The sequence below is a fragment of the Pandoraea terrigena genome (genome assembly GCF_902459705.1).
GTDB lineage: Bacteria > Pseudomonadota > Gammaproteobacteria > Burkholderiales > Burkholderiaceae > Pandoraea > Pandoraea terrigena.
Genome location: NZ_CABPRU010000001.1, coordinates 684,833 through 798,879, shown reverse-complemented (window position 1 = coordinate 798,879; position 114,047 = coordinate 684,833). Strand labels below are relative to the sequence as shown.

Annotated in this window: 102 protein-coding genes (2 of these 102 running past the window's edge); 56 read left to right on the top strand and 46 right to left on the bottom strand. The window is 64.8% G+C overall.

Annotated features, from left to right (window positions below; genetic code table 11):
* The 3 genes from PTE31013_RS03650 to PTE31013_RS03640 all read right to left on the bottom strand — a co-directional run.
* Nucleotides 1-1,250, bottom strand: partial view of an amidohydrolase gene (locus tag PTE31013_RS03650; RefSeq protein ID WP_150611432.1) — the 5' portion only. The gene continues 418 nt to the left of window position 1, outside the view; 1,250 of the gene's 1,668 nt are visible here — the first part of the coding sequence; it begins with the start codon at nt 1,248-1,250; its stop codon lies off the left edge, out of view.
* Nucleotides 1,250-2,671: a sodium:solute symporter family protein gene (locus tag PTE31013_RS03645; protein WP_150611431.1), complete on the bottom strand. Its 1,422-nt coding sequence runs from the start codon at nt 2,669-2,671 to the stop codon at nt 1,250-1,252. Before PTE31013_RS03645 ends, PTE31013_RS03650 begins: the two co-directional genes overlap by 1 nt.
* A gap of 120 nt (nt 2,672-2,791) precedes the next feature.
* Complete coding sequence (locus tag PTE31013_RS03640; RefSeq protein ID WP_150611430.1) at nt 2,792-2,992, bottom strand: DUF3311 domain-containing protein; 201 nt, start codon at nt 2,990-2,992, stop codon at nt 2,792-2,794.
* 300 nt (nt 2,993-3,292) lie between these two features.
* Here PTE31013_RS03640 and PTE31013_RS03635 point away from each other — a divergent pair, with 300 nt between their 5' ends.
* The 5 genes from PTE31013_RS03635 to PTE31013_RS03615 all read left to right on the top strand — a co-directional run bounded on the left by PTE31013_RS03635 (nt 3,293) and on the right by PTE31013_RS03615 (nt 9,074).
* Nucleotides 3,293-4,726, top strand: coding sequence for an NAD(P)/FAD-dependent oxidoreductase (locus PTE31013_RS03635; RefSeq protein ID WP_174978411.1), 1,434 nt, complete (start codon nt 3,293-3,295; stop codon nt 4,724-4,726).
* A 41-nt stretch (nt 4,727-4,767) separates the two neighbouring features.
* Nucleotides 4,768-5,157 (top strand): nuclear transport factor 2 family protein, encoded by a 390-nt coding sequence (locus tag PTE31013_RS03630; protein ID WP_150611429.1) that lies wholly within the window; start codon nt 4,768-4,770, stop codon nt 5,155-5,157.
* Between the two features lie 177 nt (nt 5,158-5,334).
* Nucleotides 5,335-7,167 (top strand): sulfoacetaldehyde acetyltransferase, encoded by a 1,833-nt coding sequence (gene xsc, locus PTE31013_RS03625; RefSeq protein ID WP_174978410.1) that lies wholly within the window; start codon nt 5,335-5,337, stop codon nt 7,165-7,167.
* A gap of 78 nt (nt 7,168-7,245) precedes the next feature.
* Nucleotides 7,246-8,286 carry a phosphate acetyltransferase gene (gene pta, locus PTE31013_RS03620; protein WP_150611428.1) on the top strand — a complete coding sequence of 347 codons (1,041 nt, stop codon included), beginning with the start codon at nt 7,246-7,248 and terminating at the stop codon, nt 8,284-8,286.
* The gene (locus PTE31013_RS03615; protein WP_150611427.1) at nt 8,283-9,074 is read left to right on the top strand and encodes a sulfite exporter TauE/SafE family protein; all 792 of its coding nucleotides are present in this window, start codon (nt 8,283-8,285) and stop codon (nt 9,072-9,074) included. Before pta ends, PTE31013_RS03615 begins: the two co-directional genes overlap by 4 nt.
* A gap of 9 nt (nt 9,075-9,083) precedes the next feature.
* Here the strand turns inward: PTE31013_RS03615 and PTE31013_RS03610 are convergent, their stop codons facing one another.
* Together PTE31013_RS03610 and PTE31013_RS03605 are read right to left on the bottom strand one after the other, a co-directional pair.
* Nucleotides 9,084-10,829, bottom strand: coding sequence for a cobaltochelatase CobT-related protein (locus PTE31013_RS03610; RefSeq protein ID WP_150611426.1), 1,746 nt, complete (start codon nt 10,827-10,829; stop codon nt 9,084-9,086).
* The gene (locus PTE31013_RS03605) at nt 10,826-11,812 is read right to left on the bottom strand and encodes an AAA family ATPase (RefSeq protein WP_150611425.1); all 987 of its coding nucleotides are present in this window, start codon (nt 11,810-11,812) and stop codon (nt 10,826-10,828) included. The genes PTE31013_RS03610 and PTE31013_RS03605 overlap by 4 nt, the downstream gene beginning before the upstream one ends.
* Nucleotides 11,813-12,032: 220 nt before the next feature.
* On the opposite strand from PTE31013_RS03605, the gene PTE31013_RS03600 reads away from it, so the two are divergent.
* Nucleotides 12,033-12,821, top strand: coding sequence for an IclR family transcriptional regulator (locus PTE31013_RS03600; RefSeq protein WP_150611424.1), 789 nt, complete (start codon nt 12,033-12,035; stop codon nt 12,819-12,821).
* 4 nt (nt 12,822-12,825) lie between these two features.
* On the opposite strand, the gene PTE31013_RS03595 is transcribed toward PTE31013_RS03600, so the two are convergent.
* Nucleotides 12,826-13,698, bottom strand: a complete 873-nt coding sequence (locus PTE31013_RS03595; RefSeq protein WP_150611423.1) for an IclR family transcriptional regulator — start codon at nt 13,696-13,698, stop codon at nt 12,826-12,828.
* A 130-nt stretch (nt 13,699-13,828) separates the two neighbouring features.
* Nucleotides 13,829-14,050, bottom strand: a complete 222-nt coding sequence (locus PTE31013_RS03590) for a hypothetical protein (protein WP_150611422.1) — start codon at nt 14,048-14,050, stop codon at nt 13,829-13,831.
* Here PTE31013_RS03590 and PTE31013_RS03585 point away from each other — a divergent pair.
* The 3 genes from PTE31013_RS03585 to PTE31013_RS03575 all read left to right on the top strand — a co-directional run bounded on the left by PTE31013_RS03585 (nt 14,042) and on the right by PTE31013_RS03575 (nt 18,535).
* Nucleotides 14,042-15,712, top strand: coding sequence for a GMC family oxidoreductase (locus PTE31013_RS03585; RefSeq protein ID WP_150611421.1), 1,671 nt, complete (start codon nt 14,042-14,044; stop codon nt 15,710-15,712). The genes PTE31013_RS03590 and PTE31013_RS03585 overlap by 9 nt on opposite strands.
* Nucleotides 15,713-15,756: 44 nt before the next feature.
* Entirely contained in the window at nt 15,757-17,085 is a 1,329-nt protein-coding gene (locus tag PTE31013_RS03580) for an MFS transporter (protein WP_150611420.1), read from the top strand.
* A 199-nt stretch (nt 17,086-17,284) separates the two neighbouring features.
* Nucleotides 17,285-18,535, top strand: coding sequence for an EAL domain-containing protein (locus tag PTE31013_RS03575; protein ID WP_150611419.1), 1,251 nt, complete (start codon nt 17,285-17,287; stop codon nt 18,533-18,535).
* Between the two features lie 138 nt (nt 18,536-18,673).
* On the opposite strand, the gene PTE31013_RS03570 is transcribed toward PTE31013_RS03575, so the two are convergent.
* Nucleotides 18,674-19,780: an NADH:flavin oxidoreductase/NADH oxidase gene (locus PTE31013_RS03570; RefSeq protein ID WP_150611418.1), complete on the bottom strand. Its 1,107-nt coding sequence runs from the start codon at nt 19,778-19,780 to the stop codon at nt 18,674-18,676.
* A 179-nt stretch (nt 19,781-19,959) separates the two neighbouring features.
* On the opposite strand from PTE31013_RS03570, the gene PTE31013_RS03565 reads away from it, so the two are divergent.
* The gene (locus PTE31013_RS03565) at nt 19,960-20,883 is read left to right on the top strand and encodes a LysR family transcriptional regulator (RefSeq protein WP_150611417.1); all 924 of its coding nucleotides are present in this window, start codon (nt 19,960-19,962) and stop codon (nt 20,881-20,883) included.
* A gap of 82 nt (nt 20,884-20,965) precedes the next feature.
* Here PTE31013_RS03565 and PTE31013_RS03560 read toward each other — a convergent pair whose 3' ends face one another.
* Entirely contained in the window at nt 20,966-22,075 is a 1,110-nt protein-coding gene (locus PTE31013_RS03560) for a tartrate dehydrogenase (RefSeq protein WP_150611416.1), read from the bottom strand.
* Between the two features lie 95 nt (nt 22,076-22,170).
* Between PTE31013_RS03560 and PTE31013_RS03555 the strand changes: the two genes are divergently transcribed.
* The gene (locus tag PTE31013_RS03555) at nt 22,171-23,082 is read left to right on the top strand and encodes a LysR family transcriptional regulator (protein WP_150611415.1); all 912 of its coding nucleotides are present in this window, start codon (nt 22,171-22,173) and stop codon (nt 23,080-23,082) included.
* A gap of 55 nt (nt 23,083-23,137) precedes the next feature.
* On the opposite strand, the gene bglX is transcribed toward PTE31013_RS03555, so the two are convergent.
* Entirely contained in the window at nt 23,138-25,468 is a 2,331-nt protein-coding gene (bglX, locus tag PTE31013_RS03550) for a beta-glucosidase BglX (protein WP_174978426.1), read from the bottom strand.
* Nucleotides 25,469-25,808: 340 nt separating this feature from the next.
* On the opposite strand from bglX, the gene PTE31013_RS03545 reads away from it, so the two are divergent.
* The 3 genes from PTE31013_RS03545 (at nt 25,809) to PTE31013_RS03535 (ending at nt 29,760) form a co-directional block, all read left to right on the top strand.
* Nucleotides 25,809-27,353: a glucan biosynthesis protein G gene (locus tag PTE31013_RS03545; protein ID WP_150611598.1), complete on the top strand. Its 1,545-nt coding sequence runs from the start codon at nt 25,809-25,811 to the stop codon at nt 27,351-27,353.
* A 344-nt stretch (nt 27,354-27,697) separates the two neighbouring features.
* Nucleotides 27,698-29,077, top strand: coding sequence for an MFS transporter (locus PTE31013_RS03540; protein WP_150611413.1), 1,380 nt, complete (start codon nt 27,698-27,700; stop codon nt 29,075-29,077).
* Between the two features lie 257 nt (nt 29,078-29,334).
* Nucleotides 29,335-29,760, top strand: coding sequence for a hypothetical protein (locus PTE31013_RS03535; protein ID WP_150611412.1), 426 nt, complete (start codon nt 29,335-29,337; stop codon nt 29,758-29,760).
* A 76-nt stretch (nt 29,761-29,836) separates the two neighbouring features.
* Here PTE31013_RS03535 and PTE31013_RS03530 read toward each other — a convergent pair whose 3' ends face one another.
* Both PTE31013_RS03530 and PTE31013_RS03525 read right to left on the bottom strand, forming a co-directional pair.
* Nucleotides 29,837-30,697: an IclR family transcriptional regulator gene (locus PTE31013_RS03530; RefSeq protein ID WP_246173874.1), complete on the bottom strand. Its 861-nt coding sequence runs from the start codon at nt 30,695-30,697 to the stop codon at nt 29,837-29,839.
* The gene (locus tag PTE31013_RS03525) at nt 30,694-31,524 is read right to left on the bottom strand and encodes an IclR family transcriptional regulator (RefSeq protein ID WP_246173873.1); all 831 of its coding nucleotides are present in this window, start codon (nt 31,522-31,524) and stop codon (nt 30,694-30,696) included. Before PTE31013_RS03525 ends, PTE31013_RS03530 begins: the two co-directional genes overlap by 4 nt.
* A 251-nt stretch (nt 31,525-31,775) precedes the next feature.
* On the opposite strand from PTE31013_RS03525, the gene PTE31013_RS03520 reads away from it, so the two are divergent.
* From PTE31013_RS03520 to PTE31013_RS03510, 3 genes are all read left to right on the top strand, one after another.
* The gene (locus tag PTE31013_RS03520; RefSeq protein ID WP_150611411.1) at nt 31,776-32,735 is read left to right on the top strand and encodes an MBL fold metallo-hydrolase; all 960 of its coding nucleotides are present in this window, start codon (nt 31,776-31,778) and stop codon (nt 32,733-32,735) included.
* Nucleotides 32,736-32,862: 127 nt separating this feature from the next.
* The gene (locus PTE31013_RS03515; RefSeq protein WP_150611410.1) at nt 32,863-34,599 is read left to right on the top strand and encodes an FAD-dependent oxidoreductase; all 1,737 of its coding nucleotides are present in this window, start codon (nt 32,863-32,865) and stop codon (nt 34,597-34,599) included.
* Between the two features lie 68 nt (nt 34,600-34,667).
* Nucleotides 34,668-34,877 (top strand): DUF2783 domain-containing protein, encoded by a 210-nt coding sequence (locus PTE31013_RS03510; protein WP_150611409.1) that lies wholly within the window; start codon nt 34,668-34,670, stop codon nt 34,875-34,877.
* 104 nt (nt 34,878-34,981) lie between these two features.
* On the opposite strand, the gene PTE31013_RS03505 is transcribed toward PTE31013_RS03510, so the two are convergent.
* Entirely contained in the window at nt 34,982-35,782 is an 801-nt protein-coding gene (locus PTE31013_RS03505) for an IclR family transcriptional regulator (RefSeq protein WP_150611408.1), read from the bottom strand.
* A gap of 305 nt (nt 35,783-36,087) precedes the next feature.
* Between PTE31013_RS03505 and PTE31013_RS03500 the strand changes: the two genes are divergently transcribed.
* The 3 genes from PTE31013_RS03500 to pcaF all read left to right on the top strand — a co-directional run bounded on the left by PTE31013_RS03500 (nt 36,088) and on the right by pcaF (nt 38,738).
* Complete coding sequence (locus tag PTE31013_RS03500) at nt 36,088-36,765, top strand: 3-oxoacid CoA-transferase subunit A (protein WP_150611407.1); 678 nt, start codon at nt 36,088-36,090, stop codon at nt 36,763-36,765.
* A gap of 25 nt (nt 36,766-36,790) precedes the next feature.
* Complete coding sequence (locus PTE31013_RS03495; protein WP_150611406.1) at nt 36,791-37,441, top strand: CoA transferase subunit B; 651 nt, start codon at nt 36,791-36,793, stop codon at nt 37,439-37,441.
* 94 nt (nt 37,442-37,535) lie between these two features.
* A complete protein-coding gene (pcaF, locus tag PTE31013_RS03490; protein WP_150611405.1) occupies nt 37,536-38,738 on the top strand; it encodes a 3-oxoadipyl-CoA thiolase in 1,203 nt (400 codons plus the stop codon).
* A gap of 153 nt (nt 38,739-38,891) precedes the next feature.
* On the opposite strand, the gene leuA is transcribed toward pcaF, so the two are convergent.
* On the bottom strand, nt 38,892-40,604 hold the full coding sequence (leuA, locus tag PTE31013_RS03485; RefSeq protein WP_150611404.1) for a 2-isopropylmalate synthase: 1,713 nt from the start codon (nt 40,602-40,604) through the stop codon (nt 38,892-38,894).
* Nucleotides 40,605-40,956: 352 nt separating this feature from the next.
* Complete coding sequence (locus PTE31013_RS03480; RefSeq protein WP_150611403.1) at nt 40,957-41,430, bottom strand: Lrp/AsnC family transcriptional regulator; 474 nt, start codon at nt 41,428-41,430, stop codon at nt 40,957-40,959.
* A 327-nt stretch (nt 41,431-41,757) separates the two neighbouring features.
* Between PTE31013_RS03480 and hppD the strand changes: the two genes are divergently transcribed.
* The 4 genes from hppD (at nt 41,758) to PTE31013_RS03460 (ending at nt 46,708) form a co-directional block, all read left to right on the top strand.
* The gene (gene hppD / locus PTE31013_RS03475; RefSeq protein ID WP_150611402.1) at nt 41,758-42,831 is read left to right on the top strand and encodes a 4-hydroxyphenylpyruvate dioxygenase; all 1,074 of its coding nucleotides are present in this window, start codon (nt 41,758-41,760) and stop codon (nt 42,829-42,831) included.
* Nucleotides 42,832-42,995: 164 nt separating this feature from the next.
* Complete coding sequence (locus tag PTE31013_RS03470) at nt 42,996-44,384, top strand: amino acid permease (protein ID WP_150611401.1); 1,389 nt, start codon at nt 42,996-42,998, stop codon at nt 44,382-44,384.
* Nucleotides 44,385-44,589: 205 nt separating this feature from the next.
* Complete coding sequence (locus tag PTE31013_RS03465; protein ID WP_150611400.1) at nt 44,590-45,789, top strand: amino acid aminotransferase; 1,200 nt, start codon at nt 44,590-44,592, stop codon at nt 45,787-45,789.
* Nucleotides 45,790-45,988: 199 nt separating this feature from the next.
* Nucleotides 45,989-46,708: a glutathione binding-like protein gene (locus PTE31013_RS03460; protein WP_150611399.1), complete on the top strand. Its 720-nt coding sequence runs from the start codon at nt 45,989-45,991 to the stop codon at nt 46,706-46,708.
* Between the two features lie 78 nt (nt 46,709-46,786).
* On the opposite strand, the gene PTE31013_RS03455 is transcribed toward PTE31013_RS03460, so the two are convergent.
* From PTE31013_RS03455 to PTE31013_RS03440, 4 genes are all read right to left on the bottom strand, one after another.
* Nucleotides 46,787-47,992: an NAD-dependent formate dehydrogenase gene (locus PTE31013_RS03455; protein WP_150611398.1), complete on the bottom strand. Its 1,206-nt coding sequence runs from the start codon at nt 47,990-47,992 to the stop codon at nt 46,787-46,789.
* A 174-nt stretch (nt 47,993-48,166) separates the two neighbouring features.
* Nucleotides 48,167-49,078, bottom strand: a complete 912-nt coding sequence (locus tag PTE31013_RS03450; RefSeq protein WP_150611397.1) for a LysR family transcriptional regulator — start codon at nt 49,076-49,078, stop codon at nt 48,167-48,169.
* A 169-nt stretch (nt 49,079-49,247) separates the two neighbouring features.
* The gene (locus PTE31013_RS03445) at nt 49,248-51,788 is read right to left on the bottom strand and encodes a penicillin-binding protein 1A (protein WP_425495534.1); all 2,541 of its coding nucleotides are present in this window, start codon (nt 51,786-51,788) and stop codon (nt 49,248-49,250) included.
* 106 nt (nt 51,789-51,894) lie between these two features.
* On the bottom strand, nt 51,895-52,611 hold the full coding sequence (locus PTE31013_RS03440) for a FadR/GntR family transcriptional regulator (protein ID WP_150611396.1): 717 nt from the start codon (nt 52,609-52,611) through the stop codon (nt 51,895-51,897).
* A gap of 323 nt (nt 52,612-52,934) precedes the next feature.
* On the opposite strand from PTE31013_RS03440, the gene PTE31013_RS03435 reads away from it, so the two are divergent.
* The 5 genes from PTE31013_RS03435 to PTE31013_RS03415 all read left to right on the top strand — a co-directional run bounded on the left by PTE31013_RS03435 (nt 52,935) and on the right by PTE31013_RS03415 (nt 58,391).
* Nucleotides 52,935-54,641 carry a lactate permease LctP family transporter gene (locus PTE31013_RS03435; protein WP_150611395.1) on the top strand — a complete coding sequence of 569 codons (1,707 nt, stop codon included), beginning with the start codon at nt 52,935-52,937 and terminating at the stop codon, nt 54,639-54,641.
* 76 nt (nt 54,642-54,717) lie between these two features.
* Nucleotides 54,718-55,500: a (Fe-S)-binding protein gene (locus tag PTE31013_RS03430; RefSeq protein WP_150611394.1), complete on the top strand. Its 783-nt coding sequence runs from the start codon at nt 54,718-54,720 to the stop codon at nt 55,498-55,500.
* Nucleotides 55,497-56,906, top strand: a complete 1,410-nt coding sequence (locus PTE31013_RS03425) for a lactate utilization protein B (RefSeq protein WP_150611393.1) — start codon at nt 55,497-55,499, stop codon at nt 56,904-56,906. The genes PTE31013_RS03430 and PTE31013_RS03425 overlap by 4 nt, the downstream gene beginning before the upstream one ends.
* On the top strand, nt 56,903-57,532 hold the full coding sequence (locus tag PTE31013_RS03420; protein WP_150611392.1) for a LutC/YkgG family protein: 630 nt from the start codon (nt 56,903-56,905) through the stop codon (nt 57,530-57,532). The genes PTE31013_RS03425 and PTE31013_RS03420 overlap by 4 nt, the downstream gene beginning before the upstream one ends.
* Nucleotides 57,533-57,671: 139 nt before the next feature.
* Nucleotides 57,672-58,391 carry an OmpW/AlkL family protein gene (locus tag PTE31013_RS03415; protein ID WP_150611391.1) on the top strand — a complete coding sequence of 240 codons (720 nt, stop codon included), beginning with the start codon at nt 57,672-57,674 and terminating at the stop codon, nt 58,389-58,391.
* A gap of 225 nt (nt 58,392-58,616) precedes the next feature.
* On the opposite strand, the gene PTE31013_RS03410 is transcribed toward PTE31013_RS03415, so the two are convergent.
* Nucleotides 58,617-59,189 (bottom strand): cytochrome b, encoded by a 573-nt coding sequence (locus PTE31013_RS03410; RefSeq protein ID WP_150611390.1) that lies wholly within the window; start codon nt 59,187-59,189, stop codon nt 58,617-58,619.
* Between the two features lie 421 nt (nt 59,190-59,610).
* Here PTE31013_RS03410 and PTE31013_RS03405 point away from each other — a divergent pair, with 421 nt between their 5' ends.
* Nucleotides 59,611-60,444: an aldo/keto reductase gene (locus PTE31013_RS03405; protein ID WP_150611389.1), complete on the top strand. Its 834-nt coding sequence runs from the start codon at nt 59,611-59,613 to the stop codon at nt 60,442-60,444.
* A 97-nt stretch (nt 60,445-60,541) separates the two neighbouring features.
* Nucleotides 60,542-61,810, top strand: a complete 1,269-nt coding sequence (locus PTE31013_RS03400; protein WP_150611388.1) for an NAD(P)/FAD-dependent oxidoreductase — start codon at nt 60,542-60,544, stop codon at nt 61,808-61,810.
* Nucleotides 61,811-61,900: 90 nt separating this feature from the next.
* Here PTE31013_RS03400 and PTE31013_RS03395 read toward each other — a convergent pair whose 3' ends face one another.
* Complete coding sequence (locus PTE31013_RS03395) at nt 61,901-62,902, bottom strand: LLM class flavin-dependent oxidoreductase (protein WP_150611387.1); 1,002 nt, start codon at nt 62,900-62,902, stop codon at nt 61,901-61,903.
* Between the two features lie 161 nt (nt 62,903-63,063).
* On the opposite strand from PTE31013_RS03395, the gene PTE31013_RS03390 reads away from it, so the two are divergent.
* The gene (locus tag PTE31013_RS03390) at nt 63,064-63,489 is read left to right on the top strand and encodes a winged helix-turn-helix transcriptional regulator (protein WP_150611386.1); all 426 of its coding nucleotides are present in this window, start codon (nt 63,064-63,066) and stop codon (nt 63,487-63,489) included.
* A 76-nt stretch (nt 63,490-63,565) separates the two neighbouring features.
* On the opposite strand, the gene PTE31013_RS03385 is transcribed toward PTE31013_RS03390, so the two are convergent.
* The 3 genes from PTE31013_RS03385 to PTE31013_RS03375 form a co-directional block, all read right to left on the bottom strand.
* On the bottom strand, nt 63,566-64,549 hold the full coding sequence (locus PTE31013_RS03385; protein WP_150611385.1) for a M14 family metallopeptidase: 984 nt from the start codon (nt 64,547-64,549) through the stop codon (nt 63,566-63,568).
* 144 nt (nt 64,550-64,693) lie between these two features.
* A complete protein-coding gene (locus PTE31013_RS03380; protein WP_150611384.1) occupies nt 64,694-66,013 on the bottom strand; it encodes an MFS transporter in 1,320 nt (439 codons plus the stop codon).
* A 284-nt stretch (nt 66,014-66,297) separates the two neighbouring features.
* The gene (locus PTE31013_RS03375; RefSeq protein ID WP_150611383.1) at nt 66,298-66,615 is read right to left on the bottom strand and encodes a DUF190 domain-containing protein; all 318 of its coding nucleotides are present in this window, start codon (nt 66,613-66,615) and stop codon (nt 66,298-66,300) included.
* A gap of 474 nt (nt 66,616-67,089) precedes the next feature.
* On the opposite strand from PTE31013_RS03375, the gene PTE31013_RS03370 reads away from it, so the two are divergent.
* Entirely contained in the window at nt 67,090-67,599 is a 510-nt protein-coding gene (locus tag PTE31013_RS03370) for a hypothetical protein (protein ID WP_150611382.1), read from the top strand.
* A 107-nt stretch (nt 67,600-67,706) separates the two neighbouring features.
* On the opposite strand, the gene PTE31013_RS03365 is transcribed toward PTE31013_RS03370, so the two are convergent.
* From PTE31013_RS03365 to PTE31013_RS03340, 6 genes are read right to left on the bottom strand one after another with little or no spacing between them, the layout of a single operon-like run.
* Complete coding sequence (locus PTE31013_RS03365; RefSeq protein ID WP_150611381.1) at nt 67,707-68,120, bottom strand: RidA family protein; 414 nt, start codon at nt 68,118-68,120, stop codon at nt 67,707-67,709.
* A 56-nt stretch (nt 68,121-68,176) separates the two neighbouring features.
* Nucleotides 68,177-68,905, bottom strand: a complete 729-nt coding sequence (locus tag PTE31013_RS03360) for an amino acid ABC transporter ATP-binding protein (protein WP_150611594.1) — start codon at nt 68,903-68,905, stop codon at nt 68,177-68,179.
* Between the two features lie 14 nt (nt 68,906-68,919).
* Nucleotides 68,920-69,879, bottom strand: coding sequence for an agmatinase (locus PTE31013_RS03355; RefSeq protein ID WP_150611380.1), 960 nt, complete (start codon nt 69,877-69,879; stop codon nt 68,920-68,922).
* Nucleotides 69,880-69,911: 32 nt separating this feature from the next.
* Nucleotides 69,912-70,574, bottom strand: coding sequence for an amino acid ABC transporter permease (locus PTE31013_RS03350; protein ID WP_150611379.1), 663 nt, complete (start codon nt 70,572-70,574; stop codon nt 69,912-69,914).
* A complete protein-coding gene (locus tag PTE31013_RS03345) occupies nt 70,564-71,244 on the bottom strand; it encodes an amino acid ABC transporter permease (protein ID WP_150611593.1) in 681 nt (226 codons plus the stop codon). The genes PTE31013_RS03350 and PTE31013_RS03345 overlap by 11 nt, the downstream gene beginning before the upstream one ends.
* Before the next feature lie 11 nt (nt 71,245-71,255).
* Nucleotides 71,256-72,107, bottom strand: coding sequence for a transporter substrate-binding domain-containing protein (locus tag PTE31013_RS03340; RefSeq protein ID WP_150611378.1), 852 nt, complete (start codon nt 72,105-72,107; stop codon nt 71,256-71,258).
* Nucleotides 72,108-72,307: 200 nt separating this feature from the next.
* Between PTE31013_RS03340 and PTE31013_RS03335 the strand changes: the two genes are divergently transcribed.
* Complete coding sequence (locus PTE31013_RS03335; protein ID WP_150611377.1) at nt 72,308-73,180, top strand: LysR family transcriptional regulator; 873 nt, start codon at nt 72,308-72,310, stop codon at nt 73,178-73,180.
* Between the two features lie 395 nt (nt 73,181-73,575).
* Nucleotides 73,576-74,895 (top strand): MFS family transporter, encoded by a 1,320-nt coding sequence (locus PTE31013_RS03330; protein WP_281351778.1) that lies wholly within the window; start codon nt 73,576-73,578, stop codon nt 74,893-74,895.
* 28 nt (nt 74,896-74,923) lie between these two features.
* On the opposite strand, the gene PTE31013_RS03325 is transcribed toward PTE31013_RS03330, so the two are convergent.
* From PTE31013_RS03325 to PTE31013_RS03315, 3 genes are all read right to left on the bottom strand, one after another.
* Complete coding sequence (locus PTE31013_RS03325; RefSeq protein ID WP_150611376.1) at nt 74,924-75,832, bottom strand: LysR family transcriptional regulator; 909 nt, start codon at nt 75,830-75,832, stop codon at nt 74,924-74,926.
* Nucleotides 75,833-75,884: 52 nt separating this feature from the next.
* The gene (gene ruvA / locus PTE31013_RS03320; RefSeq protein ID WP_150611375.1) at nt 75,885-76,466 is read right to left on the bottom strand and encodes a Holliday junction branch migration protein RuvA; all 582 of its coding nucleotides are present in this window, start codon (nt 76,464-76,466) and stop codon (nt 75,885-75,887) included.
* Nucleotides 76,467-76,539: 73 nt separating this feature from the next.
* Nucleotides 76,540-77,490: a LysR family transcriptional regulator gene (locus PTE31013_RS03315; RefSeq protein WP_150611374.1), complete on the bottom strand. Its 951-nt coding sequence runs from the start codon at nt 77,488-77,490 to the stop codon at nt 76,540-76,542.
* Nucleotides 77,491-77,684: 194 nt separating this feature from the next.
* Between PTE31013_RS03315 and gtdA the strand changes: the two genes are divergently transcribed.
* The 6 genes from gtdA to PTE31013_RS03285 all read left to right on the top strand — a co-directional run bounded on the left by gtdA (nt 77,685) and on the right by PTE31013_RS03285 (nt 84,185).
* On the top strand, nt 77,685-78,722 hold the full coding sequence (gene gtdA / locus PTE31013_RS03310; RefSeq protein ID WP_150611373.1) for a gentisate 1,2-dioxygenase: 1,038 nt from the start codon (nt 77,685-77,687) through the stop codon (nt 78,720-78,722).
* A gap of 97 nt (nt 78,723-78,819) precedes the next feature.
* Complete coding sequence (locus PTE31013_RS03305; RefSeq protein WP_150611372.1) at nt 78,820-79,518, top strand: fumarylacetoacetate hydrolase family protein; 699 nt, start codon at nt 78,820-78,822, stop codon at nt 79,516-79,518.
* 9 nt (nt 79,519-79,527) lie between these two features.
* On the top strand, nt 79,528-80,169 hold the full coding sequence (gene maiA, locus PTE31013_RS03300) for a maleylacetoacetate isomerase (protein WP_150611371.1): 642 nt from the start codon (nt 79,528-79,530) through the stop codon (nt 80,167-80,169).
* Between the two features lie 46 nt (nt 80,170-80,215).
* Nucleotides 80,216-81,433, top strand: a complete 1,218-nt coding sequence (locus PTE31013_RS03295; protein WP_150611370.1) for a 3-hydroxybenzoate 6-monooxygenase — start codon at nt 80,216-80,218, stop codon at nt 81,431-81,433.
* 216 nt (nt 81,434-81,649) lie between these two features.
* Complete coding sequence (locus tag PTE31013_RS03290) at nt 81,650-82,993, top strand: MFS transporter (RefSeq protein ID WP_150611369.1); 1,344 nt, start codon at nt 81,650-81,652, stop codon at nt 82,991-82,993.
* Between the two features lie 250 nt (nt 82,994-83,243).
* Complete coding sequence (locus tag PTE31013_RS03285; RefSeq protein WP_150611368.1) at nt 83,244-84,185, top strand: 2-hydroxyacid dehydrogenase; 942 nt, start codon at nt 83,244-83,246, stop codon at nt 84,183-84,185.
* A gap of 13 nt (nt 84,186-84,198) precedes the next feature.
* Here the strand turns inward: PTE31013_RS03285 and PTE31013_RS03280 are convergent, their stop codons facing one another.
* Nucleotides 84,199-84,450: an MJ0042-type zinc finger domain-containing protein gene (locus PTE31013_RS03280; protein ID WP_150611367.1), complete on the bottom strand. Its 252-nt coding sequence runs from the start codon at nt 84,448-84,450 to the stop codon at nt 84,199-84,201.
* A 187-nt stretch (nt 84,451-84,637) separates the two neighbouring features.
* Nucleotides 84,638-85,627 carry an AraC family transcriptional regulator gene (locus tag PTE31013_RS03275; protein WP_246173870.1) on the bottom strand — a complete coding sequence of 330 codons (990 nt, stop codon included), beginning with the start codon at nt 85,625-85,627 and terminating at the stop codon, nt 84,638-84,640.
* A 229-nt stretch (nt 85,628-85,856) separates the two neighbouring features.
* Between PTE31013_RS03275 and PTE31013_RS03270 the strand changes: the two genes are divergently transcribed.
* Nucleotides 85,857-86,906 (top strand): aldo/keto reductase, encoded by a 1,050-nt coding sequence (locus PTE31013_RS03270; RefSeq protein WP_150611366.1) that lies wholly within the window; start codon nt 85,857-85,859, stop codon nt 86,904-86,906.
* 121 nt (nt 86,907-87,027) lie between these two features.
* Here PTE31013_RS03270 and PTE31013_RS03265 read toward each other — a convergent pair whose 3' ends face one another.
* From PTE31013_RS03265 to PTE31013_RS03245, 5 genes are all read right to left on the bottom strand, one after another.
* Nucleotides 87,028-88,167, bottom strand: a complete 1,140-nt coding sequence (locus PTE31013_RS03265; RefSeq protein ID WP_246173887.1) for a porin — start codon at nt 88,165-88,167, stop codon at nt 87,028-87,030.
* 104 nt (nt 88,168-88,271) lie between these two features.
* Entirely contained in the window at nt 88,272-89,609 is a 1,338-nt protein-coding gene (locus PTE31013_RS03260; protein WP_150611365.1) for an MFS transporter, read from the bottom strand.
* 135 nt (nt 89,610-89,744) lie between these two features.
* Nucleotides 89,745-90,476 (bottom strand): class II aldolase/adducin family protein, encoded by a 732-nt coding sequence (locus PTE31013_RS03255; protein ID WP_150611364.1) that lies wholly within the window; start codon nt 90,474-90,476, stop codon nt 89,745-89,747.
* 45 nt (nt 90,477-90,521) lie between these two features.
* A complete protein-coding gene (locus PTE31013_RS03250; protein WP_150611363.1) occupies nt 90,522-91,385 on the bottom strand; it encodes a VOC family protein in 864 nt (287 codons plus the stop codon).
* Between the two features lie 209 nt (nt 91,386-91,594).
* A complete protein-coding gene (locus PTE31013_RS03245; protein WP_246173869.1) occupies nt 91,595-92,533 on the bottom strand; it encodes a LysR family transcriptional regulator in 939 nt (312 codons plus the stop codon).
* A 500-nt stretch (nt 92,534-93,033) separates the two neighbouring features.
* Here PTE31013_RS03245 and PTE31013_RS03240 point away from each other — a divergent pair, with 500 nt between their 5' ends.
* Nucleotides 93,034-94,131: a branched-chain amino acid aminotransferase gene (locus PTE31013_RS03240; RefSeq protein ID WP_150611362.1), complete on the top strand. Its 1,098-nt coding sequence runs from the start codon at nt 93,034-93,036 to the stop codon at nt 94,129-94,131.
* Between the two features lie 135 nt (nt 94,132-94,266).
* Nucleotides 94,267-94,926 (top strand): YitT family protein, encoded by a 660-nt coding sequence (locus tag PTE31013_RS03235; protein WP_150611361.1) that lies wholly within the window; start codon nt 94,267-94,269, stop codon nt 94,924-94,926.
* Here the strand turns inward: PTE31013_RS03235 and PTE31013_RS03230 are convergent.
* Nucleotides 94,911-95,840, bottom strand: coding sequence for a LysR family transcriptional regulator (locus PTE31013_RS03230; protein ID WP_150611588.1), 930 nt, complete (start codon nt 95,838-95,840; stop codon nt 94,911-94,913). The two genes, PTE31013_RS03235 and PTE31013_RS03230, sit on opposite strands and share 16 nt — an antisense overlap.
* Nucleotides 95,841-96,008: 168 nt before the next feature.
* Here PTE31013_RS03230 and PTE31013_RS03225 point away from each other — a divergent pair, with 168 nt between their 5' ends.
* The 3 genes from PTE31013_RS03225 to PTE31013_RS03215 all read left to right on the top strand — a co-directional run bounded on the left by PTE31013_RS03225 (nt 96,009) and on the right by PTE31013_RS03215 (nt 100,018).
* Nucleotides 96,009-97,064, top strand: a complete 1,056-nt coding sequence (locus PTE31013_RS03225; protein ID WP_150611360.1) for a DUF1338 domain-containing protein — start codon at nt 96,009-96,011, stop codon at nt 97,062-97,064.
* Between the two features lie 85 nt (nt 97,065-97,149).
* Entirely contained in the window at nt 97,150-98,649 is a 1,500-nt protein-coding gene (gene amaB, locus PTE31013_RS03220; protein WP_150611359.1) for an L-piperidine-6-carboxylate dehydrogenase, read from the top strand.
* A 163-nt stretch (nt 98,650-98,812) separates the two neighbouring features.
* The gene (locus PTE31013_RS03215; RefSeq protein WP_150611358.1) at nt 98,813-100,018 is read left to right on the top strand and encodes an aminotransferase-like domain-containing protein; all 1,206 of its coding nucleotides are present in this window, start codon (nt 98,813-98,815) and stop codon (nt 100,016-100,018) included.
* 110 nt (nt 100,019-100,128) lie between these two features.
* Here PTE31013_RS03215 and PTE31013_RS03210 read toward each other — a convergent pair whose 3' ends face one another.
* Nucleotides 100,129-101,583, bottom strand: coding sequence for a 2-hydroxymuconic semialdehyde dehydrogenase (locus PTE31013_RS03210; protein WP_150611357.1), 1,455 nt, complete (start codon nt 101,581-101,583; stop codon nt 100,129-100,131).
* A 243-nt stretch (nt 101,584-101,826) separates the two neighbouring features.
* Here PTE31013_RS03210 and PTE31013_RS03205 point away from each other — a divergent pair, with 243 nt between their 5' ends.
* Nucleotides 101,827-102,537, top strand: coding sequence for a GntR family transcriptional regulator (locus PTE31013_RS03205; protein ID WP_150611356.1), 711 nt, complete (start codon nt 101,827-101,829; stop codon nt 102,535-102,537).
* Between the two features lie 51 nt (nt 102,538-102,588).
* The gene (locus tag PTE31013_RS03200; protein ID WP_150611355.1) at nt 102,589-102,798 is read left to right on the top strand and encodes a hypothetical protein; all 210 of its coding nucleotides are present in this window, start codon (nt 102,589-102,591) and stop codon (nt 102,796-102,798) included.
* Here the strand turns inward: PTE31013_RS03200 and PTE31013_RS03195 are convergent.
* Together PTE31013_RS03195 and PTE31013_RS03190 are read right to left on the bottom strand one after the other, a co-directional pair.
* On the bottom strand, nt 102,768-103,352 hold the full coding sequence (locus PTE31013_RS03195; RefSeq protein ID WP_150611354.1) for a fasciclin domain-containing protein: 585 nt from the start codon (nt 103,350-103,352) through the stop codon (nt 102,768-102,770). The genes PTE31013_RS03200 and PTE31013_RS03195 overlap by 31 nt on opposite strands.
* 46 nt (nt 103,353-103,398) lie before the next feature.
* The gene (locus PTE31013_RS03190) at nt 103,399-104,292 is read right to left on the bottom strand and encodes an alpha/beta hydrolase (protein WP_150611353.1); all 894 of its coding nucleotides are present in this window, start codon (nt 104,290-104,292) and stop codon (nt 103,399-103,401) included.
* A gap of 194 nt (nt 104,293-104,486) precedes the next feature.
* Here PTE31013_RS03190 and PTE31013_RS03185 point away from each other — a divergent pair, with 194 nt between their 5' ends.
* Complete coding sequence (locus PTE31013_RS03185; RefSeq protein WP_150611352.1) at nt 104,487-105,146, top strand: lipocalin family protein; 660 nt, start codon at nt 104,487-104,489, stop codon at nt 105,144-105,146.
* Nucleotides 105,147-105,453: 307 nt separating this feature from the next.
* Entirely contained in the window at nt 105,454-105,786 is a 333-nt protein-coding gene (locus tag PTE31013_RS25340) for a DUF2878 family protein (protein ID WP_150611351.1), read from the top strand.
* Nucleotides 105,787-105,850: 64 nt separating this feature from the next.
* Here PTE31013_RS25340 and PTE31013_RS03170 read toward each other — a convergent pair whose 3' ends face one another.
* Nucleotides 105,851-106,375, bottom strand: coding sequence for a single-stranded DNA-binding protein (locus PTE31013_RS03170; protein ID WP_150611350.1), 525 nt, complete (start codon nt 106,373-106,375; stop codon nt 105,851-105,853).
* A gap of 30 nt (nt 106,376-106,405) precedes the next feature.
* On the bottom strand, nt 106,406-107,629 hold the full coding sequence (locus PTE31013_RS03165; protein WP_425495523.1) for an MFS transporter: 1,224 nt from the start codon (nt 107,627-107,629) through the stop codon (nt 106,406-106,408).
* Nucleotides 107,630-108,061: 432 nt separating this feature from the next.
* Between PTE31013_RS03165 and uvrA the strand changes: the two genes are divergently transcribed.
* From uvrA to PTE31013_RS03140, 5 genes are all read left to right on the top strand, one after another.
* Nucleotides 108,062-110,926, top strand: coding sequence for an excinuclease ABC subunit UvrA (uvrA, locus tag PTE31013_RS03160; RefSeq protein ID WP_150611348.1), 2,865 nt, complete (start codon nt 108,062-108,064; stop codon nt 110,924-110,926).
* Nucleotides 110,927-111,030: 104 nt separating this feature from the next.
* Nucleotides 111,031-112,059, top strand: coding sequence for an AI-2E family transporter (locus PTE31013_RS03155; RefSeq protein ID WP_150611347.1), 1,029 nt, complete (start codon nt 111,031-111,033; stop codon nt 112,057-112,059).
* Nucleotides 112,060-112,172: 113 nt separating this feature from the next.
* A complete protein-coding gene (locus PTE31013_RS03150; protein ID WP_150611346.1) occupies nt 112,173-112,847 on the top strand; it encodes a helix-turn-helix transcriptional regulator in 675 nt (224 codons plus the stop codon).
* Nucleotides 112,844-113,824 carry a threo-3-hydroxy-L-aspartate ammonia-lyase gene (locus PTE31013_RS03145; protein ID WP_150611345.1) on the top strand — a complete coding sequence of 327 codons (981 nt, stop codon included), beginning with the start codon at nt 112,844-112,846 and terminating at the stop codon, nt 113,822-113,824. The genes PTE31013_RS03150 and PTE31013_RS03145 overlap by 4 nt, the downstream gene beginning before the upstream one ends.
* Nucleotides 113,821-114,047: the 5' portion of a RidA family protein gene (locus PTE31013_RS03140; protein WP_150611344.1), read on the top strand. 172 nt of this gene lie beyond the right edge of the window; the window shows 227 of its 399 coding nt (coding positions 1-227); the start codon lies at nt 113,821-113,823; its stop codon lies off the right edge, out of view. The genes PTE31013_RS03145 and PTE31013_RS03140 overlap by 4 nt, the downstream gene beginning before the upstream one ends.

Here is a 114,047-nt window from a genome sequence, read left to right as displayed (position 1 = left end):
ACGTGGTTCGCGAAGAAGTTCACACACATGCCGAGCCGTTGCGCGCGCGTGAGCTGCGCGACATCCGCCATCTGACAGTGCTGCAACGTGTGGCGATGGTCGACACGCGGATGCAGCGCCAGCATCGCCTCGATCGCGTCGAGGACAACGTCGGTCGCCTCGTCGCCATTCGTATGAATGTGCAATTGCAGGCCTGCCGCGTGGAACGGCATGAACGTCTCGACCAGTTGCGACGGCGGAATCAGCCAGAGCCCGTTGGGCTTGCCATTGTGGTATCCCGGCCAGCGCAGTCGCGCCGTAAAGCCTTGAATCGAGCCGTCGACGATGAATTTGACCGGTCCGTAGTGGAGCTTGTCTGTGTTGCCCTCGCGCGCGCTCAGCACGCGTTGCGGCCCACCCTCCGGGCACCGCTGCGGCGCAAACGCCGGCACGATGCGAATCGGATAGGCCGGGTCGCGGGTCACCTCGTGAAGGTTCGCGTTGCCTGATGGCGTCAGGTCGTTGACGAGGTCGGTGGCCGTCGTCACCCCGGCCAGTTGCGCGACGCGGCCGAAATTCCAGATTGCGCGAACACTCTCGCTCGCGGCAATCGATAGCCCTTCCCCAATGACGCGATACACGGGGAACATCGCGGCGAATTCCTGCAACTCGCCGGTCGGCTCGCCATCGGCGCCCATGACGACGCCTTCGACATCGGTGTCGCCGTCGATGCCCGCCAGGGCGAGCATTGGCGTATTCACGTTCATCAAATGCACACTGGCGTGCAGGATGGCGATGGGGCGGGTGGCGGACAAGGCATCGAGGTCGCGCGCGACGAGCGGCGTGCCCTCGAAGAAGATCGGATCGTAGCCCCAGGCGAGCAACGGCTTGGGGTCGCCAGTCATGCGATGCTCGGCCTGGCGCAGCCTGTCCAGCACGGCAGCCGGCGATTTCAACCCTTCCCACATGTGGCCGTCGGGGCCGCGCCGGTCGTAATAGCCCACGTAGACCGCGTCCCACATCGCACCTTCCATCAGATGGCAGTGCCCCTCCACGAGGCCGGGCATCAGCACCTTGTCACGCAAGGTGTCGATCGGCGCCGCGTCGGTCCAGCGACGCATGCTCTCCCGATCGCCGACGGCCAGGATGCGGCCGTCGCAGACGGCCACATGCGTGGCCATAGGCTGCGCCGGGTTCATCGTCAGAATCTTGCGGGCGACGTACACGCGAATGTCGTCGCGGCTGGCTGCGGCGTTGTCTCTGTCTGTCATCACGACTTCTTGTAAGAGGAGAGCGAGCCGACCCCCGGCTCCATCGATGGCGCGCGGCGGCCGCCAAGCAGCACGTTGAGCACCGACATCACCACGATGTTGACGACCAGGCAAATCAGCCCGAGGTTCACGCCGCCGAGGTCGGGATTCTTGAAGTAGAGCACGAGCGCCAGGCCTTGGCCGGCCAGCACGCCCGCTGCGACTGCCGACGCCCGGACACGCAGACGTAAAACCACCGCGACCACGCCCGGCAGGAATTGCGTTACCCCGTAATACGCCATGTTGATCAGCGTCAGCATGAGGTTCGGCGTGAGCAGCGTGAGCACGATGGAGCCAAGCAGGTACAGCACGATCACGACCTTCGAGCTGGCTTTCTGACGATGCTCAGGCATGCCAGACAGGATGTTTCGCGTGACGATGGGACCGAGCGCAAGGCAGATCCCCGCGAGCACCAGCAACCCCGACAACGCCGCGCCCGCCGCCACGAGACCGACCAGCCACGACGGCAGCAATTGCGTCACGGCGGCGAAGAACGCTTCGTTCGGCGACGCCAGCGTGATGTTCCGGCTGATCGCGTAATACGACGCCAGCACGAGGAATGGATACATCAGCATATATAGCGGCATGGCGACCTGCGTGCGGCGAATCGTCGACGCGCTCTTCGCGGTGAAGAAGTTCTGCACGCCAAACGGCATCACGTACATGCCGAGCGACTGGAAGACGATCGTCGTCATGGCAAAGGTGAGCTGCTGCGTGCTCATCGCGTTGCTGACGTGCTGGCTCGCCGCCTGGAATACCGGCGTTACCCCCACTTCCCACGCCACGGCCACCCCGGTGATCACGATGGCGGCCACCATCAGCACGTCCTTGAGCACCGCGATGTAGGCAGACGCCCGTACCCCGGCAATCGCGATGTAGATGAAGGCCAGCATTGCCGAGAAGGCGATGAGCCACAGCGGCTGGAAGTTCCACCCGAGCCCCCTGAGCGCCGCCACCAGACCTGTGAACTGCAACTGGCCCCACGGCAGCAGGAAAACGATGGCGCTCACCGCCACCACGAGTTCGAGAAAGCGGTTTTGAAAGTGTCCCTTGAACAGATCGGGGAGCGTGATGGCGTTGTAGCGCTTTCCGGCATCCCAGATCTTCGGGCCGAGGAAATACCCGACCGGATACGCCAGCAGGATGTAACCGAGGAACCACACGCCATAGGTCGGCCCCTTGGCGTATATGCCGCCGGGAAAGCCGACCATCGTGCCGATGCTGTAGATCTCACCGGCCGCGAGGAAGAACACCAGCCATGCGCCGAACTGGCGCGACGCGACGAAGAAGTCGTGCACGCTCTGCGGGCCGCGTCCACCGCGCGCTCGCAATGCGAGATAGACCGACAACAAAATGAAGCCGGCAAAGATAAGGGTTGCCATCGACGTAATCTCCGGAGATTCGGTAGTCCAGCGCGAATGAGGCGTGAATGAAGCGCGATCCGGGCTATCTGGGGGCGGCGGCAAAGCGCGGCGGGTGCCAGAAACAAAGGGGGACGAACGTTACGCCGGTTCCTCGACGGCATGCCGGTCGAAGAGCGCCCAGCACAGCCAAAGGCAGCCGGACGTGAGCACGAACCACAGGAAGATCCAGCCGTAAATGAACGGCACGCCGAGCACATAGCGGTCGACGGACGCCGCCCAAGGCAGCAATCCCACGACACCGAGATACGGTAATCCAAGACCAATGAACCATCTGAGCATCTTCTGTCTCCGCTGCGCGAGGCGTTGTTCGGCATGTGTGCACCGGCGACCGCAGTGCACGCGTGGCCCGCATCGCCGAATGACGATCCGAGGCCGGTTTTCTGGTCCAGTATCCCCAACCAAAATTCGCGCCGTTTAGAGCCACATGAGACAAAAATGTGGTGCCAGACACGCGCTTGCCAACGCGCGAAAACCCCACGGCGATGCCGCTTTGCACTGGCACCATCACAAAGCGGCGGTGGTACTAATCGCGGCAAGATGTTCTTGGCAGTATGGTCACATTTCCGTCAGGAGCCTACCGTGGGTACGATTGAAACCTTCGCGCTGGATCGTCGCTCCGAAGCTGCACCATACGATCCCCTCTACGATCCGCTAGTCTCGGCCAGCCCTGGCCTCGGCATGGACTATGCGCCCACTTACTGGGTCGCCACCGCGGGCGACGCGCCCGAAGACGACGGCCCGCTGCCCGGCGATGCCGACGTCGATGTCGTTGTCGTCGGCGCCGGTTTCACCGGCCTGGCGACCGCCCTGTTCCTCGCTCGCGAGCACGGCATTCGCGCCATGGTGCTCGAAGCGAACCGCACCTGTTGGGGCTGTACCAGCCGCAACGGCGGTCAGGGACAAAACGCCAGCGGACGACTGTATCGCTCACAATGGATCGCGCGCTGGGGCAAGGAAACCGCCCTGCGTCTCGACGCCGAAATTCGCGAAGGCTTCAACACGTTCAAGTCGCTCGTCGCCGAAGTGCCCGAGTGCGAGCCGCAACCGGGCGGCCATCTCTACATCGCGCACCGCGATCGCAAGATGGAGTTCCTGCGCAGCGAAGCCAAGGTCATGCGCGACGTGTTCGGCTACGACACGCGCATCCTCTCACGCGACGACGTCCGCGAGCAGTACGTCGACGACCAGGAAAACTGCGGCGCGATGCACGAACCCGATGGCATCGGTGTGCACCCGCTCAAGCTCGCCTTCGGCTATCTGCGTATGGCCCGCGCCCTCGGCGCTCGCGTGCATCCGTCCACGCCCGTGCTGGATGTCCAGACGATCAATGGCGTGCATCACGTGCGCACGCCGCGCGGCGTGGTGCGTGCCAAAGCCGTTGCCTTCGCCACCGGCGGCTACACGCGCAACGACGTGACCAAGGCCCTGCGCGCCAAGATCATGCCGATTCTGTCGAACTCGCTGGTGACGCGCGTGCTCACGCCCGAGGAACTCGCCGCGACGAACTTCCGCACCCACGAAGTCATCACCGATACGCGCACGCTGCGCTACTACTACCGCCTGCTGCCGGACAACCGCGTGCAGATCGGCAGCCGCAGCTCGATCACCGGGGCCGACGCGCAGAATCCGAAGCACATGGCCGTGCTCGTCGAAGGCCTGCATCGCAAGTTTCCGGCGCTGCGCGGCATTCATGTCGACTACTCGTGGTGGGGCTGGGTCGACGTGAGCCACGACATGATGCCGCGCGTCACGCAGCCCGATCCGCGCCAGAGTCTGTTCTACGCCGTGGGCTACGGCGGCAATGGCGTGTCGTTCTCCGCGCATGCGGGACGCCGCCTTGCACAACGCATTGCCGGACAGCGCGACCCGTCGTGGAACCTGCCGATCTACGACTCGGCACTGCAATACCCGAATGTGTTCGGCGCCGTGCAGTGGCAAGGCTTCGCGCCGTTCCGCCGCATCGGCCAGCGCTTCCTCTATCAGAAGTATCACGCGCAAGATGAGGCGCGTTGATCCCTTTGCCTCTTTGCCTCTCTGCTTTTTTGGACTTTGCCATGACGACTCAACACGACTCCGCCGACCTCCAGTTGCTCACGACCTTCAATGACGCCTGGAACCGGCACGACATCGATGCCCTCATGGCCTGCATGACCGACAACTGCGTGTTTCACGCCGTGGCAGGCCCCGACGTGATGGGCCGCACCTTCGAAGGCCGCGACGCCGTGCGCGCCGCGTTCCAGGCCGCGTGGGAGACCTTCCCCAACGCGTCGTGGACCGAGGGTGCGCATTTCGTCACCGGTAATCGCGGCGTGTCCGAATCGACCTTTCGCGGCACGAAGGCCGACGGCACCCGCGTCGAGGCCCGCATGGTCGACGTCTTCACTTTGCGCGACGGCAAGATCGAAGTGAAGAACGCATTCCGCAAAGACCGTCCGGCGCTCTGAGACCGACCCCGACACCCCGTGGGTCTATGGCACTGTCGCTGTCAATTTCGTTTTTCAATACAAAACGTACCAAATAATAAAAATACTGATTGACCACGGCACATACTTCGCCTAGATTTCCACTTACACAACTAAATCGGAATTATTTGTTCCGTTTATTTTTCACTGGAGACATCCATGAACGCCAAAGATTCGGCTACGGCCACCCAGCAACTGACTGCCTCCGACGGTGGCCCGCAGGCCATGACGCCTTCCGAAGCGTTCGTCGAAACGATGGTCGCCAACGGCGTGAGCGAGATGTTCGGCATCATGGGCTCGGCCTTCATGGATGCAATGGACATCTTCGCACCGGCCGGCATCCGTCTGATCCCCGTGGTGCATGAGCAAGGCGCCGGCCACATGGCCGACGGCTACGCCCGCGTCTCGGGCCGCCACGGTGTCGTGATCGGCCAGAACGGCCCCGGCATCAGCAACTGCGTGACGGCGATTGCCGCCGCTTACTGGGCGCACAGCCCGGTCGTGATCGTGACGCCGGAAGCCGGCACGATGGGCATCGGCCTGGGCGGCTTCCAGGAAGCCAAGCAGCTCCCGATGTTCCAGGAATTCACGAAGTACCAGGGCCACGTGACGCACCCCGCCCGCATGGCTGAATTCACCGGCCGTTGCTTCGATCGCGCGATGGCCGAAATGGGCCCGACGCAACTCAACATTCCGCGTGACTATTTCTACGGCCAGATCAAGGCCGAGATTCCGCGTCCGCAACGCCTCGACCGTGGCGCGGGCGGCGACGAGCGCCTGAACGAAGCCGCCGAACTGCTTGCACAAGCCAAGTTCCCGGTCATCATCTCGGGCGGCGGCGTGGTCATGGCCGACGCCATCGAAGAGTGCAAGGCGCTCGCCGAACGCCTCGGTGCACCGGTCGTGAACAGCTATCTGCATAACGACTCGTTCCCGGCCAACCATCCGCTGTGGTGCGGCCCGCTCGGCTACCAGGGCTCGAAGGCCGCCATGAAGCTGCTGGCGCAAGCCGACGTGGTCGTGGCGCTCGGCTCGCGCCTCGGACCGTTCGGCACGCTGCCGCAGCATGGCATGGACTATTGGCCGAAGAACGCCAAGATCATCCAGATCGACGCCGATCACAAGATGCTCGGCCTCGTGAAGAAGATCTCGGTCGGAATCTGCGGCGATGCGAAGGCGGCGGCCGTCGCACTGTCGCAGCGCCTGGCCGAGCGTACCCTCGTGTGCGATGCCACGCGCGCCGCGCGCGCCGACCAGATCGCCACGGAGAAGGCCGCGTGGGAGAAGGAACTCGACGAGTGGACCCACGAGCGCGATCCGTACAGCCTCGACATGATCGAGGAACAGAAGCACGAACGCACGTTCAACGGCGGTGAATACCTGCATCCGCGCCAGGTGTTGCGCGAGTTGGAAAAGGCCATGCCGGAAGACGTCATGGTGTCGACCGACATCGGCAACATCAACTCGGTGGCCAACAGCTACCTGCGCTTCAACAAGCCGCGCAGCTTCTTCGCGGCCATGAGCTGGGGCAACTGCGGCTACGCGTTCCCGACGATCATCGGCGCCAAGGTCGCCGCACCGCACCGTCCGGCCATCTCCTACGCCGGCGATGGCGCCTGGGGCATGAGCCTGATGGAAACGCTCACCTGCGTGCGCCACAACATTCCGGTCACGGCCGTGGTATTCCACAACCGCCAGTGGGGTGCGGAGAAGAAGAACCAGGTGGACTTCTACAACCGCCGCTTCGTGGCGGGCGAACTCGACAGCCCGAGCTTTGCCAACATCGCCCGCGCGATGGGCGCGGAGGGCATCGTGGTCGACCGTCTGGAAGATGTCGGCCCGGCGCTCAAGAAGGCCATCGACCTGCAAATGAATCACGGCAAGACGACGATCATCGAAATCATGTGTACCCGCGAGCTCGGCGACCCGTTCCGCCGCGACGCCCTGGCCAAGCCGGTGCGCATGCTCGACAAGTACAAGGACTACGTCTGACGTCATCGAGATCGTTCGCGTGACAGCGCTCCCGGCTCTGTGGGTGCCGGGGGCGCTTTTCTTTTTGACATCGACATCATGAAAGCCATCCATCGCATTATCGACACGGCGCGCCGCGCACCGATGCGCATCGTCCTGTGCGAATCGGAAGACGAGCGTGTGCTCGCCGCCGCCGCACGGGCCACGCGCGAGGGCATCGCCCGCATCCTGCTCGTCGGCGACATCGGCAAGACACAGCGCGCGGCCGAAGCGGCGCACATCGACCTGGCCGGCATGGAGCTGATCGATCCGGCCACGTCGCCGCTGACGGATGCCTTCGCCGAGACCTGGTACGGCATGCGCGAGAAAAAGGGCATGACCCGCGAGCAAGCTGCCGAGGAAATGCGCTCGCCACTGGGCTTCGCCAACATGATGGTGCGCCTCGGCCACGCCGACGGGTCCGTCGCCGGCGCGCTCAACACCACGGCGGACGTGGTGCGCATGGCGATACAGATCATCGGGGTGCAGCCATCCTTCCAGCTCGTGTCGAGCTTCTTCCTGATGATGCTCTGCGAGCCGTTCCACACGATGAAGGGCGGCCTGATCTTTTCCGACTGCGCCCTGGTCGTCGATCCCGACGCCGCCCAGCTCGCACAGATCGCGCTCGCCGCCGCCGACAGTGCAAGCGCCCTGCTCATGGAACCGCCGCGCGTCGCGATGCTCTCGTTCTCGACCAGTGGCAGCGCAAAGCACGCCGCCGTCGACAAGGTGGTGACAGCGACCCATCTCGTACAAGCCGCACGCCCGGAACTGGCCATCGATGGCGACGTCCAGCTCGATGCGGCCATCGTCGCCGAGATCGCCCAGCGCAAGGTCGCGCACTCGCAAGTCGAGGGGCATGCCAATACGCTCATCTTCCCGAATCTCGACGCGGGCAACATCGGCTACAAGCTCGCGGAACGCATCGGCGGGGCAAAGGCTATCGGCCCGCTCTTGCAAGGGCTGAACCGGCCCGCCAACGACCTGTCGCGCGGCTGCAGTGCCGACGATATCTATTACGTGATCGGCGTGACCTGCGTGCAGGCGCAGGCCGCCCAGGCCAAGCTCACCGGAACCTCGCCGCTCGCCACCCGGCCATGACGCTTGACGCGCTGCTTCATGCGTTGCTTCATGCCCTCCAGGCCGACCTGCCGTTGATGCTGCTGCTGGGTTTCGCCACGTATTTCCAGACCGTCACGGGCTTCGGCCTGGGCATGATCGTGTTGGGCGGCGCCAGCGGGTTCGGGCTGGCGCCGGTGGCAAGCGTGGCGATCCTGGTGAGTCTGGTGACGCTGATGAACAGCGCCCTTGCGCTACCCGGCACCCTGCATCACATCGACTGGCGCGCCGTACGGGCCGCGACGCTCGGCATCCTGCCATCGGTCGTCGTCGGCGTGCTGCTCTTCGATTACCTGAACGGCACGGCGTCGAACGCGCTGCATCTGCTGCTCGGTGCGGTGGTGCTGTACGGCGGCATCGGCTCGGCGCTGCGTCCAGCGCCGAAGTTCAAACGCTCCGGCGACATGGGCTTTTTCCTCAGCGGTGTTTTCGGCGGACTGCTCAGCGGGATGTTCGGCATTTCCGGGCCGCCGCTGATCTTCTATTTCTATCGACAGCCGCTCACACTGGTGCAGATTCGCTGCGCGCTGATTCTGCTGTTTGCCGTCACGGCGTCGATCCGCACGCTCTATAGTGCTGGCACGGGACAGTTGCCCGCGTCGATGGTGTGGCAAGCGGCGATCGCGCTACCTGTCGTGACGTTCGCCACCTTGTTCGCCCGCCGTTATCCGCCACCGCTCTCGAGCGTGACGACGCGGCGCATCGCCTTCCTCACACTGATCCTGCTCGGCACCCACCTGATCGTGAGCGCGTTGAGGGAAATGGCGTAGGCGCAACGCCTACGCCTGCGCGCGCCGCCCACCGCGGCCGATCCAGTCGACGAGTCTCGCGAACATCGTCATGTCGGGCGGCGACGTCAGGTCCAGGGCAAGCGAGTTCCGGTAATACGGGCTGAGATCAAGACCGACGCCAAGCCCCAATACCTCCACGTCGCCCAAGGCCTGCTGTTGCGCCACGACTTCGCGCAGGTGATGGTCGAGATAGTGGTCGTCGTTAGCCTGGTTCGTGGCGGCGTCCATCGGACTGCCGTCGGAAATCACGATCAGCAGGCGCCGGTTGACACTGCGCGAGCGCAAACGCTCGCATGCCCACTCGACGGCCTCGCCATCGACCCCCTCGCGAAACAGATCGGCCTTGAACAGCGACGCGATGTCGGTTCGGGCGCGTCGCCAACTCGTCACGGCGTCCTTGAAGATCAGATGCGAGACTTCGTTCAGACGCCCCGGGAACTTGGGCTTGCCGCGCGCGAGCCAATCGGTGCGCGCGCGGCCGCCGTTCCATGCATCGGTTGTGAAACCGAGGATCTCGTTGGTGACGCCCGCCGCATCGAGCGCCCGCGACAGGACGTCGACGATCATTGCGACCGCTTCGATCTGCGCCTTCATCGACCCCGAACAATCGATCAGCAAGCTCACCATCGACTCCGCGATCAACGTGTGCTTTTCGAGCCGGAAGAGTCGCCGCTCGGCAGGCGAGCTGACCAGTTGCGCGAGCCGTCGCCCGTCGATGCGTCCTTGCTCTTCTCCGAACGACCAGCCGTCGCGCTGCGGCGTCGCCAGCGCCGCCTTGAGCGCGCGCGCGAGCCTCGGCACGTTGATCGCCTGCGCGACAATGCGCGCGTCGAGCCGTTCGCGAAACTCAGTCAGCAGCGCACGGCGCACCAATGTCCCGGCATACAGCTCACGGTCGTAACGCTGGGTGAAAACGCAGTAGCCCTGCACCGATGCCGTGAGCACGCGGCTATCGCCCGAATGCGCGAGCGTGATGCCATCCTCCTCCTGGTCGTCGTCGACATCGAGAAACAGCGAAAACGCGTTGCGCACGCCCTTCTCGTCTTCGTCGTCCTTGTCGTCGCCCTCGGCCTGCTCACCGCCTGCGGCACGAATCAGGCCCGCGATATCGGCGGCCAGCGCGCGCGCGTACGCGGCGAAGGCTGCCTGATCGGCACACGTTCGGCGCATGCCCGCGAGGGCGCCGCCGATCTGTGGCGCGACGGCCATGCGCGTCGCTTCGATGAGACCTTCCGTATCCTCGATGACCGGGTAGCCGGTCAGCCGCGACCAGCCCATCTGGGCGACGGTATAGAGCAGCAGCCCGACATGACTGTCCGCCACGCCAGCGGCATGCATCGCGCGCGACCAGGCTTCGAAACGATCGCGCAGATTCTGCGCCACGCCGGGCATGCCCGCCGGGATGAACGTCTCGCAGCGCAATTGCTCCATCAGCTCGAAGAGCAGCCGTTCGAGCGGTGCGTCCGGTTGCAGGCGGCGATGCAGCGCCGCGTCGCTGTGCCGCAGCCGCAGCGCCGCACCGTCGGCGGCACCGCGCAGCGTCGCCAGCGGGTCCGCGGGTTCCGGCAGCGTTTGCAGATGCGGGGCATGCAAGGGCAGCGGCCGCATGTTCCGGCACAGGCGCGCGCCGCTGTAGTGCAGCGCGGCGTCGCCGGTCAGCGCGCGCACCGTCGCGGCGCACAGCGCTTCGCCACGCGCGGCGCGACGTGCCGCCTCACGCTCGGATATCGTCATGACGCATCGGCCAGCAGCGACCGGCCGCCGTCGTTCGCGGGCAACTCCCCACCGAAGGCGCGCTGATAATACTCGGCCACCACGGCGCGCTCGGCCTCGTCGCACTTGTTCAGGAACGTGAGCCGGAAGGCCAGCCCGGCATCGCGGAAGATGCCGACGTTCTCCGCCCAGTTGATGACCGTGCGCGGCGACATGAGCGTGGACAAGTCGCCAGTCGCGAAGCCCTTGCGCGTGAGTTCCGCCACGCTCACCATCGAGTCGATGAGCGTACGCCCGTCGTCGGTGTCGAGTTCCGGTACGCGCGCCAGCACGATGCCGGCCTCGTCCTCGCGTGACAGATAGTTGAGCGTCGCCACGACATTCCAGCGGTCGATCTGCGCGTGATTGAGCACCTGCGTGCCGTGGTAGAGGCCGTTGAGATTGCCGAGGCCGACGGTGTTCGTCGTGGCAAACATGCGAAAGCCGGGGTGCGGATGGATCACGCGATTCTGGTCGAGCAACGTGAACTTGCCGTCGCGCTCCAGGATGCGCTGGATCACGAACATCACGTCGGGGCGCCCGGCGTCGTATTCGTCGAAGATCAACGCGACCGGGCGTTGCAGCGCCCACGGCACGATGCCTTCCTGGAACTCCGTGACCTGATGGCCGTCGCGCACGACGATGGCGTCCTTGCCCACCAGGTCGAGGCGGCTGATGTGCCCGTCGAGATTCACCCGCACGCAGGGCCAGTTCAGCCGCGCCGCCACCTGCTCGATGTGCGTGGATTTGCCGGTGCCGTGCATGCCCTGCACCATCACGCGCCGATTGCGCATGAAACCGGCCAGGATCGCCAGCGTCACATCAGGGTTGAAGCGGTAAGCCGTGTCGATCTCGGGCACGTGATCGTCGCGCTCGCCGAACGCCGGCACCTGCAGATCCGTGTCGATGCCGAATAGGGTGCGGGCATCGAGCAGGCGATCCGGTTGTTGGGTTGCGGTCTCCATCACGTCCCTCTCCTGTTCCAAAACGGTGTCAGCGCATCATAACGTTAACCATTTTTAGAAACAATTCGTTCCGGATAATAAAATCACTGATTGACGATGCCCGGTGGCTCGTCTACATTCGAACGAACTGAAACACATCGGAACCCAGCCCATGCCGTTCAATCCGTCCGATGGCCCGTTTGGGTACAATATCGCTGATCCATTTTCCGGAACGGCGCATATGAACGACGCAGCACCCCAGCTCGACTCCCCGGCAGACAACAAGGCGGATACCCCGACCCTGCGGGCGTTCGCGTTGCTCGAATATCTCGTCGCGGCCGACGCGCCGGTCTCGCTCGCCGACATGGCGCACGACATCCAAATGCCGAAGGCCTCGCTGCACCGCATGCTCGGCTCGCTCGAAGCGGGCGGGCTGGTGATTCGCGAGCCGGGGCAGAAGAACGCCTATGTGATCGGCCCGCGCCTCGCGCAACTGAGCCTGGGCGTCATGATGCAGGCGGGCGCACGACGCATGCGCCATGCGATTCTCGGCCGTCTCGTGGCCGATCTGGGTGAGACCTGCAACCTCACGATGCTGCACGAGACCGAGGTGCTTTATCTCGACCGCATGGAAGCGCCGTGGCCGCTGCGTCTCGATCTCAAACCGGGGTCACACGTGCCCGCGCACAGCAGTGCGAGCGGCAAGCTGATGCTGGCGATGTTGCCGCGCGAGCAACGCGCCGCCCTCCTGCGCGCCATGAAGCTGCAACGCTTCACGCCGAACACGCTCACCGATCCCGAACTGCTGGAGAGCGAACTCGACCGCATTGCGCACAAGGGCATTGCGGTCGACAACGAAGAGTTCGTGCTGGGCATCGCCTGCGTGGCCGCGCCAGTGCTCAAGGAAGACGGCACGTGCATTGCCGCCGTGGCCGTGCACGCGCCCGTCTCGCGCACGTCGCTGTCCAAGGCCATGGAGTTCGTGCCGCGGCTGCAGGACGCCGCCAAGGAACTCGCCAAGACCTTCTGACGCGTCAGACCGCTCTGCGCTGTTCGCGGGCGTCGGCCTGCTTCGCCAGCGCCTCCTCCTTGCTGGCCCGCTGCCAGTCGAGCAGCGGTGCGAGCGCCGTCGCCGTCTCGCGCAGCGTGGGCACCATCGCCAGCAGTTGCTCCAGCGTCACCCGCGCCGTCGGGCCATGTACGGCGAGTACCGCGCGCATATGGCCGTCGTCGAGCGCGCGCACCGGCACGCCGACGGCCACCATGCCGCGCACGAACTCCTCGTTATCGATGCCGATGCCGCGTGCGGCCAGCCGGTCCAGTTCGGCTTCCAGCAGGCTGGCGTCGGTAATGGTGCGCGGCGTCATCCGCTTGAGCGCGAGGCGCGAGAGCACGGCGCGACGATCGGCCACCGGCATCTGAGACAAAAACAGCTTGCCGCTCGCCGTGCAGTGCAGCGGCACGCGCATGCCGGGATGCATCTGCATGCGCAACGGCTCGCTCGTCTCCACCCGTTCGATGTAGAGGATCTCGTCGCCATCGAGCGCCGTCAGGTTGACGGTCTCGCCGACGCGGTCGACCAACGCACGCAGCAGCGAACGCGCCGCGCGCGTGAAGTTGTTGTTCGCCAGCGTGACCAGTGCCAGTCGCGCCGCCCGCGGCCCCAGCGACAGTCCCCGCTCCGAACCGCGCGAGTCGGGCACGTGCGAGACATAGCCACAGATCTCGAGCGCCTCGATCAGGCGCATGAGCGTGGCCTTCGGAATCGACAGACGCGTCGCCAGTTGCGACAAGGTGTACGGCTGTCCAGCCATGGCCAGTCGCTCGATGACGGCAAGCGCGCGCAAATTTCGCGCCTCGTCGCTCGCGCGCAACTCCCCTCCGTCCAACGTGACCGACTCGCGCATTGCCCCTCCTCATCCGTCGCAAACACACAATAAAAGAAACAAAATATACCAATTTTTTAAAAATCATCCGCCTCGGGATTACCCCGGGGGGATGCTTCCGGGACCGCACAGTGCCCCCGTCATCGCCCCGTCAAGCGCGCATACCCGTCTTAGTAAAACCCCGCAGATGCGCTGCAGCAATCGGCTCGTTCTGAGACGGCAAGCGCGGAATCCGTTTCAGTTTTCCGCCCCACACCGTTTTTTGCTTGGCATTTGCAGGCGGCTCGCCGACATTGGATCGAAACAATCCGAAACGAATCGTTTCATCCAATTCGAAGCAGACGCGAGGCAGGAGACAAGCGGTATGGAACATGAGGTCGACTATCTGATCGTCGGTGCGGGCTCAGCCGGGTGCGTGCTCGCCAACCGGCTGAGCGCAGACCCGGGCAATCAGGTGCTGCTGCTCGAGGCCGGCGGCCCCGACAGCAATCCGTGGATTCACATCCCGGTCGGTTACTTCAAGACGATGCACGACCCGGCGCTCGACTGGTGCTATCGCACCGAGGCCGACGCCAACGTCGCCAACCGGCAGATCGACTGGCCGCGCGGCAAGGTGCTGGGCGGCTCCAGTTCGCTCAATGGGCTGCTCTACGTGCGTGGACAGCGCGAAGACTACGACCACTGGGCGGCACTGGGCAATCGCGGCTGGCGCTATGCCGACGTGCTGCCCTACTTCCGCAAATCGGAAGACCAGGAGCACGGTGCCGACGAGTACCACGGCGTTGGCGGCCCGCTGAAGGTCTCCGATCTGCGCCTGCGCCGACCCATTGCAGAACACTTCATCGCTGCGGCGAAGGACACCGGCATCCCATTCAACCCGGACTACAACGGCGCGACGCAGGAAGGCGTCGGCTATTTCCAGCAGACAGCGTTCCGGGGCTTTCGCTGGAGCACGGCCAAGGGCTTTCTGAAGCCGGCGCGCGGGCGTCGCAATCTGGTGGTGGAGACGCGTGCGCAAACCTGTCGCGTGCTGTTCGAAGGCAAGCGCGCGGTGGGGGTCGAGTATCTGCAGAATGGCGAGCGCAAGAAGGCACGCGCGCGCGTCGAGGTCATTCTCGCGGCCGGGGCCATCGGGTCGCCACAGTTGCTGCAAAACTCGGGGGTCGGTCCGACCACGGTGCTCGCCAGGGCCGGTGTGGCGCTGCGGCATGCGTTGCCCGGCGTGGGCCAGAACCTGCAAGACCACCTGCAGGTGCGTCTGGTCTTCAAGACCCGCGAGCGCACGCTCAACGACGAGGTCAACAACCCGCTGCGCAAGGCGCTTATCGGTCTGCAATACGCGATGTTCCGCACCGGGCCGCTCACGCTCGCCGCCAGCCAGGTGACGATCTTCACGCGCTCGCGCCCGGACGTCACGCGGCCCGACATCCAGTTCCACATGCAGCCGCTCTCGGCCGACAAGCCGGGCAAAGGCGCGCACCGCTTCTCGGCATTCACCGCATCCGTATGCCAATTGCGCCCGTTCAGTCGGGGCAGCGTCGAGATCCAGTCCAACGATCCACTGCAGTATCCGGCAATCCACGCCAACTATCTGTCGGACGCGCGCGACCATCGCGTCGTGATCGACGGCATCAAGGTGGCGCGCCGCATTGCCGCCGCGCCGTCGCTCGCACCGCACATCCTCGGCGAGTTCATTCCCGGCGCACAGTACCAGAGCGACGACGAGTTGCTCCAGGCCGCGCGCCAGTTCAGCCAATCGATCTATCACCCGGCGGGCACTTGCCGGATGGGTCACGACCCGATGGCGGTCGTCGACGACCGTCTGCGCGTGCACGGTCTTGCGGCGCTGCGCGTCGTGGACGCGTCGATCATGCCCGAGCTGGTCTCGGGCAACACGAATGCACCGACCATCATGATTGCCGAGAAAGCGGCCGACATGATTCTCGAAGACAGGAAGCAGGTGTCGGGCATGCAGGAGATCCGCGGCAGCGAGGAGGCGCCAGCGGAAGCGGCACGCGTTGCCGTCGCGATTTAGCCAGTCACGTCAGCCCCCAACCATTACAAGATTCGGAGACAACCATGAATGCATCGAAACAGACCGACGCCCGGCAGATGCGCCGTGTCGTCGTCGCCAGCCTCATCGGCGCCACGATCGAGTGGTACGACTTTTTCCTGTACGGCGTCGTCGCCGGCATCGTGTTCAACAAGCTGTATTTTCCCGGCGGCGACCCGCTCGTCTCGACGATGCTCGCCTACGGCACGTTCGCTGTGGGCTTTCTCAGCCGGCCGTTGGGCGGCGTGATCTTCGGGCACTTCGGCGACAAGCTCGGCCGCAAGAGCATGCTCGTGATGACGCTCACCATCATGGGCATCGCCACGATGCTCATCGGGCTGGTACCCACCTATGCGCAGATCGGCCTGTGGGCGCCCGTGCTGCTGCTCGTGCTGCGGGTGCTGCAAGGCATCGGGCTCGGCGGCGAGTGGGGCGGCGCGGTGCTCATGGCATTCGAATTCGCCCCGAAGGAGAAACGCGGCTACTACGCGAGCCTTCCGCAGGTGGGCCTCGCTCTCGGCCTGTGCCTCGCCTCCGGCGTGGTCGCGGTGCTGTCGTACACGCTCACCACGGCCCAGTTCCTGGCGTGGGGCTGGCGTGTCGCGTTCTTCCTGTCCGTGGCGCTGGTGGCCATCGGCATGTACATCCGCCTGAACGTGATGGAGACGCCCGAGTTCTCGAAGATCAAGAAGGCCGGTGCCGAGATCAAGATGCCGATTGCCGAAGTCCTTGTGCGCAGCCCCGGCAATGTACTGGCCGGCATGGGCGCACGCTTCATCGACGGCGTGTTCTTCAACATCTTCGGTGTGTTCTCGATCGCCTACCTGACGCAGACCCTCAAGCTGTCGCAGACCGAGGCGCTCACCGGGGTGATGGCCGCCGCGTTCGTGATGATCTTCACCATTCCGTTCTTCGGTAAGCTGTCGGATCGCATCGGCCGCACGCGCATCTACTTCTGGGGTTCGCTCGCGACCGGCCTGTCGTCGTTCGCCGGATTCTGGCTGATGAGGGCGAGCGGCGGCAACGTGATGCTCGTCTGGTTGTCCATCGTGATTCCGCTGGGCGTGATCTACGCGTCGATCTATGGACCGGAAGCGGCCCTCTTCGCGGAACTGTTCGACGCCAACGTCCGCTACACCGGCATCTCCTTCGTGTACCAATTCTCGGGCATCTTCGCGAGCGGCCTGAGTCCGATCATCGCAACGTACCTGTTGCAGAAGAACGGCGGCGAGCCCTGGATGATCTGCATCTACGTGCTGTGTGCCGGCCTCATCAGCGCGCTGTCCGCCGCGTGGATCGGCCGCCGCAAGCGCCGCCAGAACGTATGGCAAGGGGCTGGCGTGACCGAGCATTGAAGGCGCGGTTGCAGGCGCCCTGACGCCCGGGCCCAGGTTTGGTGCAAAGGCGGCGCATGCTGGTGCGATGCGTCGCCCCCCGGGCGTAAAATCGCGGAAAATCATGGACAATAGCGGCGGCGCCGCTGGGCGCCTTTGAGCATGCTTCTTGCTCATCTATTCTGTATCTAACCATGCCGCCCCCGCGCCCGTCCCTACCATGACCATGATCGATCTCGACGCCCCCGGTTTGCTGCCGCCCCGTTTGACGGCAGCCGACGACGGCCGGCGCATCGTCATTTACGGCGATTTCACGATCTGCAGCGTCTTCCAGCCGGTTTTCTCGGTTTCGCACCGGCGCGCCATCGGCTATCACGCCTCCCTGCGCGCGCACGACGCGCAAGGCCGACACACCCCGTCGCACGAGGTCTTCACGTTGGCGGCACGGCACGGCGACATGCTCGAACTGGGCCGGCTTGCCGAATCGCTGCATCTGGGCAACTTCCAGGAATTCGACGGGCGCGACGCGTGGATTTTCCTGAGCCTGCACCCGGCCGCCCTGATGGACACCGTCTACGGCGACGCGCTCATCGCCACGCTCAAGGCCATCGGCCTGTCGCCGCAACGCGTGGTGCTCGAAGTGCCCGAACAGGCGGGCGGCGACACCCCGCGCTTCGGCGCCATCGTCGGCAGTCTTCGCAAGGCGGGCTTCCTGATCGCGCTGGGCGGCTTCGGTGCCAAGCATTCGAACATCGACCGGGTATGGGATCTGCGACCTGACATCGTGGTGCTCGATCGCGGCATTCTCGCGCAGGCGACCGAGCAATCGCATCTGGCGCGCGTGCTGCCAGGACTCGTGTCACTGTTGCACGAATCGGGACAACTGGTGATGATGGGCGGCCTCACGACGGATCGCGAAGCGCTGATCGCCCTGGAGTGCAATGTCGACTTCGTGCAGGGGCAATACTTCGCGGGCCCGGACGTCGATCCCGTGCAGCCGAAGGTTGCCGCCGAGCGCATGGACGCCCTCTCGTCGGCACTTCGCACGCAACTGGTCGAACGCGAACGCGCCGAGCACGCGCGGCTTGCGCCGTATGTGGCGGGCATCGAGGCCGCCGCCGCGCACTTGGCCCAGGGGCAGGACATCAAACACGCCACGCACGACCTGCTCGCGCTGCCCGATGCGGCGCGCTGCTTCTTGCTCGATGCCGCCGGACGCCAGATCGGCGACAACGTGCTGCCGCACAACCATTCGTCGCAGCGCGCCAAGCGTTTCCGGCCGCTGCTGCATTCCGAGGGAGCGAACTGGGCACGGCGTCCGTATTTCATCGAAGCCATGCGCGCGCCCGGCGAAGTGCACTTCACCTCGCCCTATCTCTCGATCAACGAGGCTCACCTGTGCGTGACCGCCTCCATCGCCACGCCCGCCAGGCAGGGCCTGCACGTCCTCTGCGTCGATATCAACTGGTAACGGCGAGCGATAGCACCGCGCTGACATGCCAACGCCCCCGTGCCTCATCCGAGGTACGGGGGCGTTGTTCAGGGGGCTTCTCATGCCACGACACGCGGGCGACGCCTCATGCATCGCCTCACGTCGCGTGACTCGCCATCAAGCCGCGCGTTGCACGCGATAGCGTTCGAGCCAGTGCGCATACGGGGCGGGCAGCACCCACGATGGACGCGCCACGTCGAGTTCGCGCGCCGCGTAGTACGGCCAGTGCGGGTTAGCCAGCAGCGCACGGCCAATCATCACGAGATCCATCTGGCCGTCGGCCACCACGCGCTCCGCCGCATGCGGATCGTCGATGCTCCACGACGACGCCACGGCGATGCCGGCTTCCTTCTTGACGCGTTCGGCAATCGGCGCGAGGAACGCCGAGCCCCACGGAATATTCGCGGCGGGCGTCGAGAAACCGACGCTTACGTTGAGCAGATCGAGACCGCCCTCACGCATCTGGCGTGTTAGCGCGATCGATTCCGCCAGCGTCTCGTCATCGCGGCCGTCGTACTCGATCACGCCGAAACGCGCCGTGAGCGGCAGATGCTCGGGCCACACCTCGCGCACGGCGGCGAGCGTCTCGCGCAGGAAGCGGCTGCGGCCCGCGAGGTCGCCGCCATAGGCATCGTCGCGATGGTTCGCATGCACCGAGAAGAAGCTCTGCGCCAGATAGCCGTGCGCAAAGTGCAATTCGAGCCATTCGAAGCCCGCCGCCAGCGCCCGGCGCGCGGCCGCCACGAAGTCGGCTTTCACCCGTTCGATGTCGTCCAGCGTCATCGCCTTGGGCACCTTGCCGAGATGCGCACCGAAAGCGACTGCCGACGGCGAGATCGTCGGCCAGCCGCGCGAATCATCCTCACCGATGTGGTCGTCGCCCTCCCAGGGGCGGTTGGCGCTGGCCTTGCGACCGGCGTGCGCGATCTGGATGCCGGGCACCGCGCCGTGCGCCTTGATGGCCGACGCAATGCGCGCCATGCCTTGCGCCTGCTCGTCGTTCCACAGTCCCGTACATCCCGGGGAGATACGGCCTTCAGGCGAGACGGCGGTCGCCTCGACGATCACCAGCCCGGCGCCGCCACGCGCCAGACCGGCGTAATGGGCGAGGTGCCAGTCGTTGATGACGCCCTCGACGGCGCTGTACTGGCACATCGGCGGAATGGCCACGCGGTTGCGCAGCTTGACGCTTTTCAGTTCGAACGGGGAAAACAGGGCGGACATGGGGATTCTCTTGGAGTCTGGGGAAGCGGCGCTGGCGGACGAAGGACGCAACGGATGCCGGTATTCGGATGCCCGAGTTTCGCAGCGCGCCGACCGCGCAAGGTCGACAAGCGCCATGTTAGTCGCACATCTGTATAATGAAAACCACCAACACATTATCAAATTGATAACAGTTCATTATGGTAAATCCCCAATGGCTCAAATCGTTCGCGACACTCGCCGAGTTGGGTAACTTCACGCGCACCGCCGACCGGCTCGGACTCACGCAGGCGGCCGTGAGTCAGCACGTGAAGCATCTCGAAGCGGAGTTCGGGCCGTTGCTGGTGCGGCGCCCGCGCGCCATTGAACTCACGCCTGCTGGACAGGCGCTGCTGACCTACTGCCGCGAAGTCGAGTGCGCGGCCCGGCATCTGCGCTCGCGGCTGGACGATGCGGACGACGAATGCGGCGAGATCACGCTCATCACGCCGGGCAGCATCGGGCTATATCTGTGTCCCATCCTGCTCGACATGCAGAAGGCCAACCCGGCGATGGTCGTGCAACACCGCTTCGCACCCGACCGCGAGGTGCTCGAAGGCGTGTTGCAGAACCGTTTCGAACTGGGCTTGGTGACGTTGCGGCCGGACGATCCGCGGCTTGCGGCCACACCGTTCACGCAGGAGCCGCTCGAACTCGTGGTCCCGGCGGGGGAGGACGTGCACAAGTGGGAAGACCTGAAGCGCATCGGGTACATCGATCATCCGGACGGCGAGGCGATGTCGACGCGCTTGTTGAGCCGTCGCTTTCCGGGCAACCCCGGCGTACAGAGCCTGCCGTGCCGGGGCTGCACGAACCAGATCAGCCTGATTCTCGAATACGTTGCGCGTGGGCTGGGTTTCACCATCATTCCGCAATACGCGCGGCAGGCGTTCGCGTCGCAGGCGGCCATTCGCGTGGTGGACTGCGGCCCGCCGGTGGTCGACACGCTGTGGCTGATCCATCGCGCCGAGTGGCCGCTGTCCGCGCGCGCGCAACGCGCCGTGGCGCTGCTGCGCGAACGTGTCGACGCGCCGCGCGCGCGCGCCTTCGGCGGCGAACGGGTGTTGCAGCGCGCGGGCGCGTGAGCGGGCGGCTCCCGCGTCACGCGGCCCGCACGACACATCACACATCCGCGCGGTCGCGGCAACCGCGACCGCGCTCTCCGGCTCAACCCGCGCTGACCACGGCGGCAATCGCCTGACCGACTTCGGTCGTGTTCGCCTGCCCGCCCATGTCGCCGGTGCGCGGCCCCGACTTGATGACATGCGTGATCGCCGCGAGGATCGCGTCGTGCGCCTCGCACGCCCGGCCTTCGCCACGGCCGACAAAGTCGAGCATCATCGCAGCGGTCCAGATCATGCCGATCGGGTTGGCGATGTTCTTGCCCGCGATATCCGGCGCCGAGCCGTGCACCGGTTCGAACAGCGACGGGAATTTGCCTTCCGGATTCAGGTTGCCCGACGGCGCGATGCCGATGGTGCCGGTGCAGGCCGGACCCAGGTCCGACAGGATGTCGCCGAACAGATTCGACGCGACCACCACGTCGAAGCGATCCGGATTGAGCACGAAACGCGCGCACAGAATGTCGATGTGCTGCTTGTCCCACGTGATGTCGGGATACTTCGCCGCCGTCTCGGCCGCGCGCTTGTCCCACCACGGCATCGAGATCGAAATGCCATTGCTCTTGGTCGCCACCGTCACATGCTTGCGCTCGCGCTGCCGGGCCAGATCGAACGCAAACTTCAGCACGCGCTCCGTGCCGTGCCGCGTGAAGATCGACTCCTGCACGACGAACTCGCGCTCCGTGCCTTCGAACATCACGCCGCCGACGGACGAGTACTCGCCTTCGGTGTTCTCGCGCACGATCATGAAGTCGATATCGCCTGACTCGCGGCCCGCCAGCGGTGACGGCACACCGTCAAACAGACGCGCCGGACGCAGGTTGATGTACTGGTCGAACTCGCGACGGAACTTGAGCAGCGACCCCCACAGCGAGATATGGTCGGGCACCGTCTCGGGCCAGCCCACCGCACCGAACAGAATGGCGTCGACGCCGTCGAGCTGCTGCTTCCAGTCGTCCGGCATCATCTGACCATGCTTGGCGTAGTAGTCGCAGCTCGCCCACTCGATGTGCTGGTAGTCGATGGGAATGCCAAAGCGCTGGCAGGCGGCGTCGAGCACGCGCAGCCCTTCGGGCATCACCTCCTTGCCGATACCGTCACCCGGAATCACGGCGATCTTGAACGGACGCGCAGGGCGCTGGGACGTGTCGGTCATGGTCTGTCTCTCCTGAGGTTGGAACAATGACGCTAGGTTATTCCATTCCATCCCGGATAAAATCCCTCAATCGGTTAATCCACTATCCACGAATCGTGAATAAACCCCTCCCCGGCAACCCAAACCTCGACGATCTGCGCGTGTTCTGCCAGGTCGCCCGCCGCGCCAGCTTCTCGGCGGCAGCCGAAGCGCTGGGCGTCTCGCCCGCGTATGTGAGCAAGCGCGTCGGCATGCTCGAAGCCGACCTCGGCACGCGCTTGCTGCATCGCTCGACGCGGCGTGTCGCCATCACCGATGCCGGGGAACGGGTGTACGCCTGGGCGGAAAAAATTCTCGACGACGTGAACCACTTGATCGAGGACGTCTCCAGCACGCGGCAGGTGCCGCGCGGCACGCTGCGGGTGTCGAGCAGCTTCGGCTTCGGGCGGCATGCCGTGGCGCCCGCCATGTCGCGGCTGCGTGCGCGGTATCCACAACTCAATGTACGACTGGACCTGTTCGACCGGATCGTCGACGTGGCGGCGGAGGGGTACGACCTCGACGTGCGCATCGGCGACGACATCGCGCCGCATCTGATCGCTCGCAAGCTCGCGGACAATCATCGGGTACTGTGCGCATCGCGTGCCTACCTCGAGGCGCAGGGCACGCCGCGTCAATTGAGCGACCTGGCCGGCCATGCGTGCATCGTCATCAAGGAGCGCGATCATCCGTTCGGCATGTGGCGGCTGCAACAGCGTGGCGAGGCGGTGGCCCTCAAGGTGACGGGGCCGCTGTCGACGAACCACGGCGAAGTGGCCGTGCAGTGGGCGCTCGACGGACAGGGGATCGTGCTGCGGTCGATGTGGGACGTGGGCGCGCTCATCGCGCGCGGGGATCTGGTGCAGGTACTGCCCGACGTGACACAACCGGCCAACGTCTGGGCCGTGTATCCGTCTCGCGTGGCGTCTTCGGCCAAGGTCCGCGCCTGCGTGGAATTCCTCCGCGAGGAATTCCAGACGCCGGCGTGAGTCACGTCGCGACAGCACGCCGCGACGTGCGGCGCGCTGCTACGTCGCTACGCCATTACCGCAGCGTGAACGACGCCTGTTCGACATGTTGTGAATCGAGCCCGATCTGCACGTTGAACTCGCCGGGTTCCGCCACGTATTGCAGCTTCGCGTTGTAGAACTTCAGCAGGTTTTCATCGATGGCGAAGTGCACGGTGCGCGATTCGCCCGGCTTCAGGCTCACCTTCTCGAAACCCTTCAGTTCCTTGACGGGACGCACGATCGACGCGACAACGTCCTGCAGGTAGAGCTGCACGACAGTCGCCCCCTCGCGCTTGCCGGTGTTGCGCACCGTCACGCTCGCATCGAGCTTGCCACCGCGGGCGAGCGTCTTGCCCGATAGTGTCACCTTCGACACCGCGAACGAGGTGTAGCTCAGGCCATAGCCGAAGGCATACAACGGGCCCGAGTCTTCCTCGAAGTATTGCGACGTGTAGTTGGCCGGCTTGCCCGGCGTGAACGGCCGGCCGATGCGCAACTGGTTGTAGTAGGTCGGGATTTGACCGATCGAGCGCGGGAACGAGATCGGCAGCTTGCCCGACGGGTTGTAGTCGCCGAACAGCACGTCCGCAATCGCGTGGCCGCCTTCGGTGCCTGTGTACCACGTCTCGAGCATGGCGTCGGCGTTGGCCTTCGGCCAGTTCAGATCGAGCGGGCGGCCGTTCATCAGCACCACGACCAGCGGCTTGCCGGTCGCCTTGAGCGCCTGCAACAGCGCCAATTGGCTGCCCGGCAACGACAGACTCGTGCGGCTCGACGCCTCGTGCGACATGCCGCGCGCCTCACCCACCGCCACGATCAGCGTGTCGGCGTTGCGCGCGACTTGCACGGCTTCGTCGATCATCTGCTGCGGCGTTCGCTTGTCCTGCACGACCTCCGGATCATCCCAATCGAGGAAGTTGAGATACTGCACCACGCGCGGGTCGTCGGTGATGTTCGCGCCGCGCGCATAGGTCACCTTCGCCTGCGGGCCGAGCGCGTCGCGCACGCCTTGCAGCAGGGTAACGGCCTGCGTCGCCACGCCCGCCGCCGACCAGCTCCCGAGGATGTCGATCTTCGCATCCGCGAGCGGGCCGATCACCGCGACCTTGCCCGCCTTGGCGAGCGGCAGCGTGTCGTGCCGGTTCTCCAGCAAAACGATGGACTTGCGCGCAGCGTCGCGCGCGGCGTCGCGATGCAGACGGCTCTGCGCGTTCACGTCCTTCGGATCCTGCGCCGCGCTACCGATCCGGCGATACGGGTCGGCAAACAGGCCCATGTCGTATTTCGCGCCGAGGACCTCGCGCACCGCGTCGTCGATGTCGCGCATCGGCACCTCGCCCGACTTCACGAGCCCCGGCAATTGCTTGAGGTACTGCACGTCGGCCATGCTCATGTCGACGCCCGCCTCGATGGCCAGCTTCGCGGCCTCGCGGCCGTCCTTCGCCACGCCGTGGCGCATCAGTTCTTCGATCGCGCCGTGATCGCTCACGGTCACGCCCTTGAAGCCCCATTCGTCACGCAGTAGATCGCGCAGCAGCCACTTGTTCGACGTGGCCGGTGTGCCGTTGATGGAGTTCAGCGCGATCATCACGCCGCCCGCCCCCGCATCGATCCCGGCCCGGTACGGCGGCAGATAGTCCTGGTACATGCGCATCGGACTCATGTCGACAACGTTGTAGTCGCGCCCGCCCTCGACGGCGCCGTACAGCGCGAAATGCTTCACGAAGGCCATCAGGCTGTCCGGGTTGGCCGGCGACGTGCCCTGGAATCCCTGCACGCTCGCGCGCGCCGCTTGCGAGACGAGGTACGGGTCTTCGCCGAAACCTTCCGACGTGCGCCCCCAGCGCGGATCACGCGAGATATCGACCATCGGCGCGAATGTCGCGTCCAGCCCGTCGGCGCTCGCTTCGATGGCGGCCACGCGGGCGGCTTGCTTCACGACCGACATATCCCAGCTCGACGCCAGTCCGAGACTGATCGGAAACACGGTGCGATGCCCATGCACGATGTCGTAGGCGAAGAAGATCGGAATCTTCAGGCGGCTATGCTTGACGGCTGCGTCCTGCAGCGGGCGATTGTCGGCGCGGGTGACTGAGTTGAACGTGCCCCCCACGTGACCGGCGGCGATCTCCTTGATGAGCTGCGGCTGCGGCATGTCCGAGCCGATGCTGATCAGGCGCAACTGGCCAACCTTCTCGTCGAGCGTCATGTGCGCGATAAGATCGTCGATGAACGCCCGCTTGGCGGCGGGAGACGGCATGGCCGCCGGGGTCGTGTGCGCAGCGCCGTTATCCGGGGCCGCAGGCGCGTCGGCAAAGGCCGGCGCCGTCGCGAGACTGGCCGCGAGCGCCAGTGCGGAGAACATTCTCATTTGTTAACGATCCAATGTGGCGCGACGAAAGCGGTGAAAGGATGCCCGGTGAAATCGCATGCCGCAGCGCCTTGCGTCGTATCAACTTGCGTTACCCATGCCGGTGCAGCGGGCCGGGTGTCTAACACGAAGTGCGAAGTGCGATACTTTGCCACAATTGGCATTTCCCGAAGGATGTCGTCCCGGCTTTCGCGAAAATCGCACTGCCGTGGGGCACGAAACGGGACGCCGTACCGGGACGCCATGCCGGCACGCATCACGCCCCCAACAACTGGAGAAATTCGTGGTTCTGCTTCCCCTCGCCAAGTCTTGGCATCGACGCGCACATGCGCTCATGTCCGCCTTCGTCTCGGGTGTCGCCCTACTGGGCGCCGCGCATGCGCATGCATTCTCGCTCGACGACGTGACCGCCCGTGCGAAAGCACTCGCCGACAAGCCCTATGTCGCGCCAGTGAGCAATCTCACGCCCGCGTTCGCCAAGATGCCGTTCGCCGACTACATCAAGATCCAGCCGCGGCGCGACGCCTTCGAATGGAACGATCAGCCCACGCCGTTCAAGCTGGGCTTCTATCACCAGGGCATGCAGTTCAGCACGCCGGTGAAGATCAACGAAGTCATCGGCACCGGTCCCCACGCGAAGATCGACGAAATCAAGTACGACAGCAGCCGCTTCGACTTCGGCGATCTCAAGCTCGACCGCAGCGCCACGCACAACCTCGGCTACGCAGGCTTTCGTGTGCTGTATCCGATCAACGAACCGGGCAGGCTCGACGAAATCATGAGCGTGCTCGGCGCGAGCTACTTCCGGGTGATCGGCAAGGGCCAGGTCTACGGCCTGTCGGCGCGCGGCCTGGCCATCGACACGGGCCTGCCCATCGCCGAGGAATTCCCGGCGTTTCGCGAGTTCTGGATCGAGCGACCGAACGCGGGCGACAAGCACCTGGTGTTCTACGCGCTGCTCGACTCGAAGCGCGCCACCGGCGCCTACCGTTTTGATCTGACGCCTGGCGAGGATTCGCTGTTGAAGGTGCAGGCGCGGGTCTTCCTGCGTGCTCCGGTGACCAAGCTAGGCATCGCACCGCTCACGAGCATGTTCCTGTTCGGGCCGAACCAGCAGCGCGATGCGTACAACTTCCGTCCGGCATTGCACGATTCGAACGGCCTGGCCATTCACGCCGGCAACGGCGAATGGATCTGGCGTCCGCTGAACAATCCGCGCAATCTCGCCATCAGCCAGTTCCAGGTGACGAATCCGCGCGGCTTCGGCCTGCTCCAGCGCGGGCGCGATTTCGCGCAATACGAAGACCTGAAGGATCGTTATGACCTGCGCCCGAGCGCCTGGATCGAACCGCAGGGTGACTGGGGCAAGGGCCATATCGAACTGGTGGAACTCCCGTCGCCGGACGAGACCAACGACAACATCGGCGCGTTCTGGACGCCCGACCGTTTGCCGCCGAAGGGGCAGCCGCTGCAGGCCGATTACACGATCCGCTGGACCATGAACGAGCGCGGCATCGTCGATCGTCGCCTGGCCTGGGTGAAGCAGACGCTGCGCTCCGCCGGCGAGATTACGCAAGCCAACCTGATCCGTCACTTCGACGGCAGCACGGGGCTGATCGTGGACTTCGACGGCGGTCCGCTCGCCTCGCTGCCCGCGGGATCGGTCACGCCGCAGGTCAGCGTGAGCGATAACGCCACCCTCATCGAGCAGACGCTGCAACCGAACCCGGTCACACATGGCATGCGCTTGAATCTGCGCGTGATGGTCAAGGACCCGGCCAAGGTCGTGGAACTGCGTGCCGCCCTGGTCTCCGGGGGCAAGGCCGTGAGCGAGACATGGAGTTATCAGCTCCCGCCGTTCTCCGTTGCCAAGCAATAAGTTGCATCCCGCATCTTCGTGCGGCGGCGTTCTGCCGCCGCACACCGCCCCCGCCTTGCCTCCGTCATCACCCAAATTAAACAGTCACTTACGTTCCGCGTTTTCTCCTGTAAAACCCTAAAGCGTGCAAATTGTCCTTGCAGCAGGCAGTCGTTTCGCGTTTACTGCATGCACAATATTGCATAAATAGCTGCCCATCGAGGTTCGTTGAGGCAGTCGGCTTCCTTGGCGACGGCCCGCGGCCGAGCCAACGAGGCCCGGCCTGGTGCCGATGGTGTCGGTCAAGACATCCCCAAGACTCTCCGCGTTTCGACGGAGGGCGGATTCGTTATGGAGACACTCGCATGCGACCTATCGACGTACATCAGTTGGCCGACGACGCCCGCTTGAACGGCTATCACTACCGCATCCTGCTCTGGTGCGCGCTCATCATCATCTTCGACGGCTACGACCTCGCGGTGGCGGGCATCGCATTGCCATCGATCATGAAAGCGATGAACGTGGACGCCACCAGCGCCGGCTTCATGGTCAGCGCCGCCCTCTTCGGCATGATGTTCGGCGCGATCGCGATGGGCATGGTGGCCGACAGCATCGGCCGTCGCAAAGCCATCGCCATTTGCGTGTTGATGTTCTCGCTGTTCACTGCCACGGCCGGATTCACGCACGAGCCGATCAGCTTCTCCGTGACACGCTTCTTCGCGGGCGTCGGCATTGGCGGCGTGATGCCGATCGTGGTCGCGCAAATGACCGAGTACGCGCCGCGTCGCCTGCGCGCCACGCTCGTCACGCTCATGTTCTCGGGCTATTCAGTGGGCGGCATGCTCGCCGCGCTGCTTGGCAAGGGGCTGATCGAGACGCACGGCTGGCAGTCCGTCTTTCTGGCAGCCGGTCTGCCCGCGCTGCTCGTACCATTCGCGATGCGCGCGCTGCCGGAGTCGATGCCGTTCCTGATCCGCACCGGCCGGATCGACGCACTCAAGCAAGTGCTTGCGCGCCTCGATCCGGATTATGTCGCGCAGCCGGGCGACCAGTTCGCGCTGCCTGCCACGGATCGCAAGCAGGCCGCGCCGCTCTCGCGCCTGTTCCAGGACGGACGCGGCGTGAGCACGGTCATGCTGTGGGTCGCGTTCTTCATGTGTTTGTTCATGGTGTATGCGCTCAGCTCGTGGCTCGCGAAGCTCATGGCAAGCGCCGGTTACAGCCTCGGCTCGGCGCTCACGTTCGTGCTCGTGCTGAACTTCGGCGCGATGCTCGGCGCCATCGGCGGCGGCTGGCTCGCGGACCGCTGCAACATCAAGTACGTGCTCGTGGGCATGTATGCGCTCGCCGCCGTGTCCATCACGCTGCTCGGGGTCAAGGTACCGACGCCGGTGCTGTTCGTACTGGTGGGATTGGCCGGGGCGTCGACCATCGGCACGCAGATCGTGACCTACGCCTATGCCGGACAGTTCTATCCGATGGCCGCGCGCGGCACGGGCATCGGCTGGGCTTCCGGGGTGGGACGCAGCGGTGCCATTCTCGCGCCCATCGCGATCGGCATGCTGGTGACCCTCTCGCTGCCGTTGCAGCAAAACTTTATGGCGATCGCGATTCCCGCCGTCATCGCCGTCGTTGCTGTGTTGTTGATCGACCACAAGAAATCGGCGTCGGTCCAGCAGCAAACCGAGACGCCCTCGCGCAGCACGGCGGCAAAACTCGCGAACGGCGCGGGAGAACCCGCGTAATCTCGCGCGTCAAGATGACCTCGGCGGTCAACGTCCAACGTCATGGCATGGCGACGCAACCGTGCGTCGCCATGCGAAAATGCGCGCCGCAGCGGTCATGGGAACGACGGCGGCTTTCAGTGACGCAACGCGCCGGTGCCGGGGCAATCCACCAACGCCCGGCGTATCCGCGGCACAGGAAAATTTCCTTTAACCCGAGCGCCTCGGGCGCCCATATCCAGCGATCCGTCCCAACGGACAATCTGGGGAAAATCAATATGCCGCGTATTGCTTTGCTGAGTGCCCTCGTACTGACCGTCGCCCACGCGCCGGCCTTTGCCGCCCACGCCAACGACGCGACCGTCGTCAACCTCTCCACCCGACAAGTCATCGCCAGTGATGCCGTGTTTCGCGGCAGCCAGGCCGCCACACTCGGCACCGACGCGCTGCGCAACGCGCACGGCAGTTTCGGCGTCAACGTCGCCGCTGGCGCGCTCAACTTGCAGTCGAACGAGTTGGTGCTGGCGAACGCGTCGCACGTGGCGATCGATACCCGCCAGACGATTCGCAATACGACAGTACTGACCGGCGTGCCGAATGCGTCGCTGGGCGATCGTGCGCTGATGGGCGCCTCGGGCAATCTCGGTGTCAACGTGGTGGCCGGCGTCGCCAACGCGCAGGCCAACGCGCTCGCCATTCATTGACACCCCGGCGAGACCTCACCCGGCCGGCGACACTCGGCCGCGTGAGGTATTCGCCAATGGCAGTGCCGACGCGCGCTTACCCATTCGCCCCGTTCGCCCGGCCCACCGCGCCGAAGCGCCACGACAGCCGACGCGCCGCCGCCAGCAAGGCCTGCGCCGGCGCTGCATCGAGCGCGGTATCAAAACTCCCCGCCGACCCCATCAGCGCAAGCACCAGCGTCACTTCCCCCGTGTGATCGAACACCGGCACCGCCACCGTGTCGATGCCGGGCACCGGATTGCTCTGCGCCGTGTCGAATCGTAGTTCGCGAATGGTCTTCAGCCGTGCAGCAAAGTCGACCGGGGGCGTCGTTGCGCGTCCTTCCGCGCCGAGGCCCGCCATGCGCACGGACTCCTGCGCGAGCATGCCGTCGAGCACCGCTTCGGGCAGGAATGCGGCGAACGTGCGGCCAATGGCGGTGTTCACCAACGAGAGCACGGTGCCGATGCGCAAGCTCACATGCTGCGGACGCATCGCCTCTTCAAGTCGAACCACCGTGGGGCCGACCGGCCCCAGCACCGCCATCGCGGCCGACAGGCCGGTAGCCTGCGCCAGCGCGAGAATCTCCGGCTCGGCTTCGCCCGTGGGTGAGAGACGCTGTAAAGCCATCAACCCCAGTTCGAGGCTCAGCGCCCCCGCCTCGAAATTGCCGTTGGCGTCACGCGAGAGCAGGCCTGCGCGTTGCAAGCTCACGAGATGCGGATGCGCCTTCGCCGGCGCCATCCCCGCTTCGCGCGCCAACGTATTGAGCGGCAACGGACGCCCCGCCGCCGCCAGTGCCTCGAGCAACGCTCCAGTACTTTCCAGCGCCTGGATGCCGCGTTGCGGTTTCACGGGCGTCGAGGCCACGCCGTCCGTCACCTCGTGCGTTTGCGCTGGGCGTCGTGTCGCGTTCATGCGCCCTCCTTGCCGGTCTCACCGTCTTCGTCACGAACGTCGACTTGCGCGGCGATGGCGCTCGCGGTCGCGCGCAAGGCCTTCGCCGCCGCGCCGTCCCACGCGACATCGAGCGCCGCCGTCGGCCCGATCGCGGTGAGCGCCAGACGCAGCCGCCCGCTCGCGTCGAACACCGGCGCGCACAGGCTGCTCACCGAGGGACTCGGTGTGTTTACGCTGCGCGACGCACCCTGCGCGCGTGTCTCGTCGAGCAGCACGTCGAAACGGTCGCGCTCCGCCGGCGATGCCGGCATCTGTTCACGCCACGCCTGCGGCCACTGCCCCTGCGGGGTGAAGGCGCAGAACACACGCCCGGTCGATGTCGTCGTGAGCGACATGACCGACCCCACATGAAGATTCACATGCAGCGGGAACGCCGCACGCTCGAAGTGCACGACCAGCGGCCCCTGCGGAGCGCTCGTGCAGATCGCAACACACAAGCCGGTCTCCCGTGCCAATGCGACGACACGCGGCACGGCCGCGCGATACGCGGGATCGTTCTCGAGATGCAACAGCGCAAGACGCAACGTCATCGGGCCCGGCGTGTAGTCGCCCGACATCGGGTCGCGCTTGAGCAAGCCGAGCCGCGTGAGGCTCACCAGATACGGATGCGCCTGCGCGGGCGGTAGCCCGGCGAGCGCGGCGAGATCGCCCGGCCCCAGCGCGCGACGCGCCTGCGCCAGCGCCTGGAGCACACGGGCCGCCACGTCCACGCTTTGCACACCGCGCGACGCGCGCCCGGGTTGCCCGCTCGCGTCAGCCGCGCCATCCATCGGAATTCGGTTCATGCGATCAAGAGAGACTGGCTCCCAAAGGAAAATGGCCTAGATTCTAAACAAGTCGACGCCTGCCTTTGCATCGATCCCGAGGTTTCCCAGGGTTAACCCAGGACTGGACCGTCATCCCATCGCCCATCTCTGCACATTAGCAAATAACAATCACATTTGTCATTGACAAATATTCGGAGCGTTTCGTAAGATGCCTTCATCTACCCCATTCGTCGCATCATCCCCGCACACGAGATAAGAGAGAGACAAGCATGGCCAAAGCATTCGCCTCCCAAGCCGACCTGGAAGCCAAGAAGGTCACGTTCACCCAACTGTCGGAAAACACCTGGGCCTACACCGCCGAGGGCGATCCGAACTCCGGCGTCATCATCGGCGACGACGGCGTGATGATCGTCGACACGACGGCCACGCCCGCGATGGCGCAGGATCTCATCGCAAAGATCCGCACGATCACCGACAAGCCGATCAAGTATGTGGTGCTCTCGCACTATCACGCCGTGCGCGTGCTGGGTGCATCGGCCTACTTCGCCGAAGGCGCGCAGCAGATCATCGCGAGCCGCGGCACGTACGAGATGATCGTCGAGCGCGGCGAAGCCGACATGAAGTCGGAGATCGAGCGCTTTCCGCGCCTGTTCGCGGGTGTCGAGACAGTGCCCGGCCTTACGTGGCCGACGCTCGTCTTCGAGAAGGAAATCACGCTCTTCCTCGGCAAGCTCGAAGTGAAGATCGCGCACCTCGGTTCCGGTCATACCAAGGGCGACACCGTGGTGTGGCTGCCGTCGCAAAAGGTGCTGTTCTCAGGCGACCTCGTCGAGTACGACGCGGCCTGCTACACCGGCGACGCGCAACTCGCCGAATGGCCGGCCACGCTCGATGCGCTGTCCGCGCTCGGTGCCGAGAAGCTCGTGCCGGGCCGGGGTCCTGCCCTGACCACGCCGGACGACGTCGCCAAGGGCCTCGCGTACACGAAGGACTTCGTGACGACGTTGTTCGAAGCGGGCAAGCAGGCGGTCGAACAGAAGCTCGACCTGAAGGGCGCGATGGCGCTCACGCGCCGCGAGATGGATCCCAAGTTCGGTCATGTGTTCATCTACGAACACTGCCTGCCGTTCGACGTGACCCGCGCGTTCGACGAAGCGAGCGGCATCACGCATCCGCGCATCTGGACGGCGCAGCGCGACAAGGAAATGTGGACCGCGCTGCAGAACTGACTTTGCGCAGATCGGCCCCGGCGCGGCAGTAGGTACCGCACCGGGGCGCAACATCAAAAGCAAAAGCAAAAAAGTGGAACCCACCGGGGCAATGGCGCCGGCGCGGTGCCGCCGATGGAGACATTGCATGAGCAGCATCGATTACCAGCACCTGACGTTCGATTACCAGCCGTGCGCCGAACAGTCCGGTAATGCCCCGAATGCGCCGCACCCAGTCATCGTGGTCGGCGCCGGGCCGGTGGGACTGGCCAGCGCCATCGATCTCGCGCAGCAGGGCGTGCCGGTGATCGTCCTCGACGACGATTGCACGCTCTCGGCCGGCTCGCGCGCCATCTGCTTCGCCAAGCGCACGCTCGATATCTTCGACCGTCTCGGCTGCGGCGAGCGCATGGTGCAAAAAGGTGTGTGCTGGAACGTCGGTCGCGTATTCCTGCGCGATCAGGAAGTCTACAACTTCAACCTGCTGCCGGAAGCCGGACACCATCGTCCGGCGTTCATCAACCTCCAGCAGTATTACGTCGAAGGCTATCTGTACGAGCGCGCGCGCGAACTGCCCAACATCGATATTCGCTGGAAGCACAAGGTCGTGGGGCTCACGCAGCAGGGCACGCCCGGGTCGCCCGAGGCGAGCGTCACGCTCACGGTCGAGACGCCCGACGGCAACTATCAGACCCGTGCGCGTTACGTCGTGGCCGCCGACGGGTCGCGCAGTCCGTTGCGCAAGTTGATTGGCGTGGACAGCCACGGGCGCACCTTCAAGGACCGCTTCCTGATCGCCGACGTGAAGATGACGGCCGACTTTCCGACCGAGCGCTGGTTCTGGTTCGATCCGCCGTTCCATCCGAATCAGTCCGTGCTGCTGCATCGTCAACCGGACAACGTGTGGCGCATCGACTTCCAGTTGGGATGGGACGCCGACCCGGCCCTCGAGAAGACCCCCGAGCGCGTGATCCCGCGCGTGCAGGCCCTGCTCGGCCCGGATGCCAAGTTCACGCTGGAGTGGGTCAGCGTCTACACCTTCTCGTGCCTGCGCATGGACGACTTCCGACATGGTCAGGTGCTGTTCGCCGGGGACTCGGCCCATGGCGTATCGCCGTTCGGCGCGCGCGGCGCGAACAGCGGCGTGCAGGATGCCGAGAACCTCGTGTGGAAACTGGCGCTGGTACTCGCCGGCCAGGCGCCGGATACGCTGCTCGATACCTACGCGCGTGAGCGTGAATTCGCCGCTGACGAGAACATCCGCAACTCGACGCGCTCCACCGATTTCATCACGCCGAAGAGCCCCGTCTCGCGTGTCTTTCGCGATGCCGTGCTGACGCTCGCCCGCGATCACGCGTTTGCACGTCAGTTGGTCAACAGCGGACGGCTGTCCGTGCCTGCCGTGCTGAGCGAGTCGACGCTGAACACGCCCGAGCGCGACACGTTCGCCGGACGCATGCAGCCGGGGGCCGCCTGCGTCGACGCGCCGCTTGTCCGGCATGGGCAGGACGGCTGGTTGCTGCCGCGCTTGGGGGGACGCTTCGTCGCGCTGGTGTTCGGTGCGCCCGCGTCGCTCGACGCCGCATCCCTCGCCGCCCTTGACGCCCTCGCGAACGACAGCGTGCCGGTCATGCCGGTGTTCGTCACGCCGGATGCCGAAGCCGTGCGGGATGCGCACGACGAGCCCCACAGTGTCTGGCACGACGCGCAAGGCCTGGCCGCGCAACGCTATGACGCCGCGCCAGGGACGGTGTACCTGGTTCGTCCCGATCAGCACGTGTGTGCACGGTGGCGCAGCGTCGACGCTGCGGCGATTGCCTCCGGGCGCGAACGTGCCCTGGGACGCACGGCACCGGACGTCGCGCCGACGCAATGCGCGGCTTGACGTCCTTCTGACCGAGCGCATCGACTCATATTCCGACCCCACCGATCCCGCAGTAAGGAGCCCCTTTCATGGCACTCGATACACAACCGCGCCTGATGTGTCCGGACGATTTCTACGAAGCCCTGATCGACATGCACCGAGATCTCGACGAGGCGCAGAGTCAGGCGGCCAACGCGCAACTGATCCTGCTGCTCGCCAACCAGATCGGCGATCACGACACGCTGATTTCGGCGCTCCGCCTGGCACGCGCCGGCGCGCTGGGCAACGCGGCGCACTGATCGCCGGACGGGTCGCCCTCGTGGCACAAGCAAACGGGGCGCCCTGCCATCGGGCGCCCCGCTTTGTTTGTCGCGAGACAGCATGCGCCCCGCGCGTGCGGACGTTACACCACCACCATCTGCGAGATCTTCTGCGCCGCCGATAGCAGCGGGGCGAGGAATCTTGCTTCCATGTCGGCCGCCGGCGTGCGATTGGCCTGACCGCTGACGTTCATCGCGGCAATCACCTGCCCCGCGCGGTTGCGAATCGGTGCGGCAATCGAAATCATCCCCTCTTCCAGCTCCTGGTCGACGATGGCCCACCCCTGGGCGCGCACGTCGAAAATGCGCTGACGCAAGGTGTCGACATCCGTCACCGTGCGGCGCGTGTGCTGGCGAATGTCCGCGCGGCGCAAGGCGGCGTCGAGTTCGTCGTCGGGCAACGCCGAGAGCATGACGCGTCCCATCGAGGTGCACCACGCGGGCAGACGGCTGCCGATCGACAGGTTGATCGACATCACCTTGCGCACCGGCACGCGCAGGACATAGACGATGTCGTCGCCATCGAGCACGGAGGCAGAGCTGCTCTCATTCACCTGCTGCACCAGCGCCTCCATGAACGGCTCGGCCAGATTCCACAGCGGCATCGACGTCAGATACGAAAAGCCGAGGTCGAGAATACGTGGCGTGAGCCGAAACAGGCGCCCTTCGCTGCGCACGTAGCCCAGCGCTTCGAGCGTGAGCAGAATGCGGCGCGCCCCGGCCCGCGTCAGGCCAGACGCCTGCGCGACTTCCGAGAGCGTCTGCGCCGGGCGCGTCGCATTGAACGCCTTGACCACGGCCAGCCCGCGCGCGAACGACTGCACGTAGGAGTCACCCGGTTTCTTGTCGGTCGGTTCGGTAGCGTCGTTGGGCACGGGTGTCATGGAAAAGGCGGGTGGCTGAAGGCGATGGAACGGCAAGCGTAATGGATTTGCGTCGCCGGTTCCACCGCGCGACACACGCCATCGTGTCGCTTGCGCCAGACAGGCGTCGCGCCCCCTCGGGCCGCCCCTCGCTTGACGGCCGACAAGAGAAAGCTTACGCTGTTCTTATAGCGAATATATGTTCGCTATAAGAACATTGTGAACCAGACGATGCCGACTGACAAGACGCCATCGCCGGGAGACACCCAACAAGGGGGCCACGGGCGCGAGTCCGCCAGCCCGATGGAACTGCCCAGGAGGCACGTGTGATCAACAAGATTTACGATTCGCTCGCCAGCGCGGTGGCCGACGTTCACGACGGCGCGACGATCATGATTGGCGGCTTCGGCAACGCCGGAATGCCCTCGGCGCTCATCGACGCCCTGATCGATCAAGGCTCGCGCGAGCTGACCATCGTCAACAACAACGCCGGGAACGGTGAGACCGGCCTCGCCGCCCTGCTTAAGGCCGGGCGCGTGCGCAAGATCATTTGCTCGTTCCCGCGCCAGACCGACTCACAGGTGTTCGACGCGCTCTATCGCGCGGGCAAGATCGAGCTGGAACTGGTGCCGCAGGGCAATCTGGCCGAGCGCATTCGCGCCGCCGGCGCCGGCATCGGCGGATTCTTCACGCCGACCGGCTATGGCACGCTGCTGGCGCAAGGCAAGGAAACCCGCGTCATCGACGGCAAGCCGTATGTGTTCGAGCTGCCGATCCACGCCGACGTCGCGCTCATCAAGGCGCTCAAGGGCGACCGCTGGGGCAACCTCGTGTATCGCAAGACCGCCCGCAACTTCGGCCCGATCATGGCCACGGCGGCGAAGTGCACCATCGTTCAGGTGAATGAAGTCGTCGAGCTTGGCGACCTCGATCCGGAAGCCGTGGTCACACCCGGCATCTTCGTTCAACGTGTCGTCGCGGTGCCTGGCGCCGCACGCGCGTGATCCTCATCTGATTTCGGAGCACGACATGAACCGACTGACCCGCGACCAGATGGCCGCCCGCGTCGCCCAGGACATTCCCGACGGCGCCTATGTGAACCTCGGCATTGGCCTGCCGACCGCTGTCGCCAATCACCTGCCCGCCGAGCGAGAGATCATCCTGCAAAGCGAGAACGGCGTGATCGGCATGGGCCCGGCCCCCGCCAAGGGCGAAGAGGACGAAGACCTCATCAATGCCGGCAAGCAACCCGTCACGCTCAAACCGGGCGGCGCCTACTTCCACCATGCCGATTCGTTCGCAATGATGCGCGGCGGCCACCTCGACTTCTGCGTGCTCGGCGCATTCCAGGTCTCGAAGACGGGCGACCTCGCCAACTGGCACACCGGTGCCCCCGACGCCATTCCGGCCGTGGGCGGCGCGATGGATCTTGCCAGCGGCGCCAAGCAGGTGTTCGTCATGATGGAGCACCAGACCAAGCAGGGCGAGAGCAAAATCGTCGAGCAGTGCACGTATCCGCTCACCGGTGTGGGTTGCGTCACGCGCATCTACACCGACCTGGCCGTGATCGACGTGACGCCCGAGGGCCTGCGCGTCATCGACATGGTCGACGGCCTCACGCTCGACGAACTCCAGCGCGTGACCGGTGTGACCCTGCTGCCCTCACCGGCTATTGCCTGACACCCCCATCGCCGGGACATCGCCAGATGTGACCCGGCGTTTTTTTCATCTGCGAGACTCCCTGCGCGAGTTTCGATTCCGCTGAGGTAGACCCATGAGTGAAGTCTTTATCTGCGACGCGATTCGCACCCCGATCGGCCGCTACGGCGGCGCGCTGTCCTCCGTGCGGGCCGACGACCTCGGCGCCGTTCCCCTCACGGCGCTCATGGCGCGCAACGGCGGCGTGGACTGGACCCAGGTCGACGACGTGATCTTCGGCTGCGCCAACCAGGCCGGGGAAGACAACCGCAACGTCGCGCGCATGTCGTCGCTGCTGGCCGGCCTGCCGCAGGACGTGCCGGGCGCCACGCTGAACCGCCTGTGCGGCTCGGGCATGGACGCCATCGGCACGGCCGCGCGCGCCATCAAGGCGGGCGAAGCCGGTCTGATGATCGCTGGCGGTGTGGAGAGCATGAGCCGTGCGCCGTTCGTGATGGGCAAGGCGGCGAGCGCATTTTCGCGTCAGGCGGCGATTTTCGATACGACCATCGGCTGGCGTTTCGTCAATCCGCTGATGAAGGCGCAGTACGGTGTGGATTCGATGCCCGAGACGGGCGAGAACGTCGCGACCGAGTTCGGCATCAGCCGTGAAGACCAGGACCGCTTCGCGGTGCGTTCGCAGGAAAAGGCGGCACGTGCACAGGCCGACGGTACGTTGGCCCAGGAAATCACGCCGGTGTCCATCGCCCAGAAGAAGGGCGAGGCGATCATCGTCGATCGCGACGAACACCCGCGGGCGACGAGCATGGAAGCGCTCGCCAGACTGAAGGGCGTGGTACGCCCGGATGGCACCGTGACCGCCGGTAACGCTTCTGGCGTCAACGACGGCGCCTGCGCACTGCTGTTGGCAGACGAGGCGAGTGCGGCGCGCTTTGGCCTGACGCCGCGTGCCCGCATTCTGGGCATGGCGACGGCAGGGGTGGCGCCGCGCATCATGGGCATCGGTCCGGCTCCCGCAACGAAAAAACTGCTCGCGCGGCTCGGTATGTCGATCGATCAGTTCGATGTCATCGAACTCAACGAAGCGTTTGCGAGCCAGGGCCTGGCCGTGCTACGTCAGCTCGGCGTGGCCGACGACGACCTGCGCGTCAATCCGAACGGCGGCGCCATTGCGCTGGGCCATCCGCTCGGCATGAGCGGCGCACGTCTGGTGACGACGGCGATGTATCAGCTCAAGCGTACGGGTGGTCGCTTTGCGCTGTGTACGATGTGCATTGGGGTCGGCCAAGGCATCGCTATCGCCATCGAAGCGGTGTAATCGCACCACCGCCCATGTTTCAGGGCCGGGCGTGCGTGCGGGACTGGGTAAGTCCTGCCGCGCCGCGCCGGGGTCCCGCCGGCACGATCGGTGCCGGGCGGGACACGTCTGCCCTCAATCTCCTTCCCGCCTTCCTCTTGTTCGGTTGACCGTTCAGACGGCCTTGGCGACGTCGCGCATGACGGCGTCGAAGAACGTCGCCTGCGCTTGCACTTCGCTGCGGGCGTACGCGCGGTTGATGCCGCTGATCACCGCACGAATCGACGCGGTCGTCAGGTTCGCATCGATCCCCACGCCGAACGCACTGCCCACAAGCGCGTCGCCAGCCATCTCCGCGATGGCGATCGCTCGGGCGTCGGCCCCCTGCGTGAGGGCGCGCTCCTCGTAGTGCTGCACGCGCACCGGGGTGCGCATGGCATGCATCAGGGCGTCGAGCGGACCGTTACCGGTGCCCGAGACAGTCGTGCGCTGACCGCGAATGTCGAGCGTCACGGCGATTTGCTGGCGGCCGTCGCGCTCGGACAGCGTATGACCGACATACGCGAGCGGCTCACTCGACGCCACGTATTCCTTCTGGAACAGTTGCCAGATCTGCGACGCGGTGACTTCGGCCCCCGTCTCGTCGGTGTAGCGTTGCACCGCCGAGCTGAAATCCACCTGCAGGCGACGCGGCATCTGCACGCCGTACGACTGCTCGAGCAGATAAGCGATGCCACCCTTGCCCGACTGGCTGTTCACGCGAATGATCGAGTCGTAAGTGCGGCCGAGATCGCTCGGGTCGATGGGCAGGTACGGCACTTCCCAGATCGTGTCCGGCTTTTGCGCGGCCAAGCCCTTCTTGATCGCGTCCTGGTGCGAGCCGGAGAACGCGGTGAACACCAGATCACCGACATACGGATGGCGCGGATGCACCGGCAACTGCGTGCATTCCTCCGACGTCCGGGCGATGTCGTTGATGTTCGAGAAATCGAGGCCCGGATCCACGCCCTGCGTGTACAGATTCAAACCGAGCGTGACGAGGTCGACGTTACCGGTGCGCTCGCCGTTGCCGAAGAGGCACCCTTCGATGCGGTCGGCCCCGGCCATCACGGCCAGCTCTGCTGCGGCCACGGCCGTGCCTCGGTCGTTATGCGGATGCACGGAGAGAATCAGCGAGTCGCGGCGTGCGAGGTTGCGGTGCATCCATTCGATCTGGTCCGCGTAGTAGTTCGGCGTGCCGATCTCCACCGTGGCCGGCAGGTTGACGATGCACTTGCGCTGCGGCGTGGGTTGCCACACGTCGAACACGGCGTCGCAAACTTCCTTGGCGAACTCGAGTTCGGTGCCGGTGAACGTCTCCGGGCTGTATTGCAGCGTCCATTGCGTGTCCGGCGCGGCGTCGGCACAGCGCTTGATCGTCTTGGCGGCGGCCACGGCGAGCGCCTTCACGCCGGGCTGATCGAGATTGAAGACGATGCGGCGGAATTCGGGGGCGGTTGCGTTATAGAGATGGACGATGGCGCGCGGCGCGCCCTTCAGTGCAGCGAACGTGCGTTCGACGAGGTCGTCGCGGGCCTGCGTGAGCACTTCGATGGTGACGTCGTCGGGAATGTGACCGCCTTCGATCAGCTCGCGCACGAAGTTGAAATCGGTGTCGGACGCCGACGGGAACGCCACCTCGATTTCCTTGAAGCCGATGGCGACGAGCGTCTTGAACATGCGCATCTTGCGCTGGGCGTCCATCGGCTCGAACAAGGCCTGGTTGCCGTCGCGCAGATCGGTGCTCATCCAGATCGGTGCGCGCGTGATGGTGCGGCTGGGCCACTGTCGGTCCGGGATATTGACCGGGGTGAACGGGCGGTACTTCGTGGCAGGGTGCTTCAACATGGCGTAGTCTCGATGGTCGGCAAAAGTGGCAACCGGACGACGCATGAACGCAGATAAGCTACGACCGCCGGTTGGAGGAACCGGGGCTCAGATCGGCGTAACTGGGGAAAATCAGCGGTGCTTCAGAGAAGTCTTCAGACGATGCACGCGCGCAGCAACGGACCAAGCCCGGTGGAGCGGGCTAGTAGTCGTAGCGAGAAGGAGAATTGCGCGGTGATCATGAAGCACATGAAATCACAGATTTTCGGGCGCTGTCAACCATGATGTGTTGCGGCGCGACATTCCCATCGCGGACGGCCACGCGCCGTCGTTGCCATCGCCGCCCCCTCGCCACGGGTCTCGGATGCTTCCATCAGGGCGTGAGCGGCACGGCCGAGGTGCACTTGATTTCATCGAGACAAACACTCGACTTGACGGCACTGACGCCTGGAATCCGCATCAGCGTATCGAGCAGGAACTCGGACAGCGCCTTCAGATCCCGGGCGACGACCTTGAGCACATAGTCGATATCGCCCGTCACGGAAAAGCACTCCTGAATCTGTGCCAGCTCCGCCACCAGCCCCTTGAAGTTGGACAGGTCGCGGATATGACCGCGCTCCATCGTTACGTGGACGAAGGCGACCACGCTGAAGCCGAGCCGCTGCGCGTCGAGCCGCGTGTCGTAGCCCTTGATCACCCCCATCTCCTCGAGCCGCCGATGACGCCGCAGGGTTTGCGCAGGCGAGAGCTTGATCGCGTCAGCCAGTTCAAGATTCGAAATGCGTCCGTTCGACTGCAAAACCCCCAGCAACCGGACGTCGATTCGGTCAATCTCGATTTGATGCACTTTTATCTCTCCTCGGGCAATTATTTAGAAATATTAATGCATAAACTAGGGTTTCCCTAACACCGTTACGAAATCCTATTTTGCGGCTCGGCCCTTACACTGAGCGCGGTAAAACGTCGTAAATGCATGCCATATTCCCAACGTTTCAGGGAATCCGGCGACAACAACGGGCGCGACAGCGTATCCCGACCCGACGGTCGACAAAACACAATTTTGTTGCACGATCCAACATCGCCCCCGGGGTTCAACGTCCAACCACCGCCGGGCCGTGGACGCGTCCAACGAAAGCCGACACCTCACCAATCACCTGACCCAGCCGAGACGATCATGGCCGACCTGTTTGACAACCCGATGCAACTGATGGGCTTCGAATTCGTGGAATTCGCGTCGCCCACCCCGAACGTCCTGGAACCCATTTTCGAGCAGATGGGCTTTACGCTGGTGGCGCGCCACCGCTCGAAGGACGTGGTGCTGTTCCGTCAAGGCGGCATCAATTTCATCGTGAACCGCGAGCCGAACAGCGAAGCCGCCTACTTCGCGGCCGAACACGGCCCCAGCGCCTGCGGCATGGCGTTCCGCGTGAAGGACTCGCACAAAGCCTACGCCCGTGCGCTGGCGCTTGGCGCCCAGCCAGTGGAAATCGAGACCGGCCCGATGGAGCTGCGACTGCCCGCGATCAAGGGCATTGGCGGCGCGCCGCTGTATCTCATCGACCGCTTCGAGGAAGGCAAGTCGATCTATGACATCGACTTCGAATACCTCGAAGGCGTCGAGCGTCATCCGGTGGGCCACGGTCTGCGTCTGATCGATCACCTGACGCACAACGTGTATCGCGGCCGCATGGCGTACTGGGCCAACTTCTACGAGAAGCTGTTCAACTTCCGCGAGATCCGCTACTTCGATATTTCGGGCGAATACACGGGCCTGACGTCCAAGGCCATGACGGCGCCGGATGGTAAAATCCGCATTCCCCTGAACGAGGAATCCGCCAAGGGCAGTGGCCAGATCGAGGAATTCCTGATGGCCTTCAACGGCGAAGGCATCCAGCACATTGCGTTCCTCACCGACAACCTGATCCAGGTGATCGACAACCTGCAAATGGCCGGCGTCGATCTCATGACCGCACCGAACGACTTCTACTACGATGCGCTCGAGACTCGCCTGCCGGGTCATGGCCAGCCCATCGGCGAGCTGAAGTCGCGCGGCATTCTGCTCGACGGCACGACCGAAGGTGGCAAGCCGCGCCTGCTGTTGCAGATCTTCTCGAAGACACTGCTCGGCCCGGTGTTCTTCGAATTCATCCAGCGTGAGGGTGACGACGGCTTCGGCGAAGGCAACTTCAAGGCGCTGTTCGAATCGCTCGAGCGCGATCAGATCGAGCGAGGCACGCTCAAGGTCTGAGTCCGGGGGGAGACACGATCATCGGCGCACGCCGGTGATCCCAAAAGACACGGCGACGGCGTCATGAGCGCCGCGCCGTGGCGGCTCAACGGTTCCGGTTCGTTCGCACAGGACGAAACAGAGAAGCGCGCCGCATGGCAACGAAGGTAGGGTAAGGAACAGACATGTCCGCCAACGCACCACAAGAAGGCTCGCTCCACCGCGGCCTGAAGAATCGTCACATTCAGTTGATCGCGCTGGGTGGCGCGATCGGCACCGGCCTCTTTCTTGGCATCGCCCAAACCATCAAGACCGCCGGTCCGTCAGTCCTGCTGGGCTACGCCATTGCCGGGGTCGTCGCGTTTTTCATCATGCGACAGCTCGGGGAAATGGTCGTCGACGAGCCTGTCGCCGGCTCGTTCAGCTACTTTGCCAACAAGTATTGCGGCCAGTTCGCGGGCTTCGTGTCCGGCTGGAACTACTGGGTGCTCTACGTGCTGGTCTCGATGGCCGAACTCTCGGCCGTGGGCATCTACGTCCAGTACTGGTGGCCGGCCATCCCCACGTGGGTCTCGGCCCTCGTGTGCTTCGGCATCATCAACGCCATCAACCTTTCGAGCGTGAAGTCGTATGGCGAGATGGAGTTCTGGTTCTCCATCATCAAGGTCGCCGCCATCGTCGGCATGATCGGGTTCGGCGGCTATCTGTTGTTCTCTGGCAAGGCTGGCCCCGAAGCCAGCGTGACCAACCTGTGGCGGCACGGCGGCTTCTTCCCGAACGGCGTGTCGGGCCTCGTCATGGCAATGGCCGTCATCATGTTCTCCTTCGGGGGACTGGAACTGGTCGGCATTACGGCGGCGGAAGCGGACAACCCGTCGCGCAGCATCCCGCGCGCGACCAACCAGGTCATCTACCGCATTCTGATCTTCTACGTTGGCGCGCTCGGCGTGCTGCTCTCGCTGTACCCGTGGGAGAAGGTCGTATCCGGCGGCAGCCCGTTCGTGCTGATCTTCCACGCTCTGAACAGCAATGTCGTCGCCAACGTGCTCAACGCGGTGGTGCTGACCGCGGCGCTGTCGGTCTACAACAGCTGCGTGTACTGCAACAGCCGCATGCTCTACGGTCTGGCCGGTCAGGGCAACGCGCCGCGCGCGCTGCTCAAGGTGAACCGTCGTGGCATTCCGCTTCTGGCGCTTGGCGTCTCGGCCGCAGCGACCGCCGTGTGCGTGGTGATCAACTACTTCATGCCGGGCAAGGCGTTCGAATTGCTGATGGGGCTGGTCGTATCGGCACTCATCATCAACTGGGCAATGATCAGCGTGATCCATCTGGCCTTCCGTCGTGCCAAGGCGCGCGCAGGCGAGACAACGCTGTTCAAGAGCCTTGGCTACCCGCTCACGAACTACCTTTGCCTGGCGTTCCTCGGCGGCATCCTGGTGGTGATGTACCTGATCCCGGACCTGCGCATTTCGGTCTACCTGATCCCGGTGTGGCTGGTCGTGCTGGGCATCGGCTACCGCGTACGTCAGAAGAAAAGCCGCGTAGCCCAAATTCCGGCGACCGCGGCACGCTGAGCGCACCGCCCCAAGGCTGACGGGCACCGGCAGCCGCCGCCCCTCGGGCGCCAACCGCCCAGGGGGCATACCCGGCGATACCTCACTAGCGGTATCATCAACCGTTTGGCGCCGTCGGGACTGCCGGAATCGCCCGGACGGTCCGGACGATCCGGCGCCCCTGAGCCCGCACGACCGACTTTCTCTCGTTTTTCCAGGAACCGCCATGTTCGAACATATCGATGCCTATCCCGGTGACCCGATCCTCTCGCTCAACGAGAACTTCGCAAAGGACCCGCGCACCAACAAGGTCAACCTGAGCATCGGCATCTATTACGACGACGCTGGCCGCCTGCCGGTCATGCAGGCCGTGCGTGAGGCCGAAGCGCAACTGCTTGGTGAAATCGGCCCGACGCCGTACCTGCCGATGGCGGGCCTGGCCGCTTATCGCGACGTCGTGCAAGCGCTCGTGTTCGGCGACGATTCGCCGGCGCGCGCCGACGGTCGCATTGCCACGGTGCAGACGCTCGGCGGCTCGGGCGCCCTCAAGGTCGGCGCCGACTTCATCAAGCGCTACTTCCCTGGCGCGCAGGTGTGGGTGAGCGATCCCACGTGGGACAACCATCGCTTCATCTTCGAGCGTGCCGGTTTCACCGTGAATACGTACCCGTATTACGATGAAGCCACCGGCGGCCTGCGCTTCGACGCGATGGTCGACGCCATCGACAAGCTGCCTGCGCATAGCGTGGTGCTGCTGCACGCGTGCTGTCACAACCCGACCGGCGTCGATCTGAACGACGCGCAGTGGGTGCAATTGATCGACGTGCTCAAGAAGCGCGAGTTGCTGCCCTTTGTCGACATGGCATATCAAGGCTTCGGCTCCGGTCTGGACGCCGACGCGTTCGTGATCCGCGAACTGGCGCGTCAGGGCGTGCCAGCCTTCGTCGCCAACTCGTTCTCGAAGAACTTCTCGCTGTACGGCGAGCGTTGCGGCGGCCTGTCGGTCATCTGCGAGTCGGCGGAAGCGGCCGAGCGCGTGCTCGGTCAGCTCACGAGCGCAGTGCGTTCAAACTACAGCAACCCGCCGACGCACGGCGCGAAGATCGTGGCCAAGGTGTTGAGCACGCCGGCACTGCGCAAGTCGTGGGAAACCGAACTCATGGCGATGTGCCAGCGCATTACGCGCATGCGTGGCGCGATTCACGACGGCCTGCGCGGGCGCGTCCCCGAGACGATGCTCGCGCGCTACCTCGAGCAGCGCGGCATGTTCACGTACACGGGGCTGTCGGCGGCCCAGGTCGATGTGCTGCGTGAAACCCACGGCGTCTATCTGATCCGCTCGGGCCGTATGTGTGTGGCTGGCCTCAACGAGAAGAACGTGGCGGTGGTGGCCGACAGCATCGCCAAGGTGCTGAGCCAGGGCTGAGCGTCGCCCGGGACCGGACGCCCCACGAAAAAGGGACGGCGCGTGCCGTCCCTTTTGCATTGTGCATTGCGCCGCAGGTACGCCGCGGCTGTCTCGCCCCAATCACTTCGAAGGACTCGCCAGCACGTCTGCGCACTTGGCGTTATATTGGCATTCCCGCGGCGCAGCGAGCCGCTTCCTCACGAACACATCGATCCCCATGTCCGATCTGTCCGCCGATTTGTCCCCGTTCCCCATCACCCGCAAGTGGCCGGCTGCGCATCCCGAGCGTCTGCAGCTGTATTCACTGCCCACGCCCAACGGCGTGAAGGTGTCGATCATGCTCGAAGAAATCGGGCTGCCCTACGAAGTGCACCTGGTGAGTTTCCAGACCGACGACCAGCTCTCGCCGGCGTTCGTGTCGCTCAATCCGAACAACAAGATTCCCGCGATCCTCGATCCGAATGGCCCCAACGGCAAGCCGATGCCGTTGTTCGAGTCGGGCGCGATTCTCTGGTACCTCGCCGAGAAGACCGGCAAGCTGCTGCCCGCCGATCCGGCCGCGCGGTACGAAACGCTGCAGTGGGTCATGTTCCAGATGGGCGGCGTGGGGCCGATGTTCGGCCAGGTCGGTTTCTTCCACAAGTTCGCGGGCAAGGACTTCGAGGACAAGCGTCCGCGCGACCGGTACGTGAACGAAGCGAAGCGCCTGCTTGCCGTGCTCGACGCCCGTCTGGCGACGCACGCCTGGATCGTGGGTGACGAATACACGATCGCCGACATCGCCACGTTCCCGTGGATTCGAAACCTCGTCGGCTTCTACGAAGCGGCCGATCTGGTCGAGTTCCACCAGTTCAAGCACGTGCAACGCGCGCTCGACGCGTTCGTCGCGCGTCCTGCCGTGATTCGCGGGCTCGACATTCCGAAGCGCGCTGCCTGAGCGAGCAAAGCAGGCCGGGGCATCGACGTGATGACCGACCTGTGGACGCGGCGCGAGTCGTCGCGCCACCGTCGGACGTCAGGCCGATTGATTGAAACGCGCCGCCTCCTCCGACCCGCCCGTGGCATTTCCCGCACTGTACGAATGGGCGCCCACCCCGGCCAGCCGGCCGCCCTGCACGATCAGGTACGCATCGCGGATCGGGCGGTTCTCGAAATAGCACTCGAGAATTTCGCGCGTTCCCGCGGCGTAGCGTGCTTGTGCAGAGAGGCTCGTGCCCGAGATGTGCGGCGTCATGCCGTGGTGCGGCATGCGACGCCACGGATGATCGGCCGGCGCCGGTTGCGGGAACCACACGTCACCGCCATAACCGGCAAGTTGCCCGCTCTCCAGCGCGGCCGCCACGGCGTCGCGATCGCAAAGCTTGCCGCGCGCGGTATTGATCAGATACGCGCCGCGCTTGAAGTGCTTCAGGCTATCGGCGTTGATCATATGCTCCGTTTCCGGGTGCAGCGGGCAGTTCAACGTCACCACGTCGCAAACCTTCGCGAGGCTCTCGAGGCTCGCGTGGTGCGTGAGGTTCAGCTCCTTCTCGACGGACGCCGGCAGACGATGACGATCGAGATAGTGCAGATGCGTGCCGAACGGCTTCATCAGGCGCAACACCCGCAGGCCGATCCGCCCGGCGGCAACCGTTCCCACGTGCATGCCTTCAAGATCGTACGAACGCGACACGCAATCGGCAATGTTCCAGCCGCCCTTGAGCACCCATTGGTACGACGGCAGGTAGTTACGCACGAGCGCGAGCGTCGTCATCATGACGTGCTCGGCCACGCTGTTGCTGTTGCAGTACGTCACTTCCGCGACCGTGATGCCGTGCGCCATGGCGGCCTGCAAATCCGTATGGTCCGAGCCAATGCCGGCGGTCACGATCATCTTCAGCTTCTTTGCGCGCTTGATGCGTTCGGCCGTCATGTAGGCGGGCCAGAACGGTTGCGAGATCACGATTTCGGCGTCCGACAGTTCGCGATCGAGCACACTGTTCTCGCCGTCCTTGCTCGAGGTCACCACGAGCTGATGGCCGTTCGACTCAAGATACCGGCGAAGGCCCAGTTCGCCCGACACGCTGCCGAGCAGCGCCCCCGGCGCGAAGTCGATGCCGCGCGGCGTCGGCAAGGACTGGCCATCGGGGTAGCACTCGATCGCAGGCAGATCGTCGCGGGCGTAGGTCTTGGGGTATCCGGTCACGGGGTCGTCGTACAGTACACACACAATCTTGGCCATGATGTCTCGCTCCTGAAAGGTCATGGGTAAGCGGTCTGCATTGGCGACGTGTGATGGCGTCGCTGCATTGAGGCCAATGATCGGTGCCTGTGGCACGCCTGGAAAATCGTTCTGGCCGATCGATTGATCGGCCAGACCTATCAGATGCAGCGCAGTGGCAAGGGCGGAGCGCCATCAGGCCGGCAACAGTGCATCCACCCTGGCCTGCAGATTCACCGAGCGGAACGCGGCAATGGCCGCCTCGAGCAGGGGTGGACGCGGCTGACGCTCGCGCAGGATCAGCCCGATCTCGCGGTGCAACGCGGGCTGCAACGGCACGGCGTGCAGTTCGTCGCGCATCTCCGCGAGGCACAGCACGCTGTGCGGCACGATGCTGAAGAGGCTCGCGCATCGCACGTGCGCATACAGCGCCATGAGCGAATCCGTCTCCACGCGCGGCGACGCCGACGTGCCCGCACGTGCCAGCGCCGCGTCGATACCCTGTCGGCATTGCATATTGCCCGTGAGCAGGCACAACGGCAGCTTTGCTGCCTCATGCCATGACAGCGACGCGCGTCCGGCCAGCGCCGATTCGTCGCGGGCAATCAATACGTAGCGCTCGCGGAACAAGGGGACGGTTTCGAACTCGCGCAGACGCGGATCGTCGAGATAGCTCAATCCGACATCCAGATCGAGTTCAGAGAGCTGTCGCAGCGCCTGCGTCGCCGAAAGCGTGTAGACCTCGTGACGCATGCCAGGGTACTCGCGCAGGCAGGCGTCGGTGAGCAGCGGCACGAGCGGCAATGCGGTGGGAATCGCACCGATGCGCAGACATCCCGTAACTTCGCGCCGGCTGGCGCTCGCCTCCTGCCGCAATCCCTCACAATCGGCCAGCACCTGACGCGCCCACGCGAGCACGCGCTCCCCTTCCGGGGTGAAGCCTTCGAAGCGACGTCCGCGTCGCACGATCGGCAGGCCGAACTCTTCTTCGATACTTCGGATTGCGCCGGATAGCGTCGGCTGCGACACGTTGCACAACGCCGCCGCGCGCCGGAAGTGCTGCGCCTGCGACAGCGCCACGAGATAACTCAACTGCCGAATGAACATGGCTCGCGTCTCCCCCGATGTTGCGGCAGACACCTGCGTCACCGCTATATACGAATGAATATAACGCATGCCATGACCCACCGGTCATCAGGATGTTGCATAACTGTTATGGAAAATCCGCCCGGCGGACACCGGGCCGAGCGCCCCTTCGCAGCCGTTGGATCGCCGCTTATTGGGCGACTGCGGAAGCCGGCGCGGCTGGATTGGACGTTGCCGGGGGAATGATCGGCGTCGGCATCAGCGGCCGGCCCGACGGTGACGGCGTGCCGCCCACCGAACCGGATGGCGTGGCAACCCCGTTCGACGACGCCCCGCCCGGACCATTCCACTCCCCCGGCACACCCGGAATCGTGGTGCCATGCGGCGCGCTCGCGGGCGATCCCGACTCGGGCTGCGCCAGCACGGCGGATGCGACCGGCACCGGCAACGGCCCGCTATCGCTCGCGACGGCGGGGGCGGCGGTCTCACGTGCGGGCGTAGGCGCCGTTGCCGCCGCGCGCTTCACCGGCGCTTTCCCCTTGTGCGCCGGTTCGGGGGTCTTCGCGAAAAGCCCCGTCACCCAGTCCGAGGCACGCGTCCACCACTCGCTGTACCAATGGTGATTATCCGGCGCTTCGAACTTTGCATTCCCATCGATCACCTTCGCCCGCAACGCCCTCGAGAACACATCGCCGACGATCGGCAACGCACTATGCGCGCCCTGCCCCCAGTAATCGCTGCGCAGCGTCACGCGACTGTCGTTGAAGCCGACCCACGCCCCCGCCACCAACTGCGGCTGCATGAGAATGAACCAGCCGTCCGCGTTGTCTTGCGTCGTGCCTGTCTTGCCCGCCACATCGGCGCGAATGCCGAAGCGCGTGCGAATCGCATTGCCCGTGCCGCGATCGATGACACTGCGCAGGGTATCGAGCAAGGTGTAGTCGTCATTCACGGAGAGCGCCCGCTCGGCGCGTGCCGGTGAGAACGTGGCGAGCACATCGCCCGCGCTGTTCGTGATCTCCGTGACCATCGTCGGTTCGCGATACTCGCCGCCATCCGCGATGGTGCCGTACGCGACCACCATCTCCTTGAGCGAGACGGGGCTCGTGCCCAGCGCCAGCGACGGCACCGGATCGAGCTTGCTCTCGCGCACGCCCATCGCCCGCGCCAGTCCGGCCACTCGCGACGGCCCTACGTCCTGCATCAGTTGTGCCGTGACGGTGTTGCGCGATTGCGCGAGCGCGTCGCGCAACGTCATGGGCTTGTTGGTCGGCGCGGTGTCGTCGCTCGGTCGCCAGATCTCGCCGCCCGCGAGCGGAATTTCAACGACCTGGTCGACGATGGTGTCGTCGGGCGTCCTGCCCTTGGCGAAGGCCGCACCGTACACGAACGCCTTGAACGTCGATCCAGGCTGACGGCGCGCCTGCTGAACGTGATCGAACGGATCGGTCGTAAAGTCGCGGCTGCCGACCCACGCGCGAATTTCCCCCGTGCGCGGATCGATCGCGAGAAAACCGGCTTGCACCCGGGTCTTCGTCTCGCGCAGGTTCCGCATGAACGTCTTGTCGGCGAGCAGGCGCTTCATGGCCGCTTCGGGCGCCTCTCCCCCCGCCACCGCATTGCGATACTCGGCCGATTCGCGCACGAATGCGTGCACCAGCGGCGCACTGTCACGCCAGCCACCGCGCGCCGACCAGTTCGCGTCGGCAATACCCTGCAACTGATTGGCCTGACGCGTGAGCGCCTGCGTCGCCATGGTCTGCAAGCGAGAGTCGATGGTGGTGTGCACCACGAGGCCGTCGGAATAAATGTTGTAGTCATGACGATCGGCCCAGCCGATCAGCCACTTGCGCAATTGCTGGGCAAAGTGCGGTGCCGGCCCCGGCTCCTCGGTCTGTCGCTCGAAGTCGATGCGCAGCGGACGCTTCTGCAATGCGGCGAGCTTCGACGCGTCGAGTCCCCCGAACTTGACCATCTGGGCGAGCACGGTATTGCGACGTTGCAGCGCACGCTCGGGGTTGATCACCGGGTTGTAATAACTGTTGCCCTTGAGCATGCCGACGAGCGTGGCAGCCTCGAGCAAATCGAGCTGATCGGCCGACTTGTCGAAGTACGTGCGCGCGGCCATCTCGATACCGTACGCGTTGTACAGGAACGGCACGGTGTTCAGGTACGTCTCGAGAATCTCGGGCTTCGTGTAGACGGCTTCGATCTTCAGCGCGGTGATCGCTTCCTTGAGCTTGCGGGTGAGCGTGGGCGCGCGGCCGATCTCGTCCGGATAGAGGTTGCGGGCGAGTTGCTGCGTGAGGGTCGATCCCCCCTGCCGGTCACCGGAGAACGTGTGCAGCGCCGCCGATGCCGTGCGCTTCAGGTCGATGCCGTGATGCTCGTAAAAGCGATGGTCTTCCGTCGCGACCAGCGCCCTGACGACATTTGGCGACACGTCTTTCAGCGGCACCCATTCCCGGTTCGCCGGCCGGAACTCGGCGAGCAGCCGGCCGTCGGCCGACAGCACCTGCGCTGGCTGGTCGATCCTGGCGCGCCGAATGTCACGAATGCTCGGCGTGAACGGAATCAGGATCAGTGTGTAGGCGATGAGCAGGCACGGCGGCGCCGCCATGGCGATGAGTACGCCCCGGCGCGTGGGATGGCGCACGTGATACCACGCGCGCGCCGCATACGGCTGCAGAGGTTGCAAGAGGCGCTGGCCATGCCGACCCGTTTGGGCGATGGCATGTAACAGCGACGAAAACAGCGACGAAATCGGGCGCTTCACGATGGGGGAAAGCGTGGCAAAGTCCGCATCCTACCAAAACCGGCGGGCGGCCCCGGCAACCTCAAGGGACAATCGGCGCCGGGGAGTCCGGTTCGAGCTTGCGCCACACGAAACCGATGTGCTCGCGCATGATACGGCGCGCCGCCTCCGGCTGGCGGGTGCGGATGGCCTCCCAGAGCGCGAGGTGATGGGCGAGGATGGTCTCCGATGCCTGCTCGCGCAACTCGAACAGCCCCGAGTTATTGAGCGTGATGTGTTCGTGGAGCATCTTGACGACGCTGCCTTGCAGGTGCCGGAGCATGGCGTTGTGGGACGCGTTGGCGAGCGCCGTATGAAAGTCGCCGTCGAGTCGCGACTCGCGCACAGTGTCGCCGCGCTCGTGCGCCTCGACCAGCCCATCGACCAGTTCGGCCAGGCGCGCAAGGTCTTCATCGGTCGCCCGCACAGCGGCCAGATAGGCCGTGGTGCCCTCCAGCATCAGGCGAAATTCGAGCATGTCCGGACGCAACTCCGGATGATCGCTCACGAGTTGCCGCCACGGCGAAATCAACCCCGTCTGCAAACGATCCGAGACATACACCCCCGAGGCGGCCCGCGTCTTGAGCAGGCCGCGGGCGACAAGGCGCTGAAGCGCCGCGCGCACCGTCGAGCGTGCCACGCCCAGCGATAGCGCCAACGCACGCTCGGAAGGAATGCGCTCGCCTGGCGCCCACACGCCTTCGATCAAACGGGTCTCGAGTTCGCGCGTGATGCGCTCGGTCAGATTGGGACCGCCCACGGTGACGTCTCCTGCGAAATGTCGAATGCGTGCGTCGATGACGACGCTGGGCTCACTTTGCGACACACGAGCGCTTCGATCCCTTGGCGTGCGCCATTGACGCATGTTTGGGCTGTGCCGCGATTCTGCCCTGCCAGCCCCCATTCACGACAACTGGTACGACCAGTTTGCCCGAACGTTTCGTCAGTGTCGATCATCGCGTCAGCCGGACAGACACGTCCGTGCCGAGCGTCGTGCCAACCGCCCCCCAACGCGGCCGCGCGCACGGCGACACCGCCAGACCAAGCCTTATAGCAATCGATCACCAAATCGAGGAGACGCAAGTGGAAGTGTGGGTACAGAACTACGTGCCGGGTGGCACGCTATGGATCGCGGCACTCATGGCCGCGCTACCGATCGTTGTATTCTTTGTCGCACTGGCGGGACTGCGCATGAAAGCGCATGCCGCAGGTGCGCTGACCGTTGCGCTCGCGCTGGTCATCGCCGTCGCTTACTTCGGCATGCCGGCCCGGATGGCCGCCATGTCAGCCGTGTACGGCTTCGCTTATGGCCTGTGGCCCATCGCCTGGATCATCATCACCGCGGTCTTTCTCTATCGTGTGGTCGTCAAGACCGGGCAGTTCGACATCATTCGCAGTTCGGTGGTCTCGCTCACCAACGACCAGCGTCTGCAAATGCTGCTGATCGGCTTTTCGTTCGGCGCATTTCTTGAAGGCGCGGCGGGCTTCGGCGCGCCGGTGGCCATCACTGCCGCGCTGCTCGTGGGGCTCGGCTTCCAGCCGCTGTACGCCGCCGGCCTGTGCCTGATCGCCAACACCGCGCCCGTCGCCTTCGGCGCGATGGGCATTCCGATCATCGTGGCCGGACAGGTGAGCGGCATCGATGCATTCCATATCGGCGCAATGGCCGGACGCCAGTTGCCGCTGCTCTCCGCCTTCGTGCCGTTCTGGCTCGTGTTCATCATGGACGGCAAGCGGGGCGTCAAGGAAACGTGGCCAGCCGCGCTGGTGGCGGGGGGCAGTTTCGCCGTCGCACAATACTTCTCGTCGAACCACATCGGACCGGAACTGCCGGACATCATCTCGTCGCTGTTCTCGCTCGTGTGCCTCGCCAGCTTCCTGAAGGTGTGGCAGCCGAAGACGTCTGCCGCACGCGCGCATACCGGCGTGGCGATGTCGGGCGGCACGGCGGCTCTCGGTGGCCTTGGTGGCTTGGGCGGCGGATCGACGCGCGGCGCCACGTCGTCGCCCTATACGGCCGGCCAGATCGTACGTGCCTGGTCGCCGTTCCTGATCCTCACCGGCATGGTCACGATCTGGAGCCTGCCTGGCTTCAAGGCGCTGTTCGCCAAAACCGGCCCGTTGGCGTGGACCGTGCCGGCGCTGCATGTGCCCGGGCTCGACCGCCTCGTGGCAAAGGCCGCGCCCATCGTCGCCACGCCGACCCCGATGGACGCCATCTTCAAGTGGGATGCGCTCTCGGCCACCGGCACGGCGATCTTCATTGCGGCCCTGCTCTCGATGGCGCTGCTTCGCATGAAGCCCGCCGCCGGCGTGAAAAGCTTTTTCGAAACCGTCGCGGAGCTGAAAAAGCCCGTGCTGGCCATCGGCCTGGTGCTGGCGTTCGCGTTCGTCATGAACTACTCCGGCATGTCGACGACGCTCGCGCTGTTGCTCGCGCACACCGGCGCTGCCTTCCCGTTCTTCTCGCCGGTGCTCGGTTGGCTGGGCGTGTTCCTGACGGGTTCCGACACCTCGTCCAACGCGCTCTTCGCGGGACTGCAAAGCACCACCGCGCAGCAGATCGGCGTGTCGAACACGTTGCTCGTGGCCGCGAACACGACCGGCGGCGTGACCGGCAAGATGATTTCCCCGCAATCGATCGCCGTGGCTTGCGCGGCAACCGGCCTGATCGGCAAGGAAGCCGATCTGTTCCGCTTCACGGTGTGGCACAGCCTCATGTTCGTCGTACTCGCCGGGGTGATCACCCTGGTGCAGGCGTACTGGCTCACGGGGATGCTGGTGCATTGAGTCCGTCGTTGTTGTAGACACTCGCCGCCCCCATGGTGCGCGGCGGCGAGTGTGCCGTCCCCTGTTGGAGAACCCCATGAAAGCGGCCTTGTTCGTCCCCTGTTTCATCGATGCGCTGTTTCCCGAAGTCGGCATCGCCACGCTCGAGTTGCTGGAGAAACTCGGTGTGAGCGTCGATTACCCGCGCCGTCAGACCTGCTGCGGCCAGCCGCTGGCCAACAACGGCTGTGAAGCCGACGCCGCCGGGGCCGAGTCGCTCTTCGTCGATAACTTCGCCGGTTATGACTACATTGTGGCGCCGTCGTCGAGTTGTGTGCATCACGTGCGCAAGCACCTGAGCGCGGCAGGCGAGTCGGAGCGCACCGCCGCTGTTCGCGCCAACACCTACGAACTCACCGAGTTCCTCCACGATGTGCTCAAGGTCCGAGACTTTCCTTGGGCCACATTTGCGCACACGGTCGGGCTGCACAACAGTTGCAGCGCGATCCGCCACCTGCACGCGGCATCTGCGAGCGAGATTCCCGGCGAGCCGTGGTCGAAAGCCCGCACGCTGCTCGAAGGTGTGCGCGGCATCCGCTTCGCAGCGCCGCGTCGTCCCGACGAATGCTGCGGCTTCGGCGGCACGTTCTCCGTGTCCGAGCAAGCTGTCTCGGTCAAGATGGGGCAGGACAAGGTGCGCGACCACCTCGACGCGGGCGCGCAGTTCATTGTCTCCGCGGACATGTCGTGCCTGATGCACCAGAAAGGTTGCGCGGCACGCACGCAGACACCGATGCGCTTCCTGCATATCGCGCAGGTCCTCAATGGCGTGGACGTCGGCACACTGTCGCTCGCGGCACACGACGAGGTGACGGCATGAGCACGGCCGCGCGCGTCGATCACGCGAAAAACGCCGAGGCGTTTCTCGCGAAGACGGAACACGTGGCGTTTCACGACAAACGCCTCTGGGACTTGCGGATGAAGCGCGATGCGCAGGCCGCGTCCATTGGCGAATGGGAGACGCTGCGAACGCTCGCGTCGCAGATCAAGGAGCATACGCTGTCGCGACTTGGCGACTACCTGGATCAGTTCACCACACAAGCCGAGGCGAACGGCGTGAAAGTGCACTGGGCGCTCGACGCCGCCGCGCACAACGCCATCGTCCACGGCATTCTGGCGGCGCACGACGTCAAGACACTGGTCAAGAGCAAGTCGATGCTCACCGACGAATGCGAACTGCGCGAGTATCTCGAACCGCGCGGCGTCTCCGTGATGGAGACCGATCTTGGCGAGCGCATTCAGCAGCTCGACAAGCAGCCGCCGTCGCATGTGGTCGTGCCCGCCGTGCACAAGTTGCGGGGCGACGTTGCGCAGTTGTTCGGCCGCACGCTCGGCACCGACCCGAACAACGACGATGTTCACTATCTGGCCGAGAGCCAGCGCCAAACCACGCGTCCGGCGTTTCTCGAGGCGGGCGCCGGCATGACCGGCTGCAACTTTGCCGTCGCGGAAACCGGCACGGTCGTGGTGTGCACCAACGAGGGCAATGCCGATCTGTCGGCCAACGTGCCGCCGGTGCACATCGTCTCCATCGGCATCGAGAAGCTGATTCCGCGCACGGCCGACCTCGGGGTGTTCATCCGCTTGCTGTCGCGTAGCGCGCTGGGCTCGCCCATCACCCAATACACGTCGCACTTTCGCGCGCCGCGTCCCGGCACGGAGATGCATTTCGTCATCGTCGACAACGGCCGCTCGGCGCGTCTCGCGATGGACGACTTCTGGTACTCGCTCAAGTGCATCCGCTGCGGGGCCTGCATGAATACGTGCCCGGTCTACCGGCGCAGCAGCGGCCTGTCGTACGGCAGCACTTACGCCGGGCCGATCGGCGCCATTCTCAATCCGGCCTACGATCTCAAACGCTACAGCGCGCTACCGTTCGCGTCGACGATGAACGGCAGTTGCACCAACGTTTGTCCCGTGCGCATCAACATTCACGAGCAGTTATACAAGTGGCGTCAGATCGTGGCCGAGGAAGGCGAACTGCCGCGCGTCAAACGCAGCCTGATCAAAGTGGCCGGAAAGCTGCTCGCCAACCCAGTGCTGTATCGCACGTCGGTCAAATCGATGAACACAGCGTTGCACCGTTTGCCCAACATGGTGCTCTACAACCCGCTCAACACCTGGGGCAAGGGTCGCGACCTTCCCGAGGCGCCGAAGCAAACGTTCCGTGACTGGTACGACGCCAATCGGAAGTCGCACGACGCTGAACGCAAGGACCGATCATGAGCACTTCCCGCGAAGCATTTCTCGTACACGTACGCGCCGCGCAACGCGTGGTACTGCGCGACGACGAACATCCCGCCCAAGGCGCGCGTGAACCGTTCCCCCTGCCGGTGTTGCCCGTCTTCGAGACACCTTCCGGCGACCGACGCGAGCGGTTTGGCAATAACCTCGTCGCCATGGGCGGCAAACTCGCGACGCTCGACAACGCGCAAGCGCTGGCCGGCTGGCTCGCCGAACGTTTCCCCGGTGTGACGCCCGTGACCGCGACACAAGAAGCCGCGTCGGCACAACCACTGGATGTCTTGCGCGCACCGGCATCGCTGCACGATGTCGACGTAGGCATCGTGCGTGCGCGCTTCGGCGTTGCCGAGACCGGGTCCGTCTGGCTCTCCGAGCGGGAGTATGGCGTCAACGCGCTTGGCTATCTCGTGCAGCACCTCGTAGTGCTGCTCGACCCACGCGACATCGTCGATGGCCTGCAAGACATCTACCGATTGCCCGACTTCGCGTCGGCGCGCTATGCGGTGCTCGTCACCGGTCCATCGGCCACGGCCGATATCGAAGGCGTGCTGATTCAAGGCGCCCAGGGCGTGCGCTCGCTCACAGTCGTGTGGCTCCCGCGCGACTGATCGTCAGGAAAGCAACACCCATGCGCGACGGTTTGCCGCACTGTGCGCTCGCGTTTTCCCGTACTTGACGCGGGTCAAGTTCGCCGCAGGGACCTGCTTCTACCATCGGTCGTGCTCACTCACGACTCTGGAAATCATCATGAAGCACTCCCTCGGCGCCGCGGCCGTCGCCGCCGCGCTCGTTATCGGTACCACCTTCGCCAGCGCATCCGCCTCGGCGCAAGGCAACCCGCAAGCCCCGTCAGCAGCCGCAGACACCGCTGCGCCCTCGTCTGAGAAGACCTTCGGCTTTATCGGGGACAGCTCGCAAGGCATCTATGCCGGCGACATCCTCGCGCGCGTGCGCGCCATCGGCATCATGCCGGACTCGCACGCGAGCGGCAGCGTGCTGCCGACGCTGGGCGTGACCGTGAACAACGCGATCGTGCCGGAGCTCGACTTCACGTACATGATTCTCGATAACGTCGGCGTCGAACTCATTCTCGCCATGTCGCGCCATCAACTCACGTCGAACGTCGGCCATTTGGGCGGCGTGAACGTGCTGCCGCCAACGCTGCTGCTGCAATACCACTTCAACCATGCAGGCAAGGTGCGTCCGTATGTCGGCGCGGGTATCAACTACACGCGTTTCTGGAACAGCAACCTGAACGCGGGCGGCACCCCGATCTCGATCAAGAACCACAGCGTCGGTCCGGCGTTGCAAGCCGGTGTGGACATTCAGATGACGAAGAACCTGTTCTTCAACATCGACATCAAGAAGGTCTGGATGAAGACGGATACGTCGCTCGCAGGCACCGATCTCGGTACGCTGCACATCGACCCGCTCATCGTCGGCGTCGGTGTGGGTCTGAAGTTCTGATATCCGGTGTGGAGCGCCGCACGATGGACGGCTGTGGCGCTCCTTTTTTTCACCCTGACACCCGATGCGGTAAATTGTCGCGCACTCCTTACCTGAGAACGCAAACCATTTACGCCGCGCACGGGCAACCCCTGCAATCCCTGGTTCCCTGTGTCTTCCATTTCGTCATCCGGCCCGGCATGCGCAAGCACCGCCCTGCGGGGCGCATGACGCGCCAAGCGTTCTTCAAAGCATACGGCGCAACGTATCGTCGCGGCGGAAGTAGTGATGCCACAGCGCCGCCAGCGCATGAAGGCCAATCACCCAGTAGAACGCGTTACCGATCGTCTCGTGAATCTCCTTGATCGACCGGCTCGTCTGTTTGTCTTCCCCAATCAACTGCGGCAGCGGGATATCCAGCCCCGGAATCGTTAGCATATGCCCCTGGGCGTTGAGCGTCAGGTATCCCAGCACGGGCTGCGCGAACATGAACAGATAGAGCAACAGATGCGCAGCCGAAGACGCGGCGCGCGCCCACCACGCCTGGCCCGGCAGCGCCGCGGGCGCGCCCTTGATCAATCGCATCAGCAACCGCGGCACGGCCAGCACCAACACCGCGAGCGCGGCCCATTCGTGAATCGTCAAGGACAACGCACGCGCGGCACTGCCTCTCGGCAAATAGCCTTTGATAATGATGGCGGCGTAGGCGATCACGATCAGCAATGCGATCGCCCAGTGAAAGAAAACCGCGGGCGGCGCATAGCGCTCGCCGGGCAAGCGCGGCGAACCGCGCGAACGGAGCTTGATCGTGTTATCCATCTGGGGGGCTCCTCAAGGTTGGAGGTACTCCATTATCGCGTTCGTCCCGCGACAAGAAAAGGTCGCCAATTGTCACACTTGTTACGCGATGTTCGTCCAGGACATTCGGAATCCTCGTTCCCATCGTCACAGGTCCGACGCACACGGCGGGAGCCATCACCGAGCCGTCTCGCTGCAGAGCAACAATCGCCGTGCGCATCGGTGAAATCAGCTTAACGCGGCGGTGCAGCCATAGGGCTGTGAACTATCCGAGAGAATGCGTGCACGAATGCAATAGGGGCGATTTCCGAACGCTGCTTCGGGCGAGTCCGACGCCAAAGCTCGGACGACACCGCAAAGTGTTGCGTGAAGCCATCACGGCACTGGTCATCGCTCGACTTGCAGGCCGATAATGGTGATCAAAAATCACGGAGGAAGGACCATGCGAAATATCGCGCTCCCCCAAGGCGACACCGTGCCGGCCCTCGGTCAGGGCACGTGGATGATGGGCGAGAGGCCAGAGCGGCGCCGCGAGGAAATCGCGGCGTTGCAGCTGGGCGTCTCGCTGGGCATGACACTCGTCGATACGGCCGAGATGTATGGCGAAGGAGCGACCGAGCGCCTCGTGGGCGAGGCGCTCGACGGCCTGCGCGATCAAGTGTTTCTCGTGAGCAAGGTCTACCCGCACAATGCCTCGCGACGCGGCGTGATCGCGGCATGCGAGCGCAGCCTGGACCGCCTGCGCACCGATCACCTCGATCTCTACCTGCTGCACTGGCGCGGCGAGATACCGCTCGAAGACACGATTGCCGGCTTCGAAGCGTTGCGCGCGGCGGGCAAGATTCGGCACTGGGGCGTGAGCAACTTCGATATGGACGACATGGAGGCATTGTTCGCGCTGCCCGGCGGCGATGCGTGCGCGACGGATCAAGTGCTATACAACCTCTCGCGACGCGGTCCCGAGTATGACCTTGCGCCGTGGCTGTCGGCGCGCGGTCTGCCGCTGATGGCGTATTCGCCCATCGAACAGGGAAGACTGCCGACATCGGGCGCGCTGGGCGATATCGCCGCTGCCCGTCACGTCGAGCCTCTGCAGGTGGCGCTTGCCTGGGTGCTGAGCAGACCAGGTGTCATCGCCATTCCCAAGGCGAGCACGGACGCGCACGTGCGCGCCAATCGCGCTGCCCTTGACATCGATCTGACGGCGGACGAACTTGCGCGGCTCGATTATTATTTCGAAGCGCCGTCGCGCAGGCGTCCGCTGGAGATGATCTGAACACGCGGACGAAAACACGCTCACGAATATTGAAGGCATTTAGGGGTACGCATTTGACGCAGTACACTAAGCGCTTTCGTGCTTTCGCAGGGCAGTCATGAATGATTCACGTCCCGTCGTCGTGATCGGGGGCGGTTTGGTCGGCGTGTGTACGGCCGCGTATCTTCAACGTGCCGGACACGCGGTGGTGATCGTCGACCGGCAATCGGTACGTCAGGCGGCATCGCTTGGGAATGCGGGCTGCATCAATGGCTCGTCGGTCGTGCCCATCGCCATGCCCGGTGTGCTCTGGCAGGTGCCCGGCTGGTTGATGCAACCGGATGGCCCGCTGGTGCTGCGTTGGGGCTATCTCCCGCGCATGGTGCCGTGGCTGATGCGCTTCGTCGCGGCCAGCCAGCCAGCACGCGTTACCGCGCAGGCGCACGCGTTGCGCGCACTGCTCGGCCCCGCGCTCGACGCCTATCAACCGCTGCTTGACGATGCCGGCGCGAACGATCTCGTCTCGCGGCGCGGCTACCTCATCGCTTACTCCAGCCAGAAGGGCATGGCCGGTGACGAAGGCGGCATGGCGCTGCGCCGCGACAACGGCGTGCACATCGAAACGCTGGGGGCGGCCGCATTGCGCGAGTTCGAGCCGGCGTTATCGCATGACTTCGTCGGCGCCCGCTACATCGGCGAGACGGGCCACACGCTGGATCCCGGCGCGCTGCTGGCACGCCTGACGGCACAAGTGATCGTGCGGGGTGGACGCGTCGTCGATGCCGCCGCCACCGCCATCGAGACCAACGGCGCACAGGCCGTGGCCGTGCACACCGACCGGGGCCGCGAACCCGCAAGCGCCGTGGTGATCGCAGCCGGCGCTTGGTCGGCACCCTTTGTGCGCCAGTTGGGCGACACCCTCGTCTTCGACACCGAGCGCGGCTATCACGTGGAGATTCCGACGCCCGACGAAATGCCCTCGCGTCCCGTCATGTGGGCCGAAGGCAAGCTGTTCGCCACTCCGATGAATGGCCGCCTTCGCGGTGCGGGCACGGTCGAGCTGGCCGGTCTGCAAGCGTCGCCGAACTGGCGCCGCGCCGATCTTCTGCTCAATCAGTTGTACACGATGTTCCCCGGCGCGGTGAAAGGCGCGAAGCCGACACAATCGGTCGACGGTGCCCGCTGGCAGGGATTCCGCCCCAGCACGCCGGATTCGCTGCCGGTATTGGGGGCGGCATCGAAGGTGCCGAACGCGTTCTACGCCTTTGGCCACGGTCATGTGGGCCTGACCGCCGCCGCCTCGACGGGACGCACGATTGCGGCTCTGGTGTCCGGCGAGCGCCCCGCCATCGACCTCGCGCCGTTCTCCATCGGACGCTTTCGCTAACGCGCCTGGATATGGCTGGCGACAAGGGGCGCGAACACTGCGCCCCTGCCTCCCTCCGTCTTCCCTATGCCGACAACGCGATCCGCAACGTCAGGACTGGCAGACGGACGCGACGATATCGCACGAGCGCAGTCGCAACGCGGGATCGTAGATGTCGGTGACGAGCATCAACTCATCGGCCTGCGTGCGCTCAACCAGATCAGCCAGACCTGCCTGGACTCGTTCGGGGCCACCCACCACGGCCACACCGAGGAAGGCTTCCACCGAGTGCTGTTCCGCCGGATCCCAACGCGCGTCCATATCGTTTACGGGCGGCTGCAACTTCAGGCTCTGCCCGCGCATGAGGGCCAGGATCTTCTGCTGCGCTGACGTCGCGAGGAATGTCGCCTCCTCGTGCGTGGGTGCGGCCACGACGGGCACGCCCACCATCACGTAGGGCTTATCCAATACCGCCGAGGGACGGAAGCGCTCGCGGTACAGACGAAGCGCATCGAACAGGAAGCGCGGCGCAAAGTGCGATGCGAACGCGTAAGGCAGCCCCAGATGCGCCGCGAGTTGTGCGGAAAACAACGACGAGCCCAGCAACCACACAGGAATATCGCTGCCCGCGCCGGGCGTTGCGACAAGCCGCTGCCCGGGTTGCGCAGGCGCAAGCAGTGCACGCAATTCGGCGACCTGCTCGGGAAAATCGTCGCCATCGGACAGCCGGTCGCGACGCAGTGCGCGCATGGTGGCTTGATCGGCACCGGGCGCGCGCCCCAGGCCCAGATCGATGCGGCCGGGATACAGCGCGGCGAGCGTGCCGAAGTTCTCGGCAACGACCAGCGGCGGGTGGTTCGGCAGCATCACGCCGCCCGACCCCACGCGAATGCGCGACGTCTTGCCCGCAATGTGACCGATCAACAGGGCGGTCGCCGAACTCGCGATGCCGTCCATGTTGTGATGTTCGGCCAGCCAGAAACGCGTGAAACCCAGGCGTTCAACGTGCTGCGCCAGTTCCGTGGATTGTTTCAGGGCATCGGCCACCGTGCCGCCGGCGCGCACTGGCACCAGGTCCAGCATCGAGAGGGCCGTCTTCGACAAACTGCTCATGGGAATCTCCAGATACCGGCGCGCGCCCACCCGGCAGCCAACGAGACAGCCTCGAGGCCCCTAAGCGGCGGATGACGCGCGCCATCGCCACAAAGTATAGTGACGAAGGTCCTGAATCCCCAGTAGGCACCTTTCAGTTAAATAGTCACCAATTGGTTACCATGAACAAACCAGCCCCCTTCGTCTTCGAAGAAACCTGCGTGCCGCGTCGCGTGCTGGAACTCTTCAGCGTGAAGTGGACGAGCATGGTGCTATACGCGTTGCAATGCGGCACCACACGCACGGGAGAATTGCAGCGCCGCTTGCCTGGCATTTCCAAGAAGATGCTCACGCAGACGTTGCGCGAACTCGAACGTGACGGACTGATTCATCGCGAGGTGTTCGCCGTCGTGCCGCCCAAGGTGGAATACTCGCTGACGCCGCTGGGCGAGTTGTTCATCGAGCCCATCGAGATGTTGTACCGATGGGGCAATCAACACGCTGACGTGCTGGCCCAGCTAAGCCTGCGTCGCGGCAAACGTTCACAGGCCGACGATTCCGATGATTCCGCCGAGGTCAGCGACGCGACCGACACGACACGCCCATAAACGCCCGCTCGCCGCCCAATGGCGCGGTCGTGACGCGGCTGGCCCCCGGGCAGTTCGCATCGCGAGCACCGCAGCATCAACGATCCAGCAGGCGGCCCAGACGCATCATCGTGACATTCACGCCGAGGTGCCGCATCGACGGCTGCACGATCACGCAGTTGTCATAGGGCGTGACGATCACATCGTCGCCATCGCGGGCGATCTCGGTGCCAGCCTTCTCGATCACCTCAAGCCCGGTGAACGGCTGCGAGAAGCGAAAGTCCATCGACCGGGCCACGACCGGCTGCGTGATCTCCACGAACTTCTGACGGGCCGGCCGCGTCTGCGTCAGGTACGGTGCCATATCGGCCCCGGTCACGACGCCCGCGTGAAGCAGGAAGCGCGCCGCGGTGTCGAGCGCAACATCGCGTGCGCTCCCGGCGAAGTGCTGCCCGGTTTCGACGAGCAGCGCATTCTTCGCGCTGGCCGGATCGCCGAAGCCGCCGTAATCGCGCATACGCGTGCCGTTGGCGTGGCCCTTGTCGACGATGACGTGCTCGGGCGTGCCAAGTTCGGCGGCCAGCGCAATCGCCTTCTCCAGCGGTCCGGTCATCATCAGCGGCGCGGACGCTTCGTGCATCGAATGGATATCGAGCAGCAGATCGACCGTGTCGATGAACGGGCGCATTGCGCGGGCGCGCGCCAGCTCGCGGCTCTGGCGCTCGCCGTCGAGCGTCGACGGGGTCCAGACACGGTTCATGTCTTCGTCGAGAAAGCGCGTGGCGTCGGCGTTCTCGGCACTGAATTGCTCGTACGCACCGATATTGCCGAAGCCGAGCGACAGGCGTCCCGCCGTGGGACGCACACCGGCGGCGAGCAGCGCATCGACCGCGATGGCGCCGCTCACTTCGTTGCCGTGCGTGAGTGCGAGAATCATCGCGTGCTTGCCGGGCTTGCCGCTGTCGAACGAATGAAGATAGTCGACGCCGGTATTGCCTTCGCGCCAGCGGGCGATGTCGGGGAACGAGACTTCGATGGGGTACGCCGGCAGGGCGGCGCGGATCGCGTCAAGCGTGGTCATGAAAAGGCTCCACAGAGGATGCCGCGAAAGACGACGACGTCACGACAGGGAATGGCGAACGTCGTCATCACGGCAAAATTATGTGCATCGGACAAGGGACGCAGCGGAAAAGGCGCTTCGTGCGTCGATCGTCCGATGCGTTGATCAAACCTTGGATGCGCGCGGCGCGCCGTGCGTCACGCCAGCGATCTTGCCCGCACGCACGCGGCGGCCTAGCGAAATCACCGCGCTGACACTCAACACGGCGGTCGTCATCACGTAAAAACTCGGGGCGAGCTTGTTGTGCGTGGCATCGATGAGCCAGGTCACGATCAGCGGTGCGAACCCGCCGAACAGCGTCACCGAGAAGTTGTACGACAGGGCCAGCCCGGTGCCGCGCGTGCTCGTCGGGAAGATGTCCGCCAGCAGGGCGGGCAGCGGCGCGAGACTCACCGCGATGAGCAGTCCGACGAGCGCCTGCACCATGAGCAGCGTCTGGAAGGTCGGATATTTGTTGAGCAGCACGAACAACGGGTACGTCGTCACGCCGACGAGGATCAGCGCCCAGAGCATCACGCGAATCCGGCCAAAGCGGTCCGAGAGGTGGCCTACGACGGGGGCGGCGATCATCAGCATTACACCGGTGACGACCGCGCCGATGAACGACGATGTCGCCGAAATATGCAGTTGCTTGACGGCATACGTCGGCATGTAAAGCTTGTGGACGTAGTTGAACGCCGTGGCAGCGGCGACGACACCGGCGCCGAGCAGCATATTCGTGCGATCGCGGCCGAAGACTTCGCGCAGCGGCGACGTCTCGCGCTGCTTTTCGCCGAGCTTCTTGAAGTCGGCGGTCTCGTCGATGTTGCGACGGATGTAAAGACCGACCGGGCCGATGAGCAAGCCCACGGCGAAGGCGATACGCCATCCCCATGCGCTCAATTGATCGGCCGTGAGCAGCAGGCTCAACAGCGCGGACACCCCGGCCGCGAGCACGGTGGCGAGGCCTTGCGTCGACATTTGCCAGCTCGCGAAGAAGCCTCGGCGTTTCGCGTCGGCATGCTCGACCATGAAGGCCGTGGCGGCGCCGAACTCGCCGCCCGTCGAGAAGCCTTGCAGCATGCGCGCGACGATGATCAGAAGCGGCGAGAGAATGCCGATCTGCGCATAGGTCGGGGCGAACGCGATCATGGCGGTGCCGAGCATCATCAAGGCGATGGACACCGTGAGCGACGCCTTGCGGCCCGCACGGTCGGCGTAGCTGCCCAGAATGATCGAGCCGAGCGGACGCGTCACGAACGAGATGCCGAAGGTACCGACGGAGAGCAGCAGCGACGTCGTCGCGTCGTGCGCGGGGAAGAACAACTGCCCGATCACAATGGCGAAGTAGCCATAGATCAGCAAATCGTAGAACTCAAGTGCGTTACCGATGCTCGCGGCGCAAATTTCGCGCCACGGGTTGTGGGGTTTGGCGTTGTGGGTCATGCCCGGCTCCTCTGGATCGCTGGCGTTGGGGATAGGTGTGTGGTGGCCGTGCGAGGCGCCACGAGGGCGCGCCGGGGCCACCAGCCAGTCTCAGGAAGCGGAGTGTAGGCGGCAGAAAAAAAGGCTTCGTGCCGTTTCGGCACGCGCGAGTGCTGATTGGGAAATCGGTGCAAATCTGAACACCGTCTGCGCCAACGACGCGCGACGATCCGGAACGCTGGGCGGTACTCGGCGTTTGCGCACCACGTTCGGACAAGGCTGTGGCGGGTCCTCCCCGCCGCAGCCTAACTATCACCCAGCGTACCGAATTCGATAGGGAAGCGCGTGTAGAAGATATGGACGCGTTGGGCGCGAATCACGTCGAGCAAGCGCTCGGCTTCCTCGTCGGTGATTGCCAGCACGATCTCGATCGGCTGTTCGGTGAGTTCGAAGAATCGGGCGGCGTGGCGTTTGCCGACATGATCGATCCCTTCCGTCCCCGTGAACAGGGTCGCGCCGCGAATGCCCAGTTGTCGCACTTCGTTCATGATCCAATCGGCGACCGGTTGATGGCCGTGGCGATGATTTTGCTGCGTGTAGAAGGTAAGCTGACATCCCCGCATGATGACCTCCCCAGACGCTGCGCGAGTCGCGTTCGTGCGGCCCTGACTGACATACCCACGTCTGTTGATTTAAATCTAGCACATCGCGCACCGCCGGAAACGCAACGCGTTCAATGCCGCGGCAGTGCCATCCCCCAGCGTCGCCGATGGCCGCGGCGACCTCAGGACAAACCCGGAGCCGCGTTGACGCCACCCCGCGCGAGCGTCACGTCCGACGGGCTTGGGCGGCCGCTCCCGGTGTGACGACGATCAACCTCAGTACAAATTGGGGTGGCGGGACGCAAATGACTGACTACACTTCCTAAATGCGTACACCGCGAAAAGACCACACAAGACGGTTCGTTATACGAAGGTCGTTGTACGTGCGACAAATTGGGGCTGGTGACGTAGCGTTTCCATTCCTTCACGGGAGGCATGTCCATGACGTGCCTAGGCAAATGGATGATCGGCGCATGTGTCGTTACGCTAAGTAGCGTGGCGATCGCAGAAGGCGCCAACTCGGGATCATCCGAACAGATGATGCTCGCCAACGTTGGCCCCGGGCCACTTCCCATACAGGTGCCGCAACCGCCACCACCGGTCTCTGTTGCTGCGGTTCCTGCGGTTCGCGTGACCCTGTATCCGTTTGGTCGCGAAGGTCCGGACACCACAGCCAACGCCAACGACAACGCGCTCCTGTACACGCGCATCGAAGCCATCAACAGTGCGGTGCCGACTGCGGAAGACGGACATGTGGACTGGATCGACACCGCAGCCGCCGAAACTGCCGCGCGACCGACGAAACACTACCTGAAGATCGGGCCTTCCACGGCACCCCAGTTGTCCCTCGTGCAGTGGGCCAACACCGACGACAAGCTGGGCACCGAACCGAAGCGAGGACTGTCGCTCAAGACCGAGGACTGGACCGTCTCGGCAAGCGCCCGCATACCGCTGCTACGTTCACACGAACTGGGCGCGACGATATACGTCAAACGCCGCTTCTGAGTGGGTTGCTGAGTGCGCTTCCGCGTGTTCGACCTCGCTCGCGAGGCGCGGTACCCGGCCGACAATTACACGCCGGCCAAGCGCCGTTGTGGTGTCATTAACGCGGCTTATGCCTCCGACTTCACCGCCGTCACATCGATCTCGACCAACCACTCCGGACGCGCCAGCGCCTGCACGACGATGCCGGTCGACACCGGAAACACGCCCTTGAGCCAGCGCCCCATGACGTTGTAGACGGCCTCGCGATAGCGCGGGTCGACGAGATACACCGTGACTTTGCAGATGTCCGCGAGCTGGCTGCCACACTCATCAAGCAGCATTGCCACATTCGCCATGGCCTTTTCCGTTTGCGCGGCGACATCGCCGATGCCGACGGACTCGCGCGTCTCGAGGTCCTGCCCGATCTGCCCACGCAGATAGATGGTGTTGCCGGCAACGACCGCCTGGCAGAGATCGTTGTCAAGCTTCTGCTCCGCGTACGTGTCACGGGTGTTGAATTTTCGGATTCGGGTATGCGTCATGATGTCTCGGTAGGGGGCCTTGATGCGGATGCGCGCAGCGCGACACGGTCGCACACTCAATGCGCGAGGATCTTGGAAAGAAAACGTTTGGCGGCGGCACTGGCGGCATCGTTGAAGAACACGTCGGTCGGACTGTCCTCGACGATGGCGCCGTCCTCCATGAACACCACGCGATGGGCCACACGCCGCGCAAAACCCATCTCGTGCGTGACGACCATCATCGTCATGCCTTCGCGAGCCAGTTCCACCATCACGTCGAGCACCTCGTTGACCATCTCCGGGTCCAGCGCCGAGGTCGGCTCGTCGAACAGCATCGCCATCGGGTCCATCGACAACGCGCGCGCGATGGCCACGCGTTGCTGCTGACCGCCCGACAATTGCCCCGGGTACTTGTGCGCATGCGCCGACAAGCCGACCCGATCGAGCAGCGCGCGCGCCTTGGTGCGCGCGGCGCCGGCGTCCCGACCCAGCACGATCTGCTGCGCCAGCGTGAGATTGCGCGTGAGATCCAGATGCGGGAACAGTTCGAAATGCTGGAAGACCATGCCGACCTTGCTGCGCAGCTTCGGCAGATTCGTCGTACTGGCGGTGAGCGACGTGCCGGCAACGACGACATCGCCCTTCTGGAACGGCTCCAGCGCATTGACCGTCTTGATCAGTGTCGACTTGCCGGAGCCGGACGGTCCGCACACGACCACGATCTCGCCCTTGCCCACATGCGTCGAGCACTGCTTGAGCACGTGATGCGCGCCGTACCACTTGTCGACGTTCCGGATGTCGATCATCGGTTGCGCCGTGCTCATTTGTCGAAGTGCCCTGCGCGAATCGACGCGCCGATCAGGTTGAGGATCAGACGACCGGCCGTCACGCACGAGATCATGTTCGCGTCGTCTTTCTCGGGCTGGATTTCCACGATGTCCATGCCGACCACCCGCCCCTTTCTCACCAGGCCGTGAATCAGCTTGCGCGCCTGCACAAACGTCACCCCGCCCGGCGCAGGCCCCGCGACGGCCGGCATCGTCGACGGGTCGAGTCCGTCCGCGTCGATCGTGAGGTAGTAGTTGCCGCCGTCCGGGATGCGCGCAAGCACGGCATCCATGCCGATGTCATGCAGTTCATACGCGGTCACCAGCTCGGCGCCGTACGCGCGCGCCGCAACCAGTTCCTCGTAACGGCCACTCCCCTGCGCACGCAGGCCGATCTGCACGATGCGATCCACGTGCGCCATCTCCGACGCGCGGCGAATCGGGCTCGAAAGACCTTCGCGTACACCGTTCACGTCGTCGCGCCAATCGAGGTGGGCATCGATGTGCACGAGCGTGATCGGTCCCTTCTGGTCCAGGCCGCGCAGCACGGGCGTAGTGATGCCGTGATCGCCGCCAAGCACGATGGGCATCGCGCCGCCGGCCACGATACGGCGCACCACCGCCTCGGCGCGGGCGTAGTGCTCTCCGGGCCTGGTCAGGTCCGGGATGATGTCGCCGCAGTCGACGAAGCGGATATCCGTGCGGTCCTGGAGCAGCGGCCCGTCGATATCGAAGTCGTAGTGGCCCGGGCGGCGCACAACGCGGTCGGTCGCCTGGCGAATGGCAGACGGCGCATTCGTCTGGTCGTTGCTGAAATCCGACGCCGCATAGGGAGCCCCGTACGGCATGCCCAGCACGGCGATGTCGGCCTTGAGATTATCGATGTCAAGATCCAGCTCCGAATACAGCAGCGTCGGATGGCCGGTGCGGGGCGCCACGGTGTAGGTCGTCATGAGAGTGTCCTTGGGTGGGAGTTTCGGGGGTGTCAGGCGTGCCGGATACGTCGCCCGACAACGGTTTCCAGACGCCGCCCCACGCTGGCCAGCAAGACGCTGCTGACCCAGTAGATCAAGGCCGTCGTGCCAAGCACTTCAACGTAGGCGAATGTGTTGGCCGTGAGCAGGTTGCTCTGGTATGTCATCTCCGGCAGGCTCATGACCGAAAAGATGGCCGAGTCCTTGAACATCATGATCACGAGGCTCGTCGTTGGCGGAATCAGAAAGCCGAAGAGCTGCGGCGCGATGATGTGCCGTTGCGTCTGCCAATAGGTCATGCCGAGCGAGAGTGCCGCATGCGTCTGCCCTCGGGCTACGCTGCGAAGCGCCGCACGCAGGATTTCGCAGAAGTAGCCGCCGGTATAGAACGCCGTGCAGCCCACCGCTACGGTCATGGCCGACGCGCCGATCCCGAGCTTGGGCAAGCCGAAGAACGACAGATAAACGAGGATCAGGTATGGGATGTTGCGCACCAGCTCCACGTAGCCCAGCGCGACCGGCCGTAAGACGCTGCGCGACTGCGCCGCGTAGGCGGCGACGATACCGATCGCCACGCCGAGCGGAACGCCGATGGCGCTGACCAGCGCCGTGACGCGCAGGCCTTCGAGCAGCACGGGAATCGCTTCCCTGACGATGGAGACGTCAATGGCCATGGGGCAGCATCCTGGAGACGCGGCGCTCGCACAGACGCGAGGCGGCCGAAATGCAGAACAGAAGGACGAAGTACACGGCAGCGGTGATCGCGAACACCTGGAGCGGCAGGTCGGTCTGCAGCGTGGCGTTGCGGGCCACCGTTGCCAGTTCCGGCACGGCGATGATCGACATCAGCGACGATGCCTTGAGCAGGATCGTGAACTCGCTGGTGAGCGGCGGAATGGCGCGATAGATCACCTGCGGGAGCAGCACGTGCCGCCAGACCTGGGAGACGCGCATGCCCATGGCGTACGCGGCCGCCCGTTGTCCATGAGGGATCGTACCGAGCGCACCGCGCAGGATCTCGACGATATAGGCGCTGGTGTTGCAGGCCAGCGCCGCAATCCCGGCAGTGATGGGCGAGATCGAGATATCGAACAGCGCCGGCACCATGTAATACGCCATCAGCATGTGAATCAGCGCGGGCGTGCCGCGGATCAGGCTCACCCACAACACGACAAGCGAGCGCAACGGCGCGAGCGGCGAGATGCGGGCGAGCAGCAGCACGATGCCGAGCGCCAGGCCGATCGCGAAGGCGACCGCCGAGGCGGCCAGCGTGATCGCCGTTCCCGAGACAACGCCTCCCAGAAACGGGGCAATCACGCCGCCCATGCCGAATCCGCCGAGCATGGCGGCGGGCGTCAAATGGCACCTTGTGGCAGGTAGTTCGCGTGCGGCGTGTCCATCGAGGCGCCGAACCACTTCTTCTGCAGTGCCGCGAGCTTGCCGTTCGCGCGGAATTCATCGAGCGAATCGTTGATGAACTTGCGGATCTCCAGATCATTGGGGTTGGCGACCCATGCCAGCAGCTTCGGCTGCCCAATGGTGCCGACAATGCGGAAGGCGTTAGGCTGCTTGCGCATCTGGACGGCCGCAATATTGGAGGGCATGAGCGCCACGTCGATGGTCTTGTTCGCGAGCGCGTTCGACACGTCCGGATAGGCCTGGAACAGCCGCGTGCCGGCATAGCCCTTGCCCGTCTTTTCCTTCAATTCCTTCTCGAATTCTTCCGCCACCGGTTGCGACGACGAGCCCATCTGCGTGCCGATGGTCTTGGCGGCGATGTCCATGTCGTGCTGGATCGCCATGTCGTCGGCACGCACCATCAGGACCGAACGCACCACGCCCACCGGCTGGCTGAACGCGAAGCGCTTGGCGCGCTCCGGCGTAATGCCCACACTGGTGGCGACGAAGTCGAACTTGTGCGACATCAGGCCGGGCAGCAGCCCCTGGAACGGCAGGTTCATCTGCTCGAGCTTCACACCGAGTTTTGCCGCCATCAGTTCGAGCACGTCGTGCCCGTACCCGACGACCTGACCGTTTTCCACGAACTCGAACGGCTCGTAGGCCGCCTCGGTGCCAACCGTCAGCTTGCCGCGCTTCTTGATGTCGGCCAGGGTGCCGCCTTCGGCATAGGCCATTGTCGGCAGCGCCAATGCGGCGCTGGATGCGAGCGTCGCCTTTACAAAGGATCGTCTGGACCAGGTCTTCATCGCTTGCCTCGCGTGGTGTGGGTATCGAATCGGTCAGGCGCATCGGGTCGGCCAGGGCCGTTCCGGTGCGGGTGGAATCCAATGTATGCGGGCAAAAAGATCATGAAAAATGATTTTTTTATTGGTATGGTTCCAAAAAACGAAACCTTTTGAGACGCGTCATCCGCAACGGCTTTGGCGCTTATTCCGGGAGTGGAGCGGTGGCGAGTCGTGACTTCAGTGAGCGTGACCTGCGCTCGTTGCGCATCTTCTGTGCGGTGGCCCAGGCCAGCGGCTTTGCGGCGGCGGAAAAGCAGTTGAACATGTCGAAGGCGTCGATCAGCCGGCATATCCGCGAGGTCGAGGAGACGCTGGGCACCCGCCTGTGTGAGCGCGGGCCGTCCGGTTTCGTTCTGACGCACGCGGGCAAGGTCGCGTTGGAGCTTGCCCGCGACGCGTTGAAGTCGCTGGAGCGGATACGCCCCGAAATCGATGCGGTCCGCGGTGTGCTCTCCGGTACGTTGTCCATTGGCATGGTCGAGCACATCGTGTCAGATGTTGGCTGCCGTATCCCCGAAGCGCTGGCCGCGCTCAAGGCGCATGCGCCCGACGTGAAGGTCGAGCTGACGGTCATGACGTTCAACGAACTCGACCTCGCGTTGCGCGAGCGCCGGGTACAGATCGCGATTCGCGGCATGTACCGCCACGAAGCCGGGTTTCATTACCAGCCGCTGTTTATCGAGCGTCACCGGTTGTATGTGGCACGGCATCGGATCAACGAGGCGTCGACGCTGCCGCTCGTCTACCGGAGCCAGCCGTTTGTCCATGAGGCGCTCAACTCGCTGGGGCTGACGCGTGGACCGGCGGCGTCGGGGCTGGAGGCCGTTGCCATGCTGGTGCTTTCCGGGCATTACGTCGGCCTGCTGCCGCAGTATTACGCCGCGTTGTTTTCGAAGCGCCATGCGCTGGCTCAGGTACCGGCAGGCCCCGAGTACGAGAACGCCATCAGCGCCATTACCGAAGCCTCGCGCCCCAGGACTCGCGCACTGGAGTTGTTTCTCGATTTGCTGACGCAGTTCCATCCGCGTCAATGAGGGGTCGGCAATGTGGCACGCTGGGCCCACAGGTTGCACGGCGCGTGATTTCCTTGATGAAGCCGCGCATGCGCGTCACACATTTAAAAAATTTTCTCGAATTTCGCCGCATCGACGCATCTCTCGAAACGATCGCAACGTGCTCGCAAACCACCGCCCGACGGGCGCGACCACCATGCTGCAGCGCAACAATCGCGGTGATTGTTTCGATATTCACAATAATCGATTCCGCACTCAGGCATTGTCTGTCCATGCCCACACCCGCTATAGTGGCCCCGCCCCCCGCGACGCGATGCTTGCTCGCGCCTTTCGGATAGGTCATTTCGGCAAGGCGAGCGCGTCCGCGTCATGTTGCAAACGTAGTTATTAATGCGATGCCCGCATCGCCAGTAGAAATGAGAGACACAGCTACTACCAACGCCGCCATGGCCGCCCAGCCGCCCACCTCGGAAGAGATCCGCAAGCGCGTTTTCGCGATCGTCGCGGCATCGTCCGGGAATCTGGTCGAGTGGTTCGACTTCTACATCTATGCGTTCTGCGCGATCTACTTCGCGCCGGCGTTCTTCCCGAGTGCCAACCCCACCGCGCAATTGCTCAACACCGCGGGCGTGTTTGCGGCCGGCTTCCTGATGCGCCCGATCGGCGGCTGGATCTTCGGCCGTATCGCCGACCGTAATGGCCGCAAGAACTCGATGGTCATCTCGGTAATGATGATGTGCTTCGGCTCGCTGCTGATCGCCGCGCTCCCGACGCATGCCAGCATCGGCAACTGGGCTCCGGCGCTGCTGCTGCTGGCGCGTCTGCTGCAAGGCCTGTCAGTGGGGGGTGAGTACGGTACGACGGCAACGTACATGAGTGAAGTCGCGCTCAAGGGCCGTCGCGGCTTCTTCTCGTCGTTCCAGTACGTCACGCTCATCGGCGGCCAGTTGCTCGCCGTACTCGTGGTCGTGATTCTCCAGCAACTGCTCAGTGAGGCTGAACTCAAGGCCTGGGGCTGGCGCATTCCGTTCGTGGTCGGTGCGATCACCGCTGTCGTTGCCTTGCTGCTGCGTCGCACGCTGCACGAGACCTCGACCAGCGCAAGCCGCAACAACCGCGAAGCCGGCTCGATCGCGGGGCTGTTCCGCCATCACAAGGCCGCGTTCTTCACGGTGCTCGGCTACACGGCTGGCGGCTCGCTGATCTTCTACACCTTTACCACGTACATGCAGAAGTACCTGGTGAACACGGCCGGCATGCCGATCAAGACCGCCAGCTACATCATGACGGGCTGCCTGTTCGTCTACATGTGCATACAGCCGATCTTCGGCATGCTGTCCGACAAGATCGGCCGTCGCAACAACATGCTGCTGTTCAGCTCGCTCGGCGCCATCGCCACCGTGCCGATTCTCACGGCGCTCAAGACGGTGCAGAGCCCGACGGCAGCGTTTCTCCTGATCTGTCTGGCGCTCGCCATCGTGAGTTTCTATACGTCGATCAGCGGCATCGTGAAGGCCGAAATGTTCCCGATCGAAGTGCGCGCGCTCGGCGTGGGCCTGGCCTACGCCGTGGCCAATGCCATCTTCGGCGGTTCGGCTGAATACGTGGCACTTGGCCTCAAGAAGGCCGGGATGGAGCCGACGTTCTACTGGTACGTGACTGGCATGATGGTGCTGGCGTTCCTCGTCAGCCTGCGCTTGCCGCGTCAGGCGAAGTACCTGCAACACGAGCACTGATCGGTCACATCGAGGGACGGCGCAAGGATCACGCGTCGTCCCCCGATGCCTGACGCGCGCTCTGCCAAATGGCATCGAGCACCGGATGCGGTTGGTGCCGTCGCCGGTAGAGCGCAATATCGAAGCCAATCTGCCATTCCTTGCCGCCCACGATCGCCAGCGCACCACGCGCAATGTCGTCGGCCACCAGGCGTTGCGGCAGCCAGGCGATACCGGCACCGCGCCGCGCCATCGCCAGAATGGCCTCGTACGAATCGGCCTGATACACAGGCTTGAGCGTTGGCCGGTTCGCCATCTCGGCAAGATGCCGGGTGAGCACGGCCCGCAACGTCAACGTACGGGCGAACGCCAGCCAGGGAATCGGCGACGGCCCGGCCGCTAGCCGATACGTGGCACGCCCCTTGGCATCGAGCGCACTCACCGGCACCAGCACTTCACGCGCAACAGTCAACCAGTCGTAACGCTCCTGATCGATGAGCAGCCGCGTGTGCGCGCTGGAATACACGATGAGCAGATCGACCTCGCCCGCCGCCAGCCGCAGAATGGCTTCCTCGGCACCGCCCGTGGACAGTGTCGCGGTGAAGAAGCCGATGCGCGAGACCGCATCGTCGTACCAATCCGGAAAGAAGGTTGCGGCCAGGGTTCGGCCCGTGGCGATCTTCAGATTGTTCTCGAGCGTGGGGGCGGCGTCCTGCAACTGCGTGCGAGCACCGTGGAGAATGTCGAGCGCGTTGGTGGCCGCATCGAGAAACACGGTGCCCGCCGCCGTGAGTTCGAGCGGTTTGCTCCGCTCGACGAGCTGCGTGCCCACCCACTCTTCCAGCGCGCGGATGCGTCGCCCGAATGCCGGGTGCGTGACGAAACGGTTCTCCGCCGCGCGTGTAAAACTGCGCGTGCGCGCCAGTTCGACGAAGTCTTCAAGCCATCGCAGCTGCATGCCGCCTCCTCACTGCCCCGTCGCGACCGCCACGGGCGGGATCCTGTCGCGCTCAGGCCTTGGAGAGCGCCTTGAGCGCATGCTTGATGCCGTCGGACACGCTCGTGCCGTCGGGCACGGACTTGACGGCGGCGAGCGCCTCCTTGTCCGAGTAGCCCAGCGCGAGCAGTGCGTTGACGACGTCGCTCTTGTGATCGTGAGGCGCCGCCGTGCCGGACACCGTGCCCAGTTGCGCGCCGAGCTTGCCCTTGAGTTCGAGCAGCAGTCGCTCGGCCGTCTTCTTGCCAATGCCGGGAATCTTGGTCAAGCGCCCCGACTCCTGCAACGTGACGGCCTGTGCGATGTCCGCGACGCTCATGCCCGAGAGAATCGCGAGTGCCGTGCGCGCGCCCACGCCGGAGATCTTGAGCAGTTCGCGAAAGGTATTGCGCTCGTCAGGCGAGCCGAAGCCGAACAACAGTTGGGCGTCTTCGCGTACGATGAACTGGGTGAGCAACGTCACGCGCTCGCCGAGGTTCGGCAGGTTGAAGAAGGTGCTCATCGGCACCGAGATTTCATAGCCCACGCCCTGGCAATCGACCAGGATGTGCGGCGGATTCTTTTCCAGCAATGTGCCGGAGATGCGGCCAATCATTGACGCCCCGAGAGAGTGACTTCGACAGGCGGCAAGTGTAGCAGCCACCAGCCCGGCAGCGGACTCGACAAGCTTATCCGTCCCCTTCGATGCCCACGACCGCGTCACCGATCGAGCGCCGCGCCGCGCTGCGCAGGCACTCAAGCGCCGCCGCCACTGCCGATCGGTTCGCGCCGTCATCGCGCCAGTACATCGAGATCGCCCCGAACCCCGCCAGCCGCAGCGGCACGATACGCAGCGCGCCGAGCGCCTGCAGGCGGCTCGCCGTGCGGTGCGACGCCAGGCCGATCATGTCGCTGTTGTTGAGCAGCGTGAGATTGAGAATCGTGGAGTTCGACTCGACGGTGTCGTTCGGCAGCGGATATCCGGCCTCCGCCAGCGCCGCCTCCAGCGCGTTGCGAATGGGCGTGCCACGCGGCCAAACCACCCAGCGATAGCGCTGCATGTCGGGCCAATCCAGTTGGTCGAGCGAGAAGACGGGATGGCGGGCGCGCGCAACGAAATGCAGCGGCTCCAGGTATAGCGCCTCGGCGCGAACGGTGCGGTCCTGCAGTTCGGGCGCCGAGCGCCCGACAACGATATCGATTTCGCTGTGCGCGAGCTGATTCATCAGCCGGTCCATCGTGTTCTCGATCACGCGCGCCTGTACGCGGGGCATGCGCTGCAGGAGCAGCAACATCGCGAGCGGCACCGTGTCCGCCGACGACGCCCCTGACGTGCCGATCGCCACCAGCCCGCTGCCGCCCTCGCGCATGGCGTCGAGATCGTCTCGCGCCGTGTCGAGCTGTGCCTCGATGCGTCGGGCGTGCTGGATCAGGGATTCCCCGTAGGCCGTAGGTCGCAAACCCCGCGCCTGACGCTCGAACAGGGGCAGGCCAATGTCCTCCTCCAAATCCTTGAGCCACTTCGACAAACCGGGCTGCGTCGTGTTGAGCAATGTCGCGGATTGGCTCATGTTGCCAGTCTCCGCGAGGGTCAGCAGCATCTGCAGGTTGCGCAGACGCAGGCGGTGGGTCCAGTCCATACGGGGTCTCCGGGCACCTTCGGGATGCCCTCAAGCATCACCCTACCCATACTATTTTTCGTATGGATTCGATGATTTATTCATTTCAAAGAATATGTCTCGCCGAGTATAACGCTACTCATAGACCCGCAAGTCCCCGTCTGCCGAGCTTGCCAGACGCACTGACCGGGCCCCACACCGACACGGAGACACGCATGCCTGGACGCGCCCCCAGCGCCGAACGCGCCGCCTACTACGAACACATCGGCCGCAACCACATGGCCCCGCTATGGGAATCGCTGCACAGCCTCGTGCCCCCTCAGCCGCGCCCGCGTGTTGTGCCCGCCATCTGGAAATACAACGAAGTGCGACCGCTGGTGATGGAAGCGGGACGCGTCATCAGCGCCGAAGAGGCCGTGCGCCGCGTGCTGGTCTTGCAGAACCCGGGAACGCCGGGGTCGTCGAGCATCACGGGCTCGCTCTACGCCGGGCTGCAACTCATTCTGCCGGGCGAGATCGCCCCGAGCCATCGTCACACGCAATCGGCCCTGCGCTTCATCGTGGAGGGTTGCGGCGCCTGGACGGCCGTGAACGGAGAGCGCACCACGATGCACCCCGGCGACTTCATCATCACGCCGTCGTGGACGTGGCACGACCACGGCAACCCAGCGGACGGCGAGCCGGTCGTGTGGCTCGACGGCCTCGACATCCCGCTCGTGCAGTACTTCGACGCGGGCTTTGCCGAGAACTACCCCGAATCGCAACAGCCGGTGCTACGCCCCGAGGGCGACAGCTTCGCGCGCTACGGGTACAACATGCTGCCGGTGCATCACAAGGTCAGCGATCCGACCTCGCCGATCTTCAGTTATCCCTATGCCCGCTCGCGCGAAGCGATCGACACGCTGTACCGCAACGGCGAACTCGATCCGTGGGACGGCATCAAGCTGCGCTATGTGAATCCGGCGACCGGCGGCTGGCCGATGCCGACCATGGCGACGTTCATGCAATACCTGCCCGCCGGCTTCCAGGGCAAGACCTATCGCAGCACCGATGCGACGGTCTTTTCGGTCGTCGAGGGTCGTGGCACGGCGCGCATTGGCGACGAGGTCTTCCAGTTCGAGCCGCGCGATCACTTTGTCGTGCCGTCGTGGGCGCCGGTGCAGCTCGCCGCGCTCGAAGACGCCGTGCTGTTCAGCTACTCGGATCGCCCGGTGCTGGCGGCCCTGAACCTGCTGCGCGAGTCGCGCACCTGAGGCCAGCCCAACGTTCACTTATCGGCCGCGCGCCGCACACCCGCATGACCCGCGTGCGCAGCCACGGTTCTATTCATTATTCGTCGAGTCAAACACTATGTCCTTCGTCTTCGCTCCGCCCGCTACCGTCGCCATTCCCGTTGTTGGCAGCGCCGATCAGTTCGCCGTGCGCCGCGTGTACTGCGTTGGCCGCAACTACGCCGCGCACGCCCGTGAAATGGGCTTCGATCCTGACCGCGAGCCGCCGTTCTTCTTCTGCAAGCCGGCCGATGCCGTGCTGCCGGTGGCCTACGGCGAGACGCTCACGCTGACGTACCCCACGCAGACGACCAACTATCACTACGAAGCCGAACTGGTCGCGGTGATCGGCAAGGCGGGGTCGGACATTCCGCTCGACCAGGCGCTCGAGCATGTCTGGGGCTACGCCGTGGGTCTGGACATGACGCGCCGCGACCTGCAGATGAAGATGCGCGAAATGGGCCGTCCGTGGGAGATCGGCAAGGCCTTCGATGCCTCGGCCCCGATCGGCCCGATTCATCCGGTGTCGAGCGTCGGTCACATCGAGAAGGCGGCCATTTCGCTGACGCTCGACGGCGTGCAAAAGCAAAAGAGCGACATCACGCATCTGATCTGGTCGGTGGCGGAGACGGTCTCGTACCTGTCGCAGTTCTTCCGTCTGGCGCCGGGCGATCTGATCTACACCGGCACGCCCGAAGGCGTGGGCCCGGTCAAGGCCGGCGAGACGATGGTCACTGCGGTGGAAGGGCTGGGCGAGATCACCGTGCGCGTGGTCTGAGGCATCGTCATGCAGCTCTATAGCTTTTTCAACAGCTCGACGTCGTATCGCGTGCGCATTGCGCTCGCGCTCAAGGGGCTGTCGTTCGACACGATTCCGGTGAATATCCGCGCCGGCGAGCATCGTGCCAGTGCGTATGTCGACGAGGTCAATCCGTCGGCCGCCGTGCCCGCGCTCATCGACGGCGACTTTTCCCTGGGCCAGTCGCTCGCCATCCTCGACTATCTCGACGCGAAGTATCCCGAGCCGCGCCTGGTGCCGCAGGCCATCGAAGCGCGCGCGCGCGTGCTCGAGCTGGCAATGCTCGTCAGTTGCGACATGCACCCGGTGAACAACCTGCGCATTCTGAAATATCTGCAAGGCCCGCTGGGCCTCAGCGCCGAACAGAAGAACGCGTGGTACCGCCACTGGGTCGCCGAGGGCATGGCCGGCGTGGAACGATGGCTCGACAAGCACGGCCACGGCCCGTGGTGCTTCGGCGACGCGCCGACGCTCGCCGACGTGTGCCTGATTCCGCAAATCGCCAATGCCCAGCGCATGGGCTGCGACTTGTCGGCCTATCCACGAGCGATGGCGGTGTACGCGCAGGCGGAGACGCATCCCGCCTTCCTCGCGGCAGCGCCCAACCGTCAGCCGGACTACACGGCCTGACTTCCATCCAGAACGGCTGGACAGGCCGCAGGAGACAACCCCAACCATGAGTCAAACCTCTCAACCCAAAGCCCTCGTCATTGGCGGGGGGATCGGCGGCCTGGCCGCTGCCCTCGCGCTCGCCAATCAGGGCGTACGCATCGAACTGCTGGAGCAGGCCGAAAGCATTGGCGAGATCGGCGCCGGCATTCAGCTCGCCGCCAATGCGTTCGCGGCACTCGACGCGCTCGGCGTCGGTGAAGCCGCCCGCGCGCGCTCGGTCTTCACCGACCACATCACGCTGCGCGACGCCATCGACCGCAGCATCATCGCGCAGGTCGACGTCGGTGCGCCGTATCGCGAGCGCTTCGGCAATCCTTACGCCGTGATCCACCGCGCCGACATCCACCTGTCGATTCTCGAAGCGGTGCAGCGCAATCCGCTGATTCAGTTCCGGACGGCAACGCGCGTGGTTACGCTGGAGCAAGACGACAAGGGCGTCACCGTCATCGACCAGCACGGCGAGCGCCACACGGCCGACGCGGTGATCGGTTGCGACGGCGTGAAGTCCGCCGTGCGCGCCGTGCTGATCGGCGACGAGCCGCGCGTGACCGGTCACGTCGTGTATCGCGCGGTGGTCGACGTCGAGAACATGCCAAAGGACTTGCAGGTCAACGCGCCGGTCGTCTGGGCCGGACCGAACTGCCACCTCGTGCATTACCCGTTGCGCGGCGGCACGCAATACAACCTCGTGGTGACGTTCCACAGCCGCGAGCAGGAAGTCTGGGGCGTGCGCGACGGCAGCAAGGAGGAAGTGTTGTCGTACTTCGAAGGCATCGATGCGCTGCCGCACCAGATGCTCGACCGTCCGACGTCGTGGCGACGCTGGGCCACCGCCGACCGCGATCCGGTCGCGCAGTGGAGCTTCGGCCGCGCCACGATCCTGGGTGACGCCGCCCACCCGATGACGCAGTACATCGCGCAAGGGGCCTGCCAGGCGCTGGAAGATGCCGTCACGCTCGGTGCCGCCTATGCGGCGGCGAACGGCGAATTCGTCGACGCCTTCCGCCGCTACGAGCACGCCCGCATCCCCCGCACCGCCCGCGTGCTCTACGGCGCGCGCGACATGGGTCGCGTCTATCACGCGAAGGGCGTGGATCGCTGGGTGCGTAATTCGCTGTGGAAGGGCCGCACGCAAACGCAGTTCTACGACGCCCTGCAATGGCTGCACGGCTGGCGTGCCGAGCATTGCCTGTCGCAAACGCCATGGCTGGCGGACGCCTGAGCCCAAGCCCGGCAGCGCCGCAGCCCCCCAAGACTCACCGCCCGGCATCCGGGCATCCCACCACGCGACGGATCAACACCGTCGCGTGGCCTCCCTCGCAACGCGTTTAGTGGTGCGATGGATTGGCAGTCCCCCATAACAACAATCACCGCAACGCATTCCGGCGACGACGGCCCACCTGCCGCGCCGCTTCTGGCAACCCTGAGGAGACAACCCATGCCAGCCACCCCCATCAACGTGACGGCGTTCATTGACCGACATCGCATCTCGCCGTTCCAGGTGATGATCGTCGTGCTGTGCTTCCTGATCGTCGCCATCGACGGCTTCGACACCGCCGCCATCGGCTTCATCGCCCCCGCCATTCGCGCCGAGTGGTCGCTCTCCCCGGCGCTTCTGGCGCCACTGTTCGGCGCCGGGCTCGCGGGCCTGATGGCCGGGGCATTTGTGTTCGGGCCGCTCGCCGACAAGTTCGGCCGCAAGTCCATTCTCATCTTCTCGGTGGTGTTCTTCGGCGTGGCGAGTCTCGCGTCGGCGTGGTCGATGGAACTTTGGCAACTGATCGCCCTGCGCTTCCTGACGGGCCTCGGCCTCGGCGGCGCCATGCCCAATGCGATCACGTTGACGTCGGAATACTGTCCTGAGTCGCGCCGTTCGTTCCTCGTGACGACCATGTTCTGCGGCTTCACGCTCGGATCGGCGCTGGGCGGTCTCGCCTCGGCCGGGTTGATCGAAGCCTTCGGCTGGCGCGCCGTGCTGATCATGGGCGGTGTCATGCCGCTCGTGCTCGGCGTGGTCCTCGCGCGCGCGCTGCCCGAATCGGTGCGCTATCTCGTGATGGCGGGCAAGTCGCCGGCGCGCATCGCGGCATCGCTGCAACGCATTGCGCCGAACGAGGACCTGCGCGGCGCCACGTTCAATGTTGCGACAAAGCCGTCGACGACGTCGCCGGTGAAGCATCTGTTCAAACCCGAATTGCTGCGCGGCACGCTGCTTTTCTGGGTGACGTTCTTCATGAGCCTGCTCGTGATCTATCTGCTCTCGAGCTGGTTGCCCACGCTGCTTCGCACTAACGGCCTGACGCTGCGCAACGCCGCCATCGTCACCTCGATGTTCCAGGTGGGCGGCACGCTCGGCGCCATCGCGCTCGGCTGGTTGATGGACCGCTTCAACCCGCACTACGTGCTTGCGGCCGCTTATGTGCTCGCGGGCGCTTGCGTCGCGGCCGTCGGTCCGTTTGCCAGTTCGCCCGTGCTCGCCTCGGTCGCCGTATTCTGGGCCGGGTTCTGCGTGTCAGGCGGTCAGGTCGGCGCGAACGCGTTGTCGGCCGGGTTCTATCCGACGGACTGCCGCGCCACGGGCGTAAGCTGGGCCAACGGCGTCGGGCGCCTGGGGTCGGTGGTCGGCTCGGTCGGCGGCGCGTCGATGCTCGCCATGGGCTGGTCGATGCCAGCCCTCTTCGCCGCCATCGGCGTGCCCGCTGTGCTCGCTGGCCTGACGATGCTCACGCTGGGTCGCCTGCGGCACCACCAAGCCATGCGTGCAATAGCAGCGACGGTCTAAGCGCTTCGGCTCACGTAACCTGTCACGGCTCAGGCTCGCGCGGGCGCCATTCGCATTGCGCGATGGCGCCCGCGCGCGTTTCCGGCCGGGGGAATCGCGACGCTCCGGATGTCCAGCCGCGTGCCGCATCGCGCAAATTCTTGCCGATAGGCATACAGTGTCGGCTGGCGGCGAATTCGGGGTGTCCAAGCGGCACCCGCGTCATTGTGGCGTTGCGCCGCGTGTCCCCACTTCCCTGCGGAGATTGAAGGTGTCGTTGCCCCCACTGCTGGTCATTATCCCGATGCACCCCGAGCAGTTGTCCGAACTGCAAACCCATTTCGAGGTGGCGTACCACCCCAGCCATCACCCCGTGCCGGAAGGCTGGGGGCTGGAAGGCGAGCGGGCGCGCTTCGTGCTGACCAACGGGGCGCGTGGTCTGAGCGCTGCCGAGTTGTCGCACCTGCCGAACGTGGCATTGGTCTGCGCCCTCGGCGCTGGCTACGAGAATCTGGATGTCGCCGCGATGCGCTCGCGCGATATCGTGGCCGTGAACGGCGCCGGTGCGAATGCGCCGACCGTGGCGGACCAGGGCTTCGCCCTCCTGCTCGCTGCCGTGCGGCGCGTTCCGGCGTTCGACGCCGCCTGCCGCCGCGGCGTGTGGCGCGACGCGCTGCCGATGCAGCCCGGCGTGTCTGGCAAGAAGCTGGGAATCGTGGGGCTGGGGGCCGTCGGGCGTCAATTCGCCAAGCGTGGCGAAGGGTTCGATATGCCAATCGGCTACCGGAACCGCAACCGTCGCGACGACGCGCCTGCCCACTATCAATACTTCGACAGCGTGCTGGCGTTGGCCGAGTGGGCGGATTACCTCGTCGTGACGGCGCCGGGCGGCGCGCAGTCGCATCACCTCGTGAACGCGGAAGTGCTGCACGCGCTGGGCCGGCACGGCTTTCTCGTCAATCTGGGGCGTGGCAGCATCGTCGACACGGCCGCCCTGGCCGACGCATTGCGCGACGGCGTCATCGCCGGCGCCGGGCTGGACGTCTACGAAGGCGAGCCGTCACCGCCCCCGGCACTGATCGACTTGCAGAATGTGGTGCTCAGTCCGCACGTGGCGGGCCGCTCACCCGAGGCGGAAGCCGCCACGCTCGCCTTGTTTCTCGAGAATACGCGCCGCTTCCAGGCGGGAGAGCCGCTGTTGACGCCGCTGTGAGCCGCGAATTGCCTCAGTGATTGTCGAGCCCGTCGATGCTGCGCACGGGCGACGGCGAGAGCGTGACGCCGTCGTTGACCGGCTCGAACTCGATGCTGCTCGCGGCACTGCCCGTGGTAAAGACCGTCTCGCACGTCGGGCACTTCACTTCGGCCTTCGAATGGAGATAGTCATACATCGCCTGGACGGTCGGCTCGCTCGCCGCGACGGGGAAGCGGGCTTTACAGGTGGGACAAACGACGAAACCGGTATGGATCGACAGCATGGCGAGCCTCCTGCAGGCAAGTCGGCAACGTCACCGATTTTACAACCAGCCGGTTCGCCGTGTGGCGCTTGTTCGGGGCCATGGGTCAAGCGCACCGTGCGGGATGCGCGAGAAGACGCACGCCCCGCCCTTCCCGACGAGGACGTCGCATCCCATTTCGTCGCACGCAAACGCGGCCCCAAAACGATTAGCTTCGCGGCGCTCCAGCCTCGCCCTCCTGCAGCCATCGGCGTTTGTCGCGCAGCGGTGCTTCACCAAACACCCGCGCGTATTCACGGCTGAACTGCGATGCGCTTTCATAGCCCACCGCCTGCGCTGCCGCGGCCACGGTGATGTCAGCCCCAAAGATCAGCCGCCTTGCCTCCTGCAAACGCAATTGCTTCTGATACTGCACCGGGCTCATGGCCGTCACCAGCTTGAAGTGATGATGCAGCGACGACACGCTCATATGCACCTCCTGCGCCAACGCCTCCACCCGCAACGGTTGTGCGTAATGTTCGCGCAGCCAACGCACGGCGCGCGTAATGCGATTCATCTGGCTGTCCTGCAGCGCCATCTGCCGCAGCAACGCCCCCTGCCCGTTCATCAGCAATCGATAGACGATCTCGCGTTTGATCATCGGCGCGAGGATCGGGACGTCGCGCGGCGTTTCCAGCAACCGAAGCAACCGCAGCACCGCATCGAGCAGCGTTGCATCCAGACGATTGACGTACATGCCCCGGCCGCTCACCGCGGGGGCCGGCGGCGGCAGATGCTCGTCGCCGATGAGCGATGTAACATCCTCGGCCGACAAGTCGAGCCGCAACCCGAGATACGGTGATTGCTCACTCGCCCCCGACACCTGCGCCACCACCGGCAAATGGACCGACGACACCATGTAGTGCATCGGGTCGTACGCGTAATCCGCTTCGCCGATCTGCAAGCGCTTCTCGCCCTGTGCGATGACGGCAAACGCCGGCTGTTGCAGCGCCGGCTTCGGCCCGCCGGGATGCAGGATGCGATGCACGAACAGGCCGTCCACCGCCGTCGGCGTCGTGCCTTCCAGGCCGTGCGTCGCTCGCTCCAGCAGATGCACCAGTTCGGTACGCGCGGCAAGCGACGGATCGTCGCCAAACGTTGGCTGTGACGCCTCGCGAAGCACAGTCTTCACCAGATGCATGGCAATGCCCTCACTCAAGAGGCGGCCGATCCCCACTTGACGGCCGCAATGCTGCAAAGCATACCCCTGCCACACTCTCTTGCCTGATCCTCCGGGATGGAATTCACACGATCAGGCAGGAAATGTGCAGAAACAGGTACTGCTTGCCCAATACCCCGCGACGCATAATTCTTCTCATCCCGTGCAAGCCGTTTTCACCCTTTTGACGGCCCCATGCCACGGGCGGCAATTTCAACGGAGCGATGCAATGCGACAAAGAAAACTCGGCAATACCGGCCTCTTCGTCTCGGAACTGTGCCTCGGCACGATGACCTTCGGCGGACAGGGCGAACTGTGGAGCAAGATCGGCCATTTGCAACAACAGGATGTCGATGCGCTCGTGGGCCGTGCGCTCGACGCGGGCATCAACTTCATCGATACGGCCGACGTCTATTCGGAAGGCCAGTCGGAAATCCTGACCGGCCAGGCGCTGCGCAATCTCAAGGTGCCGCGCGATAACGTCGTGGTCGCCACCAAGGTCTTCGGTGCGACGGGCGCGCAAGGGGCCAACTCGCGCGGCCTGTCGCGCTATCACATCATGGATGGCATCAAGGCCAGCCTCAAGCGCCTGCAACTCGATCACATCGATCTGTACCAGGTGCACGGCTTCGATCCGGTCACGCCCATCGAAGAGACCCTCGCAGCGCTCGACACGCTGGTGCGTCAGGGGCACGTGCGCTACATCGGTGTCTCGAACTGGGCCGCGTGGCAGATTACCAAGGCGCTGGGCATTTCGGCGCGCCTGAACCTCGCGAGCTTCGCATCGCTTCAGGCTTACTACACGGTCGCCGGGCGCGATCTCGAACGCGAAATTGTTCCAATGCTGCGCAGCGAGAACGTCGGTCTGATGGTGTGGAGTCCGCTGGCCGGCGGCCTGCTTTCGGGCAAATACACGCGTGACGGTCAGGCCGAGGCAGGCAGCCGCCGGCAAACCTTCGACTTCCCCCCGGTCAATGTGGAACGTGCCTACGACGCCATCGACGTCATGCGTGGCATTGCCGCCGAGAAGGGCGTATCGGTCGCACAGATCGCACTCGCCTGGCTGCTCGCCCAGCCGGTCGTCTCGACGGTCATCATCGGCGCCAAGCGAGCCGATCAGCTCGACGACAATATCGCGGCAGCGCGTGTCACGCTCAGCGAACGCGACCTGTCCGCCATCAATGCGGCCAGCGCACTGCCGAGCGAATACCCCGGCTGGATGCTCTCGCGCCAGGGAGATCCGCGCCGCGCACAGCTCGCCGAGGCCGGCCCGCTTTGACAATGGGGGAGGCGTTGCCTCCCCCGAACCGCAGTCAGCGAAACACCGCTCACGGCGGGCGCCGTGCGCGGCACTTTCGGCATCGTGGTCTTGTCACCGGCACGACCACGATGCCTATGGGTCAGAATGTGTGACGCATGCCGACGTTAACACCGAGCTGATTCGTGCCCGCCGCCGGTGCACCTCCCGCCCCACCCGAGCTCACCGAATACGCCGCGTGTTCGCTGTTCCCCAACCACGCCACTTGTGTGTACACGGCCGTGCGTTTCGAGAGGAAGTAGGTCCCGCGCAGGGTCGCCATCGTCGCGCGCGTGTTCTGGCGCGCGTTCAACATGCGGAAGATCTCACCGTCCACCGCGAAGGCCGGCGTGAACTGGTACTGCGCACCGACGTAGAACATGTCGGTGTTCACATCGGCCACAGCCGCCGACGCCGTCTGCACGCGACGGCCCAGCCAACCCGCGCCGCCCTTCCAGTTGCCCCCCTTCACGTAGCCATTCAACTGCCATCGCGTGTCCGTGTCCGACGAACTCGTCAGCGGCACGGTCGACACACCGTTGAAAAAGTTCGCCGCCGCACCGTTGCCGCCACGCTGCTCGTCCCAGGCGCCCGCCACGCCGAACCAGGCCGTGTCGTACTTGAGCATGGCGGAGATCTGGCGGCAGGACGTCATCTGCCCCGCCGTCTGTCCGGCACAGGTGCCTTGCCCCGGAGCGTTGCCGGTGCCGCCGTTGTCGCGTCCGAACGAGTAGGTCGCGCCCACCGTCAGGCCGTGGAACACGCCCTTGTAGGCAATCGTGTTGTCACTGCGCGCGTTGGGGATGTAGCTATCGAGCGAACCACTGCCGTACAGATCCGGGCCGAGGATGTCGGCATCGCCCATCACCCAGAACGTCATCGAGTACTGGCGGCCAAACGACAACGTGCCATACCGATTCGACAGCCCCACCCATGCCTGCCGGCCGAACAACCGCCCGCCTTGATTCAGGTCGCCGGCACGAACGTTGAAGCCGCTCTCGAGTGCGAACACCGTGTGCAAACCGCCACCAAGATCCTCGTCACCGCGCAAGCCCCAGCGTGAGGGCAACGAGCCCGTGTTGGCCGGCATGCGCACGAGCGCGCGGTTGTCGGCACCCGCATGCGATACGTATTCGATGCCGGTGTCGAGAACGCCATAGAGCGTCACGCTCTGGGCCGAAGCGGATGTATCAGCCAACGCGAGGCCGGCAGCCAGCGCGAGCGCAGGCAGTCCCTTGTGGATCACAGTGATGTCTCCATTGAACGTTACAGCTTGTAGTGGTCCGGCCGGTGTCGGCCGGCGACTTATAGAAATGCGCGCCGCCAGGCGCTCGTCCCGCGTGCCGGTCAGACCGTGCCCGATACGGTCGGGCTGGCCGCCGCAAGGCCGCCTGTGCGGCGAACCCGACGACGCATCACGAGCATGAGTCCTGCCGCAATGAATGCCGGGATGGCGACGATCTGGAACGCCTGTGCCGTGCTCGCCGCGGTGGCGATCAGCACGCCGCCGAGGCCCGACCCGAGGATCGAGCCCAGGCGCCCTACGCCAAGCGCCCACGCCACGCCAGTGGCACGCGAGGCGGTCGGGTAATACGCCGCCGCCAGGGCGTTGGCCCCGGTCTGCGAACCTGCCACGCCGAAGCCGGCGAGGAAGACAACCGCCATCAGCCATCCCGTCTGGTGCGTGACCGTACCCAGCACGCACAGCGCGATCCCGGCCATGACATACGACGCGGCCAGCACACGATACGGACTCGTGCGATCCATTGCGAAACCGATCAACACGGCGCCGACCGTGCCGCCAAGCGGCAGCATCGCGCCAATGCGCGCCGCCTCCGCGAGCGTGTAGCCCGAGTCCTTGACGACCAGCAGCAGCCAGCTCGTGAGCAGATAGAACGCACACAGGGTGCAGAAGAAGGTCGCCCAAAGCAGCAGCGTGCCGACGATGTAGCGGCGCGTGAACAGACCGCCCACGGCCGAGCTGGCAGCCCCCACCGGAGCGACTTCCGGGTCGATGCGCGTGACCTGCGGGTCGATGTGCTGCGCAATGGCCAGCAACTGCGCCGAGCGATCGCCGCGTGCGGCCAGATAGCGCATGGATTCGGGTAACCAGCGCATCAGTCCCGGCACGATGAGCAGCGGTACCACGCCACCGGCAAGGAGCACGCCACGCCAGCCGATGTGCGGAAGTGTCTGCGCGACAATCTCGCCGCCGATGGCGAAGCCCAGCGTGAAGCCACAGAACGTGGCCGTCACGAGCAGCGAACGCATGCGCTCGGCGCAGTACTCCGAACTGAGGGTGATGGCGTTGGGCATGGCACCGCCCAGGCCGATGCCGGTGACGAAGCGCACGACGGCAAGCTCGGTCGGACTGCGCACGAACGCCGACGCGATACTGCCGAGCGAGAACAGAATGACCGAGAGGATGAGCACACGTTTGCGGCCGATGCGGTCCGCCAGCGGGCCAAAAATGAAGCAGCCGAGCATCAGACCGCCGAGCCCCGCGCCAAAGACGGTGCCGAGGCTGGTTGTCGCCATGGTCCACTCACTGCGGATGGCCGGCGCAAGATAGCCGATGGCGGCGGTATCGAAGCCGTCCAGTGTCACGATCAGAAAGCACAGGGCGATCACGCGCCATTGAAACGGCGTGATGCCCTGGCGATTCATCAAAGCGGATATTTCCATGTCTGTCTCCTGTGCGGTAAAGACCGCGGGCTGGGCGACGGGCCGTGGCGTCTTTCAACGACGCTCTGTGAAGGCCTCGCCGGTTAGGGGGCGATTACGTCAAAAACAGGTGCCTGATGCGTCGGCGGGCGAGCCTCACGCGCGCACCGCCGGCGACGCACTTGCGTCGTGCCGTTCCGGGTCGCCCGCCGACAGGTATTCCCACATGCGCTCGATGATTCGTCCCGAGCGCGTGGCACGCGCGCGGCACGCGTCGATGTCGAGTACCGCCGCGGGATATGTCGCTTCGAGCGCAAGCACGTCGAGGTCGACCCGCGCGGCGTCTTCGAGGTACCACGTGAGGGCGACCATCGCTTCGAGCGTGTCGGCAGCGACGACGGCCCCGTTGCCGCGCATCACCACGGCGGCGTTCGTCCCCATCGCAGCGATGACGGCCTCGGCCTGCGCATCGGTACGCACGAGTTGCGGGTCATCCCACAGCGGTACGCCGGGGGCAAAATAGGTGCCCGGACCATGTAGCGCACGCGGCGTGCGGCGCAGCGTCGAGAGCGACATCGTCCTGGGCGGCATGGTGCGCGCCACCGCCCCGATCTCGGAACGTGAGCGATAGATCGCCTGATGCAAACGAACTTCACCCAGCACGCCGTCGGGCAGCGGGCCGTCGACGGGCACCACCGTGCCTGCCTCGCCAACGCCGATGAGACCCATCGGACGTGCCGCACACACAAGGAAGTGCTTGGCATCGAGCCGCACGCTGCAATGCCCATAGGCGTGGGCGAGGCCTGCACGGGCCAGGGTACGAGCCGCCACGCGCACCGCGCGGTCACGCTCGGCGATATCGGCAGTGGGAAAGGGAGCAGGTGTCATGGAGCATCGGGGGGCTTACGCCGCCAGTGGAATCGACGCGAGGCGTCAGGCCGAAAACTCGGGGATCTCAGGCGCGGCGCCCCACATGCAGAACCCGGTAGGATCGAACGGGAACTGACGCGGCACGTACGTCGCTTCGTCTTCCGGCGCAATCTTTCGCACGCCCGTGGAGTACTCGTAGACCATGCCGTCGGGCCCAGCGAAGTAAAGGAACATGGCGTGCGACGTCGGGTGACGTCCCGGACCGAAGCGAATCGGCACGCCCTGCTCGCGAAGGAAGTACCACGAGCGCATGAGGTCGTCGATGCCGTTGACCTGGAAGTTCACGTGCTGGACACCGGCGCGCCTGGCCGGAAACAGTGCAATCTTGTGATGCACTTCGTCGATGCGCAGCAGCGGTGCGTCGCCGATACGATCCGAGACACGCGCATTGCATACGCTCGTCCAGAACGCTTCATCGCGACGCGCATCGGTCGTGCATAGCCCCACGTGACTGAACGAGTCGATGCCTGCGTCGCGCTCGCCGTGATAGCCGCGCCCCGTCTGCGCGGCCCGCAATACCAGTTCGATCTGATTGCCGGTCGGGTCGCGAAACGTCAGGAAATCGGCGACACGGCGCCCGTCGGCCTCGTCGCGCGTGCCCCGGCGCGCGTCGATGCGCATGGCGTCGAGTTGTGCGGCGGCGGCATCGAAATCTGCGTCGCTGGCAATGTCGAACGCAACGGTCTGGTCAGCGGGATCGCCCTCGAAGTAGCACACCGAATGATCACGGCTGTCGCTGCGAAGGAAAACGTAACCGGCCTCACGGCGCACCTCCTGCAATCCAAGAATGGTGCGCGCATAACGTGTGGCACCTTCAAGGTCGCGTGTGCCCAGCCGCACGTAACGGATGTCGTGCAGATTGATCACCGCTTGTCTCCTGCGGATATTGTTCGTCCCCCGGGCGGGTGCCCGGTGACGGCGTTGTCGTGAGGGATACGATAGGGATCGACGTCGCATGACGCCAACGAATTGCGTAAATGCGCAGTATTTACGCCGTGAATGAACGGTGCAGCATGCGCACGGTCGCTCGCCGCGTTGCGCGGGCGCACGTCACGCACGCATGAAGCAAGGTTGGATCAGTCTTCGCCGTGGAATAGGCGGAACAGGGTGCTGCGCAACCAGCGATGGCCGGCGTCGGCGTGAAAGCGTTCGTGCCAGTGTTGCGAGATGTCGAACTCGGGGCCTTCGAACGGCAGTGCGTAAGTGCGTAGATCGGCGGCGGACTTGAGCGCGCGTCCGAGTCGCGTCGGCACGCAGACCACGAGGTCGCTCGCGGCGATGAGTGCCGAGAGTCCCATCGAGTGCGCCATGCGCAGCGCGACATGACGCTGTCGCCCGGCCTGCGCAAACCATTGCTCGACAGCCGTCTCGAAGACATCGTGATTGCCGGCGGTCGGTCGATAGACCGCGTGCGCGGCGTCAAGAAACGCCTCGCCGGTCAGTTGGCCGCGAATGGTGGGATGCCCTTCGCGCACCAGGGCAACGTAGTGCTCGCGGAAGAGGCGTTGCTGATGAAAGCCCGACGCAAAACGGGTGAAGAGCCCCAGCGTGAGATCGATGTCACCCATCGCCATGGCGTTCTGCGCCTCGCGCGGTGTCGTGTCGACGGTAACGATACGCACGCCCGGCGCGTCCGCCGCAAGCGTCGCCATTAGCTTCGGTATGAAAATCAACTGACCGATGTCGCTCAGGTAAAGCCGAAAGGTGCGCTGCGCCAGGGCAGGCACGAAGTCCTGCGGGGCCTCCACGGCACCGCGGATCAGGCCGAGTCCCTCAGTGACGGGCGAGGCGAGCGAGAGGGCGAGATCGGTGGGCAACATGCCTTGCGGCGTCTTGACGAACAGCGGATCGCCAAACGCGAGGCGTAGCCGCTTGAGCGCGTTGCTCACGGCTGACTGCGTGAGGCTGAGTTCCTCGGCCGTGACGGTCGTGCTGCGTGTGCGCAGCAGCGACTCGAACACGAGCAACAGATTCAGGTCGAGCGAGCGAAAGTTCATCCCCAGCCGTGCAGTCATGCAAGAAGCGTTACGGACGTTGGGGTGAACAGACCCCAGGCTGCGCATACAACGCGTGCCTCGCAGGCGAGTGACGCGATGCGCTGCGGCCCCGCCCGGCATTCTAGGCAACGCGCGGTCGCCGGCGCAGTGCGGGAAACCCCAGTCACACGCGCGCTCGCGTTCATGGTATCCACGGGCGCGCGGCGGCTCGCACGGCTCACGGCTTCATGCGGGCGCGCTATGCCATCGAGGCCTTTCGGGCGCTCTGCAACGCCGCTTCCTGAGGCGGCAGCAGCCGTCATCTTGAGTGAATTTCGCGAAACCTCGCATTTTTCTTCTAAAAATCAGCCAAAATCCGACTTTTATCGGCGTCATCACGCCGTGGAAGCGCTTATGACGGCTCGGATGGTGAATTCAGTCGACAGGCGAGGGCCTAAAGGAGGAAAATAGGGGCTTCTTGCCGTTTACGTTAACGGCACTGACGACTGAAGCCCCCTCTGCCGAGACATTGAAGAAACATGAGCGCCGATAATCAATTGCGTTTTGTCGTGGAGCCGCACGCCAACCCCACCCCTGCCGACCAGATCGCCGCCAAGCTGGTGAACCCGGCGTTTGGCCGCGTATTCACGGATCACATGGTCACGATCCGCTGGACCGAGGGCACAGGCTGGCACGACGCGAAGGTAGAGGCCCGTCGTCCGTTCGAGATCGATCCGGCATGCGCCGTGCTGCACTACGCGCAGGAAATTTTCGAAGGGATGAAGGCCTATCGCGGTGAAGACGGCAAGATCTCGCTGTTCCGCCCGCAAGCCAATGCCAAGCGCTTCCGTGATTCGGCCCAGCGCATGTCGATGGCCGAGCTGCCAGAAGCCGTGTTCCTCGAAGCCGTGGAAAAGCTCGTCGATATCGATCGCGCATGGATTCCGGGCACGGAAGGCAGCAGCCTCTATATCCGCCCGTTCATGTTCGCCTCGGAGAGCTTCCTCGGCGTGCGCGCCGCCCATGAGTACATCTTCTGCGTGATCGCCTGCCCGGTCGGCCCCTACTTCAAGCCCGGCAAGTCGGCCGTGACCGTATGGGTGTCGGATCAATATACGCGCGCCGCCCCGGGCGGCACCGGCGCGGCCAAGTGCGGCGGCAACTACGCCGCGAGCCTGATCGCACAGACGGAAGCAAGCGGCAAGGGCTGCGACCAGGTCGTGTTCCTCGACGCCGCGCAACATCGCTGGATCGAAGAACTGGGCGGCATGAACGTCTTCTTCGTGATGGACGACGGCTCGCTCCAGACGCCGCCGCTCGCCGGCACGATCCTGCCGGGCATCACGCGCGCATCGATTATCGAAATGGCCAAGCGCAACGGCCTGACCGTCAACGAGACGCCGTACGAATTTGCCCAATGGCAAGCCGACGCCGCCAGCGGCCGTGTGAAGGAAACGTTCGCGTGCGGCACGGCAGCGGTCGTCACCGCCATCGGCCAGGTGCGCCACGCCCAGGGCGAATTCAACATTGGCGACGGCGGCGAAGGCCCGGTCACCCAGCGCATTCGCGATCAACTCACGGGCATTCAACGTGGCAAGGTCACCGATCCGTTTGGCTGGGTACATCACGTTGCCTGATCGGCTAACGTTGCCCACATAACAAGTTGTGCAGTTGCGCGTCGCCCGAGACAGCGGCGCGGGAAATCATTGGCGGTGCGCCGCGACACGAGGAGAGTCGGGCGCACCGTCTTGTTGTATTTGACTTGCAAGATCATGGAACAGAATCCAGGCGCAATGGCGGGTAGCCCCCGCAGCGCCATTGCGGCAGCCGACACAATCGGTGTCCCGCACTCCGTGCTCGAAGACATCTATGCGATGGTCATCGGCATGGCATTCGTGGTGGTCGGGCTCGTGCTGCTCAAGGCGGCCGGGTTGGTCACCGGCGGCGTGGCCGGCATTGCGCTGCTCGCCTCTTACGTCTTTCCCCTACCGGTGGGCACCATCTTCACGCTGGTGAACATCCCGTTCTTCCTGTTCGCGTACTTCACGATGGGCCCGCGCTTCGCGATCAAGTCCACCGTCGCGAGCTTCGGCATCACCTTTGCCCTCGCGGCCATGCCGCAGACGTTCAATGTCGCCTTCGTCAATCCGCTGTTCGCCGCGTTCGTCGGCGGCACGCTGTGCGGCATGGGAATTCTGGCGCTTGCGCGTCACGGGGCCGGCGTAGGCGGCACAGGCATCGTCACGCTGTGGTTGCAACGCGAGCGCGGCATCAACGCGGGGATTACCCAGGTGGGCATCGACGCGACGATTCTGCTCGCCTCGCTCACCACCCTCCCCGCCGGACGTGTTGCCTGGTCCGCGCTGTCGGCGCTCGCCATGAGCGCCATGGTGGTCGCGTGGCACCGGCCGGGCCGTTACACCGGACGTTGAGACGCGGCGGACGGGCCGTCCGGTCGATAGGCACTGGCCTGCGTCAACAGCCACTCGCGGAACACGCTGAGCGGCTGCCCGTGCGTGAGTTCGGTCGGGTAGACGAGGTAGTAGGCCGACTCGGCCACGCTCTTCACGTCGACGGGAATCGTCAGGCCATACGTCGCCAACTGCCCCTCGACGAAGAACTTCGGCACCAGTGCAACGCCGAGCCCGGCGGCCGCGCCGGCGATAAGCATCGTGTGCAACTCATAGCGCACCCCTTGCAGCGTCCGGTGGTCCTCGATACGTTGCTCCGCAAACCATTGGGTCCAGGCACTGGGGCGGGTCGTCGAATGCAACAGCGGATATGTGAGCAGGTCAGCGGCCGTGCGAACCGGCCCCTTGAGCAACGACGGCCGGCACACCGGCACCACCTCCTCGCCGAACAGGTAATCCGATGACGTCCCCGGCCACGTCGGCTGCCCGAAGTGAATGGCCGCTTCGAAGTGCGTCTCGTCGAACGTGAAGAGATCGGTGTGCACGCCCATGTTCACGCGAACCTCCGGGTGGCGCTCGTCGAAATCCTTCATTCTCGGGATCAACCACTCGGACGCGAACGTCGGCAGCACCGCCAGTTCCAGGTAACCGCCCCCGCTGCCGTGCGCCATGATCGAGAGCGTGTCTCGATCGAGCTGTTCCAACGTGCGGCGCACTTGCGTGCCATACAGGCGTCCGGCGCGGGTCAGCACCACGCGCTGCTTCGCACGCACGAACAGGCGCACGCCCAGTTGCGCCTCCAGCGTGGCGATCTGGCGTGACACAGCGCTCTCCGTCAGGAACAGCTCGCGCGCCGCATGGGTAAAGCTCTCGTGCCGCGCCGCCGCCTCGAAGGCCAGCAGCGCCGCCGTGCCGGGGGTCTTGAATTTGCGCATCATGATTCCAAAAACGCATCAAGTGGCAATTTTATCTCGCTTTACGTGCGTGGCATCCATTCCAATAATGCTGTCAATGCAAGACGGCATGGGGTGAAGCGCTCCGTGCCATGCCCTGACCCCGTGCGACGCCGCCAGAGACGGCGTCGCCTCCTGCGAGACAACCCGATGCGCAATGCCAACGTGCAGTCCCTGCTGGTTTCCCTGATCGGGGAAGCGCGTACCGACGCGCTCTTCGCGACACTCAATTCGCCGTCGATCCTGGCGGATGCCGAACCGGGGCGCGTGACGCGTGCTGAACTGGCGCAGGCCATGAACATGGCCCTGTTCGAAGGGCTGCTGGCACGCTCGCCGAACGGCCGCACCTACACCGAAGAAGCCATTGCCGGTGGCGGCGGTGTCTACTTCGATCATGGCGCGCTGCGAACCGTGCGCTGGACCGGGAACGGCGCCCTGCCGCCGGGCGAAGCGGCCTTCACGCGCATTCTGCGGCCGCTGGGGTTCCGGCTGAACGGCCGCTATCCGCTCGACCGTCTCGGCATGACCGGCCGCGCCTATGCGCACGAAGACGCCCCCGACGAGATTTCGCAATTCTTCGTGAGCGAGCTGCATCCGGAGCGCTTCTCCGAGACGTTCCAGCAAGCCGTGTCGCGTGTGGTCGGCACGTCGAAGGATCCGCTCACGCCAACGGCCATCGGTCAGCTTTGGGAACTGGAGCGCGACGGCACGCTACCGCTCGAGAGCGCTCAGGCGCTGCTGCCGGTGATCGTCGGAGCGTTTGCGCGCCAGCACGACGTCCCGAGCGAAGCCGATTACGAACTGCTGCTGGCCGAATCCGCCGAAATGGCCTGGATTGCGACCGAGGGCAACGCGTTCAACCATGCGACCGACCGCGTCGACGATGTGTTCGCGCTGTCCGACGCGGAGAAGGCCAAGGGCCGCCCGATGAAGCCCGAAGTCGAGCGTTCGCGCTCCGGCCGCGTGTTCCAGACGGCGTATCGCGCCGACACCGTGCGTCGCGAGTTCAGAGGCAAGGATGGTGAGATCGTCACGCGCGAGGTGCCGGGTTCATTCTACGAATTCATCACGCGCCATCGCGAATACGACACCGCCAGGCGTTGCTGGAAGATCGATCTGCGCTTCGACGCCGGCAATGCCCAAGGTATTTTCAAGATGACGGCCAACGCCAAGTCATCGGGGGGCTCGGCTTCCGGCGCACAATAGGTCTGTGCGTCGATGCTGCGCCTCAATCTGCCGATACCGGTGAACTGCACCGGCGGCCAACACTGAATTCCATAGGGGTACCCACGTGAACGCGACTTCCATCCTCAACGAATTGGGCATTGCCAAACTGGCCGAAGCGGGCGACATCGCCGTGCATTCGCCCATCGACGGCGCATTGATCGGCCGCGTGGCCAGCGCCTCGGTGGCCGACGCCCAAGCCACCCTCGCCCGCGCGCAGACCGCGTTCACCGCGTGGCGCAATGTGCCCGCGCCGCGTCGCGGCGAACTGGTGCGCCTGCTCGGCGAAAAGCTGCGCGAGCGCAAGCAGGCGCTGGGCGCACTCGTCACGCTCGAAGCCGGCAAGATCCTGCAGGAAGGATTGGGCGAAGTGCAGGAAATGATCGACATCTGTGACTTCGCCGTCGGCCTGTCGCGTCAGTTGTACGGCCTGACGATTGCGTCGGAGCGTCCGGGCCACCGCATGGCCGAGACGTGGCACCCGATGGGCGTGTGCACCGTCATTTCCGCCTTCAACTTCCCGGTGGCGGTGTGGGCGTGGAACGCTGCGCTTGCGCTCGTATGCGGCAACGCCGTCGTGTGGAAGCCGTCGGAGAAGACGCCGCTGACTGCGCTGGCGGTCAACCAATTGATGAACGATGTCATCGCCGAGTTCGGCGACGCCCCTGAGGGTCTTTGCGCACTCATCATCGGCGGTCGGGACGTGGGCGAGGCGCTGGTCGCCGATCCGCGCTCGGCCATCGTGAGCGCGACGGGCAGCACGGAAATGGGCCGCAAGGTCGGCGTGGAAGTCGCTCGCCGCTTTGGCCGCTCGATCCTGGAGTTGGGCGGCAACAACGCGGGCATCGTGACCGGCAGCGCCGACATGGAACTCGCCCCGCGCGGCATCCTGTTCTCGGCGGTGGGCACGGCGGGTCAGCGTTGCACCACACTGCGCCGCCTGTTTGTCCATGAGAGCGTGTACGACAAGACCGTCGAGCGTCTGAAGACGCTGTACGGCAAGGTCGCCATCGGCAACCCGCTGGAGCGCGGCACACTCATGGGCCCGCTGATCGACGAAGGCGCATTCAAGCGTATGCAGGACGCCCTCGACAAGGCGCGCGCGCAAGGCGGCAAGGTCACGGGCGGTGAGCGTCACGCGGTCGCAGGAGCAGAGAACGGTTTCTACGTGAAGCCGGCCATCGTCGAAATGCCGTCGCAGACCGAAATCGTGCTGACCGAGACGTTCGCACCGATCCTGTACGTGCTCAAGTACAGCGACTTCTCGCAAGCCATCGACGCCAACAATGCCGCCTCGCACGGCCTGTCGTCATGCGTGTTCACGACCGACCTGCGCGAAGCCGAGCGCTTCACGTCGTCGGCGGGTAGCGACTGCGGCATCGCCAACGTCAACATCGGCCCGAGCGGCGCGGAGATCGGCGGCGCATTCGGCGGCGAGAAGGAAACCGGCGGCGGTCGCGAGTCGGGCTCCGACGCATGGAAGGGCTATATGCGCCGTGCCACCAACACCGTCAACTACTCGTCCGCCCTGCCGCTCGCGCAAGGCATCGACTTCTCGATCGAGTGAAGTCGCGATAGCCAGCCCCGGCGCCGCGCATACCGATGCACGACGCCGCGCGGCAGCTTACGAATCCGGTCAGCGCCGGACGTGTCGTGCCTTCTCGGCAGACCCGCCCGGCGCCCCTCCCCCGATAGCCGAATTCCGTCACGCTTTGCCTAGCGAGGCCCCCATGTACGCCTTCACTTCCGTGTTCGCCAACCCGGTCGGCTCGCCAATTCGCGAGCTGTTCAAATACTTGTCCGAGCCGGGCATGATCTCGTTCGCGGGCGGGTATCCGGCAAGCGATTTGTTCGACATCGACGGTCTCGCCGCGGCGCAGGCTCGCGCCTTCGCCCAGCCGACGCGTTGCCTGCAATACGGCCCGACCGACGGCCTCGCCGACCTCAAGATGCAGCTCGTCGCGCTGATGGCCTCGCGCGGCGCACCATGCACCGCCGAATCCCTGCTGGTGACAACGGGGTCCCAGCAAGGCCTCGACCTGCTGCTGCGCGTGATGGTCTCCCCTGGGGATGTCGTGGTCACCGAGCAGCCCGCGTATCCGGCAACCTTGCAGGCATTGCGACTACAGCAGGCGAAGATCGTGACGGTGCCCGTCGACGCGCACGGGCTGGACGTCGCGCATCTGGACACGCTGCTGCGCGAGGGCAGGATTGCCATTCCGAAGCTGCTGTATACGGTGCCGACGTTTGCCAATCCGACCGGCGCAACGCTCTCGCGCGAGCGTCGTATCGACCTGCTGAAACTGGCGCTCGAGTACCGGTTCATCATCGTCGAGGACGATCCATACGGCGACTTGCGCTTCGCGGGCGACGCCGTGCCGACCCTGCTCGGCCTGACGGCGGAAGTGCCGGGATCGCGCGACTGGGTGGTGCACTTCTCGAGCCTGTCGAAGATCGTTGCGCCGGGGTTGCGCGTGGGCTGGACGGTCGCACCGCCGGAGATTGCCCGCCGATGCGTGGTGGCCAAGCAGACCGTCGATCTGTGCAGCGTGCCGTGGACGCAAGCGGTGGCCGCTGAATATCTTGCCGATGGCGCGTTGACACGCCATCTGCCGAAAATCACGGAAGCTTACCGTCATAAATGCAACGCGCTGTGCGAGGCATTGCGCGAGACGCTGGGCGACACCATCGCGTTCCATGCACCGCAGGGCGGGATGTTCGTGTGGGCACGCCTTGCGGCGATGAAGACAAGCGACCTGCTGCCGCACGCGATTGCCGAGAAGGTGTTGTTCGTGCCGGGAACGGCGTTCTTCGCCGAGCAGGCCGACGCGGCATCGCTGCGCCTGTCGTTCGCGGCGCCGGGGATATCGGCGATCGAGGAAGGCGTGGCACGACTGGCGCGTGCGATGCAGGCGACCGGCAAGACCGTGCCATAGGCGCACGAAGGTCCGGCGAGCGCCGGGGTGCAGGCGAAATCGATACCGTGGCAAGGGCCTCGCTGACCGTCTCCGAAGGGAGACATCGGCAAGACCCTAAACGTTTGCGCTCAAAGCTTTACGCAAACATTGCGCAGCTCGGTATAGAACTCGAGCGAGTGAACACCGCCTTCGCGACCGATGCCTGATTGCTTCGCACCACCGAACGCCGTGCGCAGATCGCGCAGGAACCACGCGTTGATCCAGCAGACGCCGACCTCCAGCGCCGCCCCCATGCGATGGGCGCGACCGACATCCGACGTCCAGACGGTCGCAGCGAGGCCGTAGGGCGTCGCGTTGGCCATCGCGATGACTTCCGCTTCCGTATCGAAGGGTGCGATATGGCAGCACGGCCCGAAGATCTCTTCGCGAATGACGGCGGCTGTCTCCCGCAGGCCGGTCCAGATCGTGGGCTGCACCCACGCGCCGCGCTGCATCGACGCCGGCATATCCGGCACGCCGCCGCCGGTGACGACCGTCGCCCCTTCCTCGCGCGCCTTGGCGTAGTACGACAGCACCTTTTCGCGATGCGCTTGCGAGACAAGCGGGCCGAAGTTCGTGCGTGGCGCATAGGGATCACCCGGCACCAACGATTCGGCGCGCGCCTTCAGCGCGGCCACGAAGCGCTCGAAGATCGCGCGTTGCACATACACCCGCTCGGTGCCCAGACACACCTGACCGCTGTTATCGAAGGTCGAACGTGCAATGCCGGCCACGGCCCCATCGAAATCCGCATCGGCGAACACGATGCCGGGATTCTTGCCGCCCAGCTCGAACGACACAGGACGCACGCCATTCGCAGCAGCCTTCATGATCGCCTCGCCAGTGCGCGTCTCGCCCGTGAACGTGATGCCGTTCACGCCCGGATGCTCGGTCAGAAACGCGCCAGCAGACGCCGGCCCGAATCCATGCACGACGTTGTAGACGCCTGGCGGCACGCCGACTTCGTTCATTACCTCGCCCAGCAACGTGGCGGTGGCCGGCGTCTCTTCCGACGGCTTTACCACCACCGTGTTGCCGAACGCCAGCGCCGGGCCGACCTTCCACGTCATGAGCAGGAGGGGCAGGTTCCAAGGGCATACCACGGCGATCACGCCTCGCGGCGTGCGCACACCGTAGTTCAGGGCGCTCCCGCCGTCGGGCGTCGTCATCGCGAACGACTCCGTCGGCACATTCTTGATCATGTCCGCAAACACCTTGAAATTCGCCGCACCGCGTGGAATGTCCAGGTGGCTCGCCAGCGCACGCGGCTTGCCCGTGTCCGCAATCTCGGCGGCGAGGAAGTCGTCGAAGCGGCGTTCGATGCCGTCGGCCACCGCGTGCAGCAACGCCACGCGTTCGGCAGTCGTCATCGTGCCCCACGGGCCATGCAGCGCGGCGCGGGCCGCGTGCACGGCGGCATCCACCTCAGCGCGGCTCGCCTCGTGGACCCGGCCGATCAGGCTGTTGTCTACCGGATTGCGATTCTCAAAGGTATGGGCGCTCGACACCCACTCGCCGTTGATGAAGTTCTGGAAATCCTTCATGTCTCACTCTCGTTCTGTCAGGTTGCTTCGGGAAAAACGGCCCTGCCGGGGCGTGTGCAGCGTCGCCCGGTACCGCCGCGATTCAGGTGGCGAGCGGCGGCATGGAGCACACAATAAATCCGCCGGTCGCCCCGCGTCAATATTTTCTCGAGAATTTTTATTTATATCGATAATTTTTGCATTTTGCGAAAATCGAGATGAAGATGCTTATAATCTCGGCACGTCAACCGTCCTGCACCGTGCATGTTCAGCCCGCCCTCTTCCCCTCCCCAGACCGGCGAAGCCACGTTGGCCCAAAGCGCTTACCTGCATTTGCGCAGCGACATCGTCGAGGGACATCTTGCGCCGGGCGAAAAGCTTCGCGTCGAGCACCTGAAGGATCGCTACGACGTGGGTGCGGGAACGCTGCGCGAAGCGCTGGCGCTGCTGGTGGCCGACGCGCTTGTCGTCCAGCACGGACACCGAGGATTTCGCGTGACGCCGGTCTCGCTGGCGGACTTTATCGACATCACCGAGACGCGCGTGCAGTTGGAGACCGAGGCACTGCGCCAGTCAATCGCGTTGGGGGACGACACGTGGGAAGCCGACCTCGCGAGCGCGTTTCACCTGCTATCGCTCGCCGAAGAACGGCTGGACGGGCAAAGTGACAATGGCAGCCAGTTTGCCCAATGGGAGGCGCGTAACCGCGCGTTTCACGAGGTGATGATTCGCGCATGCCCGTCGCGCTGGCTACATCACTTTTTGGCGATTCTTTACCGCCAGTCCGAACGCTATCGCCGTTTGTCGATCACGCACCGTCCTTTGCCGCGCAACGTCCATGACGAGCACCGGGCCATCTTCGACGCGTGCCTCGCGCGCGATGCCGACAAAGCCTCGACGCTGCTTGCGGCGCACATTCGCAAGACCCTGGAAGCCGTGCGCCAACTGCCCGCCGCCGTCCTTGGTGCCCAGTAGCGCGGGAAACGCGTCATTGGCACCGACGCGCTGAGCCACCGGCACCACGCCATGCAACAGAAGGCGGCCGAGCGCAACAAGGTCAAACGCTTCAAGATGCGCGTGTCGACGAGCAACGTCAAGGTCGAGCCGGACGTGCCGCTGGACGCCATTGGCCGTTGCGCGCGGCGACACCCGGTCGCTCGCCAGAGCGCTGCGCCCTGGCGAACGACTGGGTCACCATCACGGCATTACGGCATCAGCACTTTATCCACGACGTGAATCACCCCATTCGATTGCATGACGTTGCTGATGGCGATGTGCGCCACACCGCCCTTGTCATCCGTCACCATCAGACGCCCACCCTTCTGCGTTACGGTCAGCGCGTCGCCCTCGACCGTTTTCAGCATGGCCTTCCCGCCCGCGTCCTTGACGGCTTTCATCAGGTCCTGCGTCGAGAGTCGGCCCGGCACCACGTGATAGGTGAGCACCTTGTCGAGGGTCGCCTTGTTCTCGGGCTTCAACAGCGTGTCGACGGTGCCGGCGGGCAGCGCCGCGAAGGCTTCGTTGGTCGGCGCAAAAACCGTGAAGGGTCCGGGACCAGAGAGTGTGTCGACCAGACCGCCGGCTTTCACCGCCGCGACGAGCGTCGTGTGGTCCTTTGAGTTCACCGCGTTTTCGATGATGTTCTTCGAAGGGTACATCGTCGCCCCGCCGACCATGACCGTCTTCTCGCCGTTATCCATCGAAGCCGCGGACGCGCTGAGCGTCGATCCGAACACACAGCAGGTTGCCACAAGCACCGGCAGAAATCCGGTCGCGTAACGAGTCTTCATTTCCTCACCCCATTGATGGCGCTTCGCAAAGCGGAAGCCCTTGTACTTACGAACAAGCCGGGTGAGCGGATGCACGTTCCGGAAATGAATTCACGAAGGTCGCAATGTCGTCCAGCACGGGCGCATACCGTCGGAGCGGTACGCTCAGTGTTCCCAGAAGCATCGCGTGCCCCAGGTCGTAGTGGCGGACTTCCACCGTATCGTTCATTGTTTGCAGGCGCCGGGCAAAACGCGTCGTGTTACCCGGGTCGACGACCGTGTCCGCGTCGCCCACGGCCAACCACATTGGCGGCTCCCTGCCCGTCACGAAATGTATCGGCTGGCTGGCCAGTCGCACCGGCTCGGGAAATATCCGGCGAAGCACATCGCTCTTGAGCGGCAGGAAATCGTAGGGACCGGCAAGGCCGATGACGCCTGCGATGTCGCACTCGCGCATTCCGTTGGCATGCAGGTAATGGGCATCGGTCGCCAGGAGCGCGACCATTTGCGCTCCCGCCGAATGGCCCATGAGAAACAGACGCTCGGGGTCGCCGCCAAACACTCGCGCACGGTCGCTCGCCCAGCGCACCGCGATCGCGGCGTCATCCATGAAGGCCGGGAAGGCCGCCTCGGGATAGGTCCGATAATCGGGCACCACCACCAGGAAGCCGCGCGAGGCGAGCGCCTCGCCGACGAAGCGGTAGTCCTCGCGTTGGCCGTTCTGCCAACTTCCCCCGTAAAAGAACACCACGACCGGCATGCCACCGGCCCCTGCATCGGGACGCGTCGGCACATAGACGTCAAGCCGCTGGCGCTCGGATGGGCCGTATGCCAGGTCCTTGAGGTCGTGATAGGTGGTACGCGGCGTGAGCGCATTCACCAGCGTGACGGGACTACACGCGCACAGCGCGACGCTGGTGAGCGCGACCGCCAACAGGCCGCCGAGCGAGACGTTCGTCATGTTGCCTTCCTGTCGAATAGAGGCCGGGGCGGGTCGGTGCCCCCGGCGCTTGCCTTCGTCAGTACGGGGATGACGATCGTCCGGATGCACGCCGACGCGGAAATCGGCGGATTTTTTTGTTTCTGCTGCATCCGCATGACGACGGCACCCGTATACATCGGTGCCGCGCTTTCCCCCGTCACGGAGCCCGCACCATGCATGCCGTCGTCATTGCATTCGCCGGATTGATTTCCGCCCTGTGCGCCATAGGGCTGTCTCGAAGACGCAACGTTGCCCTCGCGGTGTTCGCCAGTGCGAGCGTGCTGCTGACGGGTTGTTCCGGGGCACCGCCCAACCCCAACCCTCGCGCGGACGTCCCGCTTCACGCGGTGCCCGTCGACCTGCCCCGATACATGGGCACGTGGTACGTGATTGCCAACATTCCCTACTTCGCGGAACGCGGCTTCGTTGGTAGCCGCGCCGAGTGGAAGCTGCGCGATGACGGCAAGATCGACGATCACTTCCATGGTCGCAAGGACGGGTTCGATCAACCTGAGCGCCACTACCAATTCCTCGATAGCGTGGTCCCGGGCAGCGGTGGCGGGCACTGGCGCGTTCGCCTGTTCTGGCCGATCTACGTCTCACAGCTCACCGTGTACGTCGATCCGGATTATCGATACACACTGCTGGCCTATCCCGACAAGTCATTGGGCTGGATCTTCTCGCGCGAGCCGACGATGGACGACGCCACCTACCACGCGCTGCTATCCCGCTTCGACGCCCTGGGTTACGACACCACGCGCTTCCGGCGCGTCCCCCAGCGTCCCGAGCAACTCGGTCAGCCGGGCTTCGCCACGCCGGGGAAAAGCGAATGAAAGCGAGCCGTCTGGCGGGCGTGATCGTGTCTCTGGCCGGCGCGCTGACAATGTCACCGGCGTGGTCAGGGTGCCACGAGGCATTGACGACGGCCCATCGTATTGGTGCGGGCGAATTCTGCGTGTTGGGCTTCTGCTTGTACAGGGCGGAGTTGTGGTCGCCGCAGGCATCGGTCTCGGCCGACACGCCCTTTGCGCTTGTCCTCACGTATGAGCGAAGCGTCAGCGGCGAGCGCATGGTCTCGACCGGCATTGACGAGATGCAGCGACTGGCACCACGTCCGATCGCGAAAGAGACGCTCAACGCGTGGCGCGAGGACATGCAGCGGGCCATCTGTGCCTGGTCAGGCGTCCGCTTCGCGAGGCCGGGTTCGTCATCGTTGTCACCGTGGTGGGTTTCGGATGGGAGTGCTTCGTTTCTCGCACCGGCTGGATCGCCTACCCGAACCGCGTGCTTGTCCCCGGATACGCGCCATATTGGATGGCTGGGCTATGGGCCCTTTTTGCCTTCATGACAAACCCCTTGCTGCAAAAGGTCAGTTTGCCAAAAAACTCGCATCGCGGCTGGTCCGGATATAGCCAAGCAGATCACCGGTGGTTGAGCGACATTGCTACCAGACCGCCAATGAAGTGTGGGTAGTGAAAAAGGCCCGCCTCCTCTCGGAACGCGAGCCTCAATCAACAAAAATGCAGTGAAGTGGATGTCAGAACGGAATATCGTCATCCATGTCGTCAAATCCGCCGCCCGACTGCTTGGCTGGCGCTTGCTGACGGCCACCACCACCGCCACCACCGCCGCCGCCGGCACCGCCACCGCCACGCGAATAGCCGCCGCCACCGCCGCCGCCTTCGTCGCCGCCACGCGAGAAGCCGCCACCGCCGCCCTCACCGCCGCTGCGGCCACCGAGCATCTGCATCTGGTCCGCCACGATTTCCGTGCTGTAACGGTCGGTGCCGTCCTGCGCCTGGTACTTGCGCGTGCGGATACGACCCTCGATGTACACCGACGAACCCTTCTTCAGGTACTCATTGACGATCTCCGCAAGGCGGCCGAAGAACGACACGCGGTGCCATTCCGTCAGTTCCTTGAACTCGCCAGACTGCTTGTCCTTGTATCGATCGGTCGTCGCCAGACGAATGTTCGCGACCGCATCGCCGCTCGGCATGTAGCGGACTTCGGGGTCGGCGCCAAGGTTGCCGACCAGGATCACTTTGTTGACTGATGCCATAAAACTTTCTCCGGTATTGCTGAAATCCGATCAGGATTGACGAGGCGCTGGCGTCCTCATCGGTGCGGCGATTATAAGCCACACGACAGCCCCGGCCGAACAAGTCAGGAAGATTGCGTTCTGACCGTAGTGGGTCATCAGAAAACCCCCTATCGCCCCGCCGCAGAACAACCCAAGGGCCTGCGTCGTGTTGTACACGCCCACCGCCGCCCCCTTGCGCTGTCCCGGCGCCAGCTTCGATACCAGCGACGGCTGCGACGCCTCCAGCACGTTGAAGCCCAGGAAGTACACGAACAGCACGCACGCAATCACGCCCACCGTCGGCGGCAATCCGCCCAGCGCCGCCTGCGCCGCCGCCACCAGCGCAATCGCCGAGAGCAGCACCACCTTCATCTTGCCCCGCTTCTCGGCCGCAATGATCGCCGGCACCATCGCCACGAACGACAACCCCATCACCGGCAGATACACCTCCCAGTGCTGCGCCACCGGCAACCCCGCCGCCACCAGCATGCGCGGCATCGCCACGAACAGCGCCGTCTGCGTCGCATGCAGCACGAACACACCGAAGTTCAGACGCAGCAGCTCCGGGTTGTGCAGCACTTCCGAGAACGGCGCGGGCCCCGCCTTGGGATGCGCAGGCGGCGTCGGCACGACCCACAACACCACGAAAATCGCCACCACCGCCAGGATGCCAATGGCCGAGAACAGGCCACTCATGCCCAGCCAGTGATACAGGAACGGCGCACATACGATGGCCACCGCAAACGACACCCCAATGCTGGCGCCGATCATCGCCATCGCCTTCGTACGGTTCGCTTCGCTCGTCAAATCCGCCACGCAAGCCATGACGGCCGACGAAATCGCCCCCGCGCCCTGAATCGCCCGGCCGACGATGATCCACGCAAGATCATGCGCCATCGCCGCCACGAGCGAGCCGATCGCGAACACGATCAGACCGAAGACAATGACGGGTTTGCGCCCCAGCCGATCAGAGGCCCAGCCGTACGGAATATAGAACAGAGACTGCGTCAGGCCATAGATGCCGATGGCCAGCCCGACCAGGAAGGTGTTGTTGCCACCCGGAATCGTCTGCGCGAACACCGAGAACACCGGCATGATCAGAAACAGACCAAGCATGCGCAGCGCAAAAATCCCCGCGAGCGATGCGCTCGCGCGCACTTCTAGCGGGGTCATGCGGCCGCCTCGGCCGCGCGTCGTAACAGGGGAAGCGGAAGTCACGGAATCGGTAGACATTACGTCCTGAGAGATGGAAAAAGCGCGCGCAACATCGTGCAGCCTCGGAATCGTCTGATGATTGCGGACCCAACGCCCGGTACGCCGCCGCGCGATGGACGTGCCAATGGCCGCCTGGGACGACGGTCCGGCGCCAGCCCCCTGGAAAGCAGGCGGTTCGCCCCCACCTAAGGCCCGTGCCGGTGTATCGCCCGAGACTGCCCGTCAGCCGGTTCAGCCCTAGCAATCAAACTTAGGTATATTAGCAGGTTTAGCCGCCCGGATTTTCCCCCAGCGGCCCGCCCGACCGCTCCCGCCGCCTGTGGCGTCGACACCCGGCCAACGCCGCGCCGACGCCGCGCGACGTCCCGGAAAACTCGGACTCTTGGGGGCCGGAAACCGCCCCGCGACAATTCGCCGCGCGGATTCCTCGGCGACGACCCGGAACCGTGAATGGAAACCATCCGTATTCGTGGGGCTCGTACCCACAACCTCAAGAACGTCAATCTCGACTTGCCGCGTCACCAGCTCGTGGTGATCACCGGCCTGTCCGGCTCCGGTAAATCGTCGCTCGCCTTCGACACGCTCTACGCGGAAGGCCAGCGTCGCTATGTCGAGAGCCTGTCGGCGTACGCCCGTCAGTTCCTGCAACTGATGGAAAAGCCCGACGTCGACCTGATCGAAGGCCTCTCGCCCGCGATCTCCATCGAACAGAAGGCCACGTCGCACAACCCGCGCTCGACGGTCGGCACGGTCACGGAAATCCACGACTACCTGCGCCTGCTCTACGCCCGTGTGGGCACGCCCTATTGCCCCGACCACGGTTTGCCGCTCGAATCGCAAAGCGTCTCGCAAATGGTCGACGCCGCGCTCGCGCTGCCGGAAGACACCCGGCTCATGATCCTCGCGCCCGTCGTCGTCGATCGCAAGGGCGAGCACGCCGACCTGTTCGAGACAATGCAGGCCCAGGGCTTCGTGCGCTTTCGCATCCGCTCGGGCGGCGGCGCCGCCAACGAAGGCACGGCGCGCGTCTACGACATCGAATCCCTGCCCAAGCTCAAGAAGACGGAAAAGCACTCCATCGACGTGGTCATCGACCGCGTGAAGGTGCGCGCCGATCTGAAGCAGCGTCTGGCGGAATCGTTCGAGACGGCACTGCGGCTGGCCGACGGCCGGGCCATGGCCCTGGAAATGGACACCGACAAGGAGCACGTCTTCAGCTCGAAGTTCGCCTGCCCGGTGTGCTCATACTCGCTCCAGGAACTCGAACCGCGCCTGTTCTCGTTCAACAACCCGATGGGTGCATGCCCGACCTGCGACGGCCTGGGCCAGATGACGTTCTTCGATCCGAAGCGCGTCGTCGGTTTCCCGGCGCTCTCGCTCGCCTCGGGCGCGATCAAGGGCTGGGATCGCCGCAACCAGTTCTATTTCCAGATGCTGCAAAGCCTCGCGGCGTTCTATGACTTCGACGTCGACACGCCTTTCGAGGAACTGCCGGACGCCACGCAGAAGATCGTGCTCTACGGCTCGGGCGAGCAAACCATCCCCTTCACGTACGTGAACGAGAAGGGGCGCACCTCGGTGCGCGAGCATGCGTTCGAAGGGATCATCCCGAATCTGGAGCGGCGCTATCGTGAAACCGATTCCGTCGCCGTGCGCGAAGAGTTGGCCAAATACCAGAACAACCAGGCCTGCCCCGATTGCGAGGGCAGCCGCCTGCGTCGTGAAGCGCGTTTCGTCAAGGTGGGGGAAGGCCAGCAGGCGCGCGCGATCTACGAGATCGGCAACCTGCCGCTGCGTGAGGCGCTCGGCCACTTCCACGAACTGGTGCTGCACGGCGCCAAGCGCGAGATCGCCGACAAGATCGTCAAGGAGATCGTGGCCCGCCTCACCTTCCTGAACAACGTCGGCCTCGACTACCTCTCGCTCGAGCGCAGCGCCGATACACTCTCGGGCGGCGAGGCGCAGCGCATCCGCCTCGCGTCGCAGATCGGCTCGGGCCTCACGGGGGTGATGTACGTGCTCGACGAGCCGTCCATCGGCCTGCACCAGCGCGACAACGATCGCCTGATCGGCACGCTCAAGCATCTGCGCGACCTCGGCAATTCGGTGATCGTGGTCGAACACGACGAGGACATGATTCTCGCGAGCGACTACGTCGTCGACATGGGACTGGGCGCCGGCATCCACGGCGGCATGGTCATCGCACAAGGGCGCCCCGAGCAGATCGAAAGCGCGCCTGAGTCGCTCACCGGGCAGTATCTGTCAGGCGCGCGACGTATCGAAGTGCCCACGCAGCGTCACGCACCGGGCGACGATCGTCTGCGCATTCTCGACGCGACGGGCAACAACCTCAAAAACGTTACGCTGGATCTGCCGGTCGGTTTGCTGACCTGCGTGACGGGCGTATCCGGTTCAGGCAAGTCGACGCTGATCAACGACACCCTGTATCACGCCGTCGCGCGGCATCTCTATGGGTCGTCGGCCGAGCCGGCGCCGTACGAACAGATCGAAGGGCTGGAGCACTTCGACAAGGTCATCAACGTCGACCAATCGCCCATCGGACGCACGCCGCGCTCGAACCCGGCCACCTACACGGGTCTGTTCACGCCGATCCGCGAACTCTTCGCCGGCGTGCCCGCGGCCAAGGAGCGCGGCTACGACCCAGGCCGTTTCTCGTTCAACGTGAAGGGCGGACGCTGCGAAGCCTGCCAGGGCGACGGCGTCATCAAGGTCGAGATGCATTTCCTGCCCGACGTGTATGTGCCTTGCGACGTCTGCCATGGCAAGCGCTACAACCGCGAGACGCTCGAAATGCAATACAAGGGCCGCAACATCTCGGAGGTGCTCGACATGACGGTCGAGCAGGCGCACGAGTTCTTCAAGCCCGTGCCGGTGGTCGCGCGCAAGCTGCGCACGCTGCTCGACGTCGGCCTGGGCTACATCCGCCTCGGCCAGTCGGCCACCACGCTCTCGGGCGGAGAGGCGCAGCGCGTGAAGCTCTCGCTCGAACTCTCGAAGCGCGACACAGGCCGCACGCTTTACATTCTTGACGAACCGACGACCGGGCTGCACTTTCACGATATCGAGCTGCTGCTCACGGTGATTCACCGGCTGCGCGATCAAGGCAATACCGTGGTCATCATCGAGCACAATCTCGACGTGATCAAAACGGCGGATTGGGTGATCGATCTCGGACCGGAAGGCGGCGCGGGCGGCGGACAGATCATTGCGCAGGGCACGCCCGAGCAAGTGGCGGCGAACAAGGCCAGCTTCACGGGCAAGTACCTCGCCCCGCTGCTCTCGCGCGGGAAGTAAGCGCTTCGCCCGTTCGGGCTGTCATTACGCCGCGGCACGGGCGAGCGCCTTGAGAGCGCCGCCCGTGCCGCGACGGCAGAGTCTTATCACAAGGACGTCATTGCATGGAACCGCGCTCTGGCTGGCATCTGGATCGGGATGCCTGGATCGAACTGGCGAGCTATGGTGCCGCCGCCCTGGCCCTTTGGCTGATTCTCAGCATCCACCTGCTCTCGGTGGTGCTCGCGGGGACGGTCGTCTATCAACTCGTGCACGTGCTCGGGCCGCGCCTGCAACTGCGCATCTCCAGCGAACGCGCCCGGCTGGTCGCCGTCGCCCTGCTGTCAGCGGTGATCGTCGCGCTGATGTCCGCGATCATCTTCGGCATCATCACCTTCTTTCGCAGCGATGCCGGGCACCTGCAACACCTGAACGGCCGGATGATGGACGTGGTCGAACAGGCACGTGCGCAGTTGCCCACCTGGATCACGGCACGCCTGCCGGCCGACAGCGCCGACATCCACCAGTCGATCACCGGCTACCTGAAAGACCACACGCAGGAGATGTCGCTCGTCGGCAAGGAAGCGCTCAACGCGATGGTGCACATCATCGTGGGGCTCGTGCTGGGCGCCCTCGTGGCCCTCTCGTCGATCCGGCCCGTACACAGCATGCGACCGCTCTCGGCCGCGCTCTCGCGCCGTGTCACGCTGTTTGGCGATGCGTTTCGCCGCATCGTGTTCGCCCAGGTCAAGATCTCGGCAATCAACACGCTCTTTACCGCGATCTTCCTGATCGGCGTGCTGCCGCTGTTCGACGTTCACCTGCCGCTGCGCAAGACGATGATCGTGGTGACGTTCGCCGTCGGCCTGCTGCCGGTCGTGGGCAATCTGATCTCGAACACATTCATCGTGGTGCTGGGCCTGTCGGTCTCGCTGTATGTCGCCATCGCCGCCCTGACCTTTCTGATCGCGATTCACAAGCTCGAGTACTTCCTGAACGCCCGCATTGTCGGCTCACAGATCCAGTCGCGCTCGTGGGAACTGCTGCTCGCCATGCTCGTCATGGAAGCCGCGTTCGGGATGCCCGGACTCGTTGCTGCACCGATCTATTACGGCTACCTCAAGAGCGAACTGTCGGAAAAGCAACTCGTCTGAACACCGCCCATAGCCCAGACGGTCCGCTGCCTCCGTCGCGAAACCGACCGGCACCGGACCGTTTTTTTGTCGACGCATTGACATTTCGTCATCCGGTGACATAATGTCAAATCATGAAATCCGCCAATTTACCCGCGACGGGCAAGCTCGACGAGAATGCGCTGCTGCTGCGTGAGGGTCGCAAGATTGTCGAGGCGCTCGGTCAGACGTTTGCACCGCTCGTCGAAGTGGTGTTGCACGACCTGACCGAACCAGAGCACGCGATCGTGGCGATCGCCAACAATCTGTCGGGACGGGAACCCGGCGATGCCGTCACGGAAATGGGCCTCGCGCGTATCGCCGACCCGGCGTTTCCCGAGGTCATCGCGAACTACGCGAACCGCTTTCCGGACGGACGTCCGGCCAAGAGTACATCGATCGGGCTGAAGAACCGCCGCGGCGAGTATGTCGCCGCCATCTGCCTGAACATGGACATTTCGATGCTCGCGGCGGCGGCGGCCAGCATGCAGCAGCTCGTGAACGTGCCGAATCATGCACCGACACCCGTGCGCGAAACGCTCTCGACGCGCCGGCTCGACGACATCGTCCCGCTCGTCACCGACTTTGCCGCGCAGCGCAACACCACGCCACAGGGCCTGACACTCGCCCAGCGCCGCGAAGCCATCCGCCTCATCGAGGCCCGCGGCCTGCTCGACCTGCGTCACGCCCACGCCGAAGTGGCACGTGCGCTGGGCGTTGCGCGCTCGACCGTCTACACCTATCTCTGCGACACCAAAGGCGCATCATGACAACTCCTTCGCTGGCGATTACCTATGGCGACATCGTCGCCGCCCACGACCGGATTCGCGAGGCGGCACATCGCACGCCCGTGCTGACCTCGCGCACCGCCGATGCCATGACCGGCGCCCGTCTGTTCTTCAAGGCGGAGAACTTCCAGCGCATGGGTGCCTTCAAGTTCCGCGGCGCCTATAACGCGATCTCGCGGTTCACGGCCGAGCAAAAGCGCGGTGGCGTGCTGGCGTTCTCGTCGGGTAACCATGCGCAGGCGATTGCGCTCTCCGCGCGCGAACTTGGCGTGCCGGCCGTCATCCTGATGCCCCAGGACGCGCCGCAAATGAAGATCGACGCAACGCGCGGCTACGGAGCGGAAGTGATTCTGTTCGACCGTTACCAGGAAGATCGCGAAGCGCTTGGCAAGCGTCTCGCGCAAGCGCGCGGCATGACGCTGATTCCACCGTACGACCATCCTGATGTGATGGCGGGCCAGGGCACGGCGGCCAAGGAATTGATCGAAGACGCCGGCGAACTGGACGTTCTCGTGGCGTGCCTGGGCGGCGGTGGACTGCTCTCGGGCAGCGCCGTCGCGGCACGCGCATTGCATCCGGACATCGAGATCTATGGGGTGGAGCCGGCCGCCGGCAACGACGGCCAGCAGAGTTTTCGCACGGGCAGGATCGTGCACATCGAGACGCCGCGCACGATCGCCGACGGCGCGCAGACGCAGCATCTTGGCGAATACACGTTCCCGGTGATCCGCGCGCTCGTCGACGACATCCTGACTGTGACCGACAACGAACTCGTGCAGACGATGCAGTTCTTCGCTAGCCGCATGAAGATCGTGGTCGAGCCGACCGGTTGCCTCGCTGCGGCAGCAGCGCTGCAAGGCAAGCTCGATATCCGCGGCAAGCGCGTGGGCGTGATCCTGTCGGGCGGCAACGTCGATATGACGCGCTTCGCCAAGCTCACGTTTGGGGAAACCGTATGAGCGCGCAAGCCGGCAACATCGACGCCGTGAACGTCAAAGCGTTGCAACCACCGCGCGGCCACTACTCGCACGGCGTCCGTGCGGGCGGGTTCGTCTTCGTGTCGGGGCAGTTGCCGATCACGCCGGAGGGCGAGCGCCTCGCCGGTGCGCCATTCGCGGTACAGGCGAGACAGGCACTGGATAACGTCGCGACGATTCTTGCCGCGTGCGGCACGGGTATCGA

What these genes read in the sequence shown, in the direction of transcription:
- PTE31013_RS03195 (WP_150611354.1), bottom strand. Translation starts at nt 103,352, where the DNA reads ATGAAGACTCGTTACGCGACCGGATTTCTGCCGGTGCTTGTGGCAACC.
- PTE31013_RS03640 (WP_150611430.1), bottom strand. Translation starts at nt 2,992, where the DNA reads ATGCTCAGATGGTTCATTGGTCTTGGATTACCGTATCTCGGTGTCGTG.
- PTE31013_RS03495 (WP_150611406.1), top strand. Translation starts at nt 36,791, where the DNA reads ATGAACCGACTGACCCGCGACCAGATGGCCGCCCGCGTCGCCCAGGAC.
- PTE31013_RS03425 (WP_150611393.1), top strand. Translation starts at nt 55,497, where the DNA reads ATGAGCACGGCCGCGCGCGTCGATCACGCGAAAAACGCCGAGGCGTTT.
- PTE31013_RS03415 (WP_150611391.1), top strand. Translation starts at nt 57,672, where the DNA reads ATGAAGCACTCCCTCGGCGCCGCGGCCGTCGCCGCCGCGCTCGTTATC.
- PTE31013_RS03380 (WP_150611384.1), bottom strand. Translation starts at nt 66,013, where the DNA reads ATGACCCACAACGCCAAACCCCACAACCCGTGGCGCGAAATTTGCGCC.
- PTE31013_RS03595 (WP_150611423.1), bottom strand. Translation starts at nt 13,698, where the DNA reads ATGCGCGAGTCGGTCACGTTGGACGGAGGGGAGTTGCGCGCGAGCGAC.
- PTE31013_RS03465 (WP_150611400.1), top strand. Translation starts at nt 44,590, where the DNA reads ATGTTCGAACATATCGATGCCTATCCCGGTGACCCGATCCTCTCGCTC.
- PTE31013_RS03505 (WP_150611408.1), bottom strand. Translation starts at nt 35,782, where the DNA reads ATGACACCCGTGCCCAACGACGCTACCGAACCGACCGACAAGAAACCG.
- PTE31013_RS03400 (WP_150611388.1), top strand. Translation starts at nt 60,542, where the DNA reads ATGAATGATTCACGTCCCGTCGTCGTGATCGGGGGCGGTTTGGTCGGC.
- ruvA (WP_150611375.1), bottom strand. Translation starts at nt 76,466, where the DNA reads ATGATTGGCCGCATCTCCGGCACATTGCTGGAAAAGAATCCGCCGCAC.
- PTE31013_RS03255 (WP_150611364.1), bottom strand. Translation starts at nt 90,476, where the DNA reads ATGACACCTGCTCCCTTTCCCACTGCCGATATCGCCGAGCGTGACCGC.
- PTE31013_RS03360 (WP_150611594.1), bottom strand. Translation starts at nt 68,905, where the DNA reads ATGATCGACATCCGGAACGTCGACAAGTGGTACGGCGCGCATCACGTG.
- pta (WP_150611428.1), top strand. Translation starts at nt 7,246, where the DNA reads ATGAAAGCCATCCATCGCATTATCGACACGGCGCGCCGCGCACCGATG.
- PTE31013_RS03325 (WP_150611376.1), bottom strand. Translation starts at nt 75,832, where the DNA reads ATGCAGCTGCGATGGCTTGAAGACTTCGTCGAACTGGCGCGCACGCGC.
- PTE31013_RS03230 (WP_150611588.1), bottom strand. Translation starts at nt 95,840, where the DNA reads ATGCGCAAATTCAAGACCCCCGGCACGGCGGCGCTGCTGGCCTTCGAG.
- PTE31013_RS03610 (WP_150611426.1), bottom strand. Translation starts at nt 10,829, where the DNA reads ATGACGATATCCGAGCGTGAGGCGGCACGTCGCGCCGCGCGTGGCGAA.
- PTE31013_RS03185 (WP_150611352.1), top strand. Translation starts at nt 104,487, where the DNA reads ATGCATGCCGTCGTCATTGCATTCGCCGGATTGATTTCCGCCCTGTGC.
- PTE31013_RS03470 (WP_150611401.1), top strand. Translation starts at nt 42,996, where the DNA reads ATGTCCGCCAACGCACCACAAGAAGGCTCGCTCCACCGCGGCCTGAAG.
- PTE31013_RS03340 (WP_150611378.1), bottom strand. Translation starts at nt 72,107, where the DNA reads ATGAAGACCTGGTCCAGACGATCCTTTGTAAAGGCGACGCTCGCATCC.
- PTE31013_RS03420 (WP_150611392.1), top strand. Translation starts at nt 56,903, where the DNA reads ATGAGCACTTCCCGCGAAGCATTTCTCGTACACGTACGCGCCGCGCAA.
- PTE31013_RS03305 (WP_150611372.1), top strand. Translation starts at nt 78,820, where the DNA reads ATGTCCTTCGTCTTCGCTCCGCCCGCTACCGTCGCCATTCCCGTTGTT.
- PTE31013_RS03560 (WP_150611416.1), bottom strand. Translation starts at nt 22,075, where the DNA reads ATGACCGACACGTCCCAGCGCCCTGCGCGTCCGTTCAAGATCGCCGTG.
- PTE31013_RS03145 (WP_150611345.1), top strand. Translation starts at nt 112,844, where the DNA reads ATGACAACTCCTTCGCTGGCGATTACCTATGGCGACATCGTCGCCGCC.
- PTE31013_RS03225 (WP_150611360.1), top strand. Translation starts at nt 96,009, where the DNA reads ATGCGCAATGCCAACGTGCAGTCCCTGCTGGTTTCCCTGATCGGGGAA.
- PTE31013_RS03405 (WP_150611389.1), top strand. Translation starts at nt 59,611, where the DNA reads ATGCGAAATATCGCGCTCCCCCAAGGCGACACCGTGCCGGCCCTCGGT.
- gtdA (WP_150611373.1), top strand. Translation starts at nt 77,685, where the DNA reads ATGCCTGGACGCGCCCCCAGCGCCGAACGCGCCGCCTACTACGAACAC.
- PTE31013_RS03235 (WP_150611361.1), top strand. Translation starts at nt 94,267, where the DNA reads ATGGAACAGAATCCAGGCGCAATGGCGGGTAGCCCCCGCAGCGCCATT.
- PTE31013_RS03450 (WP_150611397.1), bottom strand. Translation starts at nt 49,078, where the DNA reads ATGTTCATTCGGCAGTTGAGTTATCTCGTGGCGCTGTCGCAGGCGCAG.
- PTE31013_RS03515 (WP_150611410.1), top strand. Translation starts at nt 32,863, where the DNA reads ATGAGCAGCATCGATTACCAGCACCTGACGTTCGATTACCAGCCGTGC.
- PTE31013_RS03355 (WP_150611380.1), bottom strand. Translation starts at nt 69,879, where the DNA reads ATGACGACCTACACCGTGGCGCCCCGCACCGGCCATCCGACGCTGCTG.
- PTE31013_RS03430 (WP_150611394.1), top strand. Translation starts at nt 54,718, where the DNA reads ATGAAAGCGGCCTTGTTCGTCCCCTGTTTCATCGATGCGCTGTTTCCC.
- PTE31013_RS03630 (WP_150611429.1), top strand. Translation starts at nt 4,768, where the DNA reads ATGACGACTCAACACGACTCCGCCGACCTCCAGTTGCTCACGACCTTC.
- leuA (WP_150611404.1), bottom strand. Translation starts at nt 40,604, where the DNA reads ATGTTGAAGCACCCTGCCACGAAGTACCGCCCGTTCACCCCGGTCAAT.
- PTE31013_RS03585 (WP_150611421.1), top strand. Translation starts at nt 14,042, where the DNA reads ATGGAACATGAGGTCGACTATCTGATCGTCGGTGCGGGCTCAGCCGGG.
- PTE31013_RS03565 (WP_150611417.1), top strand. Translation starts at nt 19,960, where the DNA reads ATGGTAAATCCCCAATGGCTCAAATCGTTCGCGACACTCGCCGAGTTG.
- PTE31013_RS03540 (WP_150611413.1), top strand. Translation starts at nt 27,698, where the DNA reads ATGCGACCTATCGACGTACATCAGTTGGCCGACGACGCCCGCTTGAAC.
- PTE31013_RS03315 (WP_150611374.1), bottom strand. Translation starts at nt 77,490, where the DNA reads ATGGACTGGACCCACCGCCTGCGTCTGCGCAACCTGCAGATGCTGCTG.
- PTE31013_RS03280 (WP_150611367.1), bottom strand. Translation starts at nt 84,450, where the DNA reads ATGCTGTCGATCCATACCGGTTTCGTCGTTTGTCCCACCTGTAAAGCC.
- PTE31013_RS03205 (WP_150611356.1), top strand. Translation starts at nt 101,827, where the DNA reads ATGTTCAGCCCGCCCTCTTCCCCTCCCCAGACCGGCGAAGCCACGTTG.
- PTE31013_RS03165 (WP_425495523.1), bottom strand. Translation starts at nt 107,629, where the DNA reads ATGTCTACCGATTCCGTGACTTCCGCTTCCCCTGTTACGACGCGCGGC.
- PTE31013_RS03580 (WP_150611420.1), top strand. Translation starts at nt 15,757, where the DNA reads ATGAATGCATCGAAACAGACCGACGCCCGGCAGATGCGCCGTGTCGTC.
- xsc (WP_174978410.1), top strand. Translation starts at nt 5,335, where the DNA reads ATGAACGCCAAAGATTCGGCTACGGCCACCCAGCAACTGACTGCCTCC.
- PTE31013_RS03520 (WP_150611411.1), top strand. Translation starts at nt 31,776, where the DNA reads ATGGCCAAAGCATTCGCCTCCCAAGCCGACCTGGAAGCCAAGAAGGTC.
- PTE31013_RS03155 (WP_150611347.1), top strand. Translation starts at nt 111,031, where the DNA reads ATGGAACCGCGCTCTGGCTGGCATCTGGATCGGGATGCCTGGATCGAA.
- PTE31013_RS03575 (WP_150611419.1), top strand. Translation starts at nt 17,285, where the DNA reads ATGACCATGATCGATCTCGACGCCCCCGGTTTGCTGCCGCCCCGTTTG.
- PTE31013_RS03600 (WP_150611424.1), top strand. Translation starts at nt 12,033, where the DNA reads ATGAACGACGCAGCACCCCAGCTCGACTCCCCGGCAGACAACAAGGCG.
- PTE31013_RS03200 (WP_150611355.1), top strand. Translation starts at nt 102,589, where the DNA reads ATGCAACAGAAGGCGGCCGAGCGCAACAAGGTCAAACGCTTCAAGATG.
- PTE31013_RS03645 (WP_150611431.1), bottom strand. Translation starts at nt 2,671, where the DNA reads ATGGCAACCCTTATCTTTGCCGGCTTCATTTTGTTGTCGGTCTATCTC.
- PTE31013_RS03530 (WP_246173874.1), bottom strand. Translation starts at nt 30,697, where the DNA reads ATGAACGCGACACGACGCCCAGCGCAAACGCACGAGGTGACGGACGGC.
- PTE31013_RS03240 (WP_150611362.1), top strand. Translation starts at nt 93,034, where the DNA reads ATGAGCGCCGATAATCAATTGCGTTTTGTCGTGGAGCCGCACGCCAAC.
- PTE31013_RS03330 (WP_281351778.1), top strand. Translation starts at nt 73,576, where the DNA reads ATGAGAGACACAGCTACTACCAACGCCGCCATGGCCGCCCAGCCGCCC.
- PTE31013_RS03395 (WP_150611387.1), bottom strand. Translation starts at nt 62,902, where the DNA reads ATGAGCAGTTTGTCGAAGACGGCCCTCTCGATGCTGGACCTGGTGCCA.
- PTE31013_RS03365 (WP_150611381.1), bottom strand. Translation starts at nt 68,120, where the DNA reads ATGACGCATACCCGAATCCGAAAATTCAACACCCGTGACACGTACGCG.
- uvrA (WP_150611348.1), top strand. Translation starts at nt 108,062, where the DNA reads ATGGAAACCATCCGTATTCGTGGGGCTCGTACCCACAACCTCAAGAAC.
- PTE31013_RS03590 (WP_150611422.1), bottom strand. Translation starts at nt 14,050, where the DNA reads ATGTTCCATACCGCTTGTCTCCTGCCTCGCGTCTGCTTCGAATTGGAT.
- PTE31013_RS03615 (WP_150611427.1), top strand. Translation starts at nt 8,283, where the DNA reads ATGACGCTTGACGCGCTGCTTCATGCGTTGCTTCATGCCCTCCAGGCC.
- PTE31013_RS03270 (WP_150611366.1), top strand. Translation starts at nt 85,857, where the DNA reads ATGCGACAAAGAAAACTCGGCAATACCGGCCTCTTCGTCTCGGAACTG.
- PTE31013_RS03170 (WP_150611350.1), bottom strand. Translation starts at nt 106,375, where the DNA reads ATGGCATCAGTCAACAAAGTGATCCTGGTCGGCAACCTTGGCGCCGAC.
- PTE31013_RS03525 (WP_246173873.1), bottom strand. Translation starts at nt 31,524, where the DNA reads ATGAACCGAATTCCGATGGATGGCGCGGCTGACGCGAGCGGGCAACCC.
- PTE31013_RS03215 (WP_150611358.1), top strand. Translation starts at nt 98,813, where the DNA reads ATGTACGCCTTCACTTCCGTGTTCGCCAACCCGGTCGGCTCGCCAATT.
- PTE31013_RS03345 (WP_150611593.1), bottom strand. Translation starts at nt 71,244, where the DNA reads ATGCTCGGCGGATTCGGCATGGGCGGCGTGATTGCCCCGTTTCTGGGA.
- PTE31013_RS03375 (WP_150611383.1), bottom strand. Translation starts at nt 66,615, where the DNA reads ATGCGGGGATGTCAGCTTACCTTCTACACGCAGCAAAATCATCGCCAC.
- PTE31013_RS03605 (WP_150611425.1), bottom strand. Translation starts at nt 11,812, where the DNA reads ATGGAGACCGCAACCCAACAACCGGATCGCCTGCTCGATGCCCGCACC.
- PTE31013_RS03510 (WP_150611409.1), top strand. Translation starts at nt 34,668, where the DNA reads ATGGCACTCGATACACAACCGCGCCTGATGTGTCCGGACGATTTCTAC.
- PTE31013_RS03350 (WP_150611379.1), bottom strand. Translation starts at nt 70,574, where the DNA reads ATGGCCATTGACGTCTCCATCGTCAGGGAAGCGATTCCCGTGCTGCTC.
- PTE31013_RS03295 (WP_150611370.1), top strand. Translation starts at nt 80,216, where the DNA reads ATGAGTCAAACCTCTCAACCCAAAGCCCTCGTCATTGGCGGGGGGATC.
- PTE31013_RS03410 (WP_150611390.1), bottom strand. Translation starts at nt 59,189, where the DNA reads ATGGATAACACGATCAAGCTCCGTTCGCGCGGTTCGCCGCGCTTGCCC.
- PTE31013_RS03210 (WP_150611357.1), bottom strand. Translation starts at nt 101,583, where the DNA reads ATGAAGGATTTCCAGAACTTCATCAACGGCGAGTGGGTGTCGAGCGCC.
- PTE31013_RS03260 (WP_150611365.1), bottom strand. Translation starts at nt 89,609, where the DNA reads ATGGAAATATCCGCTTTGATGAATCGCCAGGGCATCACGCCGTTTCAA.
- hppD (WP_150611402.1), top strand. Translation starts at nt 41,758, where the DNA reads ATGGCCGACCTGTTTGACAACCCGATGCAACTGATGGGCTTCGAATTC.
- PTE31013_RS03150 (WP_150611346.1), top strand. Translation starts at nt 112,173, where the DNA reads ATGAAATCCGCCAATTTACCCGCGACGGGCAAGCTCGACGAGAATGCG.
- pcaF (WP_150611405.1), top strand. Translation starts at nt 37,536, where the DNA reads ATGAGTGAAGTCTTTATCTGCGACGCGATTCGCACCCCGATCGGCCGC.
- PTE31013_RS03245 (WP_246173869.1), bottom strand. Translation starts at nt 92,533, where the DNA reads ATGACTGCACGGCTGGGGATGAACTTTCGCTCGCTCGACCTGAATCTG.
- PTE31013_RS03535 (WP_150611412.1), top strand. Translation starts at nt 29,335, where the DNA reads ATGCCGCGTATTGCTTTGCTGAGTGCCCTCGTACTGACCGTCGCCCAC.
- PTE31013_RS03385 (WP_150611385.1), bottom strand. Translation starts at nt 64,549, where the DNA reads ATGACCACGCTTGACGCGATCCGCGCCGCCCTGCCGGCGTACCCCATC.
- PTE31013_RS03455 (WP_150611398.1), bottom strand. Translation starts at nt 47,992, where the DNA reads ATGGCCAAGATTGTGTGTGTACTGTACGACGACCCCGTGACCGGATAC.
- PTE31013_RS03460 (WP_150611399.1), top strand. Translation starts at nt 45,989, where the DNA reads ATGTCCGATCTGTCCGCCGATTTGTCCCCGTTCCCCATCACCCGCAAG.
- maiA (WP_150611371.1), top strand. Translation starts at nt 79,528, where the DNA reads ATGCAGCTCTATAGCTTTTTCAACAGCTCGACGTCGTATCGCGTGCGC.
- bglX (WP_174978426.1), bottom strand. Translation starts at nt 25,468, where the DNA reads ATGTTCTCCGCACTGGCGCTCGCGGCCAGTCTCGCGACGGCGCCGGCC.
- PTE31013_RS03290 (WP_150611369.1), top strand. Translation starts at nt 81,650, where the DNA reads ATGCCAGCCACCCCCATCAACGTGACGGCGTTCATTGACCGACATCGC.
- PTE31013_RS03190 (WP_150611353.1), bottom strand. Translation starts at nt 104,292, where the DNA reads ATGACGAACGTCTCGCTCGGCGGCCTGTTGGCGGTCGCGCTCACCAGC.
- PTE31013_RS03390 (WP_150611386.1), top strand. Translation starts at nt 63,064, where the DNA reads ATGAACAAACCAGCCCCCTTCGTCTTCGAAGAAACCTGCGTGCCGCGT.
- PTE31013_RS03545 (WP_150611598.1), top strand. Translation starts at nt 25,809, where the DNA reads ATGTCCGCCTTCGTCTCGGGTGTCGCCCTACTGGGCGCCGCGCATGCG.
- PTE31013_RS03570 (WP_150611418.1), bottom strand. Translation starts at nt 19,780, where the DNA reads ATGTCCGCCCTGTTTTCCCCGTTCGAACTGAAAAGCGTCAAGCTGCGC.